The 112,282-nt window shown below is 69.0% G+C and carries 108 protein-coding genes and 2 tRNA genes (2 of these 110 only partly in view); 61 read left to right on the forward strand and 49 right to left on the reverse strand.

Annotated features, from left to right (window positions below):
- Together NO998_RS11165 and NO998_RS11170 are read left to right on the forward strand one after the other, a co-directional pair.
- A protein-coding gene (locus NO998_RS11165) for a DNA-directed DNA polymerase II small subunit (protein ID WP_267647272.1) crosses the window boundary here: on the forward strand, positions 1–179 show its 3' portion. 1,513 nt of this gene lie to the left of the window's left edge; 179 of the gene's 1,692 nt are visible here — the last part of the coding sequence; its start codon lies beyond the left edge, outside the window; the stop codon is at positions 177–179.
- An 84-nt stretch (positions 180–263) separates the two neighbouring features.
- Positions 264–692, forward strand: coding sequence for a hypothetical protein (locus NO998_RS11170; RefSeq protein ID WP_267647273.1), 429 nt, complete (start codon positions 264–266; stop codon positions 690–692).
- 29 nt (positions 693–721) lie between these two features.
- On the opposite strand, the gene NO998_RS11175 is transcribed toward NO998_RS11170, so the two are convergent.
- Genes NO998_RS11175 through NO998_RS11185 form a run of 3 tightly spaced genes read right to left on the reverse strand, consistent with a single transcriptional unit; the run spans position 722 to position 3,770 of the window.
- Positions 722–1,594: a polymer-forming cytoskeletal protein gene (locus NO998_RS11175; protein ID WP_267647274.1), complete on the reverse strand. Its 873-nt coding sequence runs from the start codon at positions 1,592–1,594 to the stop codon at positions 722–724.
- The gene (locus tag NO998_RS11180) at positions 1,591–2,886 is read right to left on the reverse strand and encodes an MFS transporter (RefSeq protein WP_267647275.1); all 1,296 of its coding nucleotides are present in this window, start codon (positions 2,884–2,886) and stop codon (positions 1,591–1,593) included. The genes NO998_RS11175 and NO998_RS11180 overlap by 4 nt, the downstream gene beginning before the upstream one ends.
- A gap of 38 nt (positions 2,887–2,924) precedes the next feature.
- Positions 2,925–3,770 (reverse strand): CPBP family intramembrane glutamic endopeptidase, encoded by an 846-nt coding sequence (locus tag NO998_RS11185; protein ID WP_267647276.1) that lies wholly within the window; start codon positions 3,768–3,770, stop codon positions 2,925–2,927.
- 263 nt (positions 3,771–4,033) lie between these two features.
- Here NO998_RS11185 and upp point away from each other — a divergent pair, with 263 nt between their 5' ends.
- Positions 4,034–4,714 (forward strand): uracil phosphoribosyltransferase, encoded by a 681-nt coding sequence (gene upp, locus NO998_RS11190; RefSeq protein ID WP_267647277.1) that lies wholly within the window; start codon positions 4,034–4,036, stop codon positions 4,712–4,714.
- A 122-nt stretch (positions 4,715–4,836) separates the two neighbouring features.
- Positions 4,837–5,385 carry a DUF7569 family protein gene (locus NO998_RS11195; RefSeq protein WP_267647279.1) on the forward strand — a complete coding sequence of 183 codons (549 nt, stop codon included), beginning with the start codon at positions 4,837–4,839 and terminating at the stop codon, positions 5,383–5,385.
- On the opposite strand, the gene NO998_RS11200 is transcribed toward NO998_RS11195, so the two are convergent.
- The gene (locus NO998_RS11200; protein WP_267647280.1) at positions 5,371–5,553 is read right to left on the reverse strand and encodes a hypothetical protein; all 183 of its coding nucleotides are present in this window, start codon (positions 5,551–5,553) and stop codon (positions 5,371–5,373) included. The two genes, NO998_RS11195 and NO998_RS11200, sit on opposite strands and share 15 nt — an antisense overlap.
- A gap of 349 nt (positions 5,554–5,902) precedes the next feature.
- Positions 5,903–8,017 carry a S9 family peptidase gene (locus NO998_RS11205; protein WP_267647281.1) on the reverse strand — a complete coding sequence of 705 codons (2,115 nt, stop codon included), beginning with the start codon at positions 8,015–8,017 and terminating at the stop codon, positions 5,903–5,905.
- 165 nt (positions 8,018–8,182) lie between these two features.
- On the opposite strand from NO998_RS11205, the gene NO998_RS11210 reads away from it, so the two are divergent.
- On the forward strand, positions 8,183–9,058 hold the full coding sequence (locus NO998_RS11210) for a S26 family signal peptidase (RefSeq protein ID WP_267647282.1): 876 nt from the start codon (positions 8,183–8,185) through the stop codon (positions 9,056–9,058).
- A gap of 69 nt (positions 9,059–9,127) precedes the next feature.
- On the opposite strand, the gene NO998_RS11215 is transcribed toward NO998_RS11210, so the two are convergent.
- Positions 9,128–10,804: a Cdc6/Cdc18 family protein gene (locus tag NO998_RS11215; protein ID WP_267647283.1), complete on the reverse strand. Its 1,677-nt coding sequence runs from the start codon at positions 10,802–10,804 to the stop codon at positions 9,128–9,130.
- Positions 10,805–12,159: 1,355 nt separating this feature from the next.
- Here NO998_RS11215 and NO998_RS11220 point away from each other — a divergent pair.
- The 5 genes from NO998_RS11220 (at position 12,160) to NO998_RS11235 (ending at position 15,035) form a co-directional block, all read left to right on the forward strand.
- Positions 12,160–12,801, forward strand: a complete 642-nt coding sequence (locus tag NO998_RS11220) for an Era-like GTP-binding protein (RefSeq protein ID WP_267647284.1) — start codon at positions 12,160–12,162, stop codon at positions 12,799–12,801.
- Between the two features lie 2 nt (positions 12,802–12,803).
- Positions 12,804–13,223: a DUF2073 domain-containing protein gene (locus NO998_RS11225; RefSeq protein WP_267647285.1), complete on the forward strand. Its 420-nt coding sequence runs from the start codon at positions 12,804–12,806 to the stop codon at positions 13,221–13,223.
- Positions 13,224–13,226: 3 nt separating this feature from the next.
- Positions 13,227–14,078 carry an OapC/ArvC family zinc-ribbon domain-containing protein gene (locus NO998_RS11230; RefSeq protein WP_267647286.1) on the forward strand — a complete coding sequence of 284 codons (852 nt, stop codon included), beginning with the start codon at positions 13,227–13,229 and terminating at the stop codon, positions 14,076–14,078.
- Between the two features lie 82 nt (positions 14,079–14,160).
- Positions 14,161–14,253, forward strand: a complete 93-nt coding sequence (locus NO998_RS15850; RefSeq protein WP_425601457.1) for a hypothetical protein — start codon at positions 14,161–14,163, stop codon at positions 14,251–14,253.
- Positions 14,253–15,035: a DUF7089 family protein gene (locus NO998_RS11235; RefSeq protein WP_267647287.1), complete on the forward strand. Its 783-nt coding sequence runs from the start codon at positions 14,253–14,255 to the stop codon at positions 15,033–15,035. Before NO998_RS15850 ends, NO998_RS11235 begins: the two co-directional genes overlap by 1 nt.
- A 171-nt stretch (positions 15,036–15,206) precedes the next feature.
- Here NO998_RS11235 and NO998_RS11240 read toward each other — a convergent pair whose 3' ends face one another.
- Positions 15,207–15,791, reverse strand: coding sequence for a DUF7090 family protein (locus NO998_RS11240; RefSeq protein ID WP_267647288.1), 585 nt, complete (start codon positions 15,789–15,791; stop codon positions 15,207–15,209).
- A 100-nt stretch (positions 15,792–15,891) separates the two neighbouring features.
- Here NO998_RS11240 and NO998_RS11245 point away from each other — a divergent pair, with 100 nt between their 5' ends.
- Positions 15,892–16,569: a class I SAM-dependent methyltransferase gene (locus tag NO998_RS11245; RefSeq protein ID WP_267647290.1), complete on the forward strand. Its 678-nt coding sequence runs from the start codon at positions 15,892–15,894 to the stop codon at positions 16,567–16,569.
- Between the two features lie 21 nt (positions 16,570–16,590).
- Here NO998_RS11245 and NO998_RS11250 read toward each other — a convergent pair whose 3' ends face one another.
- The 3 genes from NO998_RS11250 to NO998_RS11260 form a co-directional block, all read right to left on the reverse strand.
- Positions 16,591–16,782 (reverse strand): DUF7987 family protein, encoded by a 192-nt coding sequence (locus NO998_RS11250; protein ID WP_267647291.1) that lies wholly within the window; start codon positions 16,780–16,782, stop codon positions 16,591–16,593.
- A 61-nt stretch (positions 16,783–16,843) separates the two neighbouring features.
- Positions 16,844–17,878: an LLM class flavin-dependent oxidoreductase gene (locus NO998_RS11255; protein WP_267647292.1), complete on the reverse strand. Its 1,035-nt coding sequence runs from the start codon at positions 17,876–17,878 to the stop codon at positions 16,844–16,846.
- A gap of 92 nt (positions 17,879–17,970) precedes the next feature.
- A complete protein-coding gene (locus NO998_RS11260) occupies positions 17,971–19,110 on the reverse strand; it encodes a thiamine ABC transporter substrate-binding protein (RefSeq protein WP_267647958.1) in 1,140 nt (379 codons plus the stop codon).
- A gap of 96 nt (positions 19,111–19,206) precedes the next feature.
- Here NO998_RS11260 and NO998_RS11265 point away from each other — a divergent pair, with 96 nt between their 5' ends.
- Positions 19,207–20,250 (forward strand): AI-2E family transporter, encoded by a 1,044-nt coding sequence (locus NO998_RS11265; protein ID WP_267647293.1) that lies wholly within the window; start codon positions 19,207–19,209, stop codon positions 20,248–20,250.
- 26 nt (positions 20,251–20,276) lie between these two features.
- Here the strand turns inward: NO998_RS11265 and NO998_RS11270 are convergent, their stop codons facing one another.
- A complete protein-coding gene (locus NO998_RS11270) occupies positions 20,277–21,104 on the reverse strand; it encodes a sulfurtransferase (RefSeq protein ID WP_267647295.1) in 828 nt (275 codons plus the stop codon).
- Positions 21,105–21,265: 161 nt separating this feature from the next.
- Between NO998_RS11270 and NO998_RS11275 the strand changes: the two genes are divergently transcribed.
- Positions 21,266–22,129 carry a sulfurtransferase gene (locus NO998_RS11275; protein ID WP_267647296.1) on the forward strand — a complete coding sequence of 288 codons (864 nt, stop codon included), beginning with the start codon at positions 21,266–21,268 and terminating at the stop codon, positions 22,127–22,129.
- 48 nt (positions 22,130–22,177) lie between these two features.
- Here NO998_RS11275 and NO998_RS11280 read toward each other — a convergent pair whose 3' ends face one another.
- Positions 22,178–23,533: a hypothetical protein gene (locus NO998_RS11280; protein WP_267647297.1), complete on the reverse strand. Its 1,356-nt coding sequence runs from the start codon at positions 23,531–23,533 to the stop codon at positions 22,178–22,180.
- A gap of 211 nt (positions 23,534–23,744) precedes the next feature.
- Here NO998_RS11280 and NO998_RS11285 point away from each other — a divergent pair, with 211 nt between their 5' ends.
- Positions 23,745–24,362, forward strand: coding sequence for a transcription antitermination protein (locus NO998_RS11285; protein WP_267647298.1), 618 nt, complete (start codon positions 23,745–23,747; stop codon positions 24,360–24,362).
- Between the two features lie 69 nt (positions 24,363–24,431).
- Here the strand turns inward: NO998_RS11285 and NO998_RS11290 are convergent, their stop codons facing one another.
- Positions 24,432–24,701 (reverse strand): DUF7553 family protein, encoded by a 270-nt coding sequence (locus tag NO998_RS11290; RefSeq protein ID WP_267647300.1) that lies wholly within the window; start codon positions 24,699–24,701, stop codon positions 24,432–24,434.
- Positions 24,702–24,802: 101 nt separating this feature from the next.
- Here NO998_RS11290 and uvrB point away from each other — a divergent pair, with 101 nt between their 5' ends.
- Positions 24,803–26,863 (forward strand): excinuclease ABC subunit UvrB, encoded by a 2,061-nt coding sequence (gene uvrB, locus NO998_RS11295; protein ID WP_267647301.1) that lies wholly within the window; start codon positions 24,803–24,805, stop codon positions 26,861–26,863.
- Here uvrB and NO998_RS11300 read toward each other — a convergent pair.
- Together NO998_RS11300 and NO998_RS11305 are read right to left on the reverse strand one after the other, a co-directional pair.
- Positions 26,860–28,074 carry a DUF7096 domain-containing protein gene (locus NO998_RS11300; RefSeq protein ID WP_267647302.1) on the reverse strand — a complete coding sequence of 405 codons (1,215 nt, stop codon included), beginning with the start codon at positions 28,072–28,074 and terminating at the stop codon, positions 26,860–26,862. The two genes, uvrB and NO998_RS11300, sit on opposite strands and share 4 nt — an antisense overlap.
- A gap of 94 nt (positions 28,075–28,168) precedes the next feature.
- On the reverse strand, positions 28,169–29,230 hold the full coding sequence (locus NO998_RS11305) for a helix-turn-helix transcriptional regulator (RefSeq protein ID WP_267647303.1): 1,062 nt from the start codon (positions 29,228–29,230) through the stop codon (positions 28,169–28,171).
- Between the two features lie 134 nt (positions 29,231–29,364).
- On the opposite strand from NO998_RS11305, the gene NO998_RS11310 reads away from it, so the two are divergent.
- The 3 genes from NO998_RS11310 (at position 29,365) to fer (ending at position 30,667) form a co-directional block, all read left to right on the forward strand.
- On the forward strand, positions 29,365–29,538 hold the full coding sequence (locus NO998_RS11310) for a DUF7554 family protein (RefSeq protein ID WP_267647304.1): 174 nt from the start codon (positions 29,365–29,367) through the stop codon (positions 29,536–29,538).
- Positions 29,539–29,649: 111 nt separating this feature from the next.
- The gene (locus NO998_RS11315; protein WP_267647305.1) at positions 29,650–30,150 is read left to right on the forward strand and encodes a 2'-5' RNA ligase family protein; all 501 of its coding nucleotides are present in this window, start codon (positions 29,650–29,652) and stop codon (positions 30,148–30,150) included.
- 127 nt (positions 30,151–30,277) lie between these two features.
- Positions 30,278–30,667 carry a ferredoxin Fer gene (gene fer, locus NO998_RS11320; RefSeq protein WP_267647306.1) on the forward strand — a complete coding sequence of 130 codons (390 nt, stop codon included), beginning with the start codon at positions 30,278–30,280 and terminating at the stop codon, positions 30,665–30,667.
- A gap of 42 nt (positions 30,668–30,709) precedes the next feature.
- On the opposite strand, the gene NO998_RS11325 is transcribed toward fer, so the two are convergent.
- Complete coding sequence (locus NO998_RS11325) at positions 30,710–31,429, reverse strand: hypothetical protein (protein ID WP_321169531.1); 720 nt, start codon at positions 31,427–31,429, stop codon at positions 30,710–30,712.
- A gap of 168 nt (positions 31,430–31,597) precedes the next feature.
- On the opposite strand from NO998_RS11325, the gene NO998_RS11330 reads away from it, so the two are divergent.
- From NO998_RS11330 to NO998_RS11350, 5 genes are all read left to right on the forward strand, one after another.
- Positions 31,598–33,709 carry an ATP-binding protein gene (locus tag NO998_RS11330; protein ID WP_267647308.1) on the forward strand — a complete coding sequence of 704 codons (2,112 nt, stop codon included), beginning with the start codon at positions 31,598–31,600 and terminating at the stop codon, positions 33,707–33,709.
- Positions 33,702–34,157: a response regulator gene (locus tag NO998_RS11335; RefSeq protein ID WP_267647309.1), complete on the forward strand. Its 456-nt coding sequence runs from the start codon at positions 33,702–33,704 to the stop codon at positions 34,155–34,157. Before NO998_RS11330 ends, NO998_RS11335 begins: the two co-directional genes overlap by 8 nt.
- A gap of 78 nt (positions 34,158–34,235) precedes the next feature.
- Positions 34,236–35,264, forward strand: coding sequence for an A24 family peptidase (locus tag NO998_RS11340; protein WP_267647310.1), 1,029 nt, complete (start codon positions 34,236–34,238; stop codon positions 35,262–35,264).
- 149 nt (positions 35,265–35,413) lie between these two features.
- A complete protein-coding gene (gene hisI / locus NO998_RS11345) occupies positions 35,414–35,815 on the forward strand; it encodes a phosphoribosyl-AMP cyclohydrolase (protein ID WP_267647311.1) in 402 nt (133 codons plus the stop codon).
- Positions 35,812–36,948 (forward strand): DUF7118 family protein, encoded by a 1,137-nt coding sequence (locus NO998_RS11350; protein WP_267647312.1) that lies wholly within the window; start codon positions 35,812–35,814, stop codon positions 36,946–36,948. Before hisI ends, NO998_RS11350 begins: the two co-directional genes overlap by 4 nt.
- A gap of 212 nt (positions 36,949–37,160) precedes the next feature.
- On the opposite strand, the gene glmM is transcribed toward NO998_RS11350, so the two are convergent.
- From glmM to lipA, 9 genes are all read right to left on the reverse strand, one after another.
- Entirely contained in the window at positions 37,161–38,531 is a 1,371-nt protein-coding gene (gene glmM, locus NO998_RS11355; RefSeq protein WP_267647313.1) for a phosphoglucosamine mutase, read from the reverse strand.
- 164 nt (positions 38,532–38,695) lie between these two features.
- The gene (locus tag NO998_RS11360) at positions 38,696–39,244 is read right to left on the reverse strand and encodes a SprT-like domain-containing protein (RefSeq protein ID WP_267647315.1); all 549 of its coding nucleotides are present in this window, start codon (positions 39,242–39,244) and stop codon (positions 38,696–38,698) included.
- 253 nt (positions 39,245–39,497) lie between these two features.
- Positions 39,498–41,450 carry an ABC transporter ATP-binding protein gene (locus NO998_RS11365; protein ID WP_267647316.1) on the reverse strand — a complete coding sequence of 651 codons (1,953 nt, stop codon included), beginning with the start codon at positions 41,448–41,450 and terminating at the stop codon, positions 39,498–39,500.
- A gap of 84 nt (positions 41,451–41,534) precedes the next feature.
- Complete coding sequence (locus NO998_RS11370) at positions 41,535–41,861, reverse strand: hypothetical protein (protein ID WP_267647317.1); 327 nt, start codon at positions 41,859–41,861, stop codon at positions 41,535–41,537.
- A gap of 40 nt (positions 41,862–41,901) precedes the next feature.
- Positions 41,902–43,326 (reverse strand): dihydrolipoyl dehydrogenase, encoded by a 1,425-nt coding sequence (gene lpdA, locus NO998_RS11375; protein ID WP_267647318.1) that lies wholly within the window; start codon positions 43,324–43,326, stop codon positions 41,902–41,904.
- On the reverse strand, positions 43,326–44,816 hold the full coding sequence (locus NO998_RS11380; protein WP_267647319.1) for a dihydrolipoamide acetyltransferase family protein: 1,491 nt from the start codon (positions 44,814–44,816) through the stop codon (positions 43,326–43,328). The genes lpdA and NO998_RS11380 overlap by 1 nt, the downstream gene beginning before the upstream one ends.
- A 1-nt stretch (position 44,817) precedes the next feature.
- On the reverse strand, positions 44,818–45,807 hold the full coding sequence (locus tag NO998_RS11385; RefSeq protein WP_267647320.1) for an alpha-ketoacid dehydrogenase subunit beta: 990 nt from the start codon (positions 45,805–45,807) through the stop codon (positions 44,818–44,820).
- Positions 45,804–46,910, reverse strand: coding sequence for a pyruvate dehydrogenase (acetyl-transferring) E1 component subunit alpha (pdhA, locus tag NO998_RS11390; protein WP_267647321.1), 1,107 nt, complete (start codon positions 46,908–46,910; stop codon positions 45,804–45,806). The genes NO998_RS11385 and pdhA overlap by 4 nt, the downstream gene beginning before the upstream one ends.
- Positions 46,911–47,215: 305 nt before the next feature.
- The gene (gene lipA / locus NO998_RS11395; protein WP_267647322.1) at positions 47,216–48,166 is read right to left on the reverse strand and encodes a lipoyl synthase; all 951 of its coding nucleotides are present in this window, start codon (positions 48,164–48,166) and stop codon (positions 47,216–47,218) included.
- Positions 48,167–48,281: 115 nt separating this feature from the next.
- Here lipA and NO998_RS11400 point away from each other — a divergent pair, with 115 nt between their 5' ends.
- The 3 genes from NO998_RS11400 to NO998_RS11410 are packed head-to-tail and all read left to right on the forward strand — an operon-like array spanning position 48,282 to position 52,814.
- On the forward strand, positions 48,282–49,727 hold the full coding sequence (locus NO998_RS11400; protein WP_267647323.1) for an MATE family efflux transporter: 1,446 nt from the start codon (positions 48,282–48,284) through the stop codon (positions 49,725–49,727).
- 54 nt (positions 49,728–49,781) lie between these two features.
- Positions 49,782–50,402: a hypothetical protein gene (locus NO998_RS11405; RefSeq protein WP_267647324.1), complete on the forward strand. Its 621-nt coding sequence runs from the start codon at positions 49,782–49,784 to the stop codon at positions 50,400–50,402.
- A gap of 42 nt (positions 50,403–50,444) precedes the next feature.
- Complete coding sequence (locus NO998_RS11410; RefSeq protein ID WP_267647325.1) at positions 50,445–52,814, forward strand: DEAD/DEAH box helicase; 2,370 nt, start codon at positions 50,445–50,447, stop codon at positions 52,812–52,814.
- 93 nt (positions 52,815–52,907) lie between these two features.
- Here the strand turns inward: NO998_RS11410 and NO998_RS11415 are convergent.
- Together NO998_RS11415 and NO998_RS11420 are read right to left on the reverse strand one after the other, a co-directional pair.
- Positions 52,908–52,981 (reverse strand) — tRNA-Ile (locus tag NO998_RS11415).
- 78 nt (positions 52,982–53,059) lie between these two features.
- Positions 53,060–53,644, reverse strand: coding sequence for an FxsA family protein (locus NO998_RS11420; RefSeq protein ID WP_267647326.1), 585 nt, complete (start codon positions 53,642–53,644; stop codon positions 53,060–53,062).
- Positions 53,645–53,884: 240 nt separating this feature from the next.
- On the opposite strand from NO998_RS11420, the gene NO998_RS11425 reads away from it, so the two are divergent.
- The 5 genes from NO998_RS11425 to NO998_RS11445 all read left to right on the forward strand — a co-directional run bounded on the left by NO998_RS11425 (position 53,885) and on the right by NO998_RS11445 (position 57,084).
- Positions 53,885–54,283: a DUF5778 family protein gene (locus tag NO998_RS11425; protein ID WP_267647327.1), complete on the forward strand. Its 399-nt coding sequence runs from the start codon at positions 53,885–53,887 to the stop codon at positions 54,281–54,283.
- Between the two features lie 89 nt (positions 54,284–54,372).
- Positions 54,373–55,638 carry a glutamyl-tRNA reductase gene (gene hemA / locus NO998_RS11430; RefSeq protein WP_267647328.1) on the forward strand — a complete coding sequence of 422 codons (1,266 nt, stop codon included), beginning with the start codon at positions 54,373–54,375 and terminating at the stop codon, positions 55,636–55,638.
- A gap of 50 nt (positions 55,639–55,688) precedes the next feature.
- A complete protein-coding gene (locus tag NO998_RS11435) occupies positions 55,689–55,964 on the forward strand; it encodes a 4a-hydroxytetrahydrobiopterin dehydratase (protein ID WP_267647329.1) in 276 nt (91 codons plus the stop codon).
- A gap of 34 nt (positions 55,965–55,998) precedes the next feature.
- On the forward strand, positions 55,999–56,394 hold the full coding sequence (gene lwrS, locus NO998_RS11440) for an LWR-salt protein (RefSeq protein WP_267647330.1): 396 nt from the start codon (positions 55,999–56,001) through the stop codon (positions 56,392–56,394).
- A 42-nt stretch (positions 56,395–56,436) separates the two neighbouring features.
- On the forward strand, positions 56,437–57,084 hold the full coding sequence (locus NO998_RS11445; protein WP_267647331.1) for an HAD family hydrolase: 648 nt from the start codon (positions 56,437–56,439) through the stop codon (positions 57,082–57,084).
- Here the strand turns inward: NO998_RS11445 and NO998_RS11450 are convergent.
- From NO998_RS11450 to NO998_RS11465, 4 genes are read right to left on the reverse strand one after another with little or no spacing between them, the layout of a single operon-like run.
- Positions 57,081–57,806: an SGNH/GDSL hydrolase family protein gene (locus NO998_RS11450; protein ID WP_267647332.1), complete on the reverse strand. Its 726-nt coding sequence runs from the start codon at positions 57,804–57,806 to the stop codon at positions 57,081–57,083. The two genes, NO998_RS11445 and NO998_RS11450, sit on opposite strands and share 4 nt — an antisense overlap.
- Positions 57,807–57,808: 2 nt before the next feature.
- On the reverse strand, positions 57,809–59,704 hold the full coding sequence (locus NO998_RS11455) for a molybdopterin biosynthesis protein (RefSeq protein WP_267647333.1): 1,896 nt from the start codon (positions 59,702–59,704) through the stop codon (positions 57,809–57,811).
- Entirely contained in the window at positions 59,701–60,939 is a 1,239-nt protein-coding gene (locus NO998_RS11460; RefSeq protein ID WP_267647334.1) for a molybdopterin molybdotransferase MoeA, read from the reverse strand. The genes NO998_RS11455 and NO998_RS11460 overlap by 4 nt, the downstream gene beginning before the upstream one ends.
- Positions 60,940–60,998: 59 nt before the next feature.
- Positions 60,999–61,712 (reverse strand): class I SAM-dependent methyltransferase, encoded by a 714-nt coding sequence (locus NO998_RS11465; protein WP_267647335.1) that lies wholly within the window; start codon positions 61,710–61,712, stop codon positions 60,999–61,001.
- Positions 61,713–61,860: 148 nt separating this feature from the next.
- Here NO998_RS11465 and cmk point away from each other — a divergent pair, with 148 nt between their 5' ends.
- From cmk to NO998_RS11480, 3 genes are all read left to right on the forward strand, one after another.
- Complete coding sequence (cmk, locus tag NO998_RS11470; RefSeq protein WP_267647336.1) at positions 61,861–62,439, forward strand: (d)CMP kinase; 579 nt, start codon at positions 61,861–61,863, stop codon at positions 62,437–62,439.
- Complete coding sequence (locus tag NO998_RS11475; RefSeq protein WP_267647959.1) at positions 62,436–63,338, forward strand: RNA-guided pseudouridylation complex pseudouridine synthase subunit Cbf5; 903 nt, start codon at positions 62,436–62,438, stop codon at positions 63,336–63,338. Before cmk ends, NO998_RS11475 begins: the two co-directional genes overlap by 4 nt.
- 65 nt (positions 63,339–63,403) lie before the next feature.
- Complete coding sequence (locus NO998_RS11480) at positions 63,404–64,471, forward strand: succinylglutamate desuccinylase/aspartoacylase family protein (RefSeq protein ID WP_267647337.1); 1,068 nt, start codon at positions 63,404–63,406, stop codon at positions 64,469–64,471.
- 1 nt (position 64,472) lies between these two features.
- Here the strand turns inward: NO998_RS11480 and NO998_RS11485 are convergent, their stop codons facing one another.
- A complete protein-coding gene (locus NO998_RS11485; protein WP_267647338.1) occupies positions 64,473–65,723 on the reverse strand; it encodes a mechanosensitive ion channel family protein in 1,251 nt (416 codons plus the stop codon).
- Between the two features lie 104 nt (positions 65,724–65,827).
- Between NO998_RS11485 and NO998_RS11490 the strand changes: the two genes are divergently transcribed.
- A tRNA-Pro gene (locus NO998_RS11490) sits at positions 65,828–65,898 on the forward strand.
- 59 nt (positions 65,899–65,957) lie between these two features.
- Here NO998_RS11490 and NO998_RS11495 read toward each other — a convergent pair.
- On the reverse strand, positions 65,958–66,470 hold the full coding sequence (locus NO998_RS11495; RefSeq protein ID WP_267647339.1) for a universal stress protein: 513 nt from the start codon (positions 66,468–66,470) through the stop codon (positions 65,958–65,960).
- Positions 66,471–66,584: 114 nt separating this feature from the next.
- On the opposite strand from NO998_RS11495, the gene NO998_RS11500 reads away from it, so the two are divergent.
- Entirely contained in the window at positions 66,585–67,694 is a 1,110-nt protein-coding gene (locus NO998_RS11500; protein WP_267647340.1) for a PAS domain-containing sensor histidine kinase, read from the forward strand.
- 238 nt (positions 67,695–67,932) lie between these two features.
- Here the strand turns inward: NO998_RS11500 and NO998_RS11505 are convergent, their stop codons facing one another.
- Positions 67,933–68,280 (reverse strand): DUF192 domain-containing protein, encoded by a 348-nt coding sequence (locus tag NO998_RS11505; protein ID WP_267647341.1) that lies wholly within the window; start codon positions 68,278–68,280, stop codon positions 67,933–67,935.
- An 89-nt stretch (positions 68,281–68,369) separates the two neighbouring features.
- Between NO998_RS11505 and NO998_RS11510 the strand changes: the two genes are divergently transcribed.
- From NO998_RS11510 to NO998_RS11525, 4 genes are all read left to right on the forward strand, one after another.
- Positions 68,370–68,999, forward strand: coding sequence for a DUF7097 family protein (locus tag NO998_RS11510; protein WP_267647342.1), 630 nt, complete (start codon positions 68,370–68,372; stop codon positions 68,997–68,999).
- Between the two features lie 59 nt (positions 69,000–69,058).
- Complete coding sequence (locus tag NO998_RS11515; RefSeq protein ID WP_267647343.1) at positions 69,059–69,499, forward strand: VOC family protein; 441 nt, start codon at positions 69,059–69,061, stop codon at positions 69,497–69,499.
- 108 nt (positions 69,500–69,607) lie between these two features.
- A complete protein-coding gene (locus NO998_RS11520; protein WP_267647344.1) occupies positions 69,608–70,162 on the forward strand; it encodes a GMP synthase subunit A in 555 nt (184 codons plus the stop codon).
- Positions 70,163–70,222: 60 nt separating this feature from the next.
- Positions 70,223–72,133 (forward strand): DUF2070 family protein, encoded by a 1,911-nt coding sequence (locus NO998_RS11525; protein WP_267647345.1) that lies wholly within the window; start codon positions 70,223–70,225, stop codon positions 72,131–72,133.
- Here NO998_RS11525 and NO998_RS11530 read toward each other — a convergent pair.
- From NO998_RS11530 to NO998_RS11540, 3 genes are all read right to left on the reverse strand, one after another.
- Positions 72,126–73,202, reverse strand: coding sequence for a phosphotransferase family protein (locus tag NO998_RS11530; protein WP_267647346.1), 1,077 nt, complete (start codon positions 73,200–73,202; stop codon positions 72,126–72,128). The genes NO998_RS11525 and NO998_RS11530 overlap by 8 nt on opposite strands.
- A 71-nt stretch (positions 73,203–73,273) precedes the next feature.
- On the reverse strand, positions 73,274–73,528 hold the full coding sequence (locus NO998_RS11535) for a DUF3194 domain-containing protein (RefSeq protein WP_267647347.1): 255 nt from the start codon (positions 73,526–73,528) through the stop codon (positions 73,274–73,276).
- A complete protein-coding gene (locus NO998_RS11540) occupies positions 73,529–73,921 on the reverse strand; it encodes a prefoldin subunit beta (protein WP_345781134.1) in 393 nt (130 codons plus the stop codon).
- Positions 73,922–74,221: 300 nt separating this feature from the next.
- On the opposite strand from NO998_RS11540, the gene NO998_RS11545 reads away from it, so the two are divergent.
- From NO998_RS11545 to NO998_RS11575, 7 genes are all read left to right on the forward strand, one after another.
- On the forward strand, positions 74,222–74,761 hold the full coding sequence (locus NO998_RS11545; RefSeq protein WP_267647348.1) for a CDP-2,3-bis-(O-geranylgeranyl)-sn-glycerol synthase: 540 nt from the start codon (positions 74,222–74,224) through the stop codon (positions 74,759–74,761).
- Positions 74,762–74,831: 70 nt separating this feature from the next.
- Positions 74,832–75,281, forward strand: coding sequence for a hypothetical protein (locus tag NO998_RS11550; protein WP_267647349.1), 450 nt, complete (start codon positions 74,832–74,834; stop codon positions 75,279–75,281).
- A 44-nt stretch (positions 75,282–75,325) separates the two neighbouring features.
- Positions 75,326–75,844, forward strand: coding sequence for an orotate phosphoribosyltransferase (gene pyrE / locus NO998_RS11555; protein WP_267647350.1), 519 nt, complete (start codon positions 75,326–75,328; stop codon positions 75,842–75,844).
- Positions 75,845–75,915: 71 nt separating this feature from the next.
- On the forward strand, positions 75,916–76,635 hold the full coding sequence (locus tag NO998_RS11560; RefSeq protein WP_267647351.1) for a phosphoribosyltransferase family protein: 720 nt from the start codon (positions 75,916–75,918) through the stop codon (positions 76,633–76,635).
- Between the two features lie 154 nt (positions 76,636–76,789).
- Positions 76,790–78,217: an NCS2 family permease gene (locus tag NO998_RS11565; RefSeq protein WP_267647352.1), complete on the forward strand. Its 1,428-nt coding sequence runs from the start codon at positions 76,790–76,792 to the stop codon at positions 78,215–78,217.
- A gap of 49 nt (positions 78,218–78,266) precedes the next feature.
- The gene (locus NO998_RS11570) at positions 78,267–79,667 is read left to right on the forward strand and encodes an aryl-sulfate sulfotransferase (protein ID WP_267647353.1); all 1,401 of its coding nucleotides are present in this window, start codon (positions 78,267–78,269) and stop codon (positions 79,665–79,667) included.
- A gap of 67 nt (positions 79,668–79,734) precedes the next feature.
- The gene (locus NO998_RS11575; RefSeq protein ID WP_267647354.1) at positions 79,735–79,992 is read left to right on the forward strand and encodes a glutaredoxin family protein; all 258 of its coding nucleotides are present in this window, start codon (positions 79,735–79,737) and stop codon (positions 79,990–79,992) included.
- A 31-nt stretch (positions 79,993–80,023) separates the two neighbouring features.
- Here the strand turns inward: NO998_RS11575 and NO998_RS11580 are convergent, their stop codons facing one another.
- Complete coding sequence (locus tag NO998_RS11580) at positions 80,024–81,004, reverse strand: transcriptional regulator (protein ID WP_267647355.1); 981 nt, start codon at positions 81,002–81,004, stop codon at positions 80,024–80,026.
- Between the two features lie 115 nt (positions 81,005–81,119).
- On the opposite strand from NO998_RS11580, the gene NO998_RS11585 reads away from it, so the two are divergent.
- Positions 81,120–82,415 carry a tRNA(Ile)(2)-agmatinylcytidine synthase gene (locus tag NO998_RS11585; RefSeq protein ID WP_267647356.1) on the forward strand — a complete coding sequence of 432 codons (1,296 nt, stop codon included), beginning with the start codon at positions 81,120–81,122 and terminating at the stop codon, positions 82,413–82,415.
- A 71-nt stretch (positions 82,416–82,486) separates the two neighbouring features.
- Positions 82,487–83,437, forward strand: a complete 951-nt coding sequence (locus NO998_RS11590; protein WP_267647357.1) for a type IV pilin domain-containing protein — start codon at positions 82,487–82,489, stop codon at positions 83,435–83,437.
- Here the strand turns inward: NO998_RS11590 and NO998_RS11595 are convergent.
- Together NO998_RS11595 and NO998_RS11600 are read right to left on the reverse strand one after the other, a co-directional pair.
- Complete coding sequence (locus NO998_RS11595; RefSeq protein ID WP_267647358.1) at positions 83,434–83,943, reverse strand: NUDIX domain-containing protein; 510 nt, start codon at positions 83,941–83,943, stop codon at positions 83,434–83,436. The genes NO998_RS11590 and NO998_RS11595 overlap by 4 nt on opposite strands.
- A 106-nt stretch (positions 83,944–84,049) precedes the next feature.
- Positions 84,050–85,129: a pyridoxal-phosphate dependent enzyme gene (locus tag NO998_RS11600; protein ID WP_267647359.1), complete on the reverse strand. Its 1,080-nt coding sequence runs from the start codon at positions 85,127–85,129 to the stop codon at positions 84,050–84,052.
- Positions 85,130–85,268: 139 nt separating this feature from the next.
- Here NO998_RS11600 and NO998_RS11605 point away from each other — a divergent pair, with 139 nt between their 5' ends.
- Positions 85,269–86,252 carry a hypothetical protein gene (locus NO998_RS11605; protein WP_267647360.1) on the forward strand — a complete coding sequence of 328 codons (984 nt, stop codon included), beginning with the start codon at positions 85,269–85,271 and terminating at the stop codon, positions 86,250–86,252.
- Here the strand turns inward: NO998_RS11605 and NO998_RS11610 are convergent, their stop codons facing one another.
- The 3 genes from NO998_RS11610 to NO998_RS11620 all read right to left on the reverse strand — a co-directional run bounded on the left by NO998_RS11610 (position 86,253) and on the right by NO998_RS11620 (position 95,365).
- Positions 86,253–87,212 carry a succinylglutamate desuccinylase/aspartoacylase family protein gene (locus NO998_RS11610; protein WP_267647362.1) on the reverse strand — a complete coding sequence of 320 codons (960 nt, stop codon included), beginning with the start codon at positions 87,210–87,212 and terminating at the stop codon, positions 86,253–86,255.
- A 134-nt stretch (positions 87,213–87,346) separates the two neighbouring features.
- Entirely contained in the window at positions 87,347–88,534 is a 1,188-nt protein-coding gene (locus tag NO998_RS11615) for a M24 family metallopeptidase (protein ID WP_267647363.1), read from the reverse strand.
- Between the two features lie 54 nt (positions 88,535–88,588).
- Entirely contained in the window at positions 88,589–95,365 is a 6,777-nt protein-coding gene (locus NO998_RS11620) for a hypothetical protein (protein ID WP_267647364.1), read from the reverse strand.
- Positions 95,366–95,807: 442 nt separating this feature from the next.
- Between NO998_RS11620 and NO998_RS11625 the strand changes: the two genes are divergently transcribed.
- From NO998_RS11625 to ftsZ, 3 genes are all read left to right on the forward strand, one after another.
- Complete coding sequence (locus tag NO998_RS11625; protein WP_267647365.1) at positions 95,808–96,062, forward strand: DUF8028 family protein; 255 nt, start codon at positions 95,808–95,810, stop codon at positions 96,060–96,062.
- A gap of 209 nt (positions 96,063–96,271) precedes the next feature.
- Positions 96,272–96,421, forward strand: coding sequence for a ribbon-helix-helix domain-containing protein (locus NO998_RS11630; protein WP_267647366.1), 150 nt, complete (start codon positions 96,272–96,274; stop codon positions 96,419–96,421).
- The gene (gene ftsZ / locus NO998_RS11635) at positions 96,421–97,605 is read left to right on the forward strand and encodes a cell division protein FtsZ (protein ID WP_267647367.1); all 1,185 of its coding nucleotides are present in this window, start codon (positions 96,421–96,423) and stop codon (positions 97,603–97,605) included. The genes NO998_RS11630 and ftsZ overlap by 1 nt, the downstream gene beginning before the upstream one ends.
- Positions 97,606–97,732: 127 nt before the next feature.
- On the opposite strand, the gene NO998_RS11640 is transcribed toward ftsZ, so the two are convergent.
- Positions 97,733–98,752, reverse strand: coding sequence for a succinylglutamate desuccinylase/aspartoacylase family protein (locus NO998_RS11640; RefSeq protein WP_267647368.1), 1,020 nt, complete (start codon positions 98,750–98,752; stop codon positions 97,733–97,735).
- Between the two features lie 114 nt (positions 98,753–98,866).
- On the opposite strand from NO998_RS11640, the gene NO998_RS11645 reads away from it, so the two are divergent.
- A complete protein-coding gene (locus NO998_RS11645) occupies positions 98,867–100,189 on the forward strand; it encodes a putative ATP-dependent zinc protease (protein ID WP_267647369.1) in 1,323 nt (440 codons plus the stop codon).
- Between the two features lie 36 nt (positions 100,190–100,225).
- Here NO998_RS11645 and NO998_RS11650 read toward each other — a convergent pair whose 3' ends face one another.
- Together NO998_RS11650 and NO998_RS11655 are read right to left on the reverse strand one after the other, a co-directional pair.
- A complete protein-coding gene (locus tag NO998_RS11650; RefSeq protein WP_267647370.1) occupies positions 100,226–100,795 on the reverse strand; it encodes a DUF8054 family protein in 570 nt (189 codons plus the stop codon).
- Positions 100,792–101,565, reverse strand: coding sequence for a nucleotide-binding protein (locus tag NO998_RS11655; RefSeq protein WP_267647371.1), 774 nt, complete (start codon positions 101,563–101,565; stop codon positions 100,792–100,794). Before NO998_RS11655 ends, NO998_RS11650 begins: the two co-directional genes overlap by 4 nt.
- Positions 101,566–101,674: 109 nt before the next feature.
- Between NO998_RS11655 and NO998_RS11660 the strand changes: the two genes are divergently transcribed.
- A complete protein-coding gene (locus NO998_RS11660) occupies positions 101,675–102,358 on the forward strand; it encodes an SOUL family heme-binding protein (protein WP_267647372.1) in 684 nt (227 codons plus the stop codon).
- A 146-nt stretch (positions 102,359–102,504) separates the two neighbouring features.
- Here the strand turns inward: NO998_RS11660 and NO998_RS11665 are convergent, their stop codons facing one another.
- Both NO998_RS11665 and NO998_RS11670 read right to left on the reverse strand, forming a co-directional pair.
- Entirely contained in the window at positions 102,505–102,795 is a 291-nt protein-coding gene (locus NO998_RS11665) for a hypothetical protein (protein ID WP_267647373.1), read from the reverse strand.
- 77 nt (positions 102,796–102,872) lie between these two features.
- Positions 102,873–103,889, reverse strand: a complete 1,017-nt coding sequence (locus NO998_RS11670) for a dipeptidase (protein WP_267647374.1) — start codon at positions 103,887–103,889, stop codon at positions 102,873–102,875.
- A gap of 82 nt (positions 103,890–103,971) precedes the next feature.
- On the opposite strand from NO998_RS11670, the gene NO998_RS11675 reads away from it, so the two are divergent.
- A complete protein-coding gene (locus tag NO998_RS11675; RefSeq protein ID WP_267647375.1) occupies positions 103,972–104,568 on the forward strand; it encodes a uracil-DNA glycosylase in 597 nt (198 codons plus the stop codon).
- Here NO998_RS11675 and NO998_RS11680 read toward each other — a convergent pair.
- Complete coding sequence (locus NO998_RS11680) at positions 104,562–105,281, reverse strand: class I SAM-dependent methyltransferase (protein ID WP_267647376.1); 720 nt, start codon at positions 105,279–105,281, stop codon at positions 104,562–104,564. The two genes, NO998_RS11675 and NO998_RS11680, sit on opposite strands and share 7 nt — an antisense overlap.
- A gap of 203 nt (positions 105,282–105,484) precedes the next feature.
- Between NO998_RS11680 and NO998_RS11685 the strand changes: the two genes are divergently transcribed.
- The 5 genes from NO998_RS11685 to NO998_RS11705 form a co-directional block, all read left to right on the forward strand.
- Positions 105,485–107,146: an ABC transporter substrate-binding protein gene (locus tag NO998_RS11685; RefSeq protein WP_267647377.1), complete on the forward strand. Its 1,662-nt coding sequence runs from the start codon at positions 105,485–105,487 to the stop codon at positions 107,144–107,146.
- Positions 107,146–108,111, forward strand: a complete 966-nt coding sequence (locus NO998_RS11690) for an ABC transporter permease (RefSeq protein ID WP_267647378.1) — start codon at positions 107,146–107,148, stop codon at positions 108,109–108,111. Before NO998_RS11685 ends, NO998_RS11690 begins: the two co-directional genes overlap by 1 nt.
- Positions 108,111–109,010: an ABC transporter permease gene (locus NO998_RS11695; RefSeq protein ID WP_267647379.1), complete on the forward strand. Its 900-nt coding sequence runs from the start codon at positions 108,111–108,113 to the stop codon at positions 109,008–109,010. The genes NO998_RS11690 and NO998_RS11695 overlap by 1 nt, the downstream gene beginning before the upstream one ends.
- Positions 109,000–111,168 carry an ABC transporter ATP-binding protein gene (locus NO998_RS11700; protein ID WP_267647380.1) on the forward strand — a complete coding sequence of 723 codons (2,169 nt, stop codon included), beginning with the start codon at positions 109,000–109,002 and terminating at the stop codon, positions 111,166–111,168. Before NO998_RS11695 ends, NO998_RS11700 begins: the two co-directional genes overlap by 11 nt.
- Before the next feature lie 165 nt (positions 111,169–111,333).
- On the forward strand, positions 111,334–112,282 hold the 5' portion of the coding sequence (locus tag NO998_RS11705) for an amidase (RefSeq protein WP_267647381.1). 545 nt of this gene lie beyond the right edge of the window; 949 of the gene's 1,494 nt are visible here — the first part of the coding sequence; its start codon is at positions 111,334–111,336; the stop codon falls past the right edge of the window.

Raw genomic sequence — 112,282 nt, forward strand, 5'->3', positions numbered from 1 at the left:
ACACCGGCCACGTCCACAAACTCGGCTGGGGGAAGTACCACAACGTCCTCGCGGTCAACTCCGGCTGCTGGCAGGAACAGACCGACTTCCAGAAGTCCGTCAACATCGACCCCGACTACGGCTACGCGCCGATCCTCGACCTCGACACGCTGGACATGACCGTCCGGAAGTTCGTCTGAGTCGGCGTCGCAGCGGCGTCGACGGTTCTCCCGGCGTGAGTACCGTCGCCGAACGTTATGGCCTCCCGACACCTACGGGACGGTATGAGCGCCGCCGACCCCCTCCAGACCGTTCGCCCGGCCGCACTGCTCCAGCCCCTCGCCGTCTGGCTCGTCATGGCCGTCGTCGCCGTCGCCAACGGCGTGTTCCGGGAGACAGTCCTCGTCCCCCGGATGGACGAGTACGCGGCCCACGTGCTCAGCACCGCGATGCTCGTCCTCGCCATCCTCGCGGTCTCGGCTGCCTACCTCGGGTGGACGGCGACGGCGTTTAGCCGGGCGGAACTGCTGCTCGTCGGCGTCGCGTGGACCCTGCTGACCGTCGGCTTCGAGTTCCTCGTCGGCTACGCCGAGGGGACGCCGGTCTCGATCACGCTTGGGCAGTACGACGTGTTCGCCGGGCAGGTCTGGATCGCCGTCCCGCTGACGCTGCTTTTCGCGCCGCTGCTGTTCGGCTGGTACCTGTCGTCCTGACGACCCCGAGCGGACCCTCCGGGTCCGGCTTACTCGCCGCCCGGAATGGTCACCGGTTCGAACCGCTGGAGGCCGAAGTAGGTGTTCAGCACCGCGCCGAAGCCGACCGCGATCAGCGCAAGTTGGGCCAGCGCGCCGGCGTAGGGAACCGCCCCGAGCAGTTCGACGGCGAGCAGGAACAGCCCCACGCCGGCCGCCGTCGCGGCGCCCGGGCGGTCGATCGGCAGGCGACGGCCGAGCAGGTGGCCGAACACGACCTGCCCGTAGAGCACCACGACCCCCAGTGCGAGGAGGCCAGCGATACTCAGCGGGATCAGGATCAACGTGAACGCCATGTAGACGAACAGCACCAGCAGCGTCGCGGCCGCGAGCGCCCCGACGACGCCGCTGACGAGGCTGTGGCCGGTAATCGCGTTGCCGACATTCCCCAGCAGCGCGTTGTGTCGCTCGGCGAGCCACCAGCCGACGGCCCCGAGCACGGCGAACTGGGCGAGGAAGCCGAACACCTGGCCGGCCGGCGAGTCGTTCGGTTCGGGCGGGTCGAACGTCGTGTACTGGCCCACCGCCGCCCCCTCGGCGACGGTCGACTCGCCGCTGATCCGCTGGAGCGTGCCGGTGACCGCGGCGCCGTCGGCGACAGCGAGCCTCCCCGCGAGCACGGTGGCGTCGCCGACGAGGCGACCGTCGATCCGTGTCGTGCCGCCGATGACGTAGAGGTCGCCGGTCACGGTGGCCTCGGCGGGGACCGTCGTCGTACCGCCCGCGACGACGTGGACGCCGTCGAAGGCCGCGACCTCGTGGTCACCGTCGAAGGTGACGGACATCCGGTCGGCCTCGCCGCCGCCGGCGGCGACCAACAGCAGTACGACGAGCAACAGGGGGATGGATTCGGTGATGGTCATGTGGGTCCCTCCGTCCGGGCCGCGGCCGCGCGGCGGAGATAGATCCCTGCCGCCAGCGAGCACAGCAACAGTAACGAGAGCGCCTGCACGACGTTGAGGTGGCTCAGAAGGGTGAGTTCGACCGCGTTGAAGTAGAGCGCGAGCGCGGTGCTCAGGAACGTCGCGAGCCAGCCGGCGACGCCGATACCGACCGCCGAGTGGGTACCGATCGTTTCCGGCGTCGAGAGGTCGGGCCAGATGGCGAAGTTGAGCGTCGTGTAGAAACTCACCGCGATGGCGTACACCCCGGGGTTGAGCGGCGAGGCGCCCTGAGCGACCGAGGGGAACGCGGCCGCCAACCGGAGGTCGGAGGTGTAGAGCACGTGGGCCAGCGCGAACAGCGCGAACGTCCAGAGGAACACTCGCCGGAGCGGGAACGCCGTGTAGATGACTCCCGCCATGACCGCGCCGACGACGTGAGCGACGGCGATGGCCAGCCGGGTCGAGAGCGCCGGCGACTGCCAGGAGGTCAGCAACAGCGACGGGGTGTCGATGATCCGCAGGAACCCCAGACTGTCGATGAAGAACACGCCGAACGTCAGCGCCACCGGCACGGCAAAGGCGAGGCTCCGAGTACGAACGGGCGTCGGGTGGCAGAACCGCCCCCGCCCGAACTCGTGGTACTGCTCGCCCAGCGTGTCGAGCACGGACTCGATCGGCCCGACTCGTCCCGAGATCAGGACCGCGAGGGCGGCGATTCCCGGAACCATCGCGACGGTCATCACCCGGCTGAACACCTCGACGGACCACGAGAGCGGGATCGCGTTGGCCGCGAAGTAGGCGATGGCCGTGATCGCCGCCGCGACGTAGCCCCGGTCGGGCGGCGGCACCAGGTCGACCGCGAGCGAGAAGGAGACGGGGAAGCCGACCCCGAGGCCGACGGAGGCGACGACGATCCACGCGCCGAACGCCGGCACGCTCCGGATGCCGGGCGCCAGGACCGTGAGCGCGAACTGGACGAGGACGACGCCGAACAGCAGGCGGAGCTTCGTTCGGAGGTCGGTGCTCCAGCCGCGGCGGTCCATCGTCACGCCCGTGGCGACGGCGACGACGAGGGTACAGAGCGCGAGGGCGGCCATCCACGCCGAGACGACCGTCTCGGACATCCCGACCAGCCGGGTACCGAGGTCGATCAGCCCCAACTGGACGAAGGTGATGTTGTAGTAGTACCCGGCCACCATGAGCGCGACGAACAGGGCGTAGCCGGCCACCGTTGGCCACCGGCGCTCTCGGACGTGGCGGGTCAGGCGCATCTGTCGGTGCTGTAGCTGTGACCGCGGGGTGCTAATAACTACGGCCGTACCGAGTCAGCGGGGCGCTCGGTTCCGAGGCCGGCTGCTTCCGGTCCCGGCGGCTCCCGGGCTGAAAGCCTCTCGGCACCGTAGACGCTGACGATCAGCAGGGCGAGCAGCACCATCGGGACGGCACCGGTGAGTTCCGCGAGGAGGCCCAACCGTTGGTCCGGCACCCTGCCGGGAGCCATCGCCCCGACGTCCGCGGGGTGGAGCACCCCCATAGCGTTGATGCCGGCGTGGAACACCGCGACCGCGAGCACGCTGCCGCCGGTACCGTTGTACATCCACGTCCAGAGCACCGAGCCCGCGAGAATGGAGACCACCCAGAGCACCTGCTGTGAGCGAGACCACGCGCCCTGTGTGGTGCTCGCGTTGAGGAACAGCGGAAGGTGCCAGCCCGCCCACGCGACGCCGACGAGGAGCCCCGAAGCGAGCGCACTCCGGCGTTCCTGCAGGATCGGGAGCATGAAGCCCCGCCAGCCGAGTTCCTCCTGGCCGCCGCCGAGCACCGTTCCCCACGCCAGCGCGAACAGGTAGATCCCGGGGAACGGAAGCGACCCGACGTCGATCGGTCCGCCCAGCGCGACGAACAGGGCGACACCGAGGGACAATACCACCAGCGGGAGCCCGAGCACGGCGGCCCACCACCGGGCGCCGAGGCGCCAGTCGAAGAACTGGCCGACCCAGCGCCGGAGGTCGCCACCGGTGGCCCAGAGCACGACCGCCGCCCCGACTGGCGGACCGAAGCCGCCGATCCCGATCAGGATCGACTGCGTCCACGACGGCTCCAGGCCAGCCACCGCCACGGCGCCCTGTACCGTCCACGTGAAGGCGTACGTCACGGAGAGGAAGGCGACGAGTCGATGCCTCTCGATCCATCGGCCAACGGGGCCCGTACTCGGCCGCTCAGCCATCGGCGCCACCCCACTGACAGACACGGCGTGTCGGGGACATATCGGCATGGGGCCGCCGCTTTCCCATAGTTATCCGTCCGTTTTCCCCGCGTTCCGGCGCGAATGGGGCCGTTTTCCGGCGCGGACGGGGCGCACGCGGGAACCGGGTCGAACCGCCCGAGTTTTTGCCGTTGCCGGTCTCAGTCCCGGTAATGCCCATCGAGGACCGCGACCAGGCCTCCCTGGTCACGCACGCGCTGGCGAAAGACACGCTCTCGCAGATCCGCGACGTGGAGACCGAGCAAGTCGGCTTCCGGAAGGGGCTGGTGAAGCTCGGCCGGATCTGTGGCTACGAGATCATCGACGGCGCGATGGAGACCGAGTACGTCCCCGTCCAGACCCCCCTCACCGAGACCACCGGCGAGCGGGTCCGCGGGCTGGACGACGTGGTGATCATCAACGTCCTGCGGGCGGCGACGCCGTTCGTCGAAGGGCTGCTCAAGGCGTTCCCCCGCGCCAAACAGGGCGTCATCTCCGCGGGCCGCGACGAGTCCGCCGGGATGGGCGACGACGGGACGTTCCCGATCAGCGTCGACTACAAGAAGCTGCCCGAGATCACCGAGGACGACACCGTCGTCGTCGCCGACCCGATGCTGGCGACTGGATCGACGATGTGTACGGTCCTCGAACACGTCCTCGACGCCGCAGACGACCAGCCCGAGGACCTGTTCGTGCTCTCGGCGGTCTCGGCGCCCGAGGGACTGCTCCGGGTCCACGAGGAGTTCCCCGAGGCCGACCTGCTGACGGTCTCCATCGACGACGAACTCAACGAGGAGGGGTTCATCGTCCCCGGCCTCGGCGACGCGGGCGACCGCTCGTTCCGAACCAACTGAGCGGCGGACCCCCGAGACGCCGAGCTATCACCTCGACGAGCGAGCAACGACGGCGTCCCGAGACCCGTGGCGGTTCGGACGGGCGGGCGAACACCTATGCGCCTCCCGAGTGTTCGGTCGCTATGTCGACCCAGTCCTGTGGCCGCTGTGGTTCTCCCGCCCCCGAGGCACTCCTCCGGAACGTCTCGCTGAACGTCGACGGTAGCGAGGTCGACAGCCAGACGATCTGTCCCGACTGTTTCTCGGACTGGATCGCCCACTACCAGGAGGAGATGGCCGGCGACATGCCCGGCGCCGACGACGCACGGAGCGGCGCCGCGGCGGATGCTGGCTCGTCGGACCGCCTAAGCGAGACCGTCAGCGCGGCGGTCGAGCACGACGGCGACGCCGCTGCGGGCGAGGAGCGACTACAGGACGCCGTCGACGACGGGGCCACGAAGGCGTCGCCGCCGGGACGAACCGGTAGTGACGAGATCGAGAGCGTCGGCGGCGGTTCCGGCGGAACCGGGAACAACGAGATCCGGGAGGTCGGCGGCGCCGGCGGCGGCCCGGCGGACGACGACGTGGAGATCGACCTCGATGACGGCGGTGACAGCGTCGACGTCGACCTCGGCAACGGCGACGACGCCGAGGAGGATGAAGACGACGACGGCGGACTACTGCTGGGCTGAGTCGGGCGACCAGTTGCAGCACGCGCCGTCGACCAGCCCCGCTTCCTCAACGTACGCGGTGAGACAGGCGTAGTTACAGAACGGCGTCGGCTCTGCGTCGACCGCTCCCTCGGCGACGTACATCGGGTGGTGCTCCTCGACGGGCGAGTCACAGTAGACGCAGTCCATAGCCACGCTTGGGGACAGGTTCCGTTGGGCGTTTCGATGAACCCCCTCGCTTCGCATCGAGACCCGCCGAGGGGAGCCCGTCTGACGGCGAGGGGAAGCGGGCCCCCGGAGCACTCCGGAGGGCTGTAGAGCGGTCGGGTCCCAGCGCCGTTCCGGCCGTTCAACTATGCTACTAATTGCCAAGCGTTGAACCCCCTCGCTTCGCTTCGAGACCCGCCGAGGGGAGCCTGTCTGACGACCACGCGAAAAAGGCCCCCGGACGGCTCGGTAGCCGTGGGGAGCCGGACACAGTCACGGCGTCACGCTCGGGGCCGACGGGACGGAACCGTCGACGCTCGCCGCGGGCGGCTTACTCCTCGTTCTCGTCGTCGCCGTTCTCGTCCTCGCCCGCGGTGAGGCCGTCGTTTCGGTCGCGGTCGAGGGCCCGCTCGGCGTCCTGATACTCGCTGTAGCCGTCGAACCACCGGGCGATACGCTCGATGCGGTCGACGATGTGGCCCGGCTCGCCCGAGCGGGAGAGCTCGTGGCCCTCGCGCGGGTAGCGCACGAACCGCGTGTCGGTGCCCTGCTTGCGGACCATCCGGTACCAGAGTTCGGCCGTGCAGGCCGGGGTCCGGTAGTCGTCGTCGGAGTGGATCACCAGCGTCGGCGTCTCCACCTTGTGGGCGTGGCCCGCCGGGGACTGCTCCCAGAGGAACTCCGGTTCCTCCCACGGCGTCGTGTCGAAGTCGCCCTCGACGAGGCTGTAGGCGCCGTCGGTCGAGCCGTAGAAGCTCGTGAGGTCGTAGACGCCCCGCTGGGAGACCGCGGAGGTGAAGAAGTCCGACTGGCCGACCGCCCACGAGGTCATGAAGCCGCCGAAGGAGCCGCCGGTGAGGTGCACGTCGTCCTCGTCGACGTAGTCGCGGTCGGTCAGGAGGTCGACGCCAGCCATGACGTCGGTCAGCGTCACGTCGCCCCAGTCGCGCTCGATGGCCTGCATGTAGTCCGTCCCGTAGCCGGTCGAACCGCGGGGGTTCGACCAGAAGACGACGTAACCACGCGCCGCGAGCGTCTGGAACTCGTGCCACATCGTGCCGGCGGTGGTCCACATCGCGTGGGGGCCGCCGTGGACCTCGACGGCCAGCGGGTAGGTGCCGTCCTCGTTGAAGCCTTCGGGAGTGATCGTCCAGCCGTGGACCTCGCCCTGTTCGGACTCGAAGTGGAGCTCCTCGGGTTCCTGTACGTCGACGCCGCCGAGGTAGGTCCCGTTGAGTTCCGAGAGGCGGCGGCAGTCCTCGCGCTCGACACCGCTGCCGCCGTCGAGGCCGGGTTCGGCGGCGTGCTCGCGCGCACAGACGAACACGTCACCCGGGTGGTCCCACTCGCTCATGGCGAAGGCGACGTGCTCCTCGCCGACGTGGGCGGTACTGATCGCGCCGGGACGGACCACGCGGCTCGGCGCCTCGCTGGCGTCGCCGGGTGCCGTCCAGAGGCTGGTCTTGCCCTCGTCGGGGGTCGAGAAGTAGACGCGCTCGCCCTCGGGGCCCCACTGCGGGGCGGCCTCGTAGCCCAGCCCGCGGTCGAGGTCCTCGGTGATCCACGCGACCTCGCCGCTGGCGGCCTCGAGCACCTTGAGTTCGGTCGGCTGGATGCTGATCTGCTCCTCCTCGCTGTAGAGGAACGCCAGGTCGCCCTCGCCGTTGGCGGCGATGCCGGCGCCCCAGCCGCTCGACTCGTGGACCTTCTCGGCCTCGGCGGCGTCGGTGTCGTAGCGGTAGATGGAGTAGCGGTTGGAGTCGTCTGGGTCCTCGCCGACGTCCTGTGCGGTGTAGTAGAGCGTCGAGGCGTCGCCCCACTCGGGGGAGCCGAAGTCGACGTCGCCGCTGGTGAGGCGCTCGACGGTGACGTCCTCGGCGTCGATGACGCCGTCACCGACGTGGGCGACGTAGACGTGTGCGCGGGTGCCGTCGAAGTACTGCTGGGCCGAGCGGTAGACGGTCCGGTCGATGACCCGCGGGTCGGGCGTCTCGCGCTCGTACTCCTCCTCCTCGGAGATGTCCACGTCGAGGCCCTCCTCGCGTTCCGCCTCGGTCGTCGACTGGACGAACGCGATCCGGTTGCCGTCGGGCGACCACGAGATGGCGCCGACGCCGGCCGGGACTTCGGTGACGGGGCGGGCTTCGCCGCCGCTCACGGGGATGATCCAGAGCTGTGGGCGGTCGTCGTCCTTGCCGCGGTTCGAGACGAACGCGAGGCGGTCGCCGGAGGGGGACCAGCGGGGCTGGCTGTCGGCGCCCTCGGAGACGGTGAACTGGCGGGGCTCCTCGCTGCCGTCGCTGGGGACGAGGTGGATGGTGGACTCGTAGCTCTCGTCGTCGTCCGGGATCTGCCGGACGAAGGCGACCTGCTCGCCGTCGGGCGAGAGCCGGGCCTCGCCGGGCTTGGCGATGTCGTGGAAGTCGGCGGCCTCGATTCGTGCCATGGTGTGACGCGCGGCCCTTCGGACCGAAAGGGTGTCGATTGCGGTCAGGGCGTGGGGGTCGACGACGGCGACGCGGTGTGGCGATGGCTCGCTGATCCCGGCGGGAGCGGGCGTCGGGGGGACAGACAGAAGGACTATGCACGCGCCCCGAGAAAGCCCGTACAGATGAGCGCAGGCGATGGTCCCCGGCCGGAGCCGTCCACTGACGACGAGGACGAGGGGCTGTTCTACCGGTTCCTCAACGACGAGACCGGCCCGCTGATGTTCGCCCGCGAGATGCTGACCAGCATCGCGACGGTGGCGGCGGTGGGCGTCCTCCTCTTCGCGATCAGCGGCGTCTGGCCGCCGATGGTCGCCGTCGAGAGCAGCAGCATGGACCCCAACATGCAGAAGGGTGACCTGATCTTCGTCACCGAACCCGGCCGGTTCGCGCCCGACGCCGCGCGCGGCGATACGGGCGTCGTCACGTACGAAACCGGGCAGGAAGTCGGCTACAAGACGTTCAACGACTACGGGACGGTGGTGATCTACGAGAGCAGCAGCGAGTTCCGACCGCCGATCATCCACCGCGCACGCTTCTGGGTCGACGAGGGCGAAAACTGGTACGACCGCGCCAACGAGGCGTGGGTGCAGGGCGCCGACAACTGCGACCAGATGGACAACTGTCCGGCGCCCCACGCGGGGTTCATCACGAAAGGCGACAACAACAACTACTACGACCAGACCGGCGACATCCGCGCCCCGGTCAAGCCGGAGTGGGTGATCGGGACCGCGCGGGTCCGCATCCCCTACCTCGGCTGGGTCCGCCTCGGCGTCTCCGGCGCGATGGTCGCCGACACCGGGATAACGTCGGCGACGACGGCCGACGACGCGGCGACGCCGGGTCCGGTGGAGATGGTGACCGATCCGACCGGCAACGTCAGCACGAGTTCGACCGGAGACGTCACCGTTTCCGGTGGAGCCGTGGCGTCGATGGCGTCGCCCAGCGTGTCGGCTCAGGGGCCGACGCCAGCGTCGACGGCCCCGACGGCGACGGCCTGAGGGCTATCGCTTCGAGTGGAAACGAGCGTCAAACGACGAGAAGCGGCGCGGTCACGAGAAGCGGCGCGGTCAGTTGTCGAATCGAGCCTGCACGAACGGTTGGGCGTTCTCGATGTCGCCGAGCCGTGAGTCCGACAGCAGGACGTGTTCGGTCTCCTCGATCGGGACCGACAGCGATATCTCCTTCGTGCGGCCGTAACGACCCTTCGAGACGACGACGGCGTTGACGATGCCCAGCATGTCGAGTTCGCTGATGAGGTCGGTGACACGGCGCTGGGTAAGGACGTCGGCGTCGATCTCCTCACAGAGGCGCTTGTAGATGTTGAACACCTCGCCGGTGTTGATGTTGTGGACGCCGTTTTTCTCCAGCAGGATGGTCGCGAACAGGACGATCTTGCTCTGAGTCGGGAGGGTGCGAACGACCTCGACGACGCGGTCGAGTTCGATCTTGTCCTGTGCCTGCCGGACGTGCTGTTCCTCGACGGTCTCTGCCTGACTCCGCTCGGCGAGTTCGCCGGCGGTCCGGAGCAGGTCCAGCGCGCGCCGGGCGTCACCGTGTTCCTGCGCGGCGAAGGCCGCACACAGCGGGATCACGTCGTCGGTAAGTGCGTCGTCCTTGAACGCCACGTCCGAGCGGTGCTGGAGGATGTCCCGGAGCTGATTGGCGTCGTAGGGCGGGAAGACGATCTCCTCCTCGCCCAGGCTCGACTTGACGCGGGGGTCGAGGAAGTCGGTGAACTTCAGGTCGTTCGAGATCCCCATGATCGAGATGCGGGAGTTCTCCAACTCCGAGTTCATCCGCGAGAGGTTGTAGAGCGTGTCGTCGCCGGACTTCTCGACGAGTTTGTCGATCTCGTCGAGCATGATGACGACCACGCGCTCGTGGTAGTCGATGGCGTCGAAGAACTTGGAGTAGACCCGGTCGGTGGGCCACCCGGTCATGGGGACCTCCTCCATCTCCTCGCGGTCGGTTTCGAGGTCGGCGATCCGGTCGTCGACGGCCGAAACGTCGTCGTACTCGGTGTCGGCGAGAGTGGCGGTGCCCGCCTCGGTGGCTTCCGAGCGGAGGTCCCGAAGGTCTTCGAGCCTGCCGGCGACGATTTCGCGGTTCTTCTCGATGAACTTGTTCGCCAACTGCGCGAGGACGCGGTACTGCGTGTCGGTGATCTCGCAGTTGATGTACTCGACCTCGCAGGGGACGTCGTACTTCTGGGAGGTGGACTCCAACTCCTGGCTCACGAACTTCGCGCTCGCGGTCTTCCCGGTCCCGGTCTTGCCGTAGATCAGGATGTTCGACGGGGTGTCACCGCGCAGCGCGGAGACGAGGATCGTCGCCATCTGGTTGATCTGGTCGGTCCGGTGGGGGAGCTCGTGGGGCGTGTAGGACGGGCGCAGGACCTCCTTGTTGCGGAAGATCGGCTCGCCGGCCATCAGGTCGTCGAACAGCCCCTGGCTGTCGTCGTCGTCCTCGAGCATCCGGTCGATGTCGACGCCGCCGGTGTCGAGGTTGACGGAGGTGTCGACGGTGTCGCTCCCGGCGACCGAACCGGTGGCGTCGGCGTCTCCCGAGAGGTCGGACTCCACGTCGGGAACCGTCCCGGACGGTTCGTCCGAGGTGTCGGTCTCGGGGGCGTCCGGATCCGGCGTGGCCTCGTCGGCGTCGAAGGCGTCGTCGTCCGCGGTCGGCCACCCCTCGTTCTCGTCGTCCGCTCCCTCCTCCCGGTTCGTGTCGTCGGTTTCGTCCATTTGTGTACCCCTACGTTTCAGGTGGAAGACGCCGTGCGAGACCCCCATATTCGACGCGAAAGGGCCTATGAGACTCGATACGTGGCCGGGAGTCTCGCAGCGTCGTCCAGTTGATGCAGTCGAACCAAATGAATAGGGGTACCAAAAGCCTGTCCCTGTCGGCCCGTCCCGTCGGAGCGGCGGCGCCGGTAACCCGGCCACTCGCCGTCGCTCACGGCTGCCGGATACTGCCACATCCGACGGAGCCGGCGCCGTTGGGCCATCACGCCGTTCCTTAGCGTGCTGAGACGCTCGCTCGTGATCCAGCGTCCCGCGGTGACCCCCCAACCCCTCCGTTTCGAGTGCACAACGAACTCAGGGATGGCCCGTCGGTTGGAGGTGAAGCGGAAGGGGGTCGTTTCGCGTCTGTGGGTATATGGAGGTGAAACGCCGGGGTCCGACCCACTGGCGACCGAAAGCGCGCGAAATTTTCCGGTCTGAGGTGTCAATGGTCGGCTACAGCCCGGTGGTGAGGTGGCAGCAGTCGGCTACAGCCGCCGGTGTTGGGTGTCGGTGGTCGGCCACAGTCCGGGTGTTCGAGTGCAGCCCTGTTCGCGGAGTGCGCGACCGTCCACGATCGAGGCGGGTGTACGGCCGATAGGTGTTGGTCGATCTACTCCGTGGGAGCGAGCTGCGACGGACGGGAAGCGAAGCCCGTTCATCGAGGGACGGCGGGATCGGGGGACCACCCCCCATTGTTTCCCGTCGATGCCGACGACCCCCCCACCCCCTCGTTTCGGGTGGAACGGGGCTGATGGTGGGGGTGGGGAGAGGGATGCGGCAGAAAATGCCGTCTGTCAGTCGATGGTTTTACTACACCGCACGATAGATTAGTCCGTACTGCCTTAGCCGTTCTTCGTTTCGTGGTGGAAGTGTTGGTGAGTTATCGCTATTCGGCAGCTGCTCGCGACCCCACCCCTCCAGCAGATGCGTGTTCCACAGGAAACGAGGGGGTGGGGGTTGTTTCCCGTCGAGTGTCTCCCCGAACCTCCGGATCGTTTCGGGTGCAGTGTCGCTCCGCCCTGATTCGTGTCGAAACGCGCTCCGGATTCGCGAAACAGGCCTCCGTTTCGACTGGAAACCCCCGCAGATCTCTGCGCTTTGGTAGCACGTCTGGGCGTTCGACCCCTCCGTTTCACGTCGAGGTTCGACGTGGCGGTCGGCGCCGCGGCGGTGATGGGTCAGCGTCGCCCGGCGACCCACGCACGGGAAAACCGATATCCGTCCGCTCGACCCCGGTCGACGCCATTCTTAAGTGGGTTGCCGGCGGTACTGGGGACAACGGCCCTCCACGTTGTGGGGGGCAGGAGAAAAGGATGGGTCTGCTCACGAGTCTGAAAGACAGCATTACGCGGGTCACCGACGGCCTGTTTGCCTCAGAGGAGCCGAAACGCATCGGGATCTACGGCCCGCCCAACGCCGGGAAGACGACGTTGGCGAACCGCATCGCCCGCGACTGGACCGGCGACGCGGTGGGCCCGGAGAGTCACATCCCGCACGAGACACGCCGCGCACGACGCAAGGAGGGGGTGACTATCGAGCGCAGCGGCAAGGAGGTCACCATCGACATCGTCGACACCCCCGGGGTGACGACGAAGGTCGACTACGAGGAGTTCCTCGAACACGACATGGAGAAGGAGGACGCCGTGCGCCGCTCCCGCGAGGCCACCGAGGGCGTCGCGGAGGCGATGCACTGGCTCCGCGAGGACGTCGACGGCGTCATCTACGTGCTCGACAGCACCGAGGACCCCTTCACGCAGGTCAACACGATGCTGATCGGCATCATCGAGAGCCAGGAGCTCCCCGTGCTGATCCTCGCCAACAAGATCGACAAGGAGGAGTCCGACATCCAGCGGATCGCGAACGCGTTCCCGCAGCACGAGACGATCCCGCTCTCCGCACTCGAGGGACAGAACATGGACGAGGTTTACGAGAACATCGCGGAGTACTTCGCCTGATCATGGCCGAAGCAACGAGCGGCGACGGCGACGGCACGCCCCCCGAAGAGGACGGCCTCGACGACGGCGTCCGGGTCGACATGATCAGTGGCGCCCGCATGGACGGGCTGACGAGCATGGAGAAGATCCGGCTGATCCTCGACGGGGTCAGGGACGGCAACATCGTGATCCTCGAGGAGGGTCTAAGCCCCGACGAGGAGTCGAAACTGATCGAGGTCACCATGACCGAGATCAGCCCCGACGAGTTCAGCGGGATCGAGATCGAGACCTACCCCAAGTCCAGTTCCAAGGAGCCGGGGCTGTTCGACCGGCTGATGGGCAACGAGACCACCCAGAAGCTGACCGTGATCGGGCCGGCAAACCAGATCGAGACGCTGCACAAAGACGAGAACCTCATCAGCGCGCTGGTCTCGCGCAAGTAGCCCGTGCCTCACGAGTGCACCAACTGCGGTCGGACGTTCGAGAACGGCTCGAAGCAGATGCTCTCGGGCTGTCCGGACTGTGGCGGGAACAAGTTCCAGTTCCAGCCCGCCGGCAAGGCCTCGGCGGCGGACGCCGCCGACTCGACGGCCGACCCCGCAGAACCTGCCGACCAGACACCGACGGCCGACCCCGCGCCGGCCGTCGACGCCGACGACGCGGCCACCGCGGACACAGAGCGGGAGCTGTCCGAACTCATACAGGACGACGACCCCGCGAGCGTCGCCGACGCGGGCGCCGGTACCGACCGCGCCGCCGACGACTCGGTTCCCGTCGAGTTCGACGACGAGTTCGAGGACGCCCAGATCGACGACGAGGTGGGCGAGGAGAACAGCGCCCAGAGCGACGCTCGATCCTCTTCGGCCAGCTTCGACGAGATCGACGAGGCCCGTCGCAAGATGGAGGAGGCCGCCGAGGAGCGTCTCGACGAGGTGGCGGGACAAGCGCGGGGCACCCCACAGGGCCCGCCGACCGACCCGCCGGCCAGTGAGGAGAGCGAAGCGTTCGACATCTCGGGCGCCGTCGGACCCGACGACGGCGAACCCGTCGAGAAACAGCCCGTCGGCGGCGCAACCGGCGAGCCTGCCGAGCCGGTGACCGACGACGACACCGACCTCGCGGCGCTGCGTGAGGAGCTCAACGACCAGTTCGAGAGCATCAAGATCACCGCGCCCGGGCAGTACGAACTCAACCTCATGGAGCTGTACGACCGCAAGGAGTACATCATCTCCTTGCAGGAGGACGGCCGGTACGTGATCGAGATGGCCGACAGCTACGGGATCGACGACGATAGCTGAGCGACCCGCCGTTTTTCCTCGACCACGAACACGCCGACGCCTGACAGCAACTGTTAACAGCGCCCCGGTCGCAGTCGGGGGTATGAGCACGGCGACGAAGATCGTGACTAGCACAGTCGGCCTCTCGGCGCTTCTCGCGATCGCCCTGGTGTTCCAGATCGTCCTCTCGGCCTGATGTTCAGCCAGCGGACGCTCTCCTCGCCGGTCCAGCGACTGCACTGTGAGATCACGCCGGACGTACTCGTTCTCGACGTGGAGCGGGACTTCGAGACGCTCCCGCCGGCAGTCGCCGAGGAACTCGGCCTGCTGGTCGACGCACTCGACCCCGCATCGTACCCCGAGTCGTGGCTCCCCGAGAACGCGCCCGCCCAACTGACGGCCTACGCCGGGTCGCAGTTCACCATCGGCTTGCCGGGTGACGGGACGGTCGTCCGAACCCACCAGACCGAACCGGCGACGGTGCTGGTGAAAGCCCGAGCGGAGACGACTCCCGAGCCGTTCCGCTCGTTCCTGCTCGCGGAGGCGCTCGTCGAGATCGACGAGAGTCTCCCCGAGAGCTTCCTCCCCTTTTTCGGCGAACAGTACGCCGCCCTCGACGACGCGCTCGGACTCGGTGGCCCCGCCACCTACCAGGTCGCACGCGCACTGTTCGACGCGTGGGTCGGCCTCCACACCCGCGAGCGGTTCCGCGCGTGGGCGGGCGAGCACGAGGAACTCCACGCGGCCTGGGAGGACGCCGGCGACCGGCTCGTCGGCCGCGTCGACGGCCTGCCCGGCGAAGTCGCTCGCGGCGAGACGGAGTTCCCGGCGGCGACGGAGTTGGCCTGTTCGGCGGTCAAACACGGCCTCGACATCCCGGCGCCGTTCGCGGCCCTCGATACGCTCGCCTACCGGGACCACGGCTCGGCGTACGCGGTTCAGTGGGCCGAGAAGACGATGGCCGCACTTGCGGAGTAACGGTCCGTTTCGACTGCACGAAGCGTTTCGACTCGACCGACTGCTTCGAGTGGACGATCCCTTTCCACTGCAGCGACCGATTCGGTTGCACCGCGCCCGCCCCGTGTTTCGGGTGGAGTCGGCTCGGAACGCGCGGTCACGGGCCGGAACGCTTCGTCGCCGAGTCCGCGCTCACTCGTGGGGTTCGTAGCTCACGGTTCCGTCGTCGTCGAGTCGAACCGTCGCGTCGAACAGGGCGGCGAACGCCTCGACGGTCTCGTCGTCGTGGACCTCACTGGAGAGGTGGAACATACAGACGGCGTCGTGTTCGGCGACCAGTTCGATCAACCGTTCGGCGGCTTCGAGCGCGGCGTCCTCGTCGCCGTAGTAGGCGAGTTCACTGAGGGAGTCGAGGGTGATTCGGCGGCGCCCCTCGGAGTCCTCGAGGAACGACTCGACCTGTTCGACGATTCCCTCCACGTCGTCGGGCCCGGCCGCGTAGTGGATGTGTGGGGCCGAGCGCCGCGAGTAGCCCCGTTCGACCGAGAGCGTGTCGAGGATCACCGCCTTTTGCTCGTCAACCTCGTAGTAGTCGAGTTTCTGTTCGACCTCGCGGGCCGTCGTCCGCGTGGAGATCACGAGGAAGCGGTCGGTGTCGGCGCTGAGGAAGTCGGTGTCCACGCGGTCCGTCTCCCCGATACTCGGGTGTAACAACAACAACGCGGTCCCGCTCGGGACGGTTTCGGGTGCGCCGTCGATGGCGAGGTCGTACTCCATAGACGCTTGTACGCCGGCGGTGACTTCAAACTCGCGGCAAGGACACCCCGCTCGACGGGAAGCCGAACCGGTTTTTGCCGGTCACGACCGAACCCCGGCCATGAGCGTTCGTGAGGAGTTCGACGCGTGGGCGGCCGAGGGCCGGGAACAGGGGATGGAAGAGCGTCACTGGCACACCGCACGGCCGATCCTCGCGCGGATACCCGTCGAGGACGGCGACACCGTACTCGATCTGGGCACCGGTAGCGGCTACGCGCTGCGGGCGCTGCGCGAGCGCGGCATCGACGCCGGCTACGGCCTTGACGGCTCCCCCGAGATGGCTCGGAAGGCCGCGGGCTACACCGACGACGACGCCGTGGGCTTCCTCGTCGGCGACTTCGATCACCTCCCCTTCGCCGACGACTCGGTGGATCACGTCTTCTCGATGGAGGCGTTCTACTACGCGAACGATCCAGACCGCGTGCTCTCGGAGATCCGCCGAATCCTCCGACCCGGCGGGACGTTCTACTGTGCGGTCAACTACTACGAGGAGAACGTCGCCTCCCACGACTGGCAGGCGAACATCGAGGTGGAGATGACCCGCTGGAACCGCGAGCAGTACCGCGAGGCGTTCCGCGAGGCCGGCCTCCACGTCGCCGAACAGGACACCGTCCCGGACCGCGAGATCGAGATCCCCGAGGCGTCTGCGTTCCCCCACGAGGGGTTCGCCGACCGCGGGGCGATGGTCGAGCGCTACCGGACGTGGGGGACGCTGCTCACCGTCGGCGTCGCGCCCTGAGCACGGCTCCCCGACCGCGCGCTACTCCGCGTCTCCCCGACGCCGCCGTTCGTTGAGCAGCGTCGGGACCACCACGCCGAGGCCGATCAGCAGCGCGAACTGGGCGACTCGTCCGGCGTCCACCTGTGCGGCGGCGTACCAGCCGAGGACGCCGAGGAACACGAACAGGAACGTCGTCTTCTGCTCGGTCGAGAGGATCGGCTCGTCGCTCATGGGTACTCCCTCCGACCGGTCGGAGTTAGCTGTACCGACGCCGTGGGCGGTGAGTCACCGTTCAGTCGCCGCGCGGTTCGATCCCGACGCCCTCCGCGATCAGTTCGTGGGAGCGGAGCGCGGCGTCGTGGTCCGGGACGACGTGTTGGACCATCATCTCGTCGACGCCCACCCGGTCGGCCAACTGCTCGAACAGTCCCGCGAGCGTCTCCGGGCTGCCGGAGATGGCACGGGGCCACTCGTCCGCATCGAGCGTCGCCGGCGTCGGCTCGGGCACCCCGCCGAGTTCGTCGATCGCTTCCTCGACGGTCGGCGTCGACCCGACGTCGCCGCGCTGGAGCCGTTTGAACGACGCCTCGGCGACCGCACGCAGCCGCGCTGCCTCCTCGTCGGTCTCGGCGGCGACGGCGTTGAGTGCGACCATCCCCTCGGGTTCGTCGATCCCCCCAGCCAGCGAGGAGGGCTCGAACGCCTCGCGGTAGGCCTCGAACGCCGGCACCGCGAAGCTCGGACGGATGAACGCCGCGAAGCAGAAACGCAGCCCCAGTTGGCCGGCGATCTTCGCGCTCGACGCGCTGGAGCCGAGCACCCACGGAACGGGCTCGTCGGCGCCCGAGCGGGGGATCTCGATGTCGGCGTACTGGTGGGCCTCGGGGAAGTCGTCGTAGAGGTGGTTCACGACGGCGGTGATCTTCTGGCGGTGGTCCTCGTCGGGGTTCTTGACGCGTCGGCTGGTCCCGAGCGCGCGATCGACCGCCGGCGAACCGTTCGCACGCCCGAGACCGGCGTCGACGCGTCCCGGCGCGAGGGCGTCGATGGTGCCGAACTGCTCGGCGACCTTGAAGGGGTTGTAGTGGTTCAGCAGCACCGCGCCCGAACCCAGCCGGATCGACTCGGTCTCGGCGGCGAGGTGGCCGAGCAGCACCTCCGGGGTTGTGCCGGCCAGCCGGGAGGCCATCCCGTGGTGTTCGGCGACCCAGAATCGTTCGAAGCCCAGTTCCTCGGCCTGTTGGGCGGCCTCAACGGTGTTCTGGAAGGCCTCGGTCGCGGTGCCGTCCTCGGGGACCGGGGAGAGGTCGACGACGGAGAGATCCATACCCGAAGGCGGGGATTGCGGGAGAAAACGGTTCGGCTACCGGCCCCGGCGGCCGTCACCGGCCGATACTGACGCGGCGAAACCGCGGCACCTCAGTTGCCCGCGATCTGCCGGCTCCAGTCCTCGATCCAGCCCTGTACGTCGCCTTTGAGTTCGTCGTAGGTGAAGCTGACCGCTTCCGGGGGGACCTGCGCGTACTGCTCGTACTCGGCGTTCTCCTCGCCGAACTCGGCGTTCGTCACCGCGGGGAAGGCGACGTTGCGGACCGCGATCTGGCCCTGTACCTCCGGCCGCAGCATGAACTCCATGAACGAGCGGGCGAGGTCGGGGCTGTCGGTGCCGGCGAACTGGGCCATCCCCTCGGGGTTGGCGTACCCCTGATCGTTCAGGAACCGGATCCGGTGGCGATCCATGTCCTGTCCGGCGCGGTTGGCGTACACCTGATCGGTCGAGTAGGAGACGACCATCGGCGCCTCGTCGGTGCCGTAGGCGCTGTAAGCCGAGTCCCAACTGTCGAGGACACGGACGCCGTTGTCCTGCAACTGGCTCCAGTAGTCGAGGTAGCCGTCCGTCCCTTTGGCCTTGATCGAGTGCAGCAGGAACGCCCGACCAGTCGCCGACGAGGCGGGGTTCTGGGCGAGGAGGTCCCCCTCGAACTCGGCGTCGAGCAGACCGTCGAACGTCTCCGGTGCGGTGAACTCCCCGCCGTCGGCGGTGGCGTTCCAGACCAGACTGATGTAGCCGGTGTCGAAGGGAACTGCCCGGCCCTGGGGGTCGAAACCGAGGCCGTCCTTGACGTTCGCGGCCCCGTCGAGGCTCGGGGCCTCGGCGAACAGCGAATCGCCGTCGAGGTTCTCGTCGAGACGGATCAGCCCGTCGACGTTCAGCCCGACGAACACGTCGGCGTCGATATCGACCCCCGCGTTGGCCCGCTGGATGTACTGATTCAACTCGTTGGGCGGCGTCTGCCAGACCAGGTCCGCGTCGAACTCCGCCTCGAAGTTCTCCTTGATCCAGCCGCCCGGACTGGTGCTCACCGCGTCGATGAACGAACTGTACGTCGCGACGACCAGCGTGTCGCGGCCGCCGGGCGTGCCGGTGACCGTCCCCGTGCTGTCGGTGGCCGAGCGCTCGGGCCCGCTCGTCGGCGAACCCGTCTGTTCGGCCGAACAGCCGGCGAGCAGCGCCAGCCCGGCCGCCCCGGTCGTCCGAATGAACCGCCGCCGTCCGATCCGATCGTCCGTCATTACTCGGTGGTTTCACCGGGTGGTAGATAAACGACCCGATACCGGGACAACGGTTTTCCCGGTCCGCCACCCGGAGGAGGTATGGAACGGGACTCGGAGGCGACGCGGATCCTCGTGGTCACGCTGGTGGCGCTGACGGTCCTTTCGGCGATCATCCTCGCGGAAGTGATCTACACGGTCGTGTTCGCCATCACGGTGGCGTACGCCCTGTTCCCCTTCCGACAGGGGCTGCTCGACCGTGGCTACTCCCGCCGGGTGGCGACCGGCGTGGTCACCGGCGTCGCCGCGTTCGGGATACTCGCGGCGGTGGTTCCGACGGTGTACGTCCTCTACCGCCGCCGTTCGACGCTGCTCGACGTGGCCCGGTCCCTCCCCGACACCATCCCGATCGAGGTCGGGGAGTTCTCGTACGTCCTCGAAACCACCCCCCTGATCGGCGCCGCGGCGGCGACCCTCCGGGACGCCGCGCTCTCGATCGCGAGCGCGGCCACGGTGCTCTCGCTCAAGGGGATGCTCTTCGCCATCGTCGTCTACGGCATCCTCGCGCGCCCGAGTTCGATCCGGGCCATCGCCGTCGGGATCGTCCCGAACAGCCTCCACGATGCCCTGGAGTCCTACCACGAGCGGACCCACGCGACGCTCGTGGGCATCTATCTCGTCCAAGCCGCGACGGCCGCTGCCACCGCCCTCGTCGCCTACGTCGTGTTCCTCCTGCTGGGCTACGAGGCCGCGCTGACGCTGGCCATCGTCGCCGGCGTGCTCCAGTTCATCCCCGTCGTCGGTCCGAGCATCGTCATCGTGGGGTTGGCTGCCGTCGATCTGGTGGGCGGCAACGCCCCGCGAGCGACGACGGTGCTGGTCGTTGGGCTCGTGCTGGTCGGCTTCCTCCCCGACGCGGTGCTACGGCCCCGGTTGGCGTCCGTGGCAGGGGAACTCCCCACGACGCTCTACTTCGTCGGCTTCGTCGGCGGCGTGCTCACGATCGGCCCGATCGGGTTCGTCCTCGGGCCGCTGGTGGTCGGCCTACTGGTCGAGACGGTCGAACTGCTGTCGACGGCCCCCGGCGTCGAACCGGTCGACCCCGACACGGCCGTCGATTCGGACCGCGACGCCGGCATCGAGTAAGTTACTCCCCCGCGACGCCGTCGGCGCTACTCTGAAACGATCTCCCCGCCGCGATCCTCCCACTCGGTCAGGCTCCCCTCGTACAGCCCGACGTCCTCGTAGCCCAGTTCCCGCAGCGCGAGGTACGTGTGGCTCACCCGCCGGGCGGTGTTGCAGTAGAGCACGGCTCGCTTCCCGGGGACGATCCCGCGCGCTTCGAGCAACGCCCGCAGTTCGGCCTCGGGTTTCAGCCCGCGTGACTCCTCGTCGACCAGTTCGCGCCAGTCCACCTGCACCGCACCGGGGAGGTGCCCCTCCTCGAACTCCCAGTCCTCGCGCGTGTCCACCAGCGTCACGTCGCCGGCCTCGACGGCCGGCAATAGCTCGTTGACCGTCTCGAAGTCGACCAACGGCGTCTCGGCGTCGGGGTCGCTCACGTAGTGGGCCGGCTTCGGGTCGACGTCATCGGACTGCGTCCGATTGGCAGACGAGCGTCGCTCGTCGATGGCGTCGGTGGTCGTCTCGCCCTCGCGCTGCCACGAACTGAAGTCGCCGTCGAGGACGTGGACTTTCGCGGGGTCGTGGCCCAACAGCAGCGCCGTCACGGCGAACCGCGCGGCGAACACACCCTGTGTGTCGTCGTAGGCGACGATCTCGTCGTCGGCGTCGATCCCGGCCGCCGAGAGCAGGTCCTCCCACTCCCCGCGGGGTGGGAGCTTCCCGGCCTCGCCCTCGTCCGAGCGAAAGCTCTCGAAGGGGACGTTCACCGCGCCCGGCAGGTGGCCGATGCTGTCGTACTCCCACCGGTCGCGGACGTCGACGACGCGAACGCCGTCGTGCTGTTCGAGCCACGACGCAGGGACGAACGGATCCATGCCCCGACCCAAGTCCCGCGCGGACTTAGCCCTCGGGGATGCTCACACGCGAACCCACGGAAACCGCCGGCGTCGCCGCCGAACGCGGGCGTCCGAGAGCGCGGCGAGCGCCGCCGGTGGCTGGTCGCTTAAGTAGGATCCGGACCTATTGTCGAGCGACTATGTCTTCCGAATACGCGACAGACGCGCTCGTCTCCCCCGAATGGGTGGAGGAGCGCCTCGACGAGTTCCAGAGCGACGACCCCGACTACCGGCTGGTCGAGGTCAGCGTCGACACCGAGGCCTACGACGAGGGCCACGCCCCCGGCGCCATCGGGTTCAGCTGGGAGACCCAGCTACAGGACCAGACCACCCGCGACATCCTCAGCAAGGGCGACTTCGAGTCGTTGCTGGGCGGGCACGGCATCGCAAACGACTCCACGGTCGTCTTCTACGGCGACAACTCGAACTGGTTCGCGGCGTACGCCTACTGGCAGTTCAACTACTACGGCCACGACGACGTGCGCCTGCTCGACGGCGGCCGTGACTACTGGGTCGAGAACGACTTCCCGCTCACCACCGAGGAACCGGACTTCCCCGAACAGGAGTACACGGCCCGCGGCCCCTTCGAGGACGTTCGAGCCTACCGGGAGGACGTCGAGAACGCGATCGAGCGTGGCGTCCCGCTCGTCGACGTTCGTTCACCCGAGGAGTTCTCCGGCGAGGTGCTCGCGCCGCCGGGACTCAACGAGACCGCCCAGCGCGGCGGCCACATCCCCGGCGCGCGGAACATCTCGTGGGCCGCGACGGTCAACGACGACGGGACGTTCAAGTCCGCCGACGAACTCCGCGAGCTCTACGGCGCCGAAGGGATCGACGGCGACGAGTCCATCGTCACCTACTGCCGGATCGGCGAGCGCTCCTCCATCGCGTGGTTCGCGCTCCACGAACTGCTCGGCTACGAGGCGACGGTGAACTACGACGGCTCGTGGACCGAGTGGGGGAACCTCGTCGGTGCCCCCGTCGAGACGGGCGACGCCGAGTAAGCCCGCTCGCTACTCCGCGTTTCCCTTCGCTCCTTTCTCTCCCTTCTCTCAGAACTCGAAGCCCCCGGTCTCCCCTGCAGTCTCGTCGTCACTCGGAGCGTCGTCGCTCTCGCCGTCGGTCCCGGCCCAGTTCCCGATCCCGCCGGTGGTCGCCGCCTCACTCGCCGGCGCGCTCCCGTCGTCTCCCGGCGCGCCGTCAACGGGTTCGGCGGCGACGAACGAGCCGAACGTGTCGTCGACGACGGTGGGTTCGCCGGTCTCGCCGCTCTCGACGGTCTGGGTCGAAAGCGGGCGGTCGGTTCGGAGCGTCCCGTCGGCGTCGTCGACGGTCGTCGTCACCGCGTCGGCGGTCGAAGCCGCCGTGTCCCCGACCGCGTTCCCGTCGTCCTCGACGCTCGCCGTGCCCGCGGCCCCCGAAACACCCAACCGCTGGGTGTCCGTGCTGTCGTCGACCGGTTCGGTCGACTCGGCCGTCGACCAGCGCCCCGCGTCGCCGAGCGACTCCCTCGGCTCCTCGGTCGATGCCTCGCTCGCGGTGACTCGGCCTGTGGCGAACGCGGGATCCACGTCACCTGCGTCGAGCGAGCGGTCGGGGTCCTCGACGTCGCAATCGGCTGTCCCGCCGGCACCGGGTGGAAGCCCGGCCGCTGCGGGTATCGTCGGCGACGGGTCGGTGTGCTCCGGGCCGGCCGCGTTCGGCGACGCCGCCGGAACGCTGGTCCCGCCGTCGAGCTCCGTGGTCCGCGACTGGCCGCCGCCCCGTGCCCGTTCGATCTCGCCCTCTGCCCGCGCCTGTTCGGCTTCTGCCCGGGCTTTCGCCGCCTCGGCCTCGGCGCGGGCGGTCTCTGCCTCTGCGCGGGCTTTCTCGGCTTCCGCTTCGGCGCGGGCCTTCCGTGCCTCCTCGCGAGCTTGCTCGACCGACTCACCCGAGCTTCGGGGGGCCGGCTCGACGGACGCCGCGGTCCCCCCCGCGACGCCGTCGCGCTTGACCGGCGGAGCGGGTTCGATCGCCGGCTGGGGCTCGGGTTTGGGCTGTTGGACGAACTCAACGACCCCGGCACCCTCCTCGCGGGTGACGGTCACGTCGTACTCCCGCGGATCGAGTTCGATGATGGTCCGGATTGACTCCAGCCCGTTGGCGTCGCCGGCGACCGCCCGGTAGCCCCGGTCGACCTCCGGCAGCGGCTCGACCCGGTCGATCCCGGCGATCCCGTGTTTGGTGACGGAGGTGATGACCTTCGGCGCGAACCCGCCGTGGCTGCCGGCGACCGCCGAAACCAGCCGGCCGACGGTGCCGCCGGCGTCGCCGCCGCCGAGGTTACTGATCGCGGCCATCGCCTCGCTGCCGGCGCTACTGGTCGCGTCACCCAACTGGTCCAGTAAGCCGCGCTGTCCCCGACTCATGGCTCACCACCGACCGACCGTGGACCGCAAACGGCGACTCGTGGCGTGGATCGCCGGCCAGACGGCTCGACCCGCGGGTTTCCGCCGCGGCCGGAGCCCCCACGCCACCCGCACATACACGCCTCGACACAGGCCACGTACGTATATCCTTCAGCCGACACCCCCTCGCCCTGACCGTGGGCTACAAGCCGCTGCTTTCCCACCCTGCGGTATGGACGCCGACACGTTCCTCGAGGACATCCGTGCCGCCCACCGGACCGAACTCTCGCGGCTGAGTTCCTCCAAAGCCGTCTACGCGCTCACCCGCGGGGAGATGGACGGCGACGCCGTCCGGCGCGGGATCGCACGCGAACTCCACGCCCTCGCGCCGGTTCTCGACGGCTGGGCCGACGACGCCGACGGCGACGTGGCCGACCTGTTCGCTGAGGCCACCGACTTCGCGGCAAATGCTGCCGAGAGCTTCGACAGCGGGGCAGCCGCCGGGGGAGACTCGGTCACACACGTCACCGCCGACGCCCTCGGGGCCGTCGAGCCCGCCGACCGGCCGGCGGCGATGGCGGCGGCGTTCCTCGTGCTCGAAGAGCTCGCCGGCCAACTGGTCGGCTTCTTCGTCGGCGACGCCGACCGAAAGAGCGCCGACGAGTTCCGCGCGTTCCGGGGCGAACTCGGTGAGTTCCGCGATGCGGCCGCCGACCTGCTCGCCGACCGGGCCGACGACGGCGACTGGGAGGACGCCCATGAGGTCGGCACCGGCGTCGTCGAGGGTGCCTACGACTGGTACGTCGGGACGTTGGAGTCGATGGGTGTCGAACCGAAAAACGTCTGCTGAGGCCGTATCGGCGGCGCTCGGGAGAGAGCTGTATCCCTCAATAGTTCCACTCGAAACGAAGGGGTTCGCTCAGTTCTCGCCGTCGTCCCGGACCGCGCGGACGGCCTCGAGCGCGGCGTCGACGCGCTCGCTCACGTCGCCGCCCGTCGCCTCCCGGAGGTCACCCAGCGCGTGGAGGTGTTGCATCAGGGTGTCGCCGTCGGGCGCCTCGTCGGCGGCCGCGAGCGAAGCGATCCGGTCGGACTGGTCGTAGAGGCGGCGCTGGACCTCGGCGTCCTCGGTCGCCGCGCTCGCCTGTCTAAGCTCCTCGCTGGCCGTCCTGAGCCGGTCGTCGGTCATGGCTGTAGCGTCGGCTTCCCGGCGGGAAAGCCGTTCGGCTCGGCGTGGCAAGGTGTTCCACGACCGGGTCGCTCAAGTCCGTTCGACCCGTGTTTTCCCCAATGAGCGACTCCCAGAGCGGCCCGCTCTCTCCGGACCGGCCCGACGCCGAGCGCCCGTTCCGCGTCGACGCTCCCTTCGAGCCCGCGGGCGACCAGCCCGAGGCCATCGAGCAGCTTTCCGAGGGGTTCCGCGAGGGGATGGACACCCAGACGCTGCTGGGGGTCACCGGCTCGGGGAAGACCAACACCGTCTCGTGGACCATCGAGGAGATCCAGCGGCCGACGCTGGTGATCGCCCACAACAAGACTCTCGCCGCACAACTGTACGAGGAGTTCCGCGAGCTGTTCCCGGACAACGCCGTCGAGTACTTCGTCTCCTACTACGACTACTACCAGCCCGAGGCCTACGTCGAGCAGACGGACACGTTCATCGACAAGGACGCCTCGATCAACGACGAGATCGACCGCCTGCGCCACTCCGCGACCCGCTCGCTGCTGACCCGCGAGGACGTGATCGTCGTCGCCTCGGTCTCGGCCATCTACGGGCTGGGCGACCCGCGTAACTACGTCGACATGTCGCTGCGCCTCGAACAGGGCGAAGAGATCGGCCGCGACGAACTGCTCGGACAACTGGTCGACCTCAACTACGAGCGCAACGACGTGGACTTCACGCAGGGCACCTTCCGCGTCCGCGGCGACACCGTCGAGATATTCCCGATGTACGGCCGCTACGCCGTCCGCGTGGAGTTCTGGGGCGACGAGATCGACCGCATCCGAAAGGTCGACACGTTGGAGGGCGATGTCGTCAGCGAGGAGCCCGCCGTCCTGCTCCACCCGGCGGAGCACTACTCGATCCCGGAGGACCGACTCCAGAACGCGATGGCCGAGATCGAGGAGCTGATGGACGACCGCGTCCGGCACTTCCAGCGACAGGGCGACCTCCTCGCCGCCCAGCGCATCGAAGAGCGCACCACCTTCGACCTGGAGATGCTGCAGGAGACGGGCTACTGTTCGGGGATCGAGAACTACTCGCTGCACCTCTCGGACCGCGAGCAGGGCGAGGCGCCCTACACGCTGCTCGACTACTTCCCCGACGAGTTCCTCACCGTCGTCGACGAGTCCCACCAGACGCTCCCCCAGATCAAGGGGCAGTTCGCCGGCGACAAGTCACGGAAGGACTCGCTGGTCGAGAACGGCTTCCGGCTCCCGACCGCCTACGACAACCGCCCGCTCACTTTCGAGGAGTTCCAGGAGAAGACCGACGAGACGCTGTACGTATCGGCGACGCCCGGCGACTACGAACGCGAGCACTCCGACCAGATCGTCGAACAGATCGTCCGCCCCACCCACCTCGTCGACCCTGCCATCGAGGTGACGAGCGCCGAGGGCCAGATCGAGGACCTGATGGAGCGTATCGACGACCGGATCGAGCGCGAGGAGCGCACGCTCGTCACCACCCTCACCAAGCGAATGGCCGAGGACCTCACGGAGTACCTCGAAGAGACAGGGGTGAACGTCGCCTACATGCACGACGAGACCGACACGCTCGAACGCCACGAGATCATCCGATCGCTCCGACTCGGCGAGATCGACGTGCTCGTCGGGATCAACCTCCTGCGTGAGGGGCTGGACATCCCCGAGGTCAGCCTCGTCGCCATCCTTGACGCCGATCAGGAGGGGTTCCTGCGCTCGACGACGACGCTGGTCCAGACGATGGGTCGTGCGGCCCGGAACGTCAACGGCGAGGTCGTGCTGTACGCCGACGAGCGCACCGACGCGATGAACGACGCGATCGAGGAGACCCGCCGCCGTCGGGCGATCCAGCAGCGGTTCAACGAGGAACACGGCTTCGAGCCCCGCACCATCGAGAAGGCGATCGGCGAGACGAACCTCCCCGGCAGCAAGACCGACACATCGGGGACGACGACTGGCGACGTGAGCGACGCCGACGACGCCGCTCGCCAGATCGAGCAGTTGGAGGACCGCATGGAGGCGGCCGCCGAGAACCTCGAGTTCGAGCTCGCGGCCGACATCCGCGACCGCATCCGCGAACTCAGACAGGAGTTCGAACTGGACAGTCAGGAAGAGGGTGTGGTGCCGGAACCGGACGGCGAGTTCTAGAACGCCTCGGCGAGAATCGCTCGCTCGGTCGTCACGACGGCCGTCTCGTTCCCGGTTGCGGTCGGCGCGTTTTCACCGTTGGCCCCGGGCGGCGTGGCGCCGGCCGTTCCGTTCTCCCCGGCCGTTTCGTTCCCGTTCCCGACCGCTGTTCCGTTCTCCCCAGCCATCGTTCCGTTCCCGGCAGCGGTCCCGTTCGCGCCCGTCGAGTTCTGCCCGTTCTGCCCGCTCGCGTTCGGCGCGGCGCCGTTCGAGTCCTGCCCCGTGCCGGCTGTGCGGTTCTCGCCGGTCACGTTCGTACCGGTGCCAGCCGGCGGTCCGCGGGTCGTGTTCTCGACTGCGTTAGTGCCGTTCATCCCGTTCGCCCCGGCGGCGTCGGTCCCCGTCCCCGCGGTTCGGTTCTGCCCGGCTTCCCCGGGGGCGGCGCCGTTGGTGGTGTTCTGCGACCCACCGGTCGCGTTCGGCGGTGTTGATCTGTTCGAGGCTCCGTCGGTTCCCTCGGGTCCCGCCCCCTCAGGCGGGCCGTTCGCTCCCGGGCCGCTCCCGTTCACCTCCGAGGTGTTCGGCCCGACGGCGTCGGTCCCGCCGACGCTATCGGGCGCGCCGTCGGCGTTCTCGGGGGGACCGCGCTCGGTCCCGTTCGGCGGGCCGCGGAGTCCGTCGCCGACACCCGGGCCGCCGATGGCTCGGGCGGCCTCGGCGACTTCACCGCCGCCGGTCCGGTTCGCCCGTTGGGCCACCTCGCGGACGGCGCTGACGTTCGCGCCGTTGGTGCGGAGCGCCTCCTCGGGGAGCCCCGCCGCCCGCTCGGCGGTCTGGTTCGCCCGGCGTTCGAGCGCACGGAGTTCGGCGCCCAGCGCGGCGAGTCGCGCTCGGTACTCCCCACGGCTCATGTTGCCGTCGGCGTAGGCTTGCTCGACCCGCGCCTTCTCGGCTTCGAGTTCGTCGAGGCGCTCGTCGAGGCGTCGCTGTTGGTCGGCGACGACTTGGGCTTTCGAGTCGTTCGACTCGGCGGCCGCGAACTGCCGGTCGAGCGACCGCTGTGCGACCTCGTTGTCCACTTCGGCCTGTTGGACCCCCACGACGCCGGCGAAGGTGGCGCCCGGCGCGGCATCCTCCGTCCCGGTTTGGGCTCCGTCGGCCAGCGCCGCCGCGGCCGGCACGCTCCCGGCGAGCACGACCAGCGCGACGACGAGCGCAGCGACTCGGTTCACAGTTCACCCGTAGCGGTACGTCCCTAAAAACCGTCTACTCCGTCCACTCGGGTTCACCACGATTAACCCAGCTTAACGGGCCGCAGTCGGGCGATCACTCGTCGTCGCCGTCGTCGGGGAACTTCAGGACGTTCTCCCGGCCCAGTCGGAACGACTCGACTTTCCCGTCGTCGCGGAGGCTCCCGACGACCTGACTCGTCCGGGCGGCGCTCCAGTCGAGTTCCTCGGTCACGGTCTTCTGTTTGATCCGACCGCCGTTCCGTTCGAGCAGTTGGATCACGCGCTCCTCCGGGCTGAGGAGTTCCTCGGGTGTGTCGTCGCCCGGCCCGTCGTCCGCGTCGGCCGCATCCTCCCCGGCCGATCCCTCGTCGGCTTGCTCGGCGGTGGGATCGGGCGGGGGCATCGGTGCCCCGTCGTCGTCGGTCGGTGCCTCGCTCCCTGCTTTCTCCGCCGCGCGTCGGCGGTAGTACCAACCGATCCCGGCGGCACCGAACAGCACGACGCCGACGATGGGCCCCCACGGCGGGAGCGAGTTCTCGGTCCGGAGGACGACGCGGGGCTGGCCCAAGTCGAACTCCCGGGGGCCCGTCCACGTCACCGAGCGCTCGCCCTCCCGGTCCGGCTTCGGTTCGGCGACGTCGGCGACGTAGCCGTCGGGCCAACTCACCGTGAGTTCGGTGTCCGAATCGAGGAAGATCCCCGCGAGCGCGTCGCCGATGGCGAGTCGGTCGCCGTCGACCTCGGCGAAGCCGACCCAGTGGAAGCTGTACCGGACGACGCCGTACTCGCCGCTCAGCGGGCTGGTCTGGGCCTCGACGGTGACGTTCTCGACGGCCATCTCCCGGCCGGTCGCGTTCTCGGCGGCCGCCACCGTCGACCGCATGCGCGAGGCGAACTGCGTGCGGTAGTCGCTGGTGTTGGTCTCGATGTCCCGCTGGAGGCTCTCGAAGGCCTCGGTGGTGTTCTCGTCGTCCAGCGCCACCCGGTACTCGATGCTCCACTGCGCGTCGCCGTCCGCCTCGACGGCCGTTTCCAGCACCACGGCGTCGGTCTCCACGTTCCCGGTCTGCATCGCCGGGAACTCCGCGGCGGCGCCGACCCCCGAGCTACAGAGCAGCAGCGTCAGCGCAACCGCGAGGACGATCCGTCGGTCCATTCGCCCGAAACTGCGGCGGCCCGGAGTAAAGGCGTTGCCGTCCCGGTCGGGGGCTGTGAGCGCGGCGATTCGCCCGTCAACCCCCCGAAACGTCGGCCACAGCCCTTTTGCTGCCGCCCCGCGCAGTCGACGGCATGGAAGCCGAAGACCTGTTGAAGCTCATACTGGTGTTGGTGGTCGCGTGGCTGGTCATCGGCCTGCTGGGCGAAGTGCTCGAACTGTTCACCGGCCTGCTCGGCCTGCTGCCGGACCTGCTCGGGGTCGTCATCGTCGTGCTGGTGATCCTCTGGCTGCTCGACCGGCTCTGAACCGTCGCCGCGCACCGCCCCGCCGACTGCCGCACACCCCGACGAGCTTTTTGCCGCCGACCGACGCCCTAGAGCCGTGCCCCACCGCTCAGCCAGCCCCTACAGCTATCGATGAACCTTCGCGTCCCACCGGCCGTCGAACGCCTCGCCGACCGCCTCCACCCGAAGCTCACGCCCTTCGAGACCGTCCGTGAGCGCCACACCCTGGTCGTCAAGCGAATCGAGTCCGACACGTGGCAGGCGGGCGGCGGCGGCGTCCGCGAGCGGCTCCGCCGGATCCTCGACCGGACGCGGCCGTTCCCGGTCCGCATCGACGGCCTCGACTACTTCGCCGACCCGCCGGACGGCCGCGGGCCAGTCGTCTACCTCCGCGTCGAGAGCGAGGGGATCGAACAGCTTCACCGGCGCCTCTGCGAGGAGTTCCCCGTCGTCGACGCGCTGGAGGGGCCGAACTACGTCCCCCACGTGACGCTGGCCCGCGGCGGCAGCGTCGCCGACGCCGAACGCGTCGCCGAAACCGAGATCGACCCCGTCGAGTGGACCGCCGAGCGGGCCCTGACGTGGGATCGGGAACACCGCGAGGCGGTCGACCGGTTCCGGCTCCGTGGCTGAACCGTAATCGTTCGAGCGCATCCGTGAAAGTCGTTTCGCGCCTTTTGGCCGGCCTAATCACCGCTATCGGGCGTTCTCTCGGCCTGAACCACAAAACCCTATACGGTGGCAGGAGAACGTCAATGTGATGCCAACCGTCGAATACCTCAACTACGAAGTACTTGACGACCACGGCTGGTCGATGGATGACGACGACCTGTTCGAGCAGGCGGCGGACGCCGGCCTCGACGCCGAGGACTACGGCACGCTCGAGGTCAACCAGGGCGAGTACATCCTCGAAGCCGCCGAAGCACAGGGCTACGACTGGCCCTTCTCGTGCCGTGCTGGTGCGTGTGCGAACTGCGCGTCGATCGCCAAGGAGGGCGAGATCGACATGGACATGCAGCAGATCCTCAGCGACGAGGAGGTCGAAGAGAAGAACGTCCGCCTGACCTGCATCGGGTCGCCGGCCACCGACGAGGTCAAGATCGTCTACAACGCGAAGCACCTCGACTACCTCCAGAACCGCGTCATCTGATCGGGCGGCGACGGCGGTCCCCTTTCTTGCACGCGCGAACGCCTAGAGCCCGCCCCAGCGCAGCGACACCATCAGCCAGATCAACACCAACTGCAACAGCCCCTGCACCCCGCCCAGCATCGCGTTCCGCGAGCCGATCCGGGCGATGATGCTCGCGTCCGGCTCGGCCGAAGTCATCTCCTGATACATCCGGAGTTCGCCGGGCAGCAGGAAGCCGAAGCCCTGTACCGACAGCAGCGTCACGATCCCCAGCGAGAGCGCGACCACCGTCGAGATCGACCCGAGGTCGCCGACAGTCGTCGCCACCCACGCGAGCGAGCCGACCGCCGAGAGCGCGAACAGCCCCTGCCAGCGCCGATCATCGAACACCTTGAGCCGCCAGCCCGCGAGCAGCAGCGCCGGGATCAGGTTCGCGGCGGTGAACAGCGCCAGCCACGGCTCGCTGTTCGGGAAGTAGCCCAGCCGCTGAGCGAGCGTGATCCCGCCCGTGATGGTGATCAGCGCCATCGCGGGCAGGAAGAACGTCGTCTTCGGCGTCAACCGCGTGAACAGCGCGGCGCTCTCCTCGTCTTCCAGTCCCCCGGTCACCGGGCCCAGTACGGCCCCCATGAACAGGTCCGTCCCGGTCCAGAGCAGCCCCGCCATCACGTGGACGTACGTGTGGGTTTGTACGGAGGCCTCCCCGGAGACGATGTAGCCGACTGCCAGCACAGCGATTGCGACGACCCCGCCCGCGAACGCCGGGTTCGCCCGGGAGCCCAATCCTCGGATCGTACCACGCACCGAACGTGTCGACATGGGGGACAGTTCGATCGGTCCGACATAAGGTTACTCCTTGCTACGGTTTGGCGCCGCGGCGGTGTCGTTCGAACGACAGAGTATCCGGCGGCCGAAATACCCATTACCGACGTTCTCTATTGCCCAACCAGTATGGGGACCTGGGGCCGGCTCCTCGGCCGGATCGGGGAGGGGCGCGTGATCAGCACCATCGGCGTCGTGTACGTACTCATCGCCACCGGCTGGACCGTGATCCAGTTCGATCAGGGCGTTCCCGTGGGGAGCCTGCTCGTCGTGAGCTTCATGATCGCGACCCCCGGTTCGCTGCTGGTCTACGGTGGCTACCGGCTCAGCGACGCCGACCTCGATCCCGACCTCCACGCCGGCGTCGTGGCCTGGTGTCTGCTCGGCCTCGTGACGATGGGGTCGCTGCTCGTGCTCTATCACCTCCAGCCCGCCGCAGCCATCATGGACCCGATGGCCTCCTCGCCGATCCTGACCGCCGTCGGCGCCGTCTCCGGTCTCGCGGTCGGGGTGTACGACGGACGGGCGAAGATGCGGGCGCGCCAGCTCGATAGCCGGAGTCAGGACCTCCGTGCGGTCCAGAGCGAACTCGCCGACACCGTCGACCGACTGGATGACTCGAACGAACGGCTCAAGCGCCACACGGCCTACACCGAGCGCGTCCTCGACGGCATCGACGACATCTTCTACGTCATCGCCGCCGACGGGAGCGTCGAGCGCTGGAACGACAGCCTCCGGGACGTGACCGGCTACTCCGACGAGCGGATCGCGGAGATGAACGGCCGGGACTTCTTCGCCGACGAGGACGCCGACCAGATCACCGCCGCCATCGAGTCGGGGTTCGAGACCGGGACGACACAGCTCCAACTCGACCTCCAAACCATCGACGGCGAGGGTATTCCTTACGAGTTCGCCGCCTCAACCCTCGAGAACCCCAACGGCGAGCGGGTGCTCGCGGGCATCGGTCGTGACGTCTCGGAGCGGGTCGCCCGCGAGCGCGAACTCGAACGGAGAGCCCGCCAACAGCGGGTCGTCGCCGACCTCGGCCAGTCGGCGCTCGAGGCCGACGACCTCGACGAACTCGTGGCCGACGCGGCCCGGCAGGTCGCCGACGCCCTCGGCGTCACGCACGCGGAGGTCCTCGACCTCGACGGGGAGGCCGACGAACTCCTGCTCCGGCAGGGTGTCGGCTGGGACGAGGGCGCCGTCGGTGCGACGACGGTCTCCGCGGCCGGCGTCGACTCGCAGGCGGCAGCTACCCTCGCCGGCGACACGCCGGTCGTCGTTGAGGGACCCGCCGACAGGGAGCGCTTCGAGGACCCGTCGCTCCTGAGCGGCCACGGCATCCAGAGCGGTATCAGCACCGCCATCGGCCCGTTCGACGAGCCCTGGGGGATCCTCGGCGCCCACGACACCGAGCAGCGAACGTTCTCCGAGGAGGACGTGAGCTTCGTTCAGAGCGTCGCCAACATCATCGCGGAGGCGATCGAGCGCCGGCGCTACCAGCGCGAACTCGAGGAGTTGGTCGCGGAGCTCGAAGCCTCGAACGAGCGCCTCGAACAGTTCGCCTACGCCGCCTCCCACGACCTCCAAGAGCCCCTGCGGATGGTCTCCTCGTACCTCCAACTGATCGAGCGCCGGTACGGCGACGACCTCGACGAGGAGGGCCGGGAGTTCCTCGACTTCGCCGTCGACGGCGCCGACCGGATGCGCGAGATGATCGACCGGCTACTGAGCTACTCCCGCGTCGAGACCGACGGGGAGCCACTGGAGCCGGTCTCCCTCGAGACGGTGCTCGCGGACGTCCGTGCGGACTTGCAGGTCACAATCACCGAACACGACGCGACGATCACGGTCGGGGACCTCCCGACCGTGGCGGGCGACCCGAACCAGCTCCGCCAGCTGTTCCAGAACCTCCTCGACAACGCCATCGAGTACAGCGGCGAGGACACCCCGAGCGTCAGGATCAGCGCCGAGCGCGACGACGACCGCTGGATCGTCACCGTCAGCGACGACGGTATCGGCATCGACCCGGCGGATCAGGAACGGGTGTTCGAGGTGTTCGAGCGGGGGCACTGCCACCAGGAGACGGAGGGCACCGGCATCGGGCTGGCGCTCTGTGAGCGCATCGTCGAGCGCCACGGCGGCAGTATCTCCGTCGAGTCGGCGCCCGGCGACGGCACCACGTTCAGGTTCGGGCTGCGTCCGGCCGCGGAAGCGGAGGGTGGTTCCGATGAGTGAGTGCACGGGGGAGGAGGAGCCGATCGACGTACTCCTCGTCGAGGACAACCCCGGCGACGTGCGCCTCACCGAGGAAGCGTTCAGGGGAACCGAGACGCCAAGCGTGCTCCACGTCGTGAACGACGGCGTGGAGGCCCTGGAGTACTGCCGGCAGCGCGGCGAGTACGCCGACGCCGCCCGCCCGGACATCATCCTGCTCGACCTGAACCTCCCCCGGAAGGACGGCCGTGACGTGCTCGAAGCGCTCCACGCGGACCCGTCGCTCAAGTCGATCCCGGTGGTCGTTCTGACCAGTTCGGACACCCAGGCCGACGTGGCCGAATCCTACGAACAGAGCGCCAACGCCTACCTCACCAAGCCCGTCGACCCCGACGAGTTCATCCGGACCATCGGTGCGTTCTCGGAGTTCTGGCTCGCGACGGCCCGCCTGCCCGACCACGCCGAGTAGCCGTTCCCGGCCGCGACTGCCAGACCGGCGCCGGTAGCCTTTCCCAAACGCTTTGCACGTCGCCGCTGGCCTCCGAGTATGTTCGACGCGCTCGGAACGGTCGCCTCGACGGGCGACGCGCTCCGCCTGCTCGCGGTGCCCCTGCTGGGGTGGGCGGCGCTCCGGGACGTCCGCACTCGGCGGGTCCCCAACTGGATCTGGTACGTCATCGGCGGCCTCGGACTCGTCCTCCTCGTCGCCGACTTAGTCCGCTGGTGGCCGTTCACCGGCGCGTTCGCCCGCCTCCAACTGTTCCGCGTCGCGGTGAGTGTCGGCGTCGTCGTCCCGCTCTCGTACCTCTTCTGGCGTATCGGCGGCTTCGGCGGCGCCGACGCCAAGGCGCTGATGGCGCTCGCGGTGCTGTTCCCGACCTACCCCGCCTACTACCCGCCGGTCACGCTGTTCGGCGTCGACCTGCCGCCGGTTCTCCCCGCAGAACCGACCGTCGTCGGCGTGTTCTCGTTTACGGTGCTGACCAACACCGTTCTCGTCGGGGCCCTCTTTCCGGTCGTGCTCGCGGTCCGGAACGCGCTCGCAGGGCGGGTCGCGCCGGCGATGTTCCTCGCACGGGTCGTCCCCGTCGCCGACCTGTCGGGGCTCCATGGCCGACTGTTTCAGAACCGCTCGGGGCTCACGCGCTCGGGCCTCGACGTGGACGCCCTCCGGATGTACCTCCGCTGGCGCGGCCTCTCGCTCGCCGACCTGCGGGCGGCCCCCGACCGCTACCGCGACCCCGCGAGCGTCGTCCGGACGTACGAGCCGACCGACGGCGCCGTCAACGAGGCGGCCGCCGAACACGGCCCCGCCGCCGACGACCCGCGTGAAGCGACCGGCGGGGAGTACGGCGACCCGTGGGCCGCCGAGCGCTTTTTGGACGAACTCGACGGCTCGGCGTACGGCACCGACGCCGAGACGCTGCGGGAGGGGCTGGAAACCGTCGCCGCCGAGGAGGAACTCTGGCTCTCGCCGGGGCTCCCGTTCATCGTCCCGATGTTCGTCGGCCTGCTGCTCGCGCTGACCTACGGCGACCTGCTCTACGGGCTGTTGACCGCGATCGGGCTGGCTTGACCAGCGGCTCGGTGATGGAGCCGTCGAGTTCCCGGCTGTGACCGACCGCCCCGGGCCGTTCGGTCAGGTCGACCGTTCGCGCCCACCTCGCTGCCTCCGTGGTCGCCGCCGCCCGCGCACTCTTTACGCCCGAGGGCAAACCCACCCGTATGTCCGACCGCCAGACGATCGATATCGAGTTCGGCGACGACGGCCTCGTCCCCGCGGTGGCACAGGACGCAGACTCCGGCGAGGTCCTGATGCTCGCGTACGTCTCGCCGGACGCCCTCCAGCGCACCGTCGACACCGGCCGCGCCCACTACTACTCCCGCTCCCGTGAGGAACTCTGGGAGAAGGGGGCCTCCAGCGGTCACACCCAGTCGGTGGTCGACGTGCGCGTCGACTGTGACGCCGACACGCTGCTGTACGTCGTCGAACAGGAGGGCGGCGCCTGCCACACCGGCCACCGATCCTGTTTCTACCGCTCGGTCGAGGACGCCGAGGGCGGGGAGACGGTGACGGCACGGAACGTCGGCGAGAAGGTGTTCGACCCCGACGCAGTCTACGAATGAGCGTCGCCGACGGACCGGTCCCCACGGAGCCGACGACCGACGACCTGCTCGCGGAACTCCGGGACGCCCGCGCCGAACGCGCCGAGGTCGAGGCCGAGATCGAGCGCCACGGCGAGGCGTCGGTGCAGGCCGTCGCCGACGCGGTCGGCGAGGCGGCCCGACTGTTCGAGCGCTACGAGGACTCGGCCACCGGCACCGGCGACTTCGAGGCGTATCTGGAGTTCCAGAGCCAGTTCGCGGAGTTGGTGGACGGCCTGTCCGAGGACCTCCCCGAACGCGACGGGTTCGAGGCGGCCGACGACGCGGTCGACCAGCGCACCATCTCCGAGAGCGACTTCCAGCGCGCCCGCGAATCGATCGAGGGCGCACGGAGGATCGCCGACCTCCTCGACCGGCGCGAGGCCGCAGAGGAGCGCGTCGCAGACGCCGAACGTGCCGTCTCGAAGCGCCTGTCGGCGCTCGACCGCCGGCTGGACGAACTCGCGGACCTCCGGCGCCTCGGCGACGCCGACCTCTCGGCACCGACCGAGGAGCTGACCGAGCCCATCGAGCGCTACGACGCTGCGGTCCGTGACGACTTCGAGGGGTACGTCGACGAGGCGCCGGTTCGGGAGCTACTGACCCTCATCGAGACGACGCGGCTCTACCCGCTGGTCGAGTTCGAGCGCCCCCCGGCGGACCTCCTGACGTACGTCGAGGACCACGCCGTCGGCGCCGAGCCGTTGCCGACGCTGCTCTCCTACGCCCAGTACTCCGGCTCGAAGCTCTCTCACTACGTCGAGGACCCGACGGCGTTCGAGACGACGGTGCCGGTCCACCGTACCTATCTCGACCGGATCGACGCCGAGCCGCTGACGGTCGGCTCGCCGCCGCCGGCCGACCGGCTGCGCCACCTCGCCGCCGAGTTGGTGTCGGTGACCGCCCGGTTCGCCGACGAGGAGACGGTCGCGCTGGCCCGCGAGCTACAGGCGCTCGCGCGCCGCGACGACTACGACCGCATCCGCGACGCCGTCGTCGCCGAGGCCGAACTCACTGCCGACCAGCGGCGGGCGCTGCAGGACGGCGAGATCGAGGCCGAGGCCGAACGGTGTAGAGAGGCTCGCGAACGGCTCGCGCGGGCGCTCGAGGACTGAGAAACGAGCGTCGCGCCGAAAGGGCGGCGCGACGTGTGGGCAAACGGTGATCCGCGGCGGGCAGCCGCGGGGGTGAGACCGGGCAGGTCTCGGGTCACGTCCGCGCCGGGCAGGGCGGACGGCGCCGGGTGTCCGGCGTACTACAACCGATGCAGGGCAGCGGTATAAGTCCGCGTCAGACCCGTTTCAGAACGGGGAAACGTTTCCCGGAATCAGGCGTCGGCCAGCGCGGCGCGGAGTTCGTCCTCGACGGCGTCGGCGAGTTCGGTCGCCCGGCCGGCGTTCCCCGCCTCGGCGTAGATCCGGACTTTCGGCTCGGTGCCGCTGGGGCGGACGAGAACCCACGCGTCGCCGTAGTCGAGGCGGTAGCCGTCGACGGTGCTGGCTTCCACGTCGGCCTCCTCGGCGTACCGTTCGGCGGCGGCGAGCATCGCGCTGAGTTCGGACTCCTCCCCGTAGCTGAGGTTCCGCCGCACGTTCTCGTAGGCGGTGTAGGGTTCGACGACGGCGCTCGCGGGGGCGTCGGTGCCGGCGAGCAGTTCGAGGAACTTCGCGCCGATGAACGCGCCGTCCCGGACCAGCCGGTAGTTCGGGAAGAAGATTCCCCCGTTGCCCTCGCCCGAGATCGGCACCCGGCGGTCGGCGGCCTGTAGCTCCTGGATCCGGGTGATGATGTTGGTCGCGCCGATGGGCGTGAGTTCGAGGTCCGCGCCCACGTCGTCGCAGACGTCGACGAGTCGCTGGGAGACGTTGACCGCGGCGACGGTCGCGTCGCCCGGTTCGAGCGCCTCGGCGGCCAGCGCGGCGAGCGAGGCGTCGCCCTCGATGTACTCGCCGGTCTCGTCGAAGAAGATGGCGCGGTCGGCGTCGCCGTCGTGAGCGATGCCCACGTCGGCGTCGGTCGCCCGGACGAGTCGGCCCAGGTCGTCGAGGTTCTCGGGCACCGGTTCGGGGTCGCGGCCGGGGAAGTGGCCGTCGGGGTTGCCGTTGACGGTCACGACCTCACAGCCCAGCCGGCGGAAGAACTCCGGACTGGTCAGCGCGCCCGCCCCGTGGCCGGGGTCGAGCGCGACCGTGAGGTCGGCGTCGGCGATGGCCTCGCGGTCGGCGCCGCCGAGGAGGTCCTCGACGTAGTCGTCGCGGGGGCCCTCGATCCTCGTCGAACTCCCGGCTCCCTGCCAGCCGGCCTCGTCGAACGTCTCGCCGAGGAGGCAGTCCTCGACGCGTTCGAGTTCGGCGACGGGGAGTTCGACGCCGTCGGCGCCGACCAGTTTGATCCCGTTGTACTCGGGCGGGTTGTGGGAGGCCGTGACGACGACGGCCGGCAGTTCCTCGACCTCCGCGTAGCGCACGGCGGCGGGCGTGGGGAGCACGCCCAGCCGGTCGGCGTCGACGCCGACGGCGGTGAGGCCGGCGTCGGCGGCGTTGGCGAACTGTTCGCCGGTGGTTCGCGTGTCCCGGGCGATGGCGGCGCGGTCGGTGTCCCAGACCGTCCCCGCGGCTTTGGCGACCCGGAGCACGAACTCGGCGGTGAGCTGTTCCCCGGCGACCCCGCGGGTGCCGCTGGAGCCGAAGACCTTCATTCGGGTGGGAGTTGTGTGCTGGGGGTCAAAGCGGTTCCGAAGGGCGCAAGCGTGTGGTTTCCCGGCCCGTGTCGATCACGGGTGTGCAGGCATCGCTCGACGGCGGGGCCACGTGTCACGGAAGTGGGTCCGCCCCGTGGCCGTCCGTAGCGAACACACGCCGCTCAGCGGGACCCGTTCTCGTCAACGGGAACCACGCTGAACCGACCGCCACAGTCGCCACAGCGGAACTGGTCGGCCTGCTTCACGAGTTTCGACTCCCTGTACCGGGCGATCTCCCGATCGCACTCCTCACAGCGTACCCAGTAGGACGGCTCGCTGAACCGTTCGCAGTGGACGCTCGTGTCGAGGGCTTCGGCGAACTGTTGGAACCGTTTTCCGTGGCCCACGTCCCGTTCGGTGTTCAGGAGGTGTGCGTGGATCAGTTCGTGCCGGATCGTACTGGTGACTGCGAGCCACCCGCTGTTCTCGAAGTGCCGTCGGGCGATCTGGATCCGCTGGGGTTGCCCATCGGAATGGAACAGCGCGCCGGCCCGCCGTTTCGCGCGGTGACTGATCTCCCACTCCAACGAACTGACTGCGACCGCGAGGTCGTGTGCCTCGACCACCTTGCGAGCGTATATCTTCACGACCGAACGCAGTTCGCCGTCAGTGCAGTCACTGGAGAGGGCGTAGCGCTCTTCGGTACCCAAGTGCCCCGTCGAGTCACTCATCCGCCACCACTCGGGGCAGCCCCGCCCCGGCCCCCGGAACCGATGCATACGTCGGTGAACCGCTCATACGTCGTTACCCTCCCTCGGGGCACGACAACACCTATAGTTGATGGGGGGCGTTCGACAGGCCGTCATCGCGCGGCACAGCGTCGACGACGCGACCCCCCGTCGCGGCCCCTGTCGCCGTCCGCGGGACGAGTGCCGGCCCAGACAACCCACCGCGAACCCCGACTCTGGGAGCGCTTCCCGAGCACTAATCGTCCCCGGTCGCCACGCCAGCCGACCCGCCCCCGCCGGCCTGCATCCCCCAGAGCTTCGCGTAGTCGCCGTCGCGGGCGAGCAGTTCCTCGTGGCTCCCGGTTTCGGCGACCTGCCCGTTCTCCATCACCACGATTCGGTCGGCGTCCTTGATCGTTGAGAGTCGGTGCGCGATGACGAACGCCGTCCGGTCCTCGGTCAGTCGGTCGAGGCTCTGCTGGATCTGCTCTTCGGTCTCGGTGTCCACGTCGGAGGTCGCCTCGTCCAGAATGACGATCTCGGGGTCGTTCAGCAGCGCCCGAGCGATCGCCAGCCGCTGGCGTTGGCCCCCGGAGAGTTTCACCCCGCGCTCGCCGATCTGGGTGTCGTACCCCTCCGGCAGGTCGGTGATGAACTCGTGGGCCTCGGCGGCTTTCGCGGCGTCGACGACCGTCTCGCTCACCCCCTCGTCGTCGCCCGAGAGCACCGAGAGGTCGCCGTAGGCGATGTTCTCCTCGGCGGTCCCCGAGAACATGTAGGGGTTCTGCTCGACGATGCCGACGTGCTCGCGCAGGCTCGCGAGGTCCCACTCCCGCACGTCCACGTCGTCGACGCGCACGGCCCCAGAGTCGACGTCATCAGACTGCGTCTGATTGGCCGACGAGAGCCGACGGCTCTCGTCAACGTCGTAGAACCGCGGCAGCAGCTTCAGCAGCGTCGACTTCCCGGCGCCGGTGGTCCCGGCGAGCCCGACCGTCTGCCCCGCCTCGACGCCGAGGTCGACGCCGTTCAGGATCGTCTCGTTCTCGTCGTAGGCGAACGTCACGTCGTCGAACTCGACGTGGCCATCGACGCCCTCTGGGACGTAGGCGTCCTCCGGCGTCGTCACCTCGGGTTCGTGGCCGAGGATGCCGAACACGCGCTCGGAGGAGGACTTCGCCAGTTGGTACTTGTTCGCCGTCTTCCCGACGCGGCGCATCGGCGCGTAGAGGCGGCGCAGCAGCATGAAGAACGTCGCCACGACGCCGGCTTCCAGCGCGCTGGAGGAGCCGGTGACGATGTCGCTGCCGACGACCCAGAGCATCGCGACGAACACCAGCCCCGTGATGACCCGCAGCGACGAGAAAAAGGCCCGCCTGATCTTGATCGCGCCGACCTTCTCGTCGTGATAGTGCTCGCTCTGGTCCGAGACTCGGTCGAGTTCGAAGTCGTAGCGGTTGAACGTCTTGATGACCCGCGCCCCGCCGAGGTTGTTCTCCAGTCGGGAGTTCAGTCGCGACACCGTCTCGCGGATCCCGCGGTACTTCGGCTCGATCCACGTCAGGAACTTCCCGGAGGCCAGCCCGATGATCGGTACGGGCGCGAGCGCGATCACCGCGACCTTCGGCGAGTACCAGAACATGATCGCCGCGATGCCGCCGACGGTGGCGACGACGCGGATCGCCTGCCGGATCTCGGTGTTCAGGAACTGCTCCAGCCGGTTCACGTCCTGGTTCAGCACGGACATCATCGCGCCGGTCTGGTGGGTGGCGAAGAAGCCCAGCGAGAGCCGCTGGATGTGGTCGTACGTGTCGTTCCGGAGGTCCCGCTGTACCTTCTGGGCGGTAGACATGAACAGGTACCGCGAGGCGAACCGGGCCAGCGACCGGACGACGTAGGCGGCGCCGGCGATGATCACCAACTGTTCGAGGAACTGGAGGCGGGCGGCTTCGCCGGCGATCTGTCCCTCCGGGATCAGTCCGGCGCTGACGAGCAGCCCACCCTCGCCGGTGCCCTGCATGATCACGCGGTCGATGGCGACGCCGACCAACAGCGGCGGGATCAGCCGCGACAACCGGACCACGAACGCGGCGACGGTGCCCACGCTCAGGCGCCGCCAGTACGGCAGACAGTAGCGCAGGAGCCCCTTCATCGAGTGGCCGTCGACGGACTGACGGATCTCGGAGAAGCTCCCGTGTTCGTCACCCATTACGGTTCGAAACTGTCTCCAGCCGGAAAGATGTAGGCCTCGCGGACGGTCGGGCCGCTTCGGAACCGGCCGGCTCGGTCGGGGTTACTCGCCCTCGTCGTCGACCAGATCGGTCTCCGAGAGCGGCACCGCCGACAGCCCGCCGGCGTTGCCGTTCTTGTAGGCGTAGATCACCACGCCGGCATCGGGGTCGACGGCACGTTTAAGCGTCCCGTGAGGATCGTCGTCGGCGATGGTCGCGGTGTCGAGGTCGGCGAGCGGGACCGGTTCGGAGCCGTCGTCGACGGCGGGGTCGCCGGTGGCGTCAGCGGATTCGTCGACGTCACCAGAACGCTTTGCGCTCTCGTCGACGCCCCAGCCGCCGCTGTCTGTCGTGTCGTCCTGCTCGTCCTCGTCGTCGAAGAGGGCCATACCGGGCATGTGACCCGGCGGACCGAAAACGTACCGGCGACTACCGGTTCAGCGTGTGGATCGCTTCGTCGTTCGCGTTCTCGGCGGCCTCCATCACGGCTTCGGCGAGCGTCGGGTGGGTGTGGACCGTGGAGGCGACGTCCTCCAGGGTCGCGCCCATCTCGATGGCGAGTGTGAGTTCGGCGATCAGTTCGCTGGCCTCGGGGCCGACGATCTGGGCGCCCAGCACGAAGTCGGCCTCCTGCTCGGCGACGATCCGGACGAACCCCTCACTCTCGCCAGTCGAGAGCGCGCGCCCGGAGGCGCGGAACGGGAACTGCCCGATCTTGGGCTCGAAGCCGGCCTCCTCGGCCTCGGCTTCGGTCATGCCCACGGTGGCGATCTCGGGATCCGTGAAGACGGCCGCCGGGATCGCCTGCTGGTCGAGCGCCGCTGGCTCGCCGGCGATCACTTCGGCGGCGACGATACCCTCCTTGCTGGCCTTGTGGGCCAGCATCGGCTCGCCGGCCACGTCGCCGACGGCGTAGATGTTGTCGACGTTCGTGCGGGCCTGATCGTCGGTCGCGATGAAGCCGTGCTCGTCGACCTCGACGCCGGCGGCCTCGGGGTCGAGGCTCTCCGAGACGGGCTGGCGGCCGACCGCCACGAGCACCTTGTCGGCGTCGTAGGTCGACTCCTCGCCGTCCTCGTCCTCGGTGGTCACGACGATGCCGTCGCCGTCCTCGACCCACTCGCTGGCGGCCTCGCCGAAGTTGAAGTCGATGCCGAGGTCGTCGGCACGCTTCTTGACGACGCGGCTCACGTCGTCCTCGTAGCCCGGGAGGATGCCGTCGAGCATCTCCACGACGGTCACGTCGACGCCCATCTTCGCGAACACCGTCGAGAGCTCCATGCCGATGTAGCCCGCGCCGACCACGAGCAGTTTCTCGGGTGGCTCCTCGACGTCGAGGGCGTCCCGCGACGACCAGACGGGGTCGTCGGCGTACTCGAAGCCCGGGATCTGGATCGGACGGGAGCCCGTGGCGACGATGGCGTGTTCGAACTCGATGGACTCCGAGCCCTGCCCCTCGCCGCCGTGGGCGATCCGGGCGGTGGAGTCGTCGACGAACGTCGCCTCGCCCTCGATCAGGTTGACGCCGTTGGCCTTACAGAGCTTCTCGACGCCGCTCGTCAGTTGGTCGACGACGCCGGCCTTCCACTCCTGCATTTCGTCGGCGCGGATCAGGGGGTCGGCGTAGACGCCCATCTCCTCGGCGTTGCGCGCGTCGTGGGCCACGTCCGTGGCGCTGATGAGCGCCTTCGAGGGGATGCAGCCGTAGTTCAGGCAGGTCCCGCCGTAGGCGTCGCGGTCGACCAACGTCGTGTCCAGCCCGTTCTGGGCGGCGCGGATGGCGGCCACGTAGCCCCCCGGTCCCGCGCCGACCACCAGTACCTCAGTTCCCGTCGTTACGTCTCCTACGACCATTATAGCAGTAGCTTCGTCGGCTCAGCCAAGTATTCCTTCACCGTGTTGGTGAACTGTGCGGCCTCCGCACCGTCGATCACGCGGTGGTCGATGGCCAGCGAGAGCGGCAGCGTGTGGGCCGCCACGACCTCGCCGTCGTCGACGACCGGGCGCTGTTCGATGGCGCCCAGCCCGATGATCGCGGTTTCGGGGTAGTTGATGATCGGCGTGGCGTACTCGCCGCCGAACGCCCCGAAGTTGGTGATGGTGAACGTCCCGCCCTGCATCTCCGACGGCTTGATCGAGCGGTCCCGCGCCCGACTGGCGAGGTCGCTGATCTCGTCGGCCAGTTCGAGGAGCCCCTTCTCGTCGACGTTCTTCACGACCGGCACCATCAGCCCGGCGTCGGTCGCCACGGCGATGCCGATGTTGTAGTAGTTCTTCAGCCGGATGACCTCCTCCTCCTCGTCGAGTTCGGAGTTGAGGATCGGGTACTCCTTCAGCCCGGCCACGACGGCCTTCAGGACGAACGCCATGTAGGTCAGGCGCGTGCCCTTCTCCTCGGCGGTCTCCTTCAGCCCCTCGCGGGTCTCGACCAGCTGGTCGATCTCGGCGGTGTCGTGGTGGGTGACGTGCGGGGCGGTGTACTTCGAGGCCGCCATCTGATCGCCGATCGTTCGGCGAACGCCGCGGTAGGGGACCGTCTCCTCGCGGGCGCCCTCGTCGGCCGCCGACGTAGCGGGCTCGGCTGTCTCGCCGCCGGATTCGGCGAACGCGCGCAGCCGTTCCTCGGTGACGAACGCCTCGCCCTCGCGGGTCTCCTCGGTCGGCACGGCGTCGATGTCGACACCGAGGTCCTTCGCGAGCGCGCGGGTCGCGGGCACCGCGAGGGTCGTCTCGCGGCTCGCGGTCCCGCTCGGGGCGGCGCCGGCAGTCGCGTCGGCGCTCGCACCCGTGGACTCCGCCGCTTCGCCCTCGCCGGGCGTGACGGGGGTCTCGTCGGCGGTCCCGTCGTGCTCCTCGGCGGCGTCGTGGTGGGCCTGCACGTCGGCCTCGCTGATCCGGCCGCCGGGGCCGGAGCCGTCCACGTCGGTGATGTCGACGCCGAGTTCGCGGGCCAGTCGGCGCGCGGCCGGCGGCGCGAACACGCGACCCTCGGGGGTCTCTGCGGCGGCGGCTTCCTCGGTCTCGGTCTTCGCCTCGTCGACGCTGTCGCCGGGTTCCCCCTCCGTGTCGGGGGCTTCGGCCGCAGCGTCGCCGCCCTCGGCGTCGCCGACGTCAAACGAGATGATGACGTCGCCGACGGGGACCATCTGGCCCTCCTCGGCGAACAGTTCCTTCACGGTGCCGTCGTAGCGGGAGGGCACCTCGACCAGCGCCTTGTCCGTCTCGACCTCGGCGACGATCTCGCCCTCGCTCACGGTGTCGCCGACCGACACCAGCCACGAGACGAGTTCGCCCTCGGCGATCCCTTCGCCAACGTCGGGGAGTTTGAACTCTTTGACAGCCATCTTAGAACTCCACCGCCTCGCGGATACCGTCCTCGACCCGGGCGGCGTTGGGTAGGTAGTAGTCCTCCATCGCGTACAGCGGTACGGGCACGTCGAACCCGGTGACGCGCTTGACCGGCGCCTCTTGGTAGATCAGGGCCTCCTCCTGGATGAGGGAGGTGATCTCGCCGCCGAGGCCGCCCGACTTGGGGGCCTCGTGGACGACGACGGCGCGGCCGGTCTTCTTGAACGACTCGACGATGGCCTCGCGGTCGAGCGGCGAGACCGTCCGCAGGTCGATCACTTCGGCGTCGATACCCGCCTCCTCAGCGAGGTTCTCGGCCGCTTCCAGCGTCGGCCGGGTCATCGCGCCGTAGGTGAACACCGACACGTCCTCGCCCTCGCGGCGGGTCGCGGCCTCGCCGATGGGGACCTCGTAGTCCTCCTCGGGCACCTCGCCGCGGAACGCGCGGTAGATGAGTTTGGGTTCGAGGAAGACCACGGGGTCAGGGTCCCGGATCGCCGAGATCAGCAGCCCCTTGGTGTCGTGGGGCGTCGAGGGGATGACCACCTTCAGGCCGGCCTCGTGGGCGTAGAACGCCTCCTTGGAGTCCGAGTGGTGTTCGGGCGCGCGGATGCCGCCGCCGTAGGGCGCTCGTAGCACCATCGGGAGCGAGAAGCGACTCCGGCTCCGGGTGCGGTAGCGCGCCATGTGGGAGACGATCTGGTCGAAACCGGGGTACATGAACCCGGAGAACTGGATCTCCGGAACCGGCTTCATGCCGCCGGTCGCCAGCCCGACGGCGCTGCCGATGATGCCCGACTCCGCCAGCGGCGTGTCGACGACGCGCTGGTCGCCGAACTCGTCCTGGAGGCCCTGCGTGGCCCGGAACACGCCGCCGTTGGCGCCGATGTCCTGTCCAAGCGCGACGACGTCGTCGTCGAGCGCCATCTCGGTCGCGAGCCCGTCCCGCACCGCCTGTACGATCGTGAGGTTCTGTGTCTCGCTCATTCTTCCAAGAACGCGTCCTTCCCGTGTCGGTCGACGCTGTCGAGGAACGCGTCGCGCTGTGCCTGCAGTTCCGGCGGGAGCTCCGCGTAGACGTGTTCGAACATCTCCTCGGGCTCGGGCCGGGGCTCGCTCTCGGCGGCGTCGATGGCCTCGTCGACCTGCTGTTCGACGCTCGCCTCGATATCGGAGACCTCCTCGTCGTCGAGGATGCCCTCGTTCCGGAGGTACGCCTCGAGTCGCGGGATCGGGTCTTTTGCCTTCCACTCCTCGACCTCCTCGTCGTCGCGGTAGACCGTCGGATCGTCCGCAGTCGTGTGGGCGCCGAAGCGGTACTGGACCGCCTCGATCATCGTCGGCCGGAGTTCGTCGGTGTCGGGGTCCCGGGCCTTCTCCAAGGCTTCCTGCGTGACCTTGTACACTGCCAGCGGGTCCATCCCGTCGACCTGCACGCCCTCGAAGCCGTAGGCCTCGGCCTTCTGGGCGAGCGTCTCGGCGGCCGTCTGTCGCTCGCGGGGAACCGAGATCGCCCACTGGTTGTTGTTACAGAAGAAAACCATCGGCACGTCGTAGACGCCGGCGAAGTTCATCCCCTCGTGGAAGTCACCCTCGCTGGTGGCGCCGTCGCCGAAGTAACAGATACCCGCACGGTCGTCGTGGCCCTGCAGTTTCCACGACCACGCCAGCCCCGCCGCGTGGGGGATCTGGCTGGCGATCGGGACCGCGACCGGCAGGATGTTGGCGTCCTCGGGCACGTCGTTGCCCGCCTCGTAGCCCATCCAGTACAGCAGCGTCTGCTTCAACGGGAGGCCCCGAACGACGGCGGCGCCGTGTTCGCGGTAGGACGGCACCATCCAGTCGTCGTCGGCCAGCGCGTACGCCGAACCGATCTGGGCACCCTCCTGGCCGGACAGCGGCGGGTACGTCCCCATCCGCCCCTGTCGCTGGAGGCTGACCGCCCGCTCGTCGAAGTGCCGGGAGAGCTTCATGTCCCGGTAGATCGAACGCAGCGTCTCCTCGTCGAGGTCCGGCACGTCGCCGACGACGTTGCCGTCCTCGTCGAGCACCTGTACCCGGTTCTCGGGGTCGCGTTCTATCGTGCTCACGGCTTTGTCCTCCGCTCCATAGGTCGGGTTTTCCGCCGCCGCCGGTATAGTGCTTTCGTAAAAGGTTTACTATGGGCAGAAATCTTGCACGCTCGCTTGTGTTCTTTCGAGAACGACGCCGATATTCTCAGAATATCGAATTAGGTGCGTCAAATTCCGGCGTTCCACTGCTCATCTATCGGTGAGCCGAACGGAATTGGACGAACGTTCGGGAAGGTTTCTTTCCGGCGGTCGACGCGCTCGGGGTCAGCACACTTCGAAGGTGCGTCCGCCTCGACGGGCGCGGTCCGCCCCGCCCGGGCCGACTAATCGCCCGCCGCGGCGCGGGCTTCGTCCCGGGCCTGCTCCGGGCTCTTGCCGTCCCGGACGAGGGCGTCGACGAACAGCTCGCCGGCCTTGTAGGACGAGCGGACCATCGGGCCCGAGGCACAGTAGAGGAAGCCCAGTTCCTCCTCGGCGACCCGGCGCCACGTCTCGAAGGCGTCCGGGTGGACGTACTCGAACACGTCGAGGTGCGAGCGGGAGGGCTGGAGGTACTGGCCGAAGGTGACGATGTCGACGCCGACCTGCCGGAGGTCCGAGACGGTCCGGTAGATCTCGTGGTCGTACTCGCCGAGGCCGAGCATCAGGCTGGTCTTGGTGTAGATGTCGGACTCGCGGTCGACCTGTTCGAGCACGTCGAGGGTCTGTTCGTAGTTCGCACGGCGATCCCGAACCGGCCACTGGAGGCGCTCGACGGTCTCGACGTTGTGGGCGATCACGTCGGGTTCGGCGTCGATGATCTGCCGGACGGCGTCCTCGTCGCCGCCGAAGTCGGGGATCAGGACTTCCACGAGCGTCCCGGGGTTTCGCTGCTTGCACTCCCGGATCGTCTCGGCGAAGTGGGCGGCGCCGCCGTCCTCGAGGTCGTCGCGGTCGACGGAGGTCAGGACGACGTAGTCGAGACCGATCTCGCCGACGGCCTCGGCGACGTTCGCGGGTTCGTCGGGGTCGAGCGCGTCCATCCCGCCGGTGGCCACGTCACAGAAGTTACATCCCCGGGAACAGCGCTCGCCCATCAGCATGAACGTCGCCGTCCCCGGGCCGGTGCCGGGGCCGTCGCGGCCCGACCAGCACTCGCCCATGTTCGGGCAGTTCGCCTCCTCACAGACGGTGTGGAGGTCCCGGTCGCGCAGCGTCTGCTTGATGTCGGCGAATCGCTGCCCCGTCGGCGGCTGGCTCTTCAGCCAGTCGGGTTTCCGCCTGCGGCTGCTCATGGCTCGGAGTGGGGCGGGGCCGGTGAAAAGCGTGCGGTTCGTTACACCGGACGCGCGGCTTGTTACCGTACCGACGAGTATTTGTTCCCTCTCAGTAATGTGCGTACGATACAGGATGACCGACCTCGATCCCGGCGACCTCACGGAGGGGTCGATCCCCCGCGCGCTGGTGCTGCTCGCGGCGCCGTTGGTCGCTCAGAACCTCGTTCAGGTCGCCAACTCCGCCGCCGACGTGTTCTGGCTCGGCCGGCTCGGCGACGGGGCGGTCGGCGCCGTGGGTTTGAACCAGCCCGTGATGGGACTCCTCTACGTCCCGCTGATGGCGGCGATGGTCGGGACCCAAGTGCTCGTCTCCCAGCGCGTCGGCGGCGACGACGACGCCGGCGCCCGGAAGGCGGTGTTCCACGGCGCCTGTCTGGCGCTTGTCGCCGGGCTCGCACTCACCCTGCTGATCGCGCCCAACGCCGGGCCGATCGTTCGCCTGCTCGGTGCCGGGCCGGATGTGGCGCCACAGGCCGCGGCCTACCTCTCTACGTACCTCCTGCTGTTCCCGTTTGTCTCCGTCAGCGACACCGTCGAGATGGGGTTCGTCGGTGCCGGCGACTCGAAGACGGCGATGTACCTGAACTTCCTGGCCATCGCCGGCAACCTCGTGCTCGATCCGCTGCTCATCTTCGGGGTCTGGGTCTTCCCCGAACTCGGCGTCGCCGGGGCCGCGCTCGCGACGGTGCTCGGCTACACGATGTCGATGGTGCTCGGGCTCTACTGGCTGGCCGGCGATCACGGCTCGATCTCGCTGTCGCTCTCGGACTTCGGGGTCGACCTCGACGAGTTCCGCGAGATGGTGGATATCGGCCTCCCGGCGGGGGGCCAGCGGCTGGCGGCCCAGTCGGTCCGACTGGTCGTCGTCGCCATCGTCACGGTCGTCGGCGGCGCCGCGGGGCTGGCGGCCTACACCGTCGGTGCCCGCATCGCCACGATCGCGTTCGTCCCCGCCACGGGTCTCCAGCAGGCCGGCCAGAGCGTCGTCGGCCAGAACCTCGGAGCCGACCGACCCGACCGCGCCCGCCGGGCGACGTGGATCGGCGTCGCCCTCGCCGCTGGCGCCCTCGCCGTCGTCGGCGCCGTCCAGTTCCTCGTCCCCGAGTTCCTCGCCGCGGTGTTCGTCCCGGACCTTTCGGCTCGGGGGGCCGAACTCTCGGTTCGCTACCTCGAGATCCTCGCGTACGGCTACCCCGCCATCGGCGCGACGTACATGCTGCTCGCGGGGCTCAACGGCGCCCGCCGAACCAAGACCAGCCTGATCGTCGACCTCGTGAAGTACTGGGGCATCCGCCTCCCCGTCGCGGTGCTGGCACTGCCGGCGGGCGTCGCCATCGGTGCCTTCGGCGTCTCGGTCGCGCCGGGGATCGGCCTCGGAAGCGACCCGATGGTGACGGTGTTCTGGGCGGTCACCGGCTCGAACGTCGTCGCCGCGCTGGGGCTGGCGGCGTACTTCCGCTACGCGACGAGCGACGGGCTGATGCGCCGCGCCGCCGATACCGCGACGGCCGCGGATTAGCGTGAGCGGGCCGCTACCCCGGTGTCAGCTTTATTGCTCTCTCGTGTGCCGTGGATGCCAACGCGCACCATGTTCGAGCACATCGTCTCCACGGTCACGAACAACCCCGTTCGGTACGCCGCGCCGGTCGTCGCCGGCACGTTCCTGCTGATCACCCTCTATCAGGCCGAGAAGGGCCGTCGCGGCCCGGAGACGGAGTTCTGGGAGTTCGTCCGCGGGACGGCTATCCCGCTGCTCGACAGGGCCGGCCGCGCCCTGAACATCGGCTACGCCGCCTACACCGTCGGCTACCACGAGTACGCCGGCACCCTCGACATGAGCGCCGAGGACGCCGAGTCGTTCCTCTACGAACACGGCTTCCGACGGAACCCCCTCTCGGCGTACAAGACGCTCCCGGACGGCCGCGAGGAGGCGGGGTCGTGGGTGTACCGGGAGAGCCTGTTCGCCACCAAACAGCTCCACGTGATGACCTTCGAGCGCGACACAGGCGGGACCGACTGCTTCGCCCACTGGGAGTACTCGGCGATCAACCCCCTGACCGCGCTCAGACACTACCGCGGTAAGGACTACAGCCCGAAGCAGGGCCGCGAAAAGCTCCGGAACCGGCTCCCCGAGGGAAGCCTGACCGAGAAGCCGGTCAAGCCCGGCGAGGCCACCCAACAGGCGCGCGCGTAGGCGAAGGAAACCTCTTTCTCCGTGGCCCCCCCGGTTGGGGTCGTGTCTCAGCGCTCCGACGCCACGGCCCGCGTCGCCGACGTCGTCCCCGAGTTCGCCGGGGCGTTCGCCTTCGAGTCGTTCAACGCCATGCAGCGGGAGGCGCTGCCCGCACTGCTCGACACCGACGAGAACGTCGTCGCCAGCGCGCCGACCGCCTCCGGTAAGACCGCCCTCGCGGAGTTGGCCATCTGTAAGGCGCTCCGGGAGGACGGCACGGCGCTGTTCATCGCGCCGATGCGGGCGCTGACCAACGAGAAGGAGGCCGAGTGGGACCGGTTCGAGGAACTGGGCTACTCGGTGTACGTCGTCACCGGCGAGCGCGACCTCGACCCCCGCCGGGCCGAACGGGCGGACATCCTCGTGATGACCCCCGAGAAGACCGACTCAGCCACCCGGAAACACGAGTCGGCCCGCTACGGCTTCATCACGGACGTCGACTGCGTCGTCATCGACGAGGTCCACCTGCTCGACTCCGAGAAGCGCGGCTCGGTGCTCGAAGTGACCGTCTCGCGGCTCCGCCGACTCTGTGCCCCCCGGATCGTCGCCCTCTCGGCGACGATGCCCAACGTCGGCGACGTGGCCGAGTGGCTCGACGCCCCGCCGGAGAACACGTTCGCCTTCGGCGACGAGTACCGCCCGGTCGACCTCGAAACCGGCGTCAAGACCTACCGCCACGGCGAGAACTCCTTCGCCGACAAGTACCGACGGCTCTACCGCGCCCTCGACCTCGCGAAACCCCACATCAGCGAGGAGGGCCAGTCGCTCGTGTTCGTCTCCTCCAGACAGGACACCGTCCGCGCCGCCGAGAAGGCCCGCGACGAGACCACCGAGTGGGACATCGACATGGGCTCTCGCGGCGAGTACGACTTCCACACCGCCGCCAAGGAGGTCGAGAACGAGACGCTGCGGCGCTCGGTCGTCGACGGCGTCGCCTTCCACCACGCCGGCCTCTCCCGGAACGACAAGGACCTCGTCGAGCAGTGGTTCAAGGAGGGGAAGATCCAACTCCTCTTTTCGACCTCCACGCTCGCGTGGGGGGTGAACCTCCCCGCCCGCTGTGTGGTGATCCGCGACACGAAGTACCACGATCCGCTCGAGGGCGAGGTCGACATCTCGCCGCTGGACGTGCTCCAGATGCTCGGCCGGGCGGGCCGGCCGGGTTACGACGACGTGGGCTACGGCTGGGTCGTCTGTGACGCCGAGGAGGCCGACAAGTACCGCCGCCTGCTCCGGGAGGGGAAAGAGATCGAGTCGACGCTCGCCGACGAGATCGAGACCCACCTCAACGCCGAGGTGGCGATGGGGACGATCCAGGGGCTCGACGACGTGATGTCGTGGGTCGAGACGACGTTCTACTACGTCCGCGCACAGTCGAAACCCGACGAGTACGACTTCGAACACCTTCGCGAGCGCGTGCGCGGGACCGTCGAAAGCCTCGTCGACTCCGGCTTCGTCGAGACCGACGAGGACCTCGGCGTCGAGGCGACGACGCTCGGCCGGCTGGCCTCGAACTACTACCTCCGGCTGGACACCGCCGAGGGCTTCCGCGACACCTGCGAGCGCGACCGGCTGACCGGCGACGACGTGCTCGAAGCCGTCGCCGCCGCCGGCGAGTTCGACTCCGTCTCCGCCCGCCAGTCGGAGACCGACGCCATCGACCGCGCCCTCGACGGCGCCGGCGTCGACACGAACCTGGAGGACGGCAACCGCAAGGTGCTCGCCATTCTCCACGCCGCCACCGACGGCCGCACGCCGAGTGAACTCCGCTCGGACGCGTGGATCATCCGCCAGAACGCGCTGCGCCTGCTCGCCGCGCTGCGGGAGTTCGCCGCTGCCTTCGCGGGCCCCCGAGCCGCGAACCTCGTCCGCCGGATGGAGGCGCGCGTCGAACACGGCGTCCCCCGCGAGGCGGTGGGCCTGACCGCCATCGAGGGCGTCGGCGCCGGCCGCGCCGAAACCCTCGCCGGTGCCGGCTTCACCTCGCCGACACGGGTGGTCGACGTCGGCGCGAACGCGCTGACGAACGCGGGACTCTCCGCGAGCGTCGCCGAGCGGGTCGTCGACGCCGCGCGGGACCTCCCGCTGCTCTCCGTCGACTGGGGCGACTTCCCCGAGACCATCGCCATGGGGGAGAACGAGATGTGTGAACTGACGGTCCGCAACGCCGGCGGCGGCGCCCGTGCGGGGGTTCGCGTGACGGTCAACGGCACCGAGATGACCGAGACGACGGCGTATCTGGGTGACGAAGAGACCGTTCCGGCGCCCGTCTTCGGCGCCGACGCCGACGAACTCCGGTTCGTCGTCGAAGTGAGCTTCCCGGAACTCCCGCTCGCGCCGATCCGCGAGGACCGGACGGTAGAGGTACGGTAGCACGCGACGCTGAACGATCGCGAGAGAACGCTCTCGGGAGTTAGCGACCGAAGTTAGGTGGCTGGGGAGTCAGCCCAATTCGCGTGAATTGGATGGGCCAACGCGGATTTGAACCGCGGACCTCCCGGTTATCAGCCGAGCGCTCAACCTAACTGAGCTATTGGCCCAGGTGAGCGCATTCCTTCGTTGGCTGGCGCATCTGTTAAGGCTTTCTCTTCGCTATCCCGGTGCCCGCGGCCGGTTCTCTACTCGTCTTTGGTCCGGTAGTCGTCCGGGCCGACGTCGTACACGTCGTCGGCCGCCTCGTCGTCGCTCCCGGCGCCGAACGGATCGGACTCGCCGCCGTCGAACGGGTCGTCGTTCCCGCCGAAGGGGTTGCCGTTCGCGTCGCCGACGCCGCCGTCGCCGTCCGGGAAGCCGCTCGTCCAGACGCCGCCGGTGACGAAGCCGTTGGTCTGCTTGTCGAGTTGCGGGATCACGACGTAGCGCTTGAGCACCGACCGGATCGGGTAACGCGTCGGCGGGATCGCCAGCAGGAAGCCGATCGCGTCGGTCACGACGCCGGGGGTGAGCAGGAACGCGCCGGCCGCGATCAACAGCGCGCCGTCGAGCAGTTCGTTCGTCGGCGGCTCACCGCGGGCGGCCTTCTCCTGTATCCGAGCGAGCGTGTGTCGGCCCTCGGCGCGCACGAGGAGCATCCCGATCAGGCCGGTCAACACCACCAACAGCACTGTCGGCACCGGACCGATCTCTCCCGCGACGAACACCAGCAGGATGGCGTCGGCCAGCGGGATCAGGAGGAGCGCCGCGATCACGTACCGGGTTCGCATCACTCGTAGTTCCGGCGGCGGCCGGATAGCCCTTTCGCGTGGCCCAGCGGTGACGTTCCGACATCGGGGGCGGCCGGTGGCCCATTGCCGTTCCGCCAGCGCCGCCGGCCGTCGCCGCGCTGCCGTTCTGCCACCGCGGCCGGCCGTTGCCGCGCTGTCGTTCCGCCACCACGGCCGGCCGTCGCCGCGTTCCCGTTCGCAAACCGCCACCCGTAAATCGCCGCCGCCCACACGTCGCGCATGGCCGACGCCGTCGACGACGACCTCTATCAGCGGGCGAAGCGACTGCTCGAACCCGGCGACATCGAACTCGTCGGCTGTATCGTCCACACCGACCTCGGCGGTGAGCAGGACCTGGAGATGCACGAACTCACCGTGGCGATCAACGACGTGATCGCCGACCACGCCGACAAAGGGGAGAGCTACATCTACGCCGGCAACGACACCGACGAGTTCGCCTCCAACCAGTTCCAGGGGAAGGCCCTCGCCGACGACGCCTTCGTCTGGGAGTGTCAACAGCTCCTGCGCTCGGGGACGTTCGATCTGGTGTTCTACTACGAGGCCGGCGTCGAGCAGGAGGACCTCGCCGACGACCTCGCGGCGCTCGACGACGTCGACCGAGTCACCCTCGTCCCCTGAAACGCGCTCCCTCGCCGTATTCGGAAGCTTTTACCCCGGGCCCGGGTTACCTTCGCCGAGAGAGTCCCGTGACTGGAGTGATCACTGGGGTGAGTGTCTCCCACACGCTCGCCACCGTCGAGGAGGTGGAGTCGGCGGCGCCAGCCGACGCGAGTGCGGCCGCAACCCGACTGGCCGCCCGCGACGGCGTCGCCGAGAGCGTCGTACTCGCCACCTGCAACCGTGCGGAGGCGTACGTCGTCACCGACACGGCCGCAGACGGCGCGGCGGCGCTGTCCGACTTCGCCCCGGAGGTCCGCGAGGGCGCGGTGACCCGCCTCGACCACGAGGGGGCCATCCGCCACCTGATGCGCGTCGCCTCCGGACTGGAGTCGCTCGTTCTCGGGGAAGACCAGATCATCGGGCAGGTCAAGGACGCCATCGAGCGCGCCCGCGAGGACGGGACGCTCGGTCCGGTACTGGAGGAAGCGCTGCTGAAGGCCGTCCACGTCGGCGAACGCGCCCGGACCGAGACTGCCATCAACGAGGGAACCGTTTCGATGGGGTCGGCCGCGGTCGAACTCGCCGCACGGGAAGCGGACCTCGACGAGGCCACGGCGCTCGTGTTGGGCGCCGGTGAGATGGGCACCCTCGCCGCCCGTGCGCTCGCCGGCGCCGGCGTCGAGCGCCTGATCGTCGCCAACCGAACCGTTCCCAACGCCGAACACGTCGCACAGGACGTGAGCGTCGACGCCGACGCGGTCGGGCTGGAGGCGGCCGCCGACGCCGCCCACGAGGCGACGGTTGTCGTCGCCGCCACCGGCTCCCCGGACCCGGTGCTCGACGCCGCCGAACTCCGCGGCGCCGACACCGTCTGTGTCGACATCGCCCGCCCCCGCGACATCGACCCCGAAGCCGCCGACATCGACGGCGTCGTCGTCCACGACATCGACGACCTCGAAGCCGTCACCGACGCCGCCCACGAGCGCCGACGCGCCGAGGCCCGACAGGTCGAGGCGATGATCGACGCCGAACACGAACGCCTGCTCTCCTCGTTCAAGCGCGCCCGCGCCGACGAGGCGATCCGCGGCATGTACGAGGGCGCCGAACGGATGAAGGGCCGCGAACTCGACCGCGCGCTCACCAAACTCGACGCGCAGGGCGACCTGAACGAGGACCAGCGCGAGACCGTCGAGGCGCTCGCCGACTCGCTTGTCTCACACCTGCTCGCTCCCCCGACCCGGAGCCTCCGTGAGGCCGCCGGCGAGGACGACTGGACGACCATTCGGACCGCGATGGAGCTGTTCGACCCGACGTTCGACGCCAGCGACGCCGAGGGCGCCCCCGGCGCCGTCGACGAAGCCGCCGGGGAGTAACGCCCCGTCCCGACCGAGCTTTTTGGTGTTCCGGCCCCTATTACCCCGCTATGGCCGAACTACTCGACGAGGACGAACTCGACGGCCGGCTCCCGGACGGCTGGGAGCAGGACGGCGACGAGATCGTGCGAGTGTACGGGTTCGACGACTACCTCAGCGGCGTCAGCTTCGGCACCGACGTGGCCGAGATCGCCGAGGAGGAGTTCCACCACCCCGAGATCGTCCTGCGTTACGACGAGGTGGAGGTCCGCTTCACCACCCACGACGCCGGCGGGATCACCGAGAAGGACCTCCGACTCGCCGCGCTCTGTAACGACGCGTACTGATGACCCGGCGCCGTCGACCCCCGGCGGGGCGCCGATGAAGGCCGCGTACACGTTCTCGGCGGTGTTCCGAGTCCCTGCCGGCGGAACCTCCCTCGATCCGGACCGCTTCGAGACCACGCTCCGACTGTTCGCGCCGCCGCCCGGTGTCGAACCCGGCCCCGAGCGCATCGACTGGCTGTTCTTCCGGGACCGGCTCTGGCACGGCGATATCGGCGACGAGGCGCCGCTCCGGGAGCGCGTGAGCGAGTGGCTCGGCGTCGAGGTGGTCTCGCTTTCGTTCTCGGAGCTTCGAGCCGACGAGGCCTACCTCGACGCGCTCCGCGAGGAGATCGGTCGGGACCTCTCGCGGTTCAACGCCGACAGCACCGATCAGGTGCTCCACCAGTACCTCGGCTCCTCGGTCCACGTCGTCGATGCGGATGCGGTCTGAGCGGAGCAAAGCACTTACCCGCGAACCCGCTACTTCCCGTCCATGTACGACTTCTGGCTCCTCGACCTCGACGGTACGGTCGTCGACGTGGAGCCGCGCTACCGCTACGAGGTCTTCGAGGCCGTCGGCGACCGGCTGGGCCGGTCGTTCACCGACCAGGAGGTCGAGACCCTCTGGCACGGCCTCGGCGGCCCCCGTAGCGAGAAACTGGCGGCGATGGGGCTCGACCCGGGTACCTTCTGGCCCGCCCTCCACGAGGCCGAGGACCCCGGCGCCCGCGCCGAGGCGACGTACATCCACGACGACGCCGCTGCCCTCCTCGATGACCTCGACCAGGCTGGCGTCCCGGTCGGCGTCGTCACCCACTGTGCGCCGTTCCTCGCCGACCGCGTCGTCGACGACCTCGGCCTCCGATCGCGCTTCGACGCGTTCGTGACCTGCTCGGACGACCTCGGCTGGAAGCCCGACCCCGAGCCGGTCCGCCACACGATGAACGAACTCGGCGTCGGAAAAGCAGGATCGGGCGTGCTGGCCGGCGACGGCCCCAGCGACGTTGGCGCGGCGTGGAACGCCGGCCTCGACGCGGTCCACGTCGAGCGCCACGGCCACGACAATCGCGGGCAGTGCGTGCTCGCCGACCACCGCGTCGAACGGTTCACCGACCTCGACGACGCCGTCCTCGGCGGCTAAGCGTCGAGCGCCGCCGCCGCGACCGGGTAGATCAGCTCCAGCCACAGGTCGTACTGCTCGGCCGCCGGGTGGAGGTCGTCCTCGGCGATCAGTTCCGGGCTCCCGACGACTTCCTTCGACGGCGGCACCACGTCGACGAGCCGGGCTCCCGCGGCCTCGGCTTCCCGCTCGATGATGTCGTTGTACGCCGTCAGCCGGCTCCCGTGCTCGCCCGGCTGGTTCTGCTGGCCCACCGGGGTGAGCGTGTAGTCGGGCACGGTGATCACGACGACGCTGTCGGCCGACGGGGCGAACCCGACCGCTCGCTCAAGCGTGTCGGCGAACTTCGGCCCGAACTCACCGGGCGGCTGGCTCTGGAAGCAGTTGTTCGCGCCGATCAGGAGGGTGACGAGGTCGTACTCGTCGGCGAGGCCGACCCCGGATTCGGCCTTATCGATCGCCTCGTTCAGGTCCCCCGTCGTCCAGCCGTTCTCGGCGATCACGCGCGGGTCGGCGACGGTGTGTCCCGCCTCGCGACGCTTCTCGACCAGTTCGTTCACCCAGCGGTCCTCGTTTGCCACGCTCGTCCCGACGGTGTAGGAGTCCCCGAGCGCGAGGATCCGCTCACCAGCCGGCGTCGCCGTGCCGCCGCTGCCGGGCGCCGAGCAACCGGCGAGCAGCCCCAGCACGCCGGAGAGCAGCCCGCCGCCACCGAGCCGGAGTGTCCGTCGGCGTGAGGGCACGGTCACGAGTCGCTGAACCCCGGCAGGTCGGCGAACAGCTCGTCGATCCCGGCGAGTGCGGCTTTCAGGTCTTGGACTCCCTGCTTCTCGACGCGCTCGGGGTTGGCCCGGACCCGAACGGTCTGGGTGTCGACCGGGACGAAGCCGAGCCCGAGTTTCTCGGCGGTCGCGCGCAGCCCCAACCCGGCGTCGGCCTTCCCGTCGAGAACCCGCCGTGCGGGGCTCTCGTGGGCCTTCAGCGTGAACTCGTAGCCGTCGATGGCGTCCTGCAGGGCCGCGGCGTCCGTATCGCGGGCCGCCGCGAGTCGATCCAGTTCGGCGTCGGCGCTGGCCCGCAGCCCCGTGGCCGTATCGAGGTTCACGAACCGCAGGTCAGCGTCGGCGAGCGAGCCGAAGCCGTCGACGCCCTCGGGGTTGCCGTCGGGGACGATCAGCCCCCACTCGCGCTCCCATGAGCCGAGGCCGACCGACTCCACCTCGCGCCGGACCGGGCCGGCGACGACGGCGGCGTCTGGCAGGCCGTCACGCAGTCGCCGCAGGCCCTCACGGGAGCCGACGGCGAGGAACCGACTCGACGGGAGGCGGTCGAGCAGCCGCGAGAACGCGGGGTCGTCCTCGCCGAACGCGAGCACCGCGGGGGTGCGGACGCTCGGGGAGAACAGCGTGACCGTGACCGTCTCGCCCGCAGCGAGGTACTCGGTGTCGGCGTCGACCTCGACGACGCCGTCGGCTTCCACGAGGCTCGTGGTCGCGCCCGAGCCCTTGTCGACGGGGTAGACCAGCGTCTCGCCGGCCTCGTTCTCGACCAGCCCGACCGGCATCATCCGGGTGCGACCCTCGGTGTAGCGCTCCTCGGCCGCGAGGGTTCCTTCAACGGTCGCGGTTCGGGGCTCGGGCACGCCGGCCGCCCGGCGGATCGCCGGTGCGACGAACGTCCGGAAGATGGTGAGCGCCGAGACGGGGTAGCCCGGCAGGCCGACGTAGGCGCTTTCCTCCAGCCGGCCGACGAGCATCGGCTTGCCCGGCTTCACGGAGACGCCGTGGAGCAGCAGTTCGCCGCGCTCCTCGATCACGCGGTAGACCACGTCGACGGCCGACGCCGACGTCGACCCCGAAGAGAGCACCAGATCGCACTCCTCGGCGGCGGTCGTCAGTGCCTCCTCCATCACGGCCATGTCGTCGCCGGCGTGGGGGTAGAGCTTCGCCTCGCCGCCCGCCTCTTCGACGCCAGCGGCGATGGTGTAGCTGTTCACGTCGTAGATCTGGCCGGCGTCGCTGTGGAGTTCCTCGCCGGGCCGAACCAGTTCGTCGCCGGTCGAGACGATCCCCACGGTGGGCTGGCCGCGGACTTCGATCTCGTCCCGCCCGAGCGCCGAGAGCAGACCGATCTCGCGGGAAGTCAGTTCGGTTCCCGGCCCCAACGCGCGCTGGCCGGCCGCGATGTCGGCGCCGGCGGGCATCACGCTGTTGCCGGGGGCGACGGAGGTGCGGATCTCGATCGCTTCCCCCTCGCTGCCGGCCTCGGCGGTCTTCTCGACCATCACGACGGCGTCGGCGCCGTCGGGCAGCACCGCGCCCGTCGAGATTTCGGCGCACTCGCCCTCGCCGACGAACACGTCCGGCTCGCTGCCGGCGTGGACCTCCCCGACCAGTTCGAGGATCGCCGGGTCGGCCTCGTCGGCGCCGAAGGTGTCACTCGCCCGGAGCGCGTAGCCGTCCATCGACGCGCGGTCGAAGCCCGGCACGTCGAGGTCGGCGTCGACGCGCTCGGCGAGGATCCGGCCGCGCGCCTCGGCCAGTTCGACGGTCTCCGGTTCGGGTTCGAGATCCAGCGAGGCGATGGCCTCGTGGGCCTCGGCGGGCTCGGCGAGGTCGCGGAACTCCTTCCGGTCGCTCATCGGTCGCCCTCCCAGTGCTGCACCGCGACGATCTCGTCGCCATCGATCCCCTCCGAGGCCTCCGGAACGACGACCCAGCCGTCGGCGAGCGCGACGCTCGACAGCACGCCCGACCCGGAGACGCGGGTCGGCGTCGCCGTCGGCACGGGGTCGCCCTCGTGGTGCTCCAGCCGCACGCGGGCGAACGTCCGGATCCCGGGCTCGCTGGCGATCTTGCGCTCCAGCCGCGCCTCCGTCGTCGGGTGTGGCGGTACCGGCGCGTCGGTCAAGCGCTTGACCGTGGGCCGGAGGAACTGCACGGCGTTGACGATGGTCGCCACCGGGTAGCCCGGCAGCATCAGGACGGGGGTGTCCTCGACGACCGCGAAGCCGAACGGGTGGCCCGGCTTGAGCGCGACGCCGTGGACGACGATCTCGCCGAGCTCTTCGAGCACCTCGGGCAGCAGGTCACGCTGCCCGACCGAGGAGCCGCCGGAGGTGACCACGAGGTCGCCGTCGAGACCCGAGCGGATCGCCTCTTCCAGCGCCGTCTCGTCGTCCTCGACGGGCGCGAGTTCGGTCGCCTCGCCGCCCCAACGCTCGACGAACCGCGCGACGGTGAGGCCGTTGGTCTCGATTGTCTCGCCGGGGCCGGGGTCGGCCTGGACCAGTTCGTCGCCGGTCGGGATCACCGTCACCTGGGGTCGCTCGAAGACGGGAACCTCGGTGAGTCCGACGGACTTCAGGAGGCCGAGGTCGGAGGGTCGAAGCACGTGGCCGGGGTCGTAGAGGTGCTGCCCCTCGCTCACGTCCTCGCCGGCGTCGGCGACGTTCTCGCCCTCGGCGACGGCGCCGAACACCTCGACCTCGTCGGCGATGGCCTCGGCCTGTTCGATCATCACCACGGCGTCGGCGCCCTCGGGGAGCGCGCTGCCGGTGTGGACCCGCAGGGCCTCGCCGTGGCCCACGGTGCCCTCGGTCGGTTCCGCGTCGACGGCGCGCAGGACTTCCGGCGAGCGGTCGGCGGCGCCGAAGGTGTCCTCGGCCCGGACCGCGTAGCCGTCCATCGCCGCCCGCGGGGCGGAGGGGACGTCCGCGGGCGACGCCACCGTCGCCGCGAGCGTGCGGCCGTCTGCGTCGGCCAGCGGGACCTCCTCGGCGCGGCCGTGGGGGTCGACGGCGTCGCGGAGCGCCGCGAGCGCGTCGTCGACCCGGGTTCGCTGCTTGAAGCCGGACTGCTTCCGGTCGGTGCTCATTAGCCCGGGATAGCGCCCCCGTGGTCAAAAAGCCGGTACACCTCACCCGTCGAAGCGTCCTACTCCGGCAGCGTCATCGCCACGCTGTACATCCGGCCCTCGTCGCTGCGCTTGGTCGCCTTCGCCAGCCGTTCGGCCTCGTTCACGAGCGGCTTCCCGATCGGGTCCGGCAGCGACCCCGCGTAGCCCCGAACCTCCGCGGTGTGGGCCGTGAGGTGCCCCTCGCTCCACGGCACCGGTTCGAGGATCGACGTGGTGCGGTCGTGCTCCCAGCCGTGGCCGCCGAAGAGGCGCCGCAGGCCGTCGTCGGGGTAGAACGTCAGCGCGGCCCGGGCGTTCGCGAGTTCGGCGGCGGCGTTCTCGACGGCGAACAGCTGCCGGACCGGCGAGTCGGGTGGCATCGGGTCGTAGTCGTCGACGACCAGCGTCGCGCCGGGGGCGGCGACTCGGCTGAGTTCGGCGGCGATCGGCGCCGCGGCGTCGTTGGGCAGGACGTTGAACAGCGCGTGGGCGGTGATCACGTCGACGCTGTCGTCGGGCAGCGCCAGTTCCCGGAGGTCGGCCTCGATCAGTTCGAGGCGGTCCTCGTCGGGGAACCGCTCGCGGACGCCGTCGGCGTGGTCGGCGCGGTCGGTGACGGCGTAGACGTGCTCGGCGCCGGCGGAAAGCAGGCCCGCGGTGGCGTTGCCGACGCCAGCGCCGGCTTCGAGACAGACCCGGCCGGCGACGTCGCGGTCGGCGAGGGCGGCGGAGACGGAGTCGGGAACGTTCATGCTCGCCGGTGGACCGGGGCGGCCAAAGCGCTGGCGACGTGCTGGACCGGCCGCCCGCTGCCACCTGCCGCCCCCGCTCGCCGTGCAGCCACTGCCGCTCCCGACCGCGAACGGCAACGATTTTCCCCCTCTACACGCGAGTAGCGCTATGTTACTCACCGTCTCCGGCCCGCCGGGCAGCGGGAAGAGCACGAACGCGGAACTGCTGGCGGAGCGATTCGACCTGGAGTACATCAGCGGCGGCGATATCTTCCGTGAACTGGCCGACGAGCGGGGCTACACCCCCGTCGAGTTCAACGAACTCGCCGAGGAGGAAGAGCAGATCGACAAGGACCTCGACCGGCGACTGCGGACCATCGCCGCCGAGCGCGACGACGTGCTGCTCGAGTCACGGCTCGCGGGCTGGCTCGCGGCCGAGAACGCGGACCTGCGGTTCTGGCTCGACGCCCCGCTGGACGTGCGCGCCGAGCGCATCGCCAGCCGCGAGGACAAGACCGTCGAGGAGGCCCGATCGGCCACCGAGCGCCGCGAACGCAGCGAGGCCAAGCGCTATCTGGAACTCTACGATATCGACATCGAGGACCTCACCATCTACGACGCCGCGTTCAACACCGCCCGGTGGGGCGAGATGACCGTCCCGGACCTGTTGACGCAGGCCGTCGAGCGCTACGACCCCGACCACGACGAGGGGAAACAGCCCGTCGAGGGCGTCCGCTACGACTTCTGACCGTGAGCGACCCACTCCGCGACCCCCCGGGCGAGCGTTCCCTCGACGCCCTGCTGAACTTCGGCGTCGTCAACCTCGACAAGCCCGCCGGCCCCTCGGCCCACCAGGTCGCGGCGTGGGTCCGGGACCTCGTCGGCGTCGACCGGGCGGCCCACGCGGGCACGCTCGACCCGAAAGTCACCGGCTGTCTGCCGACGATGCTCGGCGACGCCACCCGGCTCGCGCCGGTGTTCCTCGAAGGTGCCAAGGAGTACATCTCGGTGCTGGAGATCCACGGGCTGCCGCCGACCGACACGGAGGCGACTATCGCGGAGTTCGAGGCCGACGTGTATCAGAAGCCCCCGCGCAAGAGCGCCGTCTCCCGCCGGCTGCGCTCCCGCGAGGTCTACGAACTCGATATGCTGGAACTGAAAGACCGGCAGGCGCTGCTCCGGATCCGCTGTGAGAGCGGCACCTACATCCGCAAGCTCTGTCACGACATCGGGCTGGCGCTCGGCACCGGCGGGCACATGGGCCACCTCCGCCGGATCGCCACCGACCCGTTCGACGACACCGACCTCGTCACCCTCCACGATCTCGCGGACGGCCTCGCGTGGGCACGCGAGGATCAGTTCGAGGAGTACCTCCGGGAGATCGTCGCGCCCGCCGAGCGCGCGATGGAGCACCTCCCGTCGGTCACGATTGCCCCGAGCGCCGCCGTAGAAGTCGCGCAGGGTGCGCCCGTTTACGCGCCGGGCGTGATAGAGGTGGACGACGCAGCCGCCGCGCTCTCACCGGGCGACGACGACCTGCTGGCGTGTTACACGCCCGACGGTAGCGCGGTCTGTCTCGGGACGCTCGTCGGCGACCCCGACGCCGAATCGGGCGAGGTCGTGAGCCTGCAGCGCGTGTTGGTCTGATCGGGACTCCCGGCAACCGCCGCCAGAGCCGTAGCTTCTTCCCCCGCCCCGCCACAGCCTCGGGCATGGATATCGGCACCGCGACTGCGGCACCCGGCGAACTGGCCCGCGGCCACCTCGAACTCACCGACCTCCCGACGGGCGTCCCCGAACGACTGCCCGTCATCGTCGCCAACGGCGAGGAAGACGGCCCGACGCTCTGGATCACCGGCGGCGTCCACGGCGACGAGGCCACCGGGGTCGCGGTCACGCAGGACACCATGCGCGAGGACCTCCCCGAGCGGATTTCGGGCGCCGTCGTCGCCGTGCCCGTCGTCAACCCCGCCGGCCTGCGTCGGAACGCCCGGCAGTCCTACTACGGCAACGACGACCCGAACCGGAAGTTCCCCGACCCCGAGAGCGACTCCGACCAGCCCGCCGAGGTGCAGGAACGCATCGACGAGCGCCTCTACGACACCATCGTCGACTCCGCCGACGCGCTGATCGACAACCACACCGCCGGCGTGAACTCCTTCCCGTTCGTCATCCGCGACCGCGTGCTCTACGGCGAGCGCCGGACCGAGGACGAGGCCGAGGAACTGGCCGAGGACCTCGACGCGCTCGTCGAGGCGACCGGCCTCCCGCTGCTGACGGAGTACCCCGCCGAGGAGTACGTCGAGAAGGCGCTCCAGCGATCGACCGCTGGCGCGGTCTGTAACGCCGCGGGTATCCCGGCGTTCACTACCGAACTCGGCGGCCACAGTGTCGTCACCGAGTCCACCCGCGAGGCCGGCGTCGCCGCCGCCTACGGCGTGATGGACGAACTCGGGATGCTGGAGGAGTGGCCCGAGGAGGTCGCGGAACCGGGCTCTTTCGAGTCGCCGGTCGACTTCCCCGTCCGGCGGTTCCGCGGCCCGCGGACCGAGACGGCCGGGCTGGTCCGCCACCGCGTCGAGGCCGGTGATGTCGTCGAGGAAGGCGAGGTCGTCGCGGACATCACCACCGCCGCCGGCGAGCGGTTGGACACGGTCGAAGCCGAGCACGACGGCTACGTCATCGGTCGAAAGGAGGGGTTGGCCGCCTACGAGGGTGACGCGGTGTTGAGCATGGCAGCCCGCGACGACGGCCCGCTGGTGGCGCCCCGCGACTCGTAGCTCAGTTGTTTCCGTCCTCGTCTTCGTCCTTGTCGGGCGGGTCGGGGGCGTCGTTGCCGTTGGAGCCCTTGGGGGCCGGTGCCTGCTGGGGTTTCTCCTGACCGACGCTGAGGTCCTGCGTCGCCTCCTTTCTCTTCTCGCCGTTGCCGTTTCGCTGCTGGCCGTTCTCCTTCTGGTGGCCGTTCTGCGTGCTCCCCTTCGTTTCCGTCTTCGCGCCCGAGCCGTCGTCGAAGTCCACGGCCTCCTCCAGCGTCTCGGTCACGGTTTCGGCGACGCCGACGTCCTGTTTCTTGCGCTCGGCGTCGAGCGTTTCGGGGTCGACGGGGAGTTCGACCTCGGAGTGGTGGTCGATCTTGGTCTCCTCCTCGGGGGAGAGTTTGTCCGAGTCGATGTTCGCCACCTGCATCTGTCCCGCGATCGCGGTCGTCTCGTAGGGCATCGAGATGTTCTCTTTCCCGAAGCGGCTCTTGATCCGCGAGACGAGGTCGTCGCGGGTCTCGACCATCGTGTCGTGGTCGGAGGTGTCGATCCAGACGGCGAGTTTCATGTCGACCCACGAGGCGCCGAGGCCGGTGACGCTGACTCCCGGCATGGGGTTTTTCATCACGCTCGGGATCTTGAGCGCCTCGGCGACGGCGACGCGCTTGACGATCTCCAGGTCCTCGTCGTAGCCGACGCCGATCGGGACCACCACCTTGATCCGGTCCTTGTCGTTGTGGTTGGTGATCGCGCTGTTGCCCAACTCGGAGTTGGGGACGACGATGGTGCGGTTCTCGAAGGTGCGAACCCGGGAGACGCGGATCCCGACCTCCTCGACGATACCCTCGTTGTCGCTCCACTCGACCCAGTCGCCCACCTCGAACTGCGGGTCGGCGATCAGGAACAGGCCGTTGGTGAGGTTCGAGATGATGTCCCGCGAGGCGACGCCGACCGCGAGCGTCCCCGCGGAGATGATGGTCGCGGTGCCGGTGATGATGCTGTTTGCGTCGGCGAAGTGCAGCCCGACCCAGACCCCGACGATGAACCCGGTCACCTCCACCACCTGCACGACGAGCTGGCGGACCGCGGGCTCGACGACGATCCGTCGGTACTTCAGCAGCCACCGGAGCACCGGCTTGACGGCGTACCGGGCGACCAGATACACCATCAGGAACCCGAACAGGAACTCCAGAGCCGAATCGAAGAAGGTGCCCAGCGCGGACGGCTCCACCGGGAGCCGGCTGAACACGGCGTCGGCGACCGAGAGGATCATGCCCGGGTTCACTCAAGCCACACGGATAACGTTCTGCGTGACCCCGACCTCTCGGGGGGACGAAGCGAAGCGCTTAATTGCTGGACGGCGCTGTTTCTAGGTACGGGACCGTAGGGTAGTGGTATCCTCTGCGGATGGGGTCCGTAGGACCTGAGTTCGAATCTCGGCGGTCCCACTTTTCGACGAACTCGAAACGGCAGCACGAGCTCTCGCGGTTCGATCGTCCGTCCCCGTCTACCTCGGTCGGTTCCGCTCCCCCTCGTAGAACGTCGTGTGCGGTGACGACTCCTTCACGCGATCCACTTTCGAGGGGCTCCGGTTCCGGACGATCAACACGTCGTAGGCGTCGTCGCTGGCGATGCTGCCGCCGACGCTGGTGACAGACACCGTCAGATGGCCCGCGTTCTCGCTGCCCAGCACCACGAGGGAGGCGTCGGCCTTCCGCGCCGCCCGGCGGACGTGTTTGGCGATCGTGCCCGCGGAGGCGTGTTTCCCGACCACCTCGTACTGGAACTCCGCCCGCGGCGCGAGCGCGTCCACTCGCTTGTGCAGGCGCTCGACCACCGTCTCCACGTCGAAGGACTCGTCGGCGTCGAGTAACCCGACCTCGCGGGCGTGGGTGACGTCAGCCCGCGGAACCACGCTCACCGCGACCACCCCCTCCTCGAACACCGCGTCGAACTCGACGGCGCGGACCAGCGCCGCCTCGGCGAGTTCGGAGCCGTCGAACGGCACGACAAGTGTCATACGGCGCTTTAGTCACCGACTGGCAAGAATCTGTCCGAGCGGACTTATACGGCCGGTTCTCGGCTGTGATAGATGATCCAGAGATGATTTACCACTCGGAGTTCACCGGACGGTGTGACGAGCCCGCTCCCGACAGGAATCACGACGGCGGGTGTCGACGCACTGCCCGTGGAGATCGCCATCCTCGACGCCGAGGGCACGATCACGCTCGTCAACGAGGCGTGGCGACGGTTCGCCGACGAGAACCACGGCACCCACGGGCGCTATTGGATGGGGGAGAACTACCTCGAGATCTGCCGGCGAGCCCACGCCGACCCACTCGCCGCCGCGGCGGTGGAGGGGATCGAAGCGGCTCTCGGTGGCGACGACGGGCCGTTCCGGCTGGAGTACCCCTGCCACTCGCCCGACGAGCACCGCTGGTACGCGATGGAGGTCTCGGGGTTCGACGCCGACGGCAGTCGCTACGCCGTCGTCGCACACATCAACATCACCGAACGAAAGCTGGCGGAGCTCCGATCGACCGCCCGCGAGCGGCAACTCGAGACGCTGCTCACGGTGCTCACACACGACATCCGGAACCCGCTGAACGTCATCGAGGGGTACGCCGACCTCCTCGCGACCGATCTCGACCACGCCGACGAGGCCGCGCGCATCCGGCGGGCGGCCCTCCGGATCGCCGAGATCACCGAGGCAACGCTCTCGTTCAGCCAGTCGGGAGCGCTGTCGACGGTGAGCCCGGTCCGGATCGAGGAGGTGGCCCGCGAGGCGTGGACGAGGGTCGACGACGCCGCGGCGTCGCTCACGGTCGTGAACCCCCCGACCATCCACGGCGACCGACGGCTCCTGATCCAACTGTTCGAGCGACTGTTCCAGAACAGCGTCGAGCACGGTTCGACCGGTCCCCGGACAGCACACGGGGACAACACCGAGCCCGGTGGCACGAACGGGGAGGCGCCTCCCGACCCCGATGCCGGCGGCGACCCCGCGATCACCGTCGGCTCGCTGCCCGACGGCTTCTACGTCGAGGACGACGGGCCCGGAATCCCCGAAGAGATCCGGGAGGTGGCGGTCGTGGCGGACTTCTCCACCCGGGGAACCGACGGTCTCGGGCTTGCCATCGTCCAGTCTATCGTGCAGGCCCACGGCGGCACGCTGACCATCACCGACGCCGTCGGCGGCGGTGCCCGGTTCGAGATCCGCGGCATCGACGTGGCGCCGGTGTGAGGGGCTCGCCTGGGGACGTTTCAGGTGGCTGTACGGTCGAGTCACGTTTATGGCCCATGCCAACGTCCAACACGATCAGAGGTTTGTGGGACCTCTGGCTATCCGCAGTGACGGTGCAGCCGCCAGCCCCGCCGCTCGCGAGTCGAATCACGTGGTACCGTGCGGCCACAGGCGAGGGACTGATCGTGCCGGAACGGGGGCCGACCGATCCTCGGTGGGGGATCGGTCCCGAACCCCCTCACTCTCGTATCTCGATCGTATCGCCCGGCGTCACGCCCTCGGCGGCGCCGGCGGGTAACTCGATCACCGTGTCCGCAAGCCCGTGAGCCAGCCCGCGGAACGGCTCCAGTCGTTCGACCTTCACCACTTCGTCGTCGACCACCCAGAGCACGTCGAGCGGGACGAACACGAACAGCGTGTGGATCGTTCGGCTGTCGGGTTCGTCGAACGGGAACACCAGCGCGTAGTCCGCCGGCATCGAGCGCCGGAACATCACTCCACGGGCCTGTGAGAGGGGGCTGTCGGCCCGCTCGACGGTCTCGGCGAGCGTTCGTTTCTCGCCGTTGCGGTGGTGGACGATTCGCACGCCCCTCGCTCCCGTCGCCGCCCTACTAAGCGTTGCCCCCCGCGGACGGGTGGCCGAGCGTTCAAGAGCGCGGGCGCCCCACGGCCGGTATGGAGGAGACGCCAGAGGGGACCCCGGTCGGCGTCGACGACCCCTACGCCGTCGCCGGGCGCTGTGACCACCTCACCGGCGACGGCCGCTGTCGCTACGCACTCGACCACGCGGGCGCCGACCCCGGGTTCGCGGCCGAGCGCCGCGCCGACGACTACACCTGCGTCGTCGCCGACACCGACGCGGCGGCAGTCGAGGGCGAGGACCCCGACTGGTCAGCCTGTCCACACTACCGCTCGACTACCGACGCCAAGAAGTGCGTTCGGTGTGGGTTGGAGGAGGTCCGGATCGCCCACGACCCCGACGCCCGGCCGTTGATCGAGGAGCACCACCTCTCGTACGCCGGTGCTGGCGGCGACGGTCAGTCGGGGGACGACGTTGGTGCTGGCGGCGACGGTCGGCCGGCAGACGACGCCAGCGGGGGTTCGCGGGCGGACGGCCACGAGCCCTCTCACGAGATTACGGTGGGGCTCTGTCGCTGGTGTCACACCAAGGTCCACCGCTCGTTCGCCCGGATCGACGACGACGCGAGCCCCGACCCGGAGGCGCTCGCGGCCCGCGAGAGCCGCCGCGGCGAGGAACTCTCCGAGATGGGGTTCCGGTCCGCGAACGACCGTCGCGAGGACTGACGCCGGTAGTCGGCGCCGGCGACGAAAACTATTCCGTAGCCAACGGCCTCAATCCCTCTATGCCGTCCCACCTCGGACACGTCCACCTGAAAGTCACCGACGCCGACCGCGCCGTCGAGTTCTACCGGGATGTCCTCGGCCTCGACGTGACCGAGCGGGTCGGCCGCTACGCCTTCCTCTCCTTCGGCGAGCACCACCACGACCTCGCGCTACAGGGGACTGGCGGGGCCGGGGACGACGCCCCCGACCCCCGCGAGGCTCGGACCGGTCTCTATCACTCCGCGTGGGAGGTCGACGACGCCGCGGCACTCCGGGCGGTCGCCGAACGGTTGGCGGCCCGCGGCGTCGCCGTCTCGCCGGTCGATCACGGCATCAGCAAGGCGCTCTACTTCGATGACCCCGACGGGAACGGCGTGGAGGTGTACCTCGACACCCGCGCGGAACGCGACGTCGAGGCGTGGGACGGCCGGAACGAGCGGTTCGACCCGTTCTCGTTGTGAACTCCCCTTCCGTGGACGGCCCGGCACCGCCCGCGGGTCTGATGCACGGACGTGCGTATCTCCGCCCCGTTCCGAGGTGTTTTTGAGCCTCGTCGGCCAACTCCGGACATGACCCGAATCGTCGTCATCGACAACCACGGACAGTTCACCCACCTGGAGGGGCGCGCCCTCCGGGACATCGGCGTCGATACCGAGATCCTCGACAACGACGTCGATCCCGACGAGATCGACGCCGACGGGATCGTCCTCTCGGGCGGCCCGTCGATGGACCGCGTCGGCCGCTGTGCTGAGTACCTCGACCTCGACGTGCCCGTTCTGGGCATCTGTCTGGGGATGCAGTTCCTGGCCGAGGAACTCGGCGGCACCACCCGAAGCGGCGACTACGGCGGCTACGCCGACGTGACCGTCGAGATCCTCGAGGAGGACGACCCGCTGATCGGCTCGCTCGCCCCGGAAACCCGCGTCTGGGCCAGCCACGCCGACGAGGTCGACGACGTGCCCGAGGGGTTCACCCGAACCGCCCGCAGCGACGTGTGTGAAGTCGAGGCCATGAGCGACACCGAGCGGGACTTCTACGGCGTCCAGTGGCACCCCGAGGTCGCCCACACCGCGGAGGGGGAGGCGGTGTTCGAGGCGTTCCGCGACATCTGCGAGTCCCGGTAGGGCGTCGCCACGCGGGTGGATGTCCCGGGTTTTAGGCCGTCCGGGCCAGAGTCCGTAGCGATGACGGCGTCCCAGAGCAACCTCGCGGGGCTCTCGCGGTTCATCTTCCGCGCCCCGAACTGGTACACCAGCCTCGCGTTCGCCCTCCTGGTGGCCGCCATCGCGGGCATCGGCGCCTTCGACAGCGGCGAGGCGAACGCGGTGTTCCGCGGCATCCTCTTCATCGGGCAGGACGCCTGGGAGGGGATCTTCTTCATCGGCATCCCGACGGTCGTGGCGGGCTTCGCCACGCCGTGGGTCGATCGCTACACCGGCGGCCGACTCACCTACAACCGCGCGTCGCTGCTCGCGCTGATCTGTGAACTCGTGATCGTCGCCGTCGTGAGCGTCGCCGCCCTGATCGCGTACCTCTCGCCGCGACTCGGCCAGCCGTTCGTCTTCGACTCGCTGATGTTCGCGCTGGCGTCGATCTTCGCGTTCAGACTGCTCGTGGTGATGGCGGTCTCGCGGTCCTCGCTCCCGATGGCGGTGCTGCCCGCGGGCATCCAGACCGGCGTCGCGGCGGCGCTGCTGTTCGTCTACAGCGGGGCCATCCGCTACCTCGCCGACGGCGGGTCGGCCCTCGAGGCGTTCCTCACGCCGTTCCTCCACGAGTCCGCCGAGGCACCGGGCGTCCTGAGTACGATCTCGCCCGTCCAGTTCGGCCTGCTGGGCGTGCTCTGTGTGATCTACGCGCTCGCGGTCTACGTGTTCCTCGTCGCCGTCGACCGACCGTGGCGCCGCTCGATGGGCGTCTCGATGCTCGATTTCCTCCGGGGGTTCATCGGCCACGTCGCCGAGGGGACCCGCGAACTGGAGGACTTCTTCGAACAGCTGGGCGAGAAGGCCGTCGTCCCGGTCACGGTGCTGGCGTTCCGCGACCCCGACGGCGGCGGGGAGAAGGCGCGGTTCGTGCTACCGATGATCCACCCCGGGCCGATGGGCGAAATCGGTGGCGGGAACCTCCCCGAGCGCGTCGCCGAGACCACCGAGGGGCTGGCGTTCCCGCCCCACGCGACCGCCGGACACGACTTCAACCTCGTCACCGAACGCGAGGTCGACCGGCTGATCGACGCCGCCGACCGCGCCCACCGCCGCATCGACTACGCCGAGGAGGCCACCCGGAGCGACCGCGTTCGGGACGGCGACGCCAAGATGCTCGGGCAGGCTTTCGGTGGCGACGGCCTGCTGGTCAACACGTTCTCGCCGGGGTTCGCCGACGACGTGGAGTACGGGGTCGGCCTCGCGGCAACGACCGAAGCCCGCACGCACGGCCTCGATGACGTGTTGCTCGTCGACGCCCACAACTGCAACAACGGGCTCGACGGCCCGGATCTGGGCCACGTCACGCCCGGCAGCTCCCGCTCGTTCGACATGATCAACGCGGCCAGCCGCACCGGCGAACGGCTCGGGAGTGCGGCCGAGGCGCCCCTCTCGCTCGGGACTGCGTGGGAGGAGACCGAGTGGGAACCCAACGAGGGGATCGGCCCGCTGGGTATCCGGGTCGCGGTGACGGCCGTCGACGGGCAGGAAACCGCCTACGTGCTCGTCGACGGCAACAACATGGAGCCGTGGCTGCGCGACCGGACCGTCGACGCCCTCGCGGGCGCCGGCTTCGACAACGCCGAGGTGATGACGACGGACACGCACATCGTCAACACCGTCGAGGCGGACAACCAGATCGGTGCCGAGATCGAACACAGCGCGTTCATCGACGCGGTGACCGACATCGCCGAACGGGCCCGCGCGGACACCGAACCGGTCGAAGCCGGGATGGCGACCGAGCGCGTCGAGGTGACGGTGTTCGGCAACGACCGCACCGAGACGCTCGCCTCCCACGCCAACGCGGTGGTCTCGCTGGGCGGGGCGTTCGCGCTCGCGGTGATCATCGCGGTGATCACCATCAGCGTGCTGCTGTTTTTCGTCACCTGAGCGTGTCCACGAGCGAGTCCACCTGCTCGCGGAACCGGATGGCTGCGTCGTAGGCGTCGTGCTCGCGGGTCACGCGGTAGGGAGCACCCAGCCTCGAGAGCAGACGCGCTCGGGCCAGTAGGAGGTACGCCGCGTAGCGCTCGCCGAACGGGGTTGGGACGCCGCGCTCGGCGACGTAGGACTCCCTGAGCGTCGCCGTCAGCTCCTGTGCCCGGTCGGTGTCGCCCAGCGGGAGGCTGATCAGCGCGTCCTCCGCGACCGCGAGGTCGAGCAGGCCGTCGCCAGTGCTCGCGTTCTCGAACCCGCGGAGCGTGCGGACGACGGTGCCCCCTCGCTGGGCGTGGGACGGCCACGTGATCCCCGGCTCGAACTCGATGTTCGCGGGCCGGTAGCCAAGGTGGAGCGCCGCGGCGGCCGGGCGCTCGGGGAGGCCGGCCGCGGCGACCCCCGCCCCGATCGGTCCGACGAGGTCCGTGAACTCCCCGCCCTGGAGTCCGCCGAGGGCGCGGTCGGTCAGCCGCTCGACGCGGTCGGGCCAGCGGGCGTGTGCGGGGCGGACCTCCTCGTCGCCGCCGTCGACGACGACCAGCGGCGAGTCGGGGTGGCAGTTCGGCACCCGAAGGTCGCCGTACGCGCCGCCGTTCTCTGTCGTGTAGGCGCCGACGCTCGCGTTGTGCAGCGCCGCGAGGTGCGCCCCTGCCTCCCGAACCAGCCGTTCGTGGGCCGGTTCGGGGAGGTCGAGTACGTCGTCGAGACGCTGGCCGCGGTTCACGTCGACGATACAGAAGGCGGCATCGAAGGGGCTCGTCTCGGGCCCGACCGCCGCCAACAGCTCCGGCGCGGGGACGTCGGTGTCGCGTAGCGCGTCGAGTAAACAGGGTTCGACGAGGCGCTCGTCGTCGCCACAGCGGGCTGCAAGCCGGAGCGTCGCGGTCCGGCCGCTCTCGAGTTCGAGTTCGTAACTCTCGTCAGCCCGTTGGTCGACGGCGGCGACCCGGCGACCGAGTGCCGCGACCGCCGCGTCACGGACGGGGGCAGACCCGGAACGTACCGGCCGAGTTCGCGGCATACTCGACCGTCACAAGCCTCGGTGGAAAACGTTCGCCCCGGAAACCCGGGGCGGGAACTACCGCCCGCCCGTCAGGCGTCGGCGAACAGTTCGTCGACGGCGTCCTGTGCCGCCATCGCCGCCGCCTCGGCGACCTCCTCCGCGTCGGGTTCGGCGCCCTCGGGGGGGTTGACGTACACGTCGACGTCGAGCACGCCGTCCTCGAACGTGACCGTCACGTCGAGGTCCGTCAGCTCGGACTGCTTGTAGCGATCCAGCACGACGCCCTCCGCGGCCGCGCTGGCGGTTTCGACGACCTCCTCGTCGGTCGGCTCCTGACTGCTCATTTACGCGCCGGCGCCGGGGCCGCCGGGGCCCATCGGACCGCCGCCCTCGCCGCCCTGCAGGAGCTGCTGCAGCTCCTCCTGGAGCTCCTCGAACTGCTCCTGGGTCTTCTCCTCGCGCTTCTGGAGCTGCTCGACGCGGACTTCGAGGCTATCGACCTTCTCCTCGAGGTCCTCCTGTGCGCTCTCGTAGTCGGTGTGGACCAGCAGCTCGCCGATCTCTCGGTACATCGTCGCGTCCTCGTCGATGTCATCGAGAGCTTCGAGTGCGGTCTGGGCCTCGTTGAGCGAGGTCTCGGCCTGCGTCTTCTGGGCCGCCAGCTGCTCGGTGGTCTCCTGAAGGTCCTGTAGCTCCTCGATCTTCTCTTGTGCCTCGGGCGGCAGACTACCCTGCATACCCGGGTCGAGGGTCTTCGGCCTGAAAAAGACCCGTATTTGCCGACGGCGCGGGCCTGCGGCGCGTCGACGGCACCGCGCCGGCGCCGACGGCGACGTCGTCCCGCGGTATCGGCTGTCACAATCGTCTCGACGGCCTCACAGTTGACGGTCAGCCACGCCGTCCGGCCGGCTCGCCGTTGCTGGCCGGCCCTTCGTCCCGCCCGGTCGACCACCACCGGTCAGCCCTTCGTCCCGCCCGGTTCGCCGTTGCCGGCCGGACCCACGGCACTTACGGCCTCCCCCACCGACGGTCCGCCCATGCTCGAACTGATCGCCGGCGCCCTCTGGGCGATGCTGCCGGCGTACGTCCCGAACAACGCGGCCGTCCTCGCGGGCGGGGGCCGCCCCATCGACGGCGGCCGGACGATGAACGGCAAGCGCCTGCTCGGCGACGGCAAGACGTGGCGCGGCACCGCCGTCGGTACCGCCGTCGGCGTCGCGCTGGCACTCCTACTTGACGCCGCCGCCCCCGCGGCCGGCGACGCGCTCGGGATCACGCTCCCGGGGTTCCCGATCAACGCCGCCGTCGGCCTCGCGCTGGGGGCGATGCTGGGCGACATCGGCGCCTCGTTCATCAAACGCCGCAGCGGCCGCGAGCGCGGCGCCGCCTTCCCCGGCCTCGACCAACTCGACTTCGTCGTCGGCGCACTGGTGCTGGCGCTGCTGTTCGCGCCCGACTGGACGCTCGAAACGTTCACTCTCGGCCGAGTCGCCGTCGTCGCCGTCGTCACGCCGCTGCTCCACGTCGGAACGAACGTGATCGCCTACTGGCTCGGCGTGAAAGACGAGCCCTGGTGAGCGTCGGCGACTCTCGCCCGCGCGCTCGGACCAGCGATGCCGTTACTGCCTCGTAGCACCACGACTCCTCATGGATACTGACCCGTCGTTCGCCGAGCAGCAACGCTTCCGTCAGTGGTGGATCTGGGCGCTGCTTGGTGGCGTCGCGCTCCTCATGCTGTTGGCGGGACCGGTGACGTGGCCCGGGCTCGCCGTACTGGGCGCGATCGCCCTGTTCATCTACTCCCTCCGGCTCAGAACCGAGGTCAGGAGCGATGGGGTCTACTACCGACTCTGGCCGCTCCACCGCTCGTTCCGCCGGATCGGGTGGGCAGAGATCGAGACCTACGAGGCCGAGACGTACCGGCCGATCCGTGAGTTCGGCGGCTGGGGCATCCGCTGGGCGCCGGGGAAGATCGCCTACTCCGTCAGCGGGAACCGGGGCGTCCGGATCGAGCGCGCGGGCGAGCCTACGGTCCTCCTCGGCTCGCAGCGCCCCGAAGCGTTCGCCGCAGCCATCGAGGCAGCCAGCCGTCCCTGACCCAAGCCGACCCGTTTTTCCCGACCCCCTCCTCACCCACGCCCATGACCGACGACCTGATCCAGGCGCTGCGGGACGCCGACGCGGTCCAGTACGGGGAGTTCGAACTCGCCCACGGCGGCACGAGCGACTACTACGTCGACAAGTACCTCTTCGAGACGGACCCGCGCTGCCTCCGACTCATCGCCGAGGCGTTCGCCGAGAAACTGGACGGCGAGAAGCTCGGCGGCGTCGCCCTCGGCGGCGTCCCGCTGGCGGCGGCGACGAGCATCACCGCCGACGTGCCCTACGTCATCGCCCGCAAGCAGCAGAAGGAGTACGGCACCGCGAACCTGATCGAGGGCCGGCTCGACGAGGGCGAGGAGATCGTCGTCGTCGAGGACATCGCTACCACCGGGCAGTCGGCCGTCGACGCCGTCGAGTCGCTGCGCGAGGCCGGCGCCGAAGTGAACCGCGCGCTGCTGGTCGTCGACCGCGAGGAGGGCGGCCGCGAGAACCTCGAAGACCACGGCGTCGAGATGGAGGCGCTCGTCACCGCCTCCGACCTGCTCGCCGATCGGTAACACACCACGCTGCCCTTTTCGGCCGCGAACGGCTTCGACGTGTTCATGGTTGTGCAACCGTGAGGGGACGCATGAATCGCGCAGAGAAGGCGGCCCTGCAACTGCGGGCCGTCGCCGTCCTACGGACGCTGAAGCGCAGCCGAACGTACGACGAGCTGGCGGAGCTGACCGGCCTCCCGGCGGGCGACCTGAACCGCTACGTCAACGGCCACGTCCTTCCCGGCGTCGAGCGGGCTCGCGAAACCGTCGAGAGCGTCGGCCGCGACGCGCTCGCCGAGGAGTTGGAGTCCCGCATCGCTGTCGACGACGAGGGCTACGTCGACAACAGCGCCGTCGTCTTCGACCAGTCCTTCCTGGACCTCGCGGCGCCCGTCGCCGCCGAGTCCTTCGCGTTCGAGCGCCCGGACGTGGTGTTGACCGCCGCCACCGACGGCATCACGCTCGGCGCCGCGATGGCCTCCTACTTCGACGCCGACATCGCCTACGCCAAGAAGCGCAAGGAGACCGCCGTCGAGGAGTTCGTCGAGTCCCGCCAGCGCCTGGCCTCCGGTATCGAACTCACCTACTACCTGCCCGCTGACGCCGTCTCGGCCGGCGACACGGTCCTCGTCGTCGACGACCTGATCCGCTCGGGCGAGACCCAAGAGCTACTGCTCGACATCGTCGCCCAATCCGACGCCACCGTCGGCGGCGTGTTCACCCTCATCGCCGTTGGCGACGAGGGGATGGACCGCGCCCGCGAGATCACCGACGCCCCCGTCGGCGCGCTCACGACCTACGAGAGCCGGTAACCCCCCGTCCCGCTGCGGCCGACTCCCCACGTTCTTGCATATCTCTGCGGGTTCCCCCGCCGAATAACCCACTCAGCCGGCACTTCTAGACGCGTTTGTGCATACTGGAGGGAAACGCTCAAGTAGTCGTTAGGCACGATGTGCACCTATACGGATGGGACTCACAGAGACGCTGGCGGATTACTTCGATATCCACCGCCGCGACACCACCGTTCGGACCGAACTGCTCGCCGGGTTGACCACGTTCTTGACCATGAGTTACATCGTGGTCGTCAACCCTGCAATCCTCTCACAAGCAATCGACATCGAGGGGATCGGCGACGGCCGCCTGTACGCGATGCTTGCCGTCGTGACGATCATCTCCGCGGCCGTTGCAACGCTGGTGATGGCGTTATACGCCGATCGCCCGTTCGCGCAGGCTCCCGGCATGGGGCTGAACGCCTTCTTTGCGTTCACCGTCGTGTTCGGAATGGGTGTCCATTGGACGACGGCGCTCGCGGCCGTCTTTGTCGAAGGGGTACTGTTCATCGTACTCACCGCTGTCGGGGCGCGTGAGTACATCATCAGGCTGTTCCCCGAACCCGTGAAGCTCGCCGTCGGCTCCGGGATCGGCCTGTTTCTCGCACTGATCGGCTTCGAGTCGATGCGCGTCGTCGCTTCTGACGCCGCGACGTTCGTCACTTTCTCGCCGGTGTTCGCGAAGGACCCGGTTGCGATCATCTCCATGATCGGCCTGCTGGGCACGCTCGCGCTCTACGCTCGAGGCGTCCGTGGCTCGATCATCATCGGTATCATCGGCACCTCGGTGGTCGGCTACGCCGCGTCGGCGATGGGCTTCACCGCGTTCGACCCCGCCAACGTCCCGCAGGGGTCGGCGATTGCGACGGACATCTACCTCACCGGCTCCACGGCGACGTACGACCTCGCAGCCTACGACATCCGACCGCTTGCAGGCGCGTTCCTCGATGGGTTCGGCAGGGTTGAGCCGTTCACGTTCGCCCTGATCGTGTTCACGTTTTTCTTCGTCGACTTCTTCGACACCGCCGGCACACTGGTCGGCGTTGGCCAGTCGGCTGGGTTCCTTGACGAGGACGGAAATCTCCCCGACATCGACAAGCCCCTGATGGCTGACGCCATCGGCACCACCGTCGGTGGGATGCTCGGCACTTCAACGGTCACCACGTACATCGAATCCGCAAGCGGCGTCGAGGAAGGTGGCCGAACCGGCCTGACGGCGCTGACCGTCGCCGGCCTGTTCATCCTCTCGCTCGCGTTCGTTCCGCTGGCAGCCGCGATCCCGATGTACGCCTCCCACATCGCGCTCGTGGTCATCGGGATCGTGATGCTCGGCAACGCCGTCGCGGTCGCGTGGGATGACCTGACCTACGCGATTCCGGCCGGACTGACGATCATGGTCATGCCGTTTACGTTCTCCATCGCCTACGGGATCGCTGCAGGGATCATCTCCTACCCAGTAGTCAAACTCGCTGCCGGCGAATCCGAGGACCTCCACATCGGTCAGTGGGTGCTCGCGGGCGCGTTCGTCGTCTACTTCGCGGTGCGGACCAGCGGCGTGATGTAACCTCGCTGCCGACCGCAACACCTTCGGCTATCCCCCTGCTTGCCCGACTATGCAACGCAGTCTCCCACCCCGAACCTGGCTCGTTCGTGGGGTGGCGCTTCTCCTCGTCGTTTCGCTGTTAGCGCCCGCTGCGGGGGCCGCCCTCGGCGTCGGTAGCGACGAAGATGGCTCGCTCTCGGAGCTCGAAGCCGGCACGATGACCGAGCCAGCGAACGGCTCCACGGTCATCGGGATTCAGGGCTATCACTTCCAAGGGCAGGGCAACCGCAAGAAGCCCGCCCGCGTCGTCTCGACCGACGGCAACGGCTCCACCGAGTGGAGCTACACCGACGCCCTCGGCGCGACGTGGTTCTACGACGTTGATCCGCTCCCGAACGGCAATCTCCTCGTCGTCTCGACCAGCCCCGACGGCACGAAAGTGTACGAGATGGACCCCGAGAGCAAGGAACGCGTCTGGCAAGAGACGCTGTCGTTCCACGACACCCACGACATCGACGTGTACAACGAGACGCATCTCGCGATCGCGAACATGCGTAACTGGAACGACTCCTGTGACTGCTCGAACGATCGAGTGGTGCTCTACGATCGAACCGATGGCGAGGTCGACTGGGAGTGGCGATTCCGCGATCACTACCCAAACAGCACTGACGGCGGCTTCTCGGAAGACTGGACTCACGTCAACGACGTGGAGGTCATCCGGAACGGCACCGAACTGCTGCTCTCGCCCCGGAACTTCGATCAGGTGATCGCCGTCAACATCGAGTCCGGCGAGATCACGGAGCGACTGGGCACTGACGGCGACCACTCGACGCTGTACGAACAGCACAACCCCGACTGGCTCACCACCGACGACGGTGATCCGACGATTCTCGTCGCCGACAGCGAGAACGACCGAGTGATCGAGTACACCAAGAACGACGCTGGCGAGTGGGAGGAAGTCTGGAGTGTCGGCTCCTCGGCGTCGCTCTCGTGGCCCCGGGACGCCGACCGACTCCCCAACGGCAACACGCTCATCGTCGACTCGATGAACCACCGCGTCATCGAGGTGACGCCGCAGGGCGAGATCGTCTGGGAGTACTTCGCCACGTGGGGCCCCTACGACGCCGAGCGCGTCCAGACCGGCGACGAGTCCGGCGGGCCGACGATGCGGGACATGGGCGTGAGCGGGAACAAGGTGATCTACGGCTCGGCCGGCGGGCTCTCGGCGACGTTCTCCTCGTGGCTCGCGGCCACCGCACAGGGCACGGTCGTCGAGGCGCCTGTCCTCGAGTTCGCCGGCTTCTGGGGTCGGCTCGCACCGTGGTTCCAACCGGCGTGGATGGACTCCTGGGAGTTCGCCGGCGTCGCCGCCGCCTTCCTGGTCCTCGCTGGCTGGGGGCTCGCGGAAGTGATCCGCAACCGCGAGCGGATCGCCGACGGCCTCGGGTCGCTCCGGGAGCGCGCGACCTGATCCGAGATAGCCGGCGCCCTCGCCGCCGCCGCGGCCCTTTTGAGTAGTTGGACCCTATCCGCCCGTGATGGCGACCATCACGCTCTACGAACTGCCGGGCTGTCCGTTCTGTCGAAAAGTGGTCGACAAACTGGACGAACTGGGTCTGGAGTACGACACCATCGAAGTTCCCGCCAGCCACGGCAAACGCACCGAAGTGAAGGACGTCTCGGGCCAGACCGGCGTCCCCGTGCTCGTCGACGAGGAGCACGACGTGGACGGGATGCCCGAGAGCGACGACATCATCGCCTTCCTCGAGACGACCTACGGCGAACGAGCGGCCTAACGCGGCCGAGAATCAGCGGTACCGGCCGGCGTCAGGCTTCGCCGGGTTCGGCGGCCCGCTCGCGGATCAGTTCACGAACGGCTTCCGGGTCGTTCGTGTCGGCCAACTCCTCACACGACACCAGCGCGGTACCCTTCACCGACTCCCGTTTCGCACCCTCCTCGACGAAGTAGACCGAACGGGTCCGGGTGACTTCGCCGAGCGAGGACATGATCCGGGCGCGTTTCTCCGCGCTCGGGGTGAACGCCGAGTGGCCGGTCAGTAGCTTCGCGCCGTCCCGGCCGCGGCGTTCCTCGTCCTCGGAGACGCTGTTGAACGGCGCCCGCGTCGTCGGGTGGACGGTAAAGCCCGCCCGGGTCAGCAGGCCAACGACGTGCTCGTCGTCCGGGTCGGCCTCTGGGGCCTCGGGCGTCGGCTCGGCGTCCCGGACCGCCTCGGCGCCGTCCATCACGTCCATCGGCGCCGTGAAGGGTCGGTCGAACACTTCCTCCAGTTTGACGGCCACGTCGATGGAGGCGTTCATGCCGTCCTCGTACTTCGAGACGGTGCGGCGGGAGACGCCGAGTTCGGAGGCCAGTTTGCCCAGACTCAGGTCCTCGCGCTCGCGGGTTTCCGCCAGCAGGTCGCCGTCGATGTTGACGTATAGCCCGCCCGGCGCCGCGTAGATCAGCGGCGGCACGTCCTCGACGAACAGGTCGAAGGCCGTGTCGGGGTGGAGCGCCGGCACGCCGTGGCGGAAGTACACCACCTCCGGCTTGAGTTCCTCGTCGCGGGTGCGCATCCCCACGACCATCGGCGTCGCCGAGAGGTACTCGCCGAGTCGGCGCATCTCCTGACCGGTCGCGGCGTCGAAGGCGTCGACGTTCCCGAGCACCTTCAGCAGGACCAGTTCCTCCCCGCGGCGAGCGGCCACGTCGAAGCTCTTGGGCCGGATCGCACAGCGCTCGCTGACGAGGAACCCCGCGTCCCGCATCATGGCCGTGACGTTCTCGATAAGCGCTGTACGGCTCATACTCCGGGGTAGACGATTCCCAGTATAAAACCGTTGTGCAAAACTACTTTCCGACTGTCACGTCCCGCCGCGCCGACGCGAAACCCCCTTGCACGGCGGCCTCCTCCCGCCGAACGTGACCGTCATCGGCGTCGACGACACCGACTCCCGCGAGCGCGGGATGTGCACGACCTACCTCGCGGCCCGCGTCGCCGAGCGGATCGAGGCCGCCGGCGGGACCGTCGCCGAGCGCCTGCTGGTCCGCCTCAACCCCGCCGTCGAGCGGAAGACGCGGGGGAACGCCGCGCTCGCCATCCACACCGACCTCGACGCCGACGCCGCCGCCGACATCGTCCGTGACGAACTCGAACCGCTCGCGGAGACCGACGACCCGCGAACCTCGCCCGGTCTCGTCGTCGCCGACTGCGACCCCGAGGCGGTGCCCGATCCAGTCGCCGAGTTCGCTCGGGAGGCCGTCCGGTCGTTCCACGACCTCGACCACGCGCTCGCGCTGGCCGACGACGCCGGCTTCACGACGGAGGGCTGGGCCGGCGGCCACGGCCGGATCGGCGCTCTCGCGGCCGTCGGCGCCGCTCGCGCCTTCCCCGAGTGGACCTACGAACTGATCGTTTACCGCCGGCTCGAGCGCTGTGGCACCCCCCGGGAGGTCGACGAACCGAGCCTGTTCGACGCCGCCGAGGCCGCCTATCCCGAGGCGTGGGACACCGTCGACCGCGGGGAGGGGGAGGCGGTCTGTGTCCCCAGCGCGCCCGGACCGATCCTCTACGGTATCCGCGGCGACGATCCCGACGCGCTCCGGGAGGTTGCGGCGGGAACCGACTCGGAGGCGGTCGAGCGAACCGCGCTGTTCCGAACCAACCAGGGAACCGATGCTCACCTCCGCGACGCCGACACCGACGACCTCGGCGACCTCCGTGACGGCCGCGCGTACCGCGTCGACTGCGTCGTCGATGGCGAACCCGAGACCCGCCGCGGCGGCCACGTCTTCGTCCCGATCCGGGCCGTCGACGGCGGCGAGCCGTCGGGGTCGACCGTCGACGCGGCGGCCTTCGAGCCGACCAAACGCTTCCGGGATCGCGTGCGAGCGCTCCGCGCGGGCGACGAACTCACCGTCTGTGGGGAGGTAAGCGACGGCAGCCTCAAACTGGAGAAGTTCGCGGTCAGGACGCTGAACCGCGTCGAGGAGCGCAACCCCCGCTGTCCCGACTGCGGGAACAGCATGGGTTCGGCCGGTCGGAACCAAGGGTACCGCTGCCGGGACTGCGGGACCAGCGCCCCCGGAAAAGTCGAGGCCGAGGTCGGGCGCGACCTCGAACCGGGCTGGTACGAGGTGCCGCCGTGTGCCCGCCGGCACATCGCCAAGCCGCTGGTCCGGGGCGGCTTCGACGGACCGACGCATACCGAGCGGTAGCGCCCGTTACGGGCCCAATCGGCCGAAATATTGCCCCACAGTTATGTATCCGATGGCTAACGTCTCCAGTAGTGATACGTTCGGGGCGCGGCCAGTCCGCCGTCATCGGCGCCGTACTTCTCGTGGACGTCGTGGCCGTGATGGCGGGCACGGTCATGGTCTACGGCGGCACCCTCGGGAGTGCGCTCGCAGAGCCAGCTCAGGTCAGCCTCGAGGCCGAACAGGCCGCGGGCGCCAGCCAGTACGAGTCCAGCGCGGCGCTCCGTATCTCCCACGAGGGTGGCCCGGCGGTGGCTCCGGCCGACCTCGCTGTCGTCGTCGACGGGGAACGCGTCGCCAACCGCTCGAACCTCACGCTCAGCTACTCGGCATCGACGTTCGGCGTCGGCGAACACCTCGTCGTCGAGCAGACCAGCCCGGCCGGCCTGACCGGCGGCGAAGAGGTACTGTTGTTGCAGGACACCGGCGACTCGGCGTTCCGGCTTCGCTCCTTCACCGTCGAAGGCGGGGGACCGGGAGCCGGGCCCTCGGTGTTCGGCTTCGAGGCGTCGGTGGTCGGCGAGTCGCCGGCCGACCCGTGGGCGGCAGCGAGTACGTGGCCCGACGGCACCACCGAGGTGCGGGCGGACCCCGCTCGAAGCGGGGAGCGAGCGCTGTACCTCTCGACTGCCAGCGATAGCTGTGACAACGACGGCTGTGACGTTTCGACGGCGACTGCGACGGTCCGGGTGAACCTCACGGGCGTCGCGGAGATCCGTGTCGACTACTACGACCAGAACGACGCCCAGATTCGCGTCGACGGGACGAGTCGGACCGGCGGCTACGGTGACTCCTTCGCCGGCGGTCGGGAGGCGTGGAACACCATTTCGATCGACACGTCGAGCGATACGGGCATCGTCGACCTCACGTTAGCCAACCGAGAGCAGACCCGGGACTCCGGCAGTGCACAGGTCTACTTCGACGACATCCGGTTCTACGACGCCGATGGCGATCGGATCGCCGCCGAGGACGTGCTCCCTTAGATCCGGTCGATCGCGGTTTCGAGCACGCCCGGGTCGTGGACCGTCTCCCGCCCTTCGTACCCCGACACCGTCAGGAACGCGGCCTCGGCGGCGTCGGTGCCGGCATCGAGGTCGCCAGTCGTCGCCTCGCGGTCGACGGCGAAGAACACCACCGCGTGGGTGCGCTCCCCGCCGGTCGCCAGCCGCGTGCCGGCGACTTCGAGGTCGGCGGCGGCGACGGCCAGCCCCGTCTCCTCTTCGAGTTCCCGCGCGGCGGCCTCGGGCAGGGGTTCGTCGTACTCGGCGTGCCCGCCCGGGAGCGCCCACGCACCCTCCGATGGCGGCTGGCCGCGTCGGATGCAACAGACCGTCCCGTTCTCCACCACCGCGACCGAAGCGCCCGGGACGGCGTTGCGCCAGAGCACCCGCTCACAGTCGGGGCAGTAGGCGCGTCGGCGGCCGTCGATCTCGCGGTGTTCGACCGCGGCGCCACAGAGCGGGCAGTAGTCGGCGTCGACGGCGATCACGGTCGAGGGTTCGGGGGCGCGCGGAAAACGGTTCGGTCCTACTCCGCCGCCGACGGGTGGGACACCGAACGCTCGCAGTTCGGACCGTCCGACGGCGGAACGTCGGTCATCCCTTGAGGCCGCTTCCGGTCAGCGGGACGACGACGTCCTCGTCAGCGTCGATTTCGCCACGCTCGCGCAGTTCCGCGAGCGCCGCGGGCGCGACTGCACACGTGGGTTCGGTGTAGAACCCCGCCCGGTGGAGTCGGTCGAGTTCCTCAGCGACCGGTTCCTCCCCGAGTGCGATGGCATCGCCGCCGGTCGCGTCGATGGCGTCGAGGATCGCCTCCTGCTGGACGGGATCGCGGATCTGGATGCCGTCGGCCACGTCGTTCGATCCGGCGGCGTCGCCGTGGAGTTCGGCGGCGATCGGCGCGTAGCCGGCGGCTTGCGCGCCGTAGAGCCGGGGGATCTCGTCGATCCAGCCGGCCTCGGCGAGCGCGCGGAACCCGCGGTAGGCGCCGAGGAACAGCGTGCCGTGCCCCAGCGGCGTCACGACGGCGTCGGGTGCCTCCCAGTCCCGTTGGAGGGCGATCTCGTAGGCGACCGTCGCCGTCCCGGCGAAGAAGGCGGGGTTCCACGCGTGGGAGGCGTACCACGCGCTTCCACCGACGGCCTCCTCGACGCAGGCGTCGGTCACGTCCCCCCGGCTCCCCTCGACGCGGATCGGCGTCGCGCCGGCGGCCTCGATCGCCTCGATCTTGCTCGCTTTGACGCTGGCCGGGACGTAGATCTCGGCGTCGATACCGGCCCGGGCGGCGTAGGTGGCGATCGCCGCGCCCGCGTTGCCCGAGGAGTCCTCGACGACTTTCCCGACGCCGAGTTCGACCGCTCGCGAGAGTGTCGTCGTCGCGCCGCGGTCCTTGAAGCTCCCGGTGGGGAACACGTACTCCAGTTTGAACTGGGCGTCCCACTCCGGAGCGTCCTCCAGCGGCGTCATCCCTTCGCCGAGGCTGACGTGCTGCTCGACGGGCAGGAACTCTGCGAAGGCCCACAGCCCCTCGCGCGTGTCGAAGCTCGCGGGCTCCGGCGCGGGACCCTCGGGGAGCGGCTGCCGGGCGAACTCCAGGGGGTAGCCACACTCACAGCGCCAGCGGTCGGCGTACTCGGCGCCGCAGTCCGGACAGACGAGAGCGGTCGCAGTCATGGTTCCCGGGTTGGGCGCCGGTGGCCAGTAGCTGTCGGTCGGTCAGCCAGCATGATCTCTGTCTAACTAGGGCGGAATTTATGGGAGATAGCGAGGAACGATCGATGTGGAACACACGAGACGCCGACTGCTCGGTAGTGTGGCTGCGGCCGTATCGCTCGCTGGCTGTGCTGGGAACGATCCGACGACGGAGACGACTCCTGACGCGTCGACGGCTACTGAGACGCCGACGGACTCCCCGACGCAGTCGCCCACAGCTACGGAAGCTGCCACCGAGACCCAGCAGCCGACCGAAACCGAGACCGAGGAACCCACCGAGACGCCGGATGACCCGTCCGTCAGACTCTGGCCCAACGCCGTCACGACGGTCTTCTCCGGCGACGTGGAAGCTGAGGCCGTGACAGATGCGCTCGGCCGGGAGCCCCAGTCGTCGAAGCACTACGGCGGCCAACGGGAGGGGGAGACGGTGACGTACTTCGTCTCGATGACCTCGTCGTTCTCGGTTTCGGACGCCGAAGACGCCTTCGAGGGGAGTGACCTCTCCGTCGAGACGCTCTACCGTGGTGTCGGTCCCGACTATCTCGCCGAGTACGAGTCGGCTATCGGGGAGCAGGCCGCCGCGCTCGCAGACGTGGAGCCGTCGTCGGTCACGCTCTCTACGGGTCGCTTGGGCCGTCACCAGTACCTCGACATCGCGGCACCCACCGACACCTCGGCGCTCGTCCCGGTGCTCCCGGACGCGGAGATCAACCGTGCCGGGGACGGCGAGAACTCCCGTGTCGTTGGTCCGGATGGGTTCTCGACCGGCGAGGGGCTCACAATCACCGCCCAGTCCGGCCTCTGGCTCGACCTCTCGCTCGACGACTCGGGGATCGAGCAGTTCGCCGACGCCGTCGCCGACGCGAGCAGCGCGGAACTGAGAGGTGATTTCTTCCGCTTCACCGTCGACGGCGACGACTTCGATACGTTCGGGATATCTCAGCGGTTTGAGGCGTCCGTCGAGGACGGGGAGTGGAACGGGGAGTTCGGGTTCAGGCTCGCCGAAGGCACGGCCGAGAAGACCCGCATCCGCGAACTCACCGGACTCCCACCGGTGCCGTTCGACTGTGAACCCCTCGACTGATCAGAACGAGTCGATGCCCGTCGCCACCGAGCAGACGTACTCGCCGGTCGCGACCTGCGGGAGCCGACGGGAGCGCCAGAAGATGCCGTCGCCGTCGGCGGTCACCCGGCTCGCCAGTTGGCCGAATGCGTCGGTCACCTCGAACAGCGTGTCGCCGCGGACGACCTCGTCGCCGAGTTCGGCACGGAAGCGGACCAGCCCACCAGACGGCGAGCGGTACTGATCGAACCCCGCCGCGCGGGTCTGGGTCGTCGTCTCGACATCGCCCTCGAGGAAACCGTAGTGTTTGAGGACGTTGAAGACGCCCTCGACGCCGTACTGGATGCTCTCCTCGTCCCAGCCCACACAGCCGCCGAGTTCGGGGTCGATGGTGGGGATCCCCTCGTCGGGCGCCGCGCGGGCGAGCTGCCCGTCGGGACCCTTCTGGTCGAGGACGTAGCCCGTGCCGAAGGCTTTCGCCAGTTCGAGGCAGTCACGGTGCATCCGGTGGTGGCGGCCACAACGGACCCGCGCCTCGTTGAGCATCCGCGAGGTCGAGCCCTGGTGGAGGTCGAGGACGTAGTCGGCGCGGCTGGCGGCGTCGAAGGTGGCCGCCGCGATGCGTTCGGAGTTGGTGCCGCTCTCGTTGCCGGGGTACGCCCGGTTCATCTTCGTGTCGTCGATGGGGTTGCGGTGCTCGGCGATCTGGAAGGCGTGGTGGTTGACGATGCCGACGATCAGCACCGCCCCGGAGAGTTCCGCGGGGTCGAGGCGGGGAACCACTCGCGTCAGCACGCCGAGGCCGTTGAGCTCGTCGCCGTCCGAGACCGCCTGCATATAGAGCGTCTCGCCGTCGTCGGCACCGTTGACCACACAGACCGGCAGGGAAACGGGGCTGCCGTCGCGGCTCTCGCCGACCCGCAGCCGCCCGGTGTCGGTCTCGCCAGGGGCCGCGCTCGCGTCTCCGAGCGTGAGACTCATTACGCGTTCGTCGTCCGTTCCTGCCTTAGTGGGTTCGATACCGGGTGGGAACGCCGATACTGGGGCCACGCGGTCGGTGACCGTGTGTCGACCCGGTCGAACCTCGCAAAAACGACCCGCCGCGATACGCCCGCTTACTCCGTGATGACGTTCGAGTCCAGGTCGCGCGGGTAGTAGGTCAGCCACTCGGTTCCGTCCTCAGTGATGGCGATGGTGTCGGAGTGGCGGTAGCCCTCGGTCTCGGTGTAGAGGCCGGGCTCGATGGTGTAGACCTGCCCCGGCTGCATCTCGGCGTCGTCGTCGTCGACGTGGTCGTAGTCGCCCCAGCCCTTGTCGATGTACGGCGGCTCGTGGCCGCCGAGGCCGATGTTGTGGCCGACGTGGTGTTGGGCGAGGTCGGTGATTCCCTGCTCCTCGTAGAACTCCCAGACCTGCTCGTCGACGTAGGACAGCGGCACGCCCGGCCCGAGCGCGTCGATGGCGATGGTCTGGGCTTCGAGCATCAGTTCGAAGTAGTGTTCCTGCTCGTCGCTGACCTCGCCGACGAACATCGTCCGCTCCAGTTCGGAGCCGTAGCCGTCGACGTTCGCGGAGGCGCCGGTCACGAGCACGTCGCCGCGCTCCAGTCGCTGGTTCGGCGTGTGGCCGTGGGGCAGCGCGGTCTCGTCGGCGGAGATGTAGCCCGCGAAGGCGGGGCCGTTCGCCCGGACGTTCTCGACGAAGCGGTCCCCGAGCGTGTCGAGCATCGCCCGCGAGGCCTCCATCGACGCCTTCTGGGAGACGGTCGCCGGGTGCGCGCCCGGCTCGGTGAAGTCCGCGAGGTACTGGTGGGCGAGGTTCGCCCACTCCGCGGACTCCCGGATCAGGTCGATCTCGGCGTCGGTCTTCTCCCAGCGCATCCGCGAGACCCACGACTGGGTCTCCACGTCGACGAACTCCGAGAGCGCGGGGCCCTCGTAGCCCATCACGCCCGGCGCGCCGTCGGCGTCGGCGGCGACGGTTTCGGCGCCGAGGCCGTCGAGCATCTCGGCGACGAGCTGGATCGGGCGCCCCTGGGGGTAGTCGAAGTAGTGGTGGACGGCGTCGATCCGGTCGACGGTCTCGACGCGTTCGACCTCCAGTCGAGGCACGACGATCTCGATGCGGTCCTGCGTGACCGCGAGCGCGACCGGCCGCTCGGTCTGGACGTGCTCGAAGCCGGAGACGTAGTGGATGCTCGTCGCGGAGAACCAGACGGCGGCGTCGGCGTCGGTGTTCGCGAGCTTCCCGCGGACTTCGCGGAGTCGGGATCGGTACTCGGCGTCGGGTAGGACTGCCGGCATGGTTGTGGGTGTTACCCAGGGAGCAAAAGCCTCCGGGTGGACCCCGCTCCCTGCCTACTCCCGCCGAGCGAGCAGCGCGGCGCCCGCGAGCGCGACCAGCAGCGTCGCCAGCGCGAACGGCGAGTCGGCCTCGGTGCTCGTGCTGTCGGCGTTCTCGAACGTGATCGTCGGCGTCTGTCGCTCGTCGGCCGGCGGGATCGTTCCCGCGTCGACGCCGTCGGCCTCGATCAGGATCGGCCCCTCCTGCTCGATACCGGAGGCGTTCGCACTGATCTGGACGGTTCGCGTGCTGTTGGCGTCGACCCGGACGGTTCGCTGGGCGACCAGTTCGTTCGCGGCGGTGACGTTCACCGTGTGGTTGCCCGCGACGGGGCCGGTGTTCCGGAGCGTCACGTTCGTCCGCGCGTCGAACAGCGTGACGTTGGTCGCCACCCCGGAGGCGTTGGCCGCCGGCAGCGAAGCGTCGACGACCGAGACGTTCGCGCCCGAGAGCGCGACCGCGAACCGTTCCGCGTCGGTGTCGACCCGGAAGCCGTGTTTGTCGACGGCCTCACCGATGTAGGTCGCGTTCAGTTCGGTCCCGTCGGCGGTGAACACCCGAACTGTGTCGGGGTCACGGTCGCCGAGTCGGCTATCGGTTACCCGGACCGTGTAGGCTGTCTCCGTGACGGCGCCGGTGCCGGCCTCGTAGGCCACTACTGGGTCGACGCTCTCCGGAAGCGCGTCGAACGCCCCCGAGCGGCCGGCTTGGACCGTCAGCGTCGCCGTCCCGTTGGTCGTCGCCGTGAGCTCGACGTCCGAGAGCGAGACGCCGATGGCCCGCTCGGTCTCGCTCGGCGTCAGGTGGGCGGCCACCGACGCGCCCCTCCGGGCGTTCTCGACGACGACTTCGCGACCGTCCTCGATCGAGACCACCCGGACCGAGAGCGGGGCGCCGTCGCTGCTGTTGTCGACCCGGGTGACCTCCTCGGTCGGCTCGGGTTCGGGTTCCGGCTCAGGGGCGGGCTGCTGGCCACCCTGTTGGCCGCCACCAGTCTCGACCCGGTAGGTCACCGAGTCGTTCTGCCCCGCGGCGCCATCGTTGCCGGCGTTGTCGACCGCGGCGGTCAGTTCGGCGCCGAACTCGCCCTCGCGGCCGTCGGCGAGCGTCGTGGTGTAGGCGATCGTGTCGCCGGTCCGGGTGGCGTCGAAGTCCGCGCGCGTGAGGTTGCCGCCGGTTGCGACCGAGAGCGCCACCCGCAGGGTTTCGAGGCGCTCGTTCGAGCGCATCGCCAGTTCGATCGTCGAACCGTTCCGCGACACGTCGAACGCGGTGACCGTGGGCACCGTGTCGACGACGGTGACGTTCTCGGTCAGGCTCGCGTTCGACCCGTCCGAGTCGTTGACGACGGCGTCGAGGGTCACGTTCGCTCCTTCGAGCGAGCCGTTGTAGAACGCCGTCGTGTTCACCGTCAGCGTGAGGTTCTCGGTCCCCAGCGCGTCGGTCGTGTTTAGCCCGACCGTGACGCTCTCGTTGAACCCATCGGCGTTCGCGTCGGTGACGTTCGTCACCGTCGCCGTCGTGTTTGCGTCGTCGACGCTCGCGTTGGCGCCGAACACGTCGGTGCCGTTGCTGAAGGTGAGCGTCGCCGTGTCGTTGAGTCCATCCGAGTTCAGGTCGCTGACGTTCAGCACCGTCGTCTGGTCGACCGTTCGGTTCGGCCGGACGTCGGTGGGCGTGACGTTCACCGGACCGACCGTGACGTTCTCGGTGTCGACGACGAGCGAGTCGTTCTGGCCGACGGTGACGTTGTTGCCGTACGGGTCGGTCGCGTTCGTCAGCGTCGCGGTGAAGTTGCCGTCGACCCCGTCGCTGACGTTCGTCTCGTAGGTGTAGTTGCCGTCGACGGGGGTTTCGGTGAAGTTCCCGTGGGTGAGCGTCTCGTTCAGGTCGCCGCCCAGGCTGACGTTCAGCGTTTCGAGGCTCTCGTTGCTCGTGACGGTGAGGTTGATCAGCTGTTCGTCAGCAGTGAGGTTGAACGCCGTGACCGTCGGCACGGTGTCGTTGACCGCGACGGTCGTGTTCACCGGGCCGGCGGTCTCGTTCAGCGAGTCGTTGACGAGGGTGGTGACGTTGAACGTCTCCCCTTCGGTGCTGTTGGCGTAGGTCGCGGTGAGGTTCGTCGTCAGCGTGACGTTCGCGCTGCCGGTCGCGTTGCCGGTGCTGAGGTTGACCAGGATCGCCGTCCCGTTGTCGGTCACGATCGCGCTCGCGTTCGCCCCCTCCGCGGTGACGTTCCGCAGCTCGACCGCGCTCTCGTTGGCGAACTCGTAGGTCACCGTCTCGTTGATCCCGTCCTGACTCAGGCCGGTGACGTTCGTCGTGAGCGTCTGGTTCGTGCGCTCGCCGGGCCACAGCGTCTTCGGGCTGATCCGGATCTGCTGGATCTTCGGCCCGACCTCGTTCACGCGCACGCTGTCGGTCTCGCCGTCGGCGCCGTCGTTGCCGAATCGATCGACTGCGCTCGACAGCGTCGCGGTGAAGTAGCCGTCCTGCCCGTCGCTGACGTTCGCGGTGTAGGCCCAGTCGTCCTCGGCGATCTGGGCCCCGTTCAGGTCCGTGAGCGTCTCGTTCAGGTCGCCGCCGAGGTCGACCTCGCTGGCCGAGAGCTGTTCGCTGGCGTTGAACGACACGTCCACGTCCTGGCCGGTCGCGTTCAGGCCGAAGTTCGTGACCGTCGGCGGCACGCCCTCGACGCTGACGTTCGCCAGCGCGGCCGCCGCGTCCTCGTCGCCGTCGGAGTCGGTCGCGCTGGCGTCGACGGCGAGCGTCGCACCCTCGGTGCCCCCGGGGTACGCGACGGTCGCGTTCAGGGCTGCGGTCACGTCCGTGGTACCGCCGCCGTCGCCGGTGTCGAGACTGATCCGGATTCGCTCGTACTCGCCGTCGCCGTCGGGATCGAGTCGCTCGGTGCCGCTCACCGTCGACTCGCCGGCTGTCACCGTCCCGCCACCGAGCGCGGTGACGTTCAGCGACTCGTTCAGCGTGAGCGTCAGCGTGTCCGTCCCGCCGTCCTGGCCGAAGTGATCCGCGCTGACGGTGAGGTTCTGCTCGACGGTCGATTCGGGCGTGACCGAACCGGGCGTGACCGACGCCGCGGTGAGGGTCACCGACCGCGTGTTGACGGTGAGCGCTGCCGTGTGACTCGCGTTGTTGCCGTTGTCGGCGTTGTCGAGGGCGGCCCCTTCGGCGAGGCTCGCATCGAACGTCCCGTCGACCCCGTCGCTGACGTTGGCTTCGTAGGTGTAGTTCCCGTCGACGAGCGTCTCGGTGAAGCTCCCGCGTGTCAGCGTCGCCTGCGGGGAGTCGCCGGTCGTTTCGACGGTGATCGTCTCCAGCGCCTCCGTCGAGTTGAACGAGAGGTTCACGTCGCGGCTCTCGTTGCTCAGCGTGAAGTTCGTGATCACGGGATGCGTGTCCCGAACGCTGACGTTCGTCAGTTCGGTCTCCTCGTCGCTGTCGCCGTCGGAGTCGGTAGCGCTGGCGTCGACGGCCAGCGTCTCGCCCTCCAGTTCGTCGCCGTACGTCGCGGTGACGTTGATCGTCAGCGTGAGGTCCGTGACGCCGCCACCGGAACCGGTGGCGACCTCGACGGTGAGGGTCCCGGCGTCGGTCAGGCTCGCGCCCCCGACCGTGCTGCTGACGTTCGTCGCCGTCACGTCGACGGAGTCGTTGAACGTCACGTCGACCGTGTCGGTCTCGCCGTCGAGGCTACCGTTGTGGACGTCGACAACGACCTGCTGGGCGACAGTCGACTGCGGGTCGACCGGGTCGTTCGTCACGTTCGCAGCGACCACGTCGATCGGGTTGTTGTCGACGACGACGCCGGCGGAGTGGGTCTCCGGGTTCGCGTTGTCGTCGGAGTCGAAGGCCGCTCCCGCGTCGAGGGTGGCGTTGTACGTGCCGTCCTGACTGACGAGGCTCTCGTTCGTGTAGGTCCAGTTGCCGTCGGCGTACGTCTGGACGAAGTCGCCTTCGTCGAGCGTCCGGTTCGCGTCGAGGTCGCCCGTGAGGCCGACGGTGAACCGGACGAGTTGCTCGTTCGCGTCGAACGTCAGGTCGACGCCGTCTGCGGTCTCGTTCACGGTGAAGTTCGAGATCACCGGCTGCGTGTCGACGACGCGTGCCGACGTTTCGTTCGTCGTCGCGTTCTGGGCGCCGTCGGAGTCGATCGCGGTGACGTTCAGCGGCACCGTCTCGCCCTCCAGTTGGCCGCCGTAGTCGACCTCGGCGTCGAACTCGACGGTGACGTTCGCGGTCCCGAGGCCGTCGCCGCTGTCCACGTCGATGAGGATCGAACGGTTCGTCGTGCCGGCGACGTTGCCGCCGTTCGCGCCGTTCACGCTCCCCCACCGCGCGGAGCGGACCCGGGCGTTCTCGGGGAGGGTGACTCGGACGCGGTCGGCGTTCCCGTCGCGGCTGAGGCCGTCGACGGTCGCAGTGAGGTTCTGCGTGACTGTCTCGTTCGGCCGCAACTCGGCCGGGTCGACGGTCGCGTCGACGACTACCGGGTCGGTCTCGTTCACCCGGAGCGTCGCGTCGAGGTCGCCCTCGGCCGCGTTCCCGTACAGGTCCGTCGCCGAGAGGGTGGCGTCGAACTGACCGTCCTCGCCGTCGCTGACGTTGGCCTCGTAGACGTACGTCCCGTCGACGGCCTCGACGAGCGTGACGTTCCCGGCGAGGGTCCGGCGCTCGCCGTCGAGGTCGTTCTGGAAGCTCGCTTCGGCGGTACCCAGCTCCTCGCTCGCGTTGAACCGCAGGTCGACGTCTTGTGGCCCCTCGGCGGTGAACAGCGTGAAGTTCGAAATCGTCGGCGGCACGTCGCGGACCGAGACGTTGGTCACCGCCGTCGCGGTGTCACTGTCGCCGTCGGAGTCGAACGCCGAGGCGTTTACCGGGAGGGTCTGACCCTCCAGAGTCTCGTCGTAGGTGGCGTTCACGTCGAAAGTCACCTGCACGTCGGTCACCCCGCCACCGTTGCCGGGGTTGAGAGTGGCGTTGAACGCCTGCCCGCCATCGACGGTCGTCGCCGCGCCGGCGGTCGCGTTCTCGACGCCGTTCAGTTGGACGTTCTCGGCCTCGCTCGGGAGCACGACCCGGACGGTGTCGGTGCCGCCGTCGAGGCTCACGTCGGCCACGTCGACGGTGATCCGCTGATCGGCCGTCTCGCCGGGGCCGACGGTGCTGTTGGTGGCGTTCGCCTCGACGACGACGATGGCGTCCTCGTTGACGGTCATCGAGTCGTCGTGGGAGTTCCGGTTCCTGTTCGGACTGTCGGCGGTGTCGACGACGTAGTAGGAGCCGTCCGCGCCCGTGACGTTCGCGCCGAACTCGCCGTCGATCCCGTCGCTCACGTCGAACGTGTAGGTCCAGTTGCCGTTGCTCGACTGCTCGCCCGCGTTCCTCACGTCAAGCGTCCCGCCGGCGTCGCCGGTGAGGTTCACCGTGCCGCCGCCGAGTTGCTCGTCGGCGACCAGTTCGAGGTCCACGTCCTGTGCCCCGCCGGGCCCGCGGACCAGTGTGAAGTTCGTGATCACCGGCGGCGTCACGTCCTTGACGTCGACGGCCGCGATCTGCTGGCTGTCCTGCGCGTTGTCGCTGTCGATTGCTTCGGCGTCGATCGCTTCGATCCGCGCCCCCTCGCCCACGTAGGTGGCGTCGATGTCGAAGCCGACCGTGTAGGCGGCCGTGCCGCCGCCGCTCCCGCTGTCGACGGCGACGCTGACGGTGCCGTTGTCGACCGTGGCCGTGCTACTCACGCTCGCGCTCCCCTCGACGACCGACGCCGAGGCGTTCTCGACGACGACGCTGTCGTTGACGGTGAACGAGACCGTCTCGCTGCCGCCGTAGGCGCTGGCACCGGAAACGGAGACGTTGGCGGTCTGGGAGACGGTTTCACCGCCGCCGACCGCGGCGGGCGTGACGTTGCCCGAGTCGACGCTGATCCGCGTCGCGTCGACCGTCGCGCTGTCGCTCGCGCTCGGGTTCGACTCGGTGTTGCCCGCGTAGTCGGTCGCCCCGTCGACGGTCGCGGTGTACTCGTCGTCCTGTACGCTCAGGGCGCTCGCGGCGTAGGTCCAGTCGCCGCTGCTCTCGTTGAAGTCACTCAGCGTCAGCGAGCGGGCCACCGTCCCGTCGGAGCCGTCGATGGTGACGTTGAGCGCCGAGAGTTCCTCGTTCGAGTCGACGACGGCGTCGAGGTTGCCCTCCCCGTCGGCGGTGAGGCTGATACCCACGTCGGGCGGGGTGGTGTCCTCGATCCGGATACTCCCCGACTCGGGGGAATCGACCGACTGCGGGTTGAGGTCACCGACGATGTTGTAACTCCCCTCACGCGGGGGGTTCACGACGTTCGAGAACTTGACGACGACGTAGTCTCCCCCCGTGAGGTCTTCGTTCCCGCCCAGATCGATGACCAACTTCGTTCCGTTTTCCTCGGTCGTGACCCCGTTCACGTCGTAGTGCGCACTGGAGTCGATACTGCCGGCTGTTCCCCCAGTCCCGATCGCTTTGATCGTGTCGTTGCTGACTCCTGTGAGGTCGAACGACGCCCCAGTCGAGTCGTTCGCGTAGTCGATGATCACCCTACTGAGCGACCCACCGGCCTCGTTCGAGGACGAGTCGTCGACCGGGATTGAGACGTTGTGGGTCGTCTGTGCCCCCGCTTCGGGGTTCTCGGGGCTGATGACGACTGTCTCGCTCGCCGCACCGACACCACCCACGAACACTCCGCCGACCGCACTGAACAGCAACACGGCCACGAGGCCGACGGCGACGCCCCGTGCGTTCATTTCGTTTCCCCCCGTTCGGTTTCCGAGCCCCACCTCGGTCCCCGTTCGCGCTCTCCCACGCGCGAACGAGATACTCCGCAGTCTGTCAGCGACATGGCCCCGAAACTCAATCGACCGGGTTAAAGTCAGGGGGCTGACCGACGAAACGGCCGGCCACGACCCCCGGCTCAGTACCCCCAACTCCCCCTCAGTCAGCGCTCGGAACATGCCTGCGAGGACGGCCAAGTCTGTGACGGCAGCACGTGACCATCTGCTGGAACTGTCTCTCAAACACTAGGTTGTAGGTTATGGTCTCTTTAGCCGTTGTGAACGGTCTAACCGATTCTGAGGCCTTCGTGAAACGTCGGCCGCGCCGCCGATGGTCCCGTAAAACGGCCCGAACCGTGGGGTACGAACGTCCCGTTATACGTGGTCGCCGCTCTCAGGGTAGGGTAGACCAACCATGTCCACGTCCGAACCCTCCACGTCGGCGCCGGTCGGCGCCGATGCCCTCCCAAGCCCCGTCGCGACGCTCGCGGCGACGGTGTTGACTCCCGTCCGTGCGGCGGCGTTCTGGACCGCGGTGGCGCTCCCGCTGGTCGCCCTCCCGCTGGTGGCGACCGGCGCCGTCTGGGACCGACCGCTGGCGTTCTGCTTCCTGATCGCGCTGAACGCCGTTGCGTTCCTCGTCGGCCACGGCTACGACCCCGACGCCTGAGCAACCACCGGCCGACGACACGGTCCCCGTCGTCGCTGCCGGGCGTTCCCACCCCCAACTCTCGACTCCCTGACGGGTACCCCCCTGCTTTCTTCGGTCTCTGGTGTGTCGGTAGTGGTACCTAAGACGGCTGACCTCCCGAGTAGACGGGGCGGGGACCCCGTCCGCTCGGACCCGGGCACGGGTCGAGTCCGTCTTTCGGGGGACCTATGGAACGAGTCACACTCCGCATTCCGCGACAGCAGGTAGCGAGCGTCGAACAGTTGGTCGAGACCGGCGAGTATCCGAACCGGAGCGAAGCGATCCGCTCTGCGGTCCGATCGCTCGTCGACGAGCGTCGAACCGAGGTGGACGCCTGATGCAGGATCTCGTACAGGACGCCCTCGAGAACGCCGAGGAGGAGCAGTCGATGCAGGACGTCGACACCGGGGAAGACGAGGAGTTCGGCAGCCCCCGGATCGTCATCATCGGCGCCGGCGGGGCCGGCAACAACACGATCAACCGACTCTACAACATCGGCGTCGAGGGCGCCGACACCGTCGCCATCAACACCGACAAACAGCACCTGAAGATGATCGAGGCCGACACCAAGATCCTCGTCGGCAAGTCCCTCACCGAGGGGCTGGGTGCTGGTGGCGACCCCGAGATGGGCGAGCGTGCCACCGAGATGGCTCAGGGGACGATCCAGGACGCCATCGGCGACGCGGACCTCGTGTTCGTGACCGCCGGAATGGGCGGTGGGACGGGGACCGGCGCCGCGCCGGTCGTCGCCAACATCGCCAAGGAACGGGGCGCCATCGTCGTCGGGATGGTCTCGACGCCGTTCAACGTCGAGCGTGCCCGCACGGTCAAAGCCGAGGAGGGCCTCGACAAACTCGAGGACGAGGCGGACTCGATCATCGTGCTGGACAACAACCGCCTGCTCGACTACGTCCCGAACCTCCCGATCGGGAAAGCGTTCTCGGTGATGGATCAGATCATCGCCGAAACGGTCAAGGGAATCTCCGAGACCATCACTCAGCCGTCGCTGATCAACCTGGACTACGCGGACATGTCCACGATCATGAATCAGGGCGGCGTCGCGGTGATGCTCGTCGGCGAGACGCAGGCCTCCGACAAGGAGGAAGTCGTCGACGACGCGATGAACCACCCGCTGCTCGACGTGGACTACCGTGGCGCGACCGGCGGACTGGTCCACATCACGGGCGGCCCCGACCTCACGCTCAAAGAGGCCGAGGGCATCGCCGACGACATCACCGAGCGCCTCGGCGCCTCCGCGAACGTCATGTGGGGCGCGCGGATTCAGGAGCAGTACAAAGGGAAGGTGCGAGTCATGGCCATCATGACCGGCGTCGAAGGTGGCGACGTGATGGACGCCGCCACGAAGAAGCAGGCCAACAAGGCCCGTCAGGCGATGGGCGAGGACGCCCCCGGCGGCGCCGAGGTCGAAGTCGGTGACCTCGGCGACGGCGCGGCCGGCCAGCAGGCCGACGCCTCCGGCGGCATCGACGACAGCGATACGGACCTCGACGTCGTCCGATAGCCCGCCACGCCGTTTTCGCCGTTTCTCCGTTCGTCGTTCCCGGTAGCCACGGCGCCGTCCCGTACGCCGCGTCGTCGACGGCCACCCGGGGGACAGCCCACCCCGACGGGACCGGCGTGACGGCTCCTTACGGCCGCTCGGGCATCGTTCCCGACCGCTCGCGCTCGTAGGCGCGCCGTGTCGGTTCGTCGAGTTCCACGAGGTGGATCAGCGGGTTCCCCGGGTACACCACCGGGTTCTCCAGTTTCCCGACGAGCAGCCCCGTGAACGGGGCCTCGACCTCGACGACGTCGTCCTTGAACGGGTTCGAGATGCGACAGACGGGGTCGCCCTCGTGGACCAACTCGCCGCTGTCGTAGTGCATCTCCACGATGCCCCCGGCGTCGGCCCGAATCCACGTCTTCTGATCGCTGGTCACGATCGTTCGCCAGCCCGGTCGGTGCACGGCGTCCGCCGGGTGGACGCCGTACTCCGCGAGCACGCTCGCGACGCCGTCCAGCGCCTGATCGATCAGCAGCCGCTGGAACCGGTGAGCTTCCCCCATCTCGACGGTGACGGTCGGAACGCCGGCGCTCGTCGCCTCGTGGCGCAGCGTCCCCGACGCCCCTTCGCTGTCGATGATGACGTTCGAGCCGAACGCCCGCGCGAGCCGTGGGACGTCGTCGACCGCCATGTCTCCGCGCGCATGGAGCATGTTCGTGCGGCCGCGCGTGGAGGTGTGGAAGTCGAGCCCGAAATCGCACGGGCGGATGAAGTTCCGGAATATCTCGTCGGCCATCCGCTTTGCGCTCGTCGAGCCGGCGTTCCCCGGGAACGATCGGTTCAGGTCGCGGTCGTAGACGGGCAGGTAGCGCTGTTGGGTAACGAACCCGGGGACGTTCAGCACGGGCAGGCAGACCAGCGTGCCGTGGAGGTTCGTGTGTGACCACTCGTGGGCCACCTCGCGCACGACCTCGATACCGTTCAGTTCGTCGCCGTGAGAGGCCGCGGAGAGGAACACGGTCGGCCCGTCGTGCTCGCCGTTGATGATGGAGACCGGGATGCGGACGGGGTCGCCGAGATACGTCTCACTGATGCTGTACCGGATGTCCGCACGGGCCCCCGGGTCGACCCGCCCACCGTTGTACGTGAACGCTTCGTCGGTCATTACGGCGTGCTTGGTGGGCGGTACGTAAAGCTGGGTTGCCCGGGCGAGCGCAACCGTGTCACGCCGCCGGTCCCATCGGCACCGTTTAGTCGCTTTCGGCGCAATTCCGCCGTAATGGACGACTCAGTCTCGGTCGGCGTACTCAGCCTCCACAACAGCAAGGAGACGAAGGCCATCCTGAACGCGGTGGAAGCGCTCGGCCACACGGGTGTCTGGCTGCGCGAGGAGAACCTCTGTGTCGATCTCGAGGACGGGACGGCGACGATGGACCCCAACGTCGACGTGATCGCCAACCGACTCCTGCTCTCGAAGACCGAACACCCCGCGGAACTGCTCGGGCTCGCCCTCTCGCTCAGCGAACTGCGGCCGATGCTGAACCGACCGCGGAACGTCCTCACGGCGTTCCACAAGTTCGCGACCGCGACCACGCTCGCCGACTCGGACGTCCAGCTCCCCGACGCCACGCTCGCCCTCGACGCCGACCGGCTGAACGCCGAGAAGTCGAAGTACGGCGACGAAGTCGTCTACAAGACGGCGATCGGCACCCACGGCGGCGGCACGTGGAAGATCAGCGCCGACGAGCAGGTCAACCCCCGAATCGGCGAGCGGTACGCGTTCCTCCAGCAACTCATCGAGCGCGACAGCGAGCGCCACCAGGACCTCCGCATCTACGTCGTCGACGGCGAGATCGTCGGGACGATGCGGCGGTTCGCGCCGGAGAACGACTGGCGGACGAACGTCGCTCTCGGGGGCGCCGTCGAGGGCGTCGAGGACCTCCCCGACGCGGCCGCGGAGATGGCGGTGGACGCCGCCGACACCATCGGGCTGGACTACGCGGGCGTCGACCTCGTCGAGGGCGCGAACGGCTGGCACCTGCTGGAGGTCAACCCGACCGCCGGGTTCAAGGGGCTGTTCAAGGCGACCGGCGTGAGCCCAGCGCCGTACGTGGCGAAACTCGCCATCGAGACGGCCGGCGCCGAGGTCGACGACGAGCGGGTCGCCGAACTCGCGGGCACCCTCGACGACTCGATGCCCGAGACCGTGATCACCGAACCCGAGCGCCAGACCGACGAGACCACCACCATCGGCTACACGGAAGACGTGCTCGTCTCCGGGACCAGCGGAACCGAACGCGTCTCCGCGAAGTCCGACACGGGCGCCGCACGGACGAGCATCGACACCCGCCTCGCGGCCGAGATCGGTGCCGGCCCGATCAAGTCGATGACGAAAGTCCGCTCGGGCAGCGTCAAGTCCGGGCAGTCCCGCCCCGTCGTCGACATCGTCGTCGGCGTCGGCGGGGACCGCCACACGGTCGCCGCGTCGCTCGAGGACCGCAGTCACATGAACTATCAACTGTTGCTCGGCCGGGACATCCTCCAACACTACCAGGTCGACGTTCGGCGACGCTCGGACGTCGAACAGTCGGGCGAGGAGTAACACCGTTTCGGGGCTGACTTTCCAGCCCTTTCGGCCCTACTCCGCGAGTTCTCCGTCGAGGCCCCACTCCGCGGCCCGTTTTTCGGCCTCCGCGCGTGCCTCCTCTTGGATCGCCTCGATCCGTGCGTCGTCCTCCAGAAACGACTCCAGCGCGCTCGCATCGGTCTCCGCGGCGTCGTCCGGCGCCCGCGCTCTCGTCCGCTCGGCGAGTTCGGGGTCGTCGGCCAACTCCTCGGCGGGTGCCGCCGGCGGCACCGAGAACGCCGACGCCTCGTGGACCGCCGTCAGCCTCTCTGCCGGCAGTTCGTACAGTTCGACCGTGCACGGCCCCGGACCGGCGAGCGCCGCGAGGGCCTCGACGCCACGGCTGTCGGCGCGCCCGTCGTCGGCGCCGCCGTCGCCGCGTTCGCAGTAGGCGGCGACGGGAACGCCCTCTTCCAGCGTGAGCACGCCGGGCTCGCTGTCGGCCAGCAGCGAGTCGGGCTCGATCCGGGCGTAGCCCGTCAACTCCCGGGCGAGTGCGGCGTCGAGGGCGCCGCCGACCCCCACCCGCGAGCGAACGAGCGTCCCGCGGGGGATATCCAGCTCCGGCGTTGAGCCGCTCATGGCGACTCGGGGATCACCGCCGAGCGGAAGCGGTCCGCGACGGCGTCCTCGTCGCCGTCGTGGATCTCCAGCCGATCCGCTGCACGGCGGTAGGCGGCGGCGGCGGCGGAGTCGGGCGCGTACGCGAGGAGGGGTTCGCCCGCCCGGCGGGCCGCACGCGCGGCGTCGCTCTCGGGGACCGTCGCCAGCGTCGGCCCGCCGAAGTACTGCGCTGCCTGCTCGGCGACGCGGTCGATGGCCTCGTCGTCCTGCACGCGGTTGAACAGCACCCCCGCGGTCTCGGTGCCGTAGGAGCGGGCGTACTCCTGTACCTTCAGGCCGTCCGAGAGCGAGGGGATCGTCGGCTGGAGCACCACCACGGTCCGGTCGGCGAGAACGAGCGGGAGGATCGCCGACTGCGACCCGAGGGCGGCGGCGGAGTCGAGCAGCAGCACGTCCGTGTCGGCCGCCAGTTCGGCGACGACCTCCCGCAAGCGGGTCGGGTCGGCCTCGCGGAACGCCGCCAGCGAGGTACCACAGGGAACCAGCGAGAGACCGAACCGCTCGTAGACGGCGTCCTCGACGGCGGCGTCGGCATCGGCGAGCAAGAGGTCCTGCAGGGTGGTGTCGGCGTCGGCGAGCCCGGTGTGGAAACAGAGGTTCGCCATCCCGGTGTCGGCGTCGACGACGGTCACGTCGTACTCGTCGGCGAGGGCCATCCCCAGCGCGAGCGTGCTGGTGGTCTTCCCGACCCCGCCCTTGCCGCTCGCGACCGTCAGCGCTTCGACCATACCCTCGTTGTGGCTCGTTCCGGGTTAAAAATTTCACTCTCAGACCGTGTTCCTCCCCGCCACCGGTTGGTCCGGCGGGGTTCATGGTGTTGGGTAACCTACGTAACGTATGGTTTCACGCAAAACGCTCGCCGCCGGCACCCTCGCTCTCGCCGGTGTCGCGTTCGTCGGTCGACGCTACCTGCAGGACCGGACGACCCCCGAGGTCGACTACGAGACGGTCGCACGGGTCGACGGCGTCGAGATCCGACGCTACCCCCCGACCGTCGTGGTCGAGACCGTCGCGCCCTCCCAGAACCAAGCGTTCAGGCGCCTGTTCGAGTACATCTCGGGAGCGAACCGCGGCGCGACCGAGGTGTCGATGACCGCACCCGTCGAGAGCGAGGCGGGACGCGACGGCGGCGAATCGGTGTCGATGACGGCCCCGGTCGAGTCCGAGTCCGTCTCGATGACCGCACCCGTCGAGTCCGACCGGGAGGGTGACGGCGTCCGGATGGCGTTTTTCCTCCCGGCGGAGTACGACTACGACACCGCGCCGCGACCGACCGACGAGTCCGTCCGCCTCGTGGAACGACCGGGTCGGACCGTCGCCGTCCTCGCGTTCTCGTGGTGGGCGACCGACGGCCGCGTCGAACGCAAGACTGAGGCGCTTCGTTCGGCACTCGCCGGTGCCGACGAACCCATCGAACCGATCGGCGACCCGTTCCTCATGCGCTACGAGGGGCCGTTGGTGCCCCCGTTCCTGCGGACCAACGAGGTGGCAGTGGAAGTACGGCGGACCAGTTCGACCTGACTAGCTACTCCCACAACTCCGCCAGCACCCGCCGCCAGTTTCCGGACGCGATGGCTTCTCGATCGAACCGGGACTTCCCACCAGCCGAGTACACGACGATGTCGCGGATACGGCACTCTCGGGGACGCCCGGACGGGGTCGCTGACCTACTCGCTGTCGAGTCTGTATTTCGTGGTAGTTCCACGACTTTTCTCGACGATTCCCTGTTTCTGGAGTATCGAGAGGCAGTCACGCCACGCCCGCGGTGGCATCTCGCTCTGTGCGTCTTTCACGTCGAGATCTGCCAGTCCCGTATACGCCTCTTCGTCCAGCGCCGCAAGGAACGTGTAGAAATCCCGTATGAGCGGGACTGCATACTGGTTTCCCTCCCGAACGATGTCGTGTGAGAGCTGTTTGATCTCTTCGTTCGCTGGAAGCTCGACGGAGGACTCGGCCATAGTTCTCTCGTTAGCTACTCACACAATAAATGTTTCTACGCAATCAAGAACCCCCGAACCCGAACGTGCTCGGTCGCTCAGTCCCACCACTCCTCCAGCACCCGTCGCCAGTTCCCGTACGCGATCGCTTCCCGATCGTCTCGCGTGAAGCCACGAGCTTCCAGCCCATCGAGTACGTCCCGGAGCCCCGTCACGTCGCCGACGTCTTCCGGGACGAAGGCGCCGTCGAAGTCCGACCCGAGCGCGACGTGTTCGACGCCCATCCGGTCGGCGAAGTGTTCGACGTGATCGAGTAGCGTCGAGAGCGGGGCGTCCTTCCCGCGTTGGCCGTCAGGTCGCAGGTGTGCCGTCCCGAACGTACAGCCCACCAGCCCGCCGCTTGCGGCGACAGCGTCCAACTGCTCGTCGGTGAGGTTCCGCGAGGCGGGCGCAATCGCGTGCGCGCCGGCGTGGGAGACCACCAGCGGCGCGTCGACGGTCCCCGCCACGTCCCAGAACCCCGCGGCGTTCAGGTGTGCGAGGTCGACGACGATGCCGCGCTCCTCGCAGGCCGCCACGAGGCTGAACCCGGCCTCGGTCAGCCCCGGCCCGATGTCCGGCGTGGCGTCGTGCTCGAAGGGGACGCCGTGTGCGAAGGCGTTCGGGCGGGACCAGACGAGTCCGAGCGATCTGAGCCCCGTTTCGTATAGCGATTCGAGGTTTACGAGGTCCGGCTCGACGGCGCTGGCCCCCTCGATGTGGGGCACCCCGCCTACCGCGTCGCCGTCGAGACAGGCGTCGAGGTCGTCGATATCGCCGATCACGCGGAAGCGGTCGGTCGCGTCGGCCCACTCGTGGAGGGTGCGGAACTGCTCGTCGACGATCCGCGCGGCGCGCTCCTGTTCGACCGCCGGTGGGAGGTCGCTCCAGTTCTCGGGTTGGGACTCGTTCGGGACGAACGCCGCGAAGATCCCGGCCGCGAGGCCCGCCTCCTCTGCTCGGCGGAGGTCGAGATCCCCGTCCGGCTGCTCGGCGTCCGCGAGGAACGCCCCGCCCGGGCGGTCGCTCGTGGCCGCGAGCAGGGTGTCGTTGTGGCCGTCGATGATGGGTGTCACAATCTCTCACAGATTCCCCGCCGACTCGAAGCTTCCGGGCCGAAGCGCCACCCTTCAAGCCCGTCGGCGTCCCCGTTGGGGTATGAACGCGAGCGACGGCCTCTGTGTGGAGTCCTGCGAGCGCTGCCCGGCGCTCGTCGAGTCCCGGAGCCGCATCGTCAACGGCGTCGGCCCCGCGGACGCCGACCTGCTCTTTCTCGGCGAGGCGCCGGGGAAACACGAGGACGAGGGCGGCGAGCCGTTCGTCGGCCGCTCGGGCGACGTGCTCGACGAGGCGCTGCGCGACGCCGGACTCGCGCGCTCGGACGTGCGGATCACCAACTGCGTGCGCTGCCGGCCGCCGGACAACCGCGACCCCCACAAGGAGGAGCTCTCGAACTGCCGGGGCTACCTCGAGAGCGAGATCGCCGCCGTCGAGCCGGAACTGGTGGTCACGATGGGGAAAGTCCCGAGCGAGCACCTGCTCGACCGCTCGGTTGCCGTGACGAAGGAGGCCGGCGAGGTCCACGACGCCCGCATCGGCGAGCGCTCCCAGCGCGTGCTGCTCTCGGTTCACCCCGCCGCGACACTGTACGACGCCTCCCAACGCGACACGTTCTCGGACGCCATCGCCCGCGCGGCGGAGCTCGCAGGGGTTGCGGAGGGTGAGAGCGGGCAGTCACGGCTCGGCGACTACTGACGTTTCTCCAACAGCGCCCGCCACATCACCCCGTCGCCGTCGTCGTCGTGTGGCCCCTCGATGGCGTCGATGACCGCCCACGGTGTGCCGACGGTCGCCGCTTCGAGCCGGTCGACGCCGAACAGGCGGAACAGCAGCGTCCGGCCCACGTCACCTTCGTACTCGCAGTGGAACACGCGGTGAGCCAACCCCGGGTCGGGGTCATCCCGAACGGCGAACACCCCCGCCTCGACGGCTCGTCCGGGGTCGTAGCCGTCGACCATCGCCGTCGCGTCGTCGGTGGTGACGAACGCGAGGTCCGCGAGGAACTGCCGGAGCGCGTGGTCGGTGGTGGCCAGTTGGAGCTGTGACCCGATCGAGAGCGCGGCGTCGAAGCGGTCGCGGTCGAACTGCTCCCGGAGCGCGAACATGTCGCCGACCCGGGCGTCGTCGACGCCGCGGTCGCGCATCGTCTCGACGAGGTGCTCGCTGGGGTCGATGGCCACGGTCTCCACCCGGTCTTGGAAGTAGAGCGCGTCACGGCCGGCGCCGGCACCCATGTCCAGCAGCGCCCCGTCGACCCGCGGTTCGAACCACGACTCGGGGGTGCGCTCGCCGAAGTAGTACTCCTCGACCGCGTGCTCGCGGGTCTCGTCGCCGTCCCGGTCGAGTAAGGGCTCGGTCTGCTCGCCGCGGTGGAAGTCACGGATCGCCCGACCGTGGGGGTCGCTCATGGCTCGGGGTGGGGGCGGCTGGCTCCTCAACGTTGTGCGAGACTGTGACACTATGACGAGGTCGGCGCGGTTCGCCCCGGTGGAAAGCGGGGATAGTTGAGCGACCGATTCCCCCGAAACCTCCGGCTTCCGGCGGCGAGAAGGTCAGAAACCCCACACCACTGGCGCTGGGTTTATATAGGTCGAATCATGAGAGGTAGCTAATGAGTCGTGATAACGACCCACACGAAATCGACCGGAGACCGTTCGGGCGCCGACGGTTCATCGCGACCACTGGGGTCGGCGTTGCGGGGGTCGGCCTCGCAGGCTGTACCGGCGGTGGCGGCGGTGACGGCGACGGCGACACCACCGACGACCAGCCCGAGGAGACGTACACCACCTCCGATCCCGGCGAGGTAACCGAGGGCGGGCGGCTGGTTTGGGCCCACTCCGAGCAGATGATCGACAACGACATCCATCTCACCTCGGGGGAGTCCTCCTACCGCGTGCTCTCGAACGTCCACGAGCCGCTGATCGGCCTGAACCGTGACCTCGAACTCACCACGGACCCCGACGCCGCACAGGCGGGCCTTGCCAGCGACTGGGAGGCCAGCGACGACCTGCTGACGTACACCTTCACGCTCCGCGAGGGGATCATGGCCCACAACGGGACCGAACTCACCGCCGCGGACGTGAAGTACAGCTTCGACCGCATCCGCGACCCCGAGAACGGGGCGAACAACCAGTTCATCTTCAAGAAGGTCGCGAGCACCGAGGCCGTCGACGACTACACGTTCCGGTTCACGCTGGGCGAGCGCTTCCGTCGGTTCATCGCCTACCTCGCGTTCTACTCCTCGGCGATCATCCCTGAGGGGACCGGTCCGGACCAGGAGGCGAACCCGATCGGCTACGGCCCGTTCCAGTGGGAATCGCGCTCGGTCGGCGAGAGCGTCATCATGAACGCGTTCGACGACTACTGGAACGACGGCCCGTACGTCGACACGCTGGAACAGCGGACGGCGACCGACCCCAACGCCCGCCTCACGAGCGTCCAGACCGGCGACGCCGACATCACCAACGACGTGCCGCTGCCACAGATCTCCGAGGTGGTGGGCAACGACGGTGACGAGATCAACACCAAGACCTGGAACCCGCTCTGTGTGGGGTTCATCCTGTTCAACAACGCCGAACCGCCGTTCGACGACCAGAACTTCCGACAGGCGATCGACTTCGCCATCGACAAACAGGAGATCGTCGACGGCGCGCTTTACGGCCACGGCGTGCCCACGGAGTCGGGTATCCTCCCGCCGAGCAAGTTCCGCAACGAGGACCTCGAACGCCGCGGCCCCGACGTGGAGGCGGCACAGGAGCGCTTCGAGGCCTCCCAGTACGACCCCGCGGAGTTCGAACTGGACTTCATGGTCAGCCCGAACTACCCGTGGCACGTCGACGCCGCCCAGATCATGCAGCAGATGCTGTCGCAGGCGGGGCTGACGGTCAACATCGAGCAGGTCCAGTGGAACGAGTGGTTCAACCGCGCGTTCGGCGGCGACTACACCATCACCTTCGTCAACTGGTTCGAGGGGTGGGACCCCTCCTACTGGCTGCGCAACGTGATGTACTCCGATGGGGCGTACAACATGCTGAACTACGCCAGCGACGACTTCGACGCGGCGCTCGACAACGCGGCCACCGCCGACACCGAGGAGCAGGCCGTCGAGTTCTACAAGGAGGCTCAGGCGATCCGCCACGAGGAGTCGCCCATCGTCCCGGTCTGGTTCCGTGAGGGCGCGCTCGCGGCCAAGCAGAACGTCCGCGGCCTGGCGTCGTTGCCCAACCCCGACAACTCCCTGTTCCGGTTCGAGGAAGTCTGGCTGAACGACTGATGCTGCGGAGACTGTCCCAGGTGGCCGCCCGGCGGCTGGCGCTGATGGCGCTGTCGTTGACGGCCGTCTCGATCATCACGTTCGCCGCGATCAACGTCCTGCCGGGCGACGTGGCGTTGATGATCCTCGGCCAGCAGGCAAGCGAGGAGCGACTGATGTTCGTCCGGGAACAGCTCGGGCTCAACCGACCGCTGTGGGTGCGCTACCTCGACTGGGCCGGCAGCATGCTGACCGGCGACTTGGGCGCGTCGTACTACTACACCGAGTCGGTACAGGCCCTGATCACTCAGCGGCTGCCCAAGACGGCGTTCTTGGCGTTCTCGGCCATCGCTATCGCGGTCAGCCTGTCCATCCCGCTGGGTATCCTCGCCGCGCTCCACGAGAACGAGCGCATCGACCTGTTCGCCAGCCTCACCGCGTTCGCCGGGCTGTCGCTGCCCAACTTCTTCTGGGGGATGGTGCTCATTCTGGTGTTCGCCCAATACCTCGACATCTTCCCGCCATCCGGCTACACCAGCCCGTTGGTCGATCCGATCGGCGCGGTGGCGAGCGTCGTGCTCCCCGCGTCGGCGCTCGCGTTCGGGCTGATGGCCCACATCATGCGGATGACTCGCTCCTCGCTGCTGGAGGAACTCCGGGCGGGCTACGTCCAACTCGGCCGGATGAAGGGGATGTCAGAGCGCGCCATCGTCTTCCGCCACGCGCTGCGGAACGCCTTCCTCCCGGTGCTGACCGTGATCGGCTTCCAACTCGCGTACCTGTTCGGCGGCGTCGTCATCATCGAGGAGGTGTTCTCCTACCCCGGTCTGGGTCGACTGCTGTTCAACGCCGTGCTCCAGCGGGACGTGCCGGTGTTACAGACGGTCGTGTTGATCTTCGCGGCCATCACGATGCTGAGCAACCTCACCGTCGACCTGCTGTACGCGGTGTTCGACCCGCGGATCGGGAGCGGGGGTGGTGACTGATGGCCGCTGAAACCGCCGACGGCCGCGACGGCTTCATCAGCGAGCCCCGCCGCCGCCAACTCGCGGACCTGTTCAAGCGCTACCGGGCCAACACCAAGGCGGTGCTTGGCTCGGCTATCGTCGCCGCGCTCGTGTTGACGGCGGCGTTCGGCCCGGTGTTCGTCTCCCGGGAGGCGGCGATCCAGATCACGGTGACCGAGCGCTTCCTCGCGCCGTCGCTGGCCCACCCGATGGGGACGGACAACCTCGGCCGGGACATGTTCATGCGGGTCATCCTCGGCGCACAGACGAGCCTCTACATCGGCGTCCTCAGCGTCGGCATCGCGCTCGCGCTGGGCGTGCCGCTGGGCGCCATCGCCGGCTACGACACGGGCTACCTCGACGACGCCATCATGCGGGTGATGGACATCCTGATGAGCTACCCACCGCTCGTGTTCGCGCTGATGATCACCGCCGTGATCGGCGGCAGCCTCACCAACGCGCTGATCGCGCTGGGCATCGTCTACACGCCCTCCTTCGCCCGCGTCACCCGGAGCGAGGTGGTCTCCGTGGTCGAGGAGGACTTCGTCGAGGCCGCGAAGGCCATCGGCGAGCGCGACAGCTACATCGTGTTCTCCGAGGTGCTCCCCAACGCCCTCGCGCCGGTGATCGTACAGGCCACGATCACGATGGCGTACGCCATCCTGACGGCGGCCGGCCTCTCGTTCCTGGGGCTGGGCGTCCAGCCGCCCACGCCCGCGTGGGGGCTGATGATCAGCGGGGCGCGACAGTACCTCGTGCAGGCGCCGTGGATGGCGGTGTTCCCGGGTATCGCCATCGCGATCACCGTACTCGGCTTCAACCTCTTCGGGGACGGTCTCCGCGACGTGCTCGATCCGACTCTCAAAAATGACCGATAGTTCAACCGACGCGACAGGACCGGCGACCGCGCGAGCGGGCAACACCCACGGAGCGACCGACTCGGTCGACGACGAGGCGACGGCGGTCGAGGGGCGGGGCGATCGGCTGCTCACCGTCCGCGACCTCACCACCGAGTTCCGGGCCGAGGAGGGCATCGTCCGCGCCGTCGACGGCGTCGACTTCCACATCGACGCGGGCGAGATCGTCGGCCTCGTCGGCGAGTCCGGCGCGGGCAAGAGCGCGACCGCACGGAGCGTGCTCCGTCTGATCGAGTCGCCCGGCGAGATCGTCGACGGCGAGGTGCGCTTCGACGGCGAGGACGTCCTCGAGATGTCCGAGAGCGAACTCAGGGCGTTCCGGGGCTCGCGAACCGGGATGGTGTTTCAGGACCCCTCGTCGACGTTGAACCCCACCATGCGCATCGGCCGGCAGGTCGCGGAGGCGGTCGCCGAGTACCGCGACGCCAGCGCGGGGGAGGTCCGTGAGGAGGCGGTCGGCCTGCTCGATCGGGTCGGCATCCCGAACGCCGCGGCGCGGTTCGACGACTACCCCCACGAGTTCTCGGGCGGACAGAAACAGCGCATCGTCATCGCCATCGCCATCGCGTGTCAGCCGGACCTGCTGGTGGCCGACGAGCCGACGACCGCCCTCGACGTGACGATCCAGGCCCAGATCCTCGAACTGCTCCAGGAACTCGGCCGGGACCTCGGGATGAGCGTGCTGTTCATCACCCACGACCTCGGGGTGGTTCGGGAGCTGTGTGACCGTGTGGCCATCATGTACGCCGGCAGCATCATCGAGACCGGGGCGGTCGAGCCGCTGTTCACCGACCCGCGTCACCCCTACACCAAGGGGCTGCTCCAGAGCATCCCCGCCATCGACGCCGCCGACGGGGACCGGCTTCGGTCCATCGAGGGGTCGATGCCGGACCTCACCGAGGGGTTCCAGGGCTGTAAGTACGCGCCGCGGTGTCCCGCCGCGACGGATGCGTGCTTGGAGGCCCACCCGCCGCTCGAACCGATCCACGACGGGCGGGAGGTCGCCTGCATCCACCACGACCGGACCGCCGAGCTCGATTACCGTACCGAGACCGAGGTGGCCTCGCTCTCTTGGACCGCGGACGCCCGATCGACTGACGACGGCGAGGAGGCGCTGATGGCGGTCTCCGACCTGAAGAAACACTTCGACACCGGCGGGCTGCTCGACTCGGTTTTCGGGGAAACGGAGCCGGTCCGTGCCGTCGACGGCATCGACCTCTCCGTCGCCGCCGGCGAGACGGTCGGGCTGGTCGGCGAGTCGGGCTGTGGGAAATCGACGGCCGCGCGGTCGATGCTCCGGCTGCTCGAACCCACCTCGGGCCGGATCGTCTACCGCGGCAGCGACCTCACGACGCTGTCGGACGCGGAGATGCGGTCGCTCCGGCGGAACCTCCAGATCGTGTTTCAGGACCCGACCTCGAGTTTGAACCCCCGACGGACGGTTCGGCGCATCATCGAACGGCCGATCGAACTCCACGACCTCGCCCCCGAGGGCGAACGGGCCGAACGGGTGCGCGAACTCATCCGCGCGGTCGGCCTCGAGGAGCGCCACCTCGACCGCTACCCCCACGAACTCTCGGGCGGCCAGCAACAGCGCATCGGGATCGCCCGGGCGCTCGCAGTCAACCCCGAGGTGATCGTGCTCGACGAACCGGTCAGCGGCCTCGACGTGTCCGTACAGGCCCAGATCCTGAACCTCCTGACCGACCTGCAGGACGAACTGGGGCTGGGCTACGTGCTGATCAGCCACGACCTCTCGGTCGTCAGGCACGTCTGTGACCGGATCGCGGTGATGTACCTGGGCGAGATCGCCGAACACGGCTCGACCGAGACGGTGTTCTCGGACCCCTACCACCCCTACACCGAGGCGCTGCTCTCCTCGGTGCCGGGCCGGACAGAAACGGGGCTGGCCGACCGCATCGTCCTCGAAGGGGACGTGCCGGACCCGTCGAACGTCCCCAGCGGCTGCCGGTTCCACCCGCGCTGTCCCCGGAAGATCGGCGAGGTGTGTGAGACCCGCACTCCCGAGGCCCACGAGAACGGCGACGGCGCCATCGCCTGTCACCTCATGGAGGAGGAGTACGCCGACGAAGTCGACTGGGACGGCGGCGCGCCCTGACCGACGGTTCACGGTCGCCGCGGCCCGGACCCACCCCATCGCCGACCGCCGCGGACCCGCCACGGCGTCACCGTGGCGATAGCCGCAGCACCGCTACAACGACGCCTCGTGTTCTCTACCGCCCGGCTGCGAACGTTTAAGCAGGTGCATGGTAAGGGGTAGCACATGCGAACCGACGATACCGAACCCCCCGACGCGGACGACATCCACACGCTCGCGGAGTCCCACCCCTTCGCCCTCGACGAGGCGACGGCCGAGGCGTTCGCCGACGAGTTCGCGGCCCAGAACGAACAGCTGACCGACCTGGAGGCGTTCGCGGAGGGCGACCCGCCCGAGCGCGACTACCGCTGGGCCGACGACGACGAGGACCCGCTGGGCGGCTTCATCTCCTTTACGGAGCTCTCGACCGACGATTCCGGCCTCCTCGACGGGATCGAGCTGGCCGTCAAGGACAACATCGCGGTCGCGGGCGTGCCGATGACTTGCGGGTCGAAAGTGCTCGAGTCCTACCGGCCCTCGCGGGACGCGACGGCCGTCACACGGCTGCTCGAGGCCGGCGGGACCATCGTCGGGAAGGCGAACATGGACGAGTTCGCGTTCGGCGGCGACGAGTCGACGATGCCCTACCGCCTCGCTCGCAACCCCCGGAACCCCGACCACCAGCCCGGCGGCTCGTCGGCGGGCAGCGGCGTCGCCGTGGCCAACGGCGACGTCGACGCGGCGCTTGGCTCCGACACGGGCGGGTCGGTCCGGTTCCCGGCCGCCTGGTGTGGCGTCGTCGGGATCAAGCCAACCCGCGGGCTGGTCTCGCTCGACGGCTTCGGACAGTTCTCCAAGACCCTGGACACTATCGGCCCGCTCGCGCGGGACACCGAGACCGCCGCGCGGGTGCTGCAGTCGATGGCCGGCCCGGACCCGGCGGACGAACAGACCCGTCACGCCCGGGTCGGCGACTACGTCGAGAGCGTTGACGCGGGCCGCTCGGCGGACCTCTCGGGGCTCACGATCGGCGTCGTCGACGACCTGATGGGGAAAGCCGAGGCCATCGACGACCACTCGCGGGCGGCCATCGAGGAACTCGAAGCCCACGGCGCGACCGTGACCTCGGTCTCGA

The sequence above is a fragment of the Halolamina litorea genome (assembly GCF_026616205.1).
Classification (GTDB): Archaea; Halobacteriota; Halobacteria; order Halobacteriales; family Haloferacaceae; genus Halolamina; species Halolamina litorea.

Coding starts and splice junctions, on each gene's coding strand:
- NO998_RS11640 (WP_267647368.1), bottom strand. CDS start 98,752: ATGACCGACGAAGCGTTCACGTACAACGGTGGGCGGGTCGACCCGGGG.
- NO998_RS11645 (WP_267647369.1), top strand. CDS start 98,867: ATGGACGACTCAGTCTCGGTCGGCGTACTCAGCCTCCACAACAGCAAG.
- NO998_RS11700 (WP_267647380.1), top strand. CDS start 109,000: ATGACCGATAGTTCAACCGACGCGACAGGACCGGCGACCGCGCGAGCG.
- NO998_RS11485 (WP_267647338.1), bottom strand. CDS start 65,723: ATGATCCTCTCGGTCGCCGACGCCGTGTTCAGCCGGCTCCCGGTGGAG.
- NO998_RS11575 (WP_267647354.1), top strand. CDS start 79,735: ATGGCGACCATCACGCTCTACGAACTGCCGGGCTGTCCGTTCTGTCGA.
- NO998_RS11305 (WP_267647303.1), bottom strand. CDS start 29,230: ATGGACCGACGGATCGTCCTCGCGGTTGCGCTGACGCTGCTGCTCTGT.
- NO998_RS11685 (WP_267647377.1), top strand. CDS start 105,485: ATGAGTCGTGATAACGACCCACACGAAATCGACCGGAGACCGTTCGGG.
- glmM (WP_267647313.1), bottom strand. CDS start 38,531: ATGAAGGTCTTCGGCTCCAGCGGCACCCGCGGGGTCGCCGGGGAACAG.
- NO998_RS11245 (WP_267647290.1), top strand. CDS start 15,892: ATGAGCGTTCGTGAGGAGTTCGACGCGTGGGCGGCCGAGGGCCGGGAA.
- NO998_RS11335 (WP_267647309.1), top strand. CDS start 33,702: ATGAGTGAGTGCACGGGGGAGGAGGAGCCGATCGACGTACTCCTCGTC.
- NO998_RS11350 (WP_267647312.1), top strand. CDS start 35,812: ATGAGCGTCGCCGACGGACCGGTCCCCACGGAGCCGACGACCGACGAC.
- NO998_RS11675 (WP_267647375.1), top strand. CDS start 103,972: ATGAACGCGAGCGACGGCCTCTGTGTGGAGTCCTGCGAGCGCTGCCCG.
- NO998_RS11370 (WP_267647317.1), bottom strand. CDS start 41,861: ATGGCCCTCTTCGACGACGAGGACGAGCAGGACGACACGACAGACAGC.
- NO998_RS11385 (WP_267647320.1), bottom strand. CDS start 45,807: ATGAGCGAGACACAGAACCTCACGATCGTACAGGCGGTGCGGGACGGG.
- NO998_RS11435 (WP_267647329.1), top strand. CDS start 55,689: ATGGCCGAACTACTCGACGAGGACGAACTCGACGGCCGGCTCCCGGAC.
- cmk (WP_267647336.1), top strand. CDS start 61,861: ATGTTACTCACCGTCTCCGGCCCGCCGGGCAGCGGGAAGAGCACGAAC.
- NO998_RS11550 (WP_267647349.1), top strand. CDS start 74,832: ATGGATACTGACCCGTCGTTCGCCGAGCAGCAACGCTTCCGTCAGTGG.
- NO998_RS11445 (WP_267647331.1), top strand. CDS start 56,437: ATGTACGACTTCTGGCTCCTCGACCTCGACGGTACGGTCGTCGACGTG.
- NO998_RS11330 (WP_267647308.1), top strand. CDS start 31,598: ATGGGGACCTGGGGCCGGCTCCTCGGCCGGATCGGGGAGGGGCGCGTG.
- NO998_RS11205 (WP_267647281.1), bottom strand. CDS start 8,017: ATGGCACGAATCGAGGCCGCCGACTTCCACGACATCGCCAAGCCCGGC.
- NO998_RS11290 (WP_267647300.1), bottom strand. CDS start 24,701: ATGACCGACGACCGGCTCAGGACGGCCAGCGAGGAGCTTAGACAGGCG.
- NO998_RS11310 (WP_267647304.1), top strand. CDS start 29,365: ATGGAAGCCGAAGACCTGTTGAAGCTCATACTGGTGTTGGTGGTCGCG.
- NO998_RS11285 (WP_267647298.1), top strand. CDS start 23,745: ATGGACGCCGACACGTTCCTCGAGGACATCCGTGCCGCCCACCGGACC.
- NO998_RS11215 (WP_267647283.1), bottom strand. CDS start 10,804: ATGGACGAAACCGACGACACGAACCGGGAGGAGGGAGCGGACGACGAG.
- NO998_RS11455 (WP_267647333.1), bottom strand. CDS start 59,704: ATGAGCGACCGGAAGGAGTTCCGCGACCTCGCCGAGCCCGCCGAGGCC.
- NO998_RS11225 (WP_267647285.1), top strand. CDS start 12,804: ATGGCCGAAGCAACGAGCGGCGACGGCGACGGCACGCCCCCCGAAGAG.
- hisI (WP_267647311.1), top strand. CDS start 35,414: ATGTCCGACCGCCAGACGATCGATATCGAGTTCGGCGACGACGGCCTC.
- lpdA (WP_267647318.1), bottom strand. CDS start 43,326: ATGGTCGTAGGAGACGTAACGACGGGAACTGAGGTACTGGTGGTCGGC.
- NO998_RS11400 (WP_267647323.1), top strand. CDS start 48,282: ATGACCGACCTCGATCCCGGCGACCTCACGGAGGGGTCGATCCCCCGC.
- NO998_RS11650 (WP_267647370.1), bottom strand. CDS start 100,795: ATGAGCGGCTCAACGCCGGAGCTGGATATCCCCCGCGGGACGCTCGTT.
- upp (WP_267647277.1), top strand. CDS start 4,034: ATGCCCATCGAGGACCGCGACCAGGCCTCCCTGGTCACGCACGCGCTG.
- NO998_RS11275 (WP_267647296.1), top strand. CDS start 21,266: ATGTCTTCCGAATACGCGACAGACGCGCTCGTCTCCCCCGAATGGGTG.
- pyrE (WP_267647350.1), top strand. CDS start 75,326: ATGACCGACGACCTGATCCAGGCGCTGCGGGACGCCGACGCGGTCCAG.
- lwrS (WP_267647330.1), top strand. CDS start 55,999: ATGAAGGCCGCGTACACGTTCTCGGCGGTGTTCCGAGTCCCTGCCGGC.
- NO998_RS11495 (WP_267647339.1), bottom strand. CDS start 66,470: ATGACACTTGTCGTGCCGTTCGACGGCTCCGAACTCGCCGAGGCGGCG.
- NO998_RS11655 (WP_267647371.1), bottom strand. CDS start 101,565: ATGGTCGAAGCGCTGACGGTCGCGAGCGGCAAGGGCGGGGTCGGGAAG.
- NO998_RS11610 (WP_267647362.1), bottom strand. CDS start 87,212: ATGAGTCTCACGCTCGGAGACGCGAGCGCGGCCCCTGGCGAGACCGAC.
- NO998_RS11580 (WP_267647355.1), bottom strand. CDS start 81,004: ATGAGCCGTACAGCGCTTATCGAGAACGTCACGGCCATGATGCGGGAC.
- NO998_RS11625 (WP_267647365.1), top strand. CDS start 95,808: ATGTCCACGTCCGAACCCTCCACGTCGGCGCCGGTCGGCGCCGATGCC.
- NO998_RS11220 (WP_267647284.1), top strand. CDS start 12,160: ATGGGTCTGCTCACGAGTCTGAAAGACAGCATTACGCGGGTCACCGAC.
- NO998_RS11615 (WP_267647363.1), bottom strand. CDS start 88,534: ATGCCGGCAGTCCTACCCGACGCCGAGTACCGATCCCGACTCCGCGAA.
- NO998_RS11240 (WP_267647288.1), bottom strand. CDS start 15,791: ATGGAGTACGACCTCGCCATCGACGGCGCACCCGAAACCGTCCCGAGC.
- NO998_RS11565 (WP_267647352.1), top strand. CDS start 76,790: ATGGGACTCACAGAGACGCTGGCGGATTACTTCGATATCCACCGCCGC.
- NO998_RS11535 (WP_267647347.1), bottom strand. CDS start 73,528: ATGAGCAGTCAGGAGCCGACCGACGAGGAGGTCGTCGAAACCGCCAGC.
- NO998_RS11340 (WP_267647310.1), top strand. CDS start 34,236: ATGTTCGACGCGCTCGGAACGGTCGCCTCGACGGGCGACGCGCTCCGC.
- NO998_RS11365 (WP_267647316.1), bottom strand. CDS start 41,450: ATGGGTGACGAACACGGGAGCTTCTCCGAGATCCGTCAGTCCGTCGAC.
- NO998_RS11460 (WP_267647334.1), bottom strand. CDS start 60,939: ATGAGCACCGACCGGAAGCAGTCCGGCTTCAAGCAGCGAACCCGGGTC.
- NO998_RS11255 (WP_267647292.1), bottom strand. CDS start 17,878: ATGGATCTCTCCGTCGTCGACCTCTCCCCGGTCCCCGAGGACGGCACC.
- NO998_RS11630 (WP_267647366.1), top strand. CDS start 96,272: ATGGAACGAGTCACACTCCGCATTCCGCGACAGCAGGTAGCGAGCGTC.
- NO998_RS11520 (WP_267647344.1), top strand. CDS start 69,608: ATGACCCGAATCGTCGTCATCGACAACCACGGACAGTTCACCCACCTG.
- NO998_RS11695 (WP_267647379.1), top strand. CDS start 108,111: ATGGCCGCTGAAACCGCCGACGGCCGCGACGGCTTCATCAGCGAGCCC.
- NO998_RS11265 (WP_267647293.1), top strand. CDS start 19,207: ATGGAACGGGACTCGGAGGCGACGCGGATCCTCGTGGTCACGCTGGTG.
- NO998_RS11170 (WP_267647273.1), top strand. CDS start 264: ATGAGCGCCGCCGACCCCCTCCAGACCGTTCGCCCGGCCGCACTGCTC.
- NO998_RS11210 (WP_267647282.1), top strand. CDS start 8,183: ATGAGCGCAGGCGATGGTCCCCGGCCGGAGCCGTCCACTGACGACGAG.
- NO998_RS11465 (WP_267647335.1), bottom strand. CDS start 61,712: ATGAACGTTCCCGACTCCGTCTCCGCCGCCCTCGCCGACCGCGACGTC.
- NO998_RS11540 (WP_345781134.1), bottom strand. CDS start 73,921: ATGCAGGGTAGTCTGCCGCCCGAGGCACAAGAGAAGATCGAGGAGCTA.
- NO998_RS11380 (WP_267647319.1), bottom strand. CDS start 44,816: ATGGCTGTCAAAGAGTTCAAACTCCCCGACGTTGGCGAAGGGATCGCC.
- NO998_RS11360 (WP_267647315.1), bottom strand. CDS start 39,244: ATGAGTGACTCGACGGGGCACTTGGGTACCGAAGAGCGCTACGCCCTC.
- NO998_RS11530 (WP_267647346.1), bottom strand. CDS start 73,202: ATGCCGCGAACTCGGCCGGTACGTTCCGGGTCTGCCCCCGTCCGTGAC.
- NO998_RS11195 (WP_267647279.1), top strand. CDS start 4,837: ATGTCGACCCAGTCCTGTGGCCGCTGTGGTTCTCCCGCCCCCGAGGCA.
- NO998_RS11510 (WP_267647342.1), top strand. CDS start 68,370: ATGGAGGAGACGCCAGAGGGGACCCCGGTCGGCGTCGACGACCCCTAC.
- NO998_RS11600 (WP_267647359.1), bottom strand. CDS start 85,129: ATGACTGCGACCGCTCTCGTCTGTCCGGACTGCGGCGCCGAGTACGCC.
- NO998_RS11180 (WP_267647275.1), bottom strand. CDS start 2,886: ATGCGCCTGACCCGCCACGTCCGAGAGCGCCGGTGGCCAACGGTGGCC.
- NO998_RS11620 (WP_267647364.1), bottom strand. CDS start 95,365: ATGAACGCACGGGGCGTCGCCGTCGGCCTCGTGGCCGTGTTGCTGTTC.
- NO998_RS11560 (WP_267647351.1), top strand. CDS start 75,916: ATGAATCGCGCAGAGAAGGCGGCCCTGCAACTGCGGGCCGTCGCCGTC.
- NO998_RS15850 (WP_425601457.1), top strand. CDS start 14,161: ATGAGCACGGCGACGAAGATCGTGACTAGCACAGTCGGCCTCTCGGCG.
- NO998_RS11515 (WP_267647343.1), top strand. CDS start 69,059: ATGCCGTCCCACCTCGGACACGTCCACCTGAAAGTCACCGACGCCGAC.
- NO998_RS11425 (WP_267647327.1), top strand. CDS start 53,885: ATGGCCGACGCCGTCGACGACGACCTCTATCAGCGGGCGAAGCGACTG.
- uvrB (WP_267647301.1), top strand. CDS start 24,803: ATGAGCGACTCCCAGAGCGGCCCGCTCTCTCCGGACCGGCCCGACGCC.
- NO998_RS11200 (WP_267647280.1), bottom strand. CDS start 5,553: ATGGACTGCGTCTACTGTGACTCGCCCGTCGAGGAGCACCACCCGATG.
- NO998_RS11545 (WP_267647348.1), top strand. CDS start 74,222: ATGCTCGAACTGATCGCCGGCGCCCTCTGGGCGATGCTGCCGGCGTAC.
- NO998_RS11665 (WP_267647373.1), bottom strand. CDS start 102,795: ATGGCCGAGTCCTCCGTCGAGCTTCCAGCGAACGAAGAGATCAAACAG.
- NO998_RS11660 (WP_267647372.1), top strand. CDS start 101,675: ATGGTTTCACGCAAAACGCTCGCCGCCGGCACCCTCGCTCTCGCCGGT.
- fer (WP_267647306.1), top strand. CDS start 30,278: ATGCCAACCGTCGAATACCTCAACTACGAAGTACTTGACGACCACGGC.
- NO998_RS11175 (WP_267647274.1), bottom strand. CDS start 1,594: ATGACCATCACCGAATCCATCCCCCTGTTGCTCGTCGTACTGCTGTTG.
- NO998_RS11270 (WP_267647295.1), bottom strand. CDS start 21,104: ATGGATCCGTTCGTCCCTGCGTCGTGGCTCGAACAGCACGACGGCGTT.
- NO998_RS11480 (WP_267647337.1), top strand. CDS start 63,404: ATGGATATCGGCACCGCGACTGCGGCACCCGGCGAACTGGCCCGCGGC.
- NO998_RS11250 (WP_267647291.1), bottom strand. CDS start 16,782: ATGAGCGACGAGCCGATCCTCTCGACCGAGCAGAAGACGACGTTCCTG.
- NO998_RS11315 (WP_267647305.1), top strand. CDS start 29,650: ATGAACCTTCGCGTCCCACCGGCCGTCGAACGCCTCGCCGACCGCCTC.
- lipA (WP_267647322.1), bottom strand. CDS start 48,166: ATGAGCAGCCGCAGGCGGAAACCCGACTGGCTGAAGAGCCAGCCGCCG.
- NO998_RS11690 (WP_267647378.1), top strand. CDS start 107,146: ATGCTGCGGAGACTGTCCCAGGTGGCCGCCCGGCGGCTGGCGCTGATG.
- NO998_RS11420 (WP_267647326.1), bottom strand. CDS start 53,644: ATGCGAACCCGGTACGTGATCGCGGCGCTCCTCCTGATCCCGCTGGCC.
- NO998_RS11680 (WP_267647376.1), bottom strand. CDS start 105,281: ATGAGCGACCCCCACGGTCGGGCGATCCGTGACTTCCACCGCGGCGAG.
- NO998_RS11570 (WP_267647353.1), top strand. CDS start 78,267: ATGCAACGCAGTCTCCCACCCCGAACCTGGCTCGTTCGTGGGGTGGCG.
- ftsZ (WP_267647367.1), top strand. CDS start 96,421: ATGCAGGATCTCGTACAGGACGCCCTCGAGAACGCCGAGGAGGAGCAG.
- NO998_RS11280 (WP_267647297.1), bottom strand. CDS start 23,533: ATGAGTCGGGGACAGCGCGGCTTACTGGACCAGTTGGGTGACGCGACC.
- NO998_RS11235 (WP_267647287.1), top strand. CDS start 14,253: ATGTTCAGCCAGCGGACGCTCTCCTCGCCGGTCCAGCGACTGCACTGT.
- NO998_RS11525 (WP_267647345.1), top strand. CDS start 70,223: ATGACGGCGTCCCAGAGCAACCTCGCGGGGCTCTCGCGGTTCATCTTC.
- NO998_RS11405 (WP_267647324.1), top strand. CDS start 49,782: ATGCCAACGCGCACCATGTTCGAGCACATCGTCTCCACGGTCACGAAC.